This is a genomic window from Thalassotalea sediminis (assembly GCF_030295915.1).
In the GTDB taxonomy this organism is placed as follows: domain Bacteria; phylum Pseudomonadota; class Gammaproteobacteria; order Enterobacterales; family Alteromonadaceae; genus Thalassotalea_C; species Thalassotalea_C sediminis.
In genome coordinates this window covers 2,883,579-2,998,921 of record NZ_AP027361.1, presented here as the reverse complement: position 1 = coordinate 2,998,921, position 115,343 = coordinate 2,883,579, and the positions used below count along the sequence as shown (strand labels likewise).

Annotated in this window: 108 protein-coding genes, 2 tRNA genes and 1 riboswitch (2 of these 111 cut by a window edge); of the genes, 72 read left to right on the top strand and 38 right to left on the bottom strand. The window is 38.9% G+C overall.

What is annotated here, in order from left to right; translation table 11 throughout:
* Together QUE09_RS13795 and QUE09_RS13790 are read left to right on the top strand one after the other, a co-directional pair.
* A protein-coding gene (locus QUE09_RS13795; RefSeq protein ID WP_286233376.1) for a DEAD/DEAH box helicase crosses the window boundary here: on the top strand, window positions 1-5,399 show its 3' portion. It extends 34 nt beyond the left edge of the window; the window shows 5,399 of its 5,433 coding nt (coding positions 35-5,433); its start codon lies beyond the left edge, outside the window; it ends in the stop codon at window positions 5,397-5,399.
* Window positions 5,399-7,201 (top strand): hypothetical protein, encoded by a 1,803-nt coding sequence (locus tag QUE09_RS13790; RefSeq protein ID WP_286233375.1) that lies wholly within the window; start codon window positions 5,399-5,401, stop codon window positions 7,199-7,201. The genes QUE09_RS13795 and QUE09_RS13790 overlap by 1 nt, the downstream gene beginning before the upstream one ends.
* A 317-nt stretch (window positions 7,202-7,518) precedes the next feature.
* Here QUE09_RS13790 and QUE09_RS13785 read toward each other — a convergent pair whose 3' ends face one another.
* The 3 genes from QUE09_RS13785 to QUE09_RS13775 form a co-directional block, all read right to left on the bottom strand.
* Entirely contained in the window at window positions 7,519-8,766 is a 1,248-nt protein-coding gene (locus tag QUE09_RS13785) for an integrase domain-containing protein (RefSeq protein WP_286233373.1), read from the bottom strand.
* Between the two features lie 173 nt (window positions 8,767-8,939).
* Window positions 8,940-9,016: transfer RNA gene (locus QUE09_RS13780), tRNA-Ile, on the bottom strand.
* A gap of 161 nt (window positions 9,017-9,177) precedes the next feature.
* Window positions 9,178-11,928 (bottom strand): choice-of-anchor B family protein, encoded by a 2,751-nt coding sequence (locus QUE09_RS13775; RefSeq protein WP_286233371.1) that lies wholly within the window; start codon window positions 11,926-11,928, stop codon window positions 9,178-9,180.
* Window positions 11,929-12,162: 234 nt separating this feature from the next.
* On the opposite strand from QUE09_RS13775, the gene QUE09_RS13770 reads away from it, so the two are divergent.
* The gene (locus QUE09_RS13770) at window positions 12,163-12,891 is read left to right on the top strand and encodes an MbnP family copper-binding protein (protein ID WP_286233369.1); all 729 of its coding nucleotides are present in this window, start codon (window positions 12,163-12,165) and stop codon (window positions 12,889-12,891) included.
* A 2-nt stretch (window positions 12,892-12,893) separates the two neighbouring features.
* Window positions 12,894-14,024 carry an MbnH family di-heme enzyme gene (locus QUE09_RS13765; RefSeq protein ID WP_286233367.1) on the top strand — a complete coding sequence of 377 codons (1,131 nt, stop codon included), beginning with the start codon at window positions 12,894-12,896 and terminating at the stop codon, window positions 14,022-14,024.
* A 74-nt stretch (window positions 14,025-14,098) separates the two neighbouring features.
* Here the strand turns inward: QUE09_RS13765 and rpoD are convergent, their stop codons facing one another.
* The 4 genes from rpoD to rpsU form a co-directional block, all read right to left on the bottom strand.
* On the bottom strand, window positions 14,099-15,961 hold the full coding sequence (rpoD, locus tag QUE09_RS13760; RefSeq protein WP_434017207.1) for an RNA polymerase sigma factor RpoD: 1,863 nt from the start codon (window positions 15,959-15,961) through the stop codon (window positions 14,099-14,101).
* A 149-nt stretch (window positions 15,962-16,110) separates the two neighbouring features.
* Window positions 16,111-17,865, bottom strand: coding sequence for a DNA primase (gene dnaG / locus QUE09_RS13755; RefSeq protein WP_286233365.1), 1,755 nt, complete (start codon window positions 17,863-17,865; stop codon window positions 16,111-16,113).
* Window positions 17,866-18,029: 164 nt separating this feature from the next.
* Window positions 18,030-18,476, bottom strand: coding sequence for a GatB/YqeY domain-containing protein (locus QUE09_RS13750; RefSeq protein WP_286233364.1), 447 nt, complete (start codon window positions 18,474-18,476; stop codon window positions 18,030-18,032).
* Window positions 18,477-18,507: 31 nt separating this feature from the next.
* Complete coding sequence (gene rpsU / locus QUE09_RS13745) at window positions 18,508-18,723, bottom strand: 30S ribosomal protein S21 (protein ID WP_074500846.1); 216 nt, start codon at window positions 18,721-18,723, stop codon at window positions 18,508-18,510.
* A 227-nt stretch (window positions 18,724-18,950) separates the two neighbouring features.
* On the opposite strand from rpsU, the gene tsaD reads away from it, so the two are divergent.
* A complete protein-coding gene (gene tsaD / locus QUE09_RS13740; protein ID WP_286233363.1) occupies window positions 18,951-19,976 on the top strand; it encodes a tRNA (adenosine(37)-N6)-threonylcarbamoyltransferase complex transferase subunit TsaD in 1,026 nt (341 codons plus the stop codon).
* A gap of 8 nt (window positions 19,977-19,984) precedes the next feature.
* Here the strand turns inward: tsaD and plsY are convergent, their stop codons facing one another.
* On the bottom strand, window positions 19,985-20,581 hold the full coding sequence (gene plsY, locus QUE09_RS13735; RefSeq protein WP_434017206.1) for a glycerol-3-phosphate 1-O-acyltransferase PlsY: 597 nt from the start codon (window positions 20,579-20,581) through the stop codon (window positions 19,985-19,987).
* Between the two features lie 123 nt (window positions 20,582-20,704).
* On the opposite strand from plsY, the gene folB reads away from it, so the two are divergent.
* The 4 genes from folB to QUE09_RS13715 all read left to right on the top strand — a co-directional run bounded on the left by folB (window position 20,705) and on the right by QUE09_RS13715 (window position 23,716).
* Window positions 20,705-21,061 (top strand): dihydroneopterin aldolase, encoded by a 357-nt coding sequence (gene folB / locus QUE09_RS13730; protein WP_286233361.1) that lies wholly within the window; start codon window positions 20,705-20,707, stop codon window positions 21,059-21,061.
* A complete protein-coding gene (gene folK / locus QUE09_RS13725; protein WP_286233359.1) occupies window positions 21,061-21,573 on the top strand; it encodes a 2-amino-4-hydroxy-6-hydroxymethyldihydropteridine diphosphokinase in 513 nt (170 codons plus the stop codon). The genes folB and folK overlap by 1 nt, the downstream gene beginning before the upstream one ends.
* Window positions 21,573-22,388 carry an undecaprenyl-diphosphate phosphatase gene (locus QUE09_RS13720; protein WP_286233357.1) on the top strand — a complete coding sequence of 272 codons (816 nt, stop codon included), beginning with the start codon at window positions 21,573-21,575 and terminating at the stop codon, window positions 22,386-22,388. Before folK ends, QUE09_RS13720 begins: the two co-directional genes overlap by 1 nt.
* A 170-nt stretch (window positions 22,389-22,558) precedes the next feature.
* A complete protein-coding gene (locus tag QUE09_RS13715) occupies window positions 22,559-23,716 on the top strand; it encodes an acyl-CoA dehydrogenase family protein (protein WP_286233355.1) in 1,158 nt (385 codons plus the stop codon).
* Between the two features lie 93 nt (window positions 23,717-23,809).
* Here QUE09_RS13715 and QUE09_RS13710 read toward each other — a convergent pair whose 3' ends face one another.
* Window positions 23,810-25,261 (bottom strand): diguanylate cyclase, encoded by a 1,452-nt coding sequence (locus QUE09_RS13710; protein ID WP_286233353.1) that lies wholly within the window; start codon window positions 25,259-25,261, stop codon window positions 23,810-23,812.
* Window positions 25,262-25,506: 245 nt separating this feature from the next.
* On the opposite strand from QUE09_RS13710, the gene QUE09_RS13705 reads away from it, so the two are divergent.
* Window positions 25,507-26,355, top strand: a complete 849-nt coding sequence (locus tag QUE09_RS13705; RefSeq protein WP_286233351.1) for a tetratricopeptide repeat protein — start codon at window positions 25,507-25,509, stop codon at window positions 26,353-26,355.
* 33 nt (window positions 26,356-26,388) lie between these two features.
* On the opposite strand, the gene msrA is transcribed toward QUE09_RS13705, so the two are convergent.
* On the bottom strand, window positions 26,389-26,928 hold the full coding sequence (gene msrA, locus QUE09_RS13700) for a peptide-methionine (S)-S-oxide reductase MsrA (protein WP_286233349.1): 540 nt from the start codon (window positions 26,926-26,928) through the stop codon (window positions 26,389-26,391).
* 117 nt (window positions 26,929-27,045) lie between these two features.
* Window positions 27,046-28,158 carry a DUF3083 family protein gene (locus QUE09_RS13695; protein ID WP_286233347.1) on the bottom strand — a complete coding sequence of 371 codons (1,113 nt, stop codon included), beginning with the start codon at window positions 28,156-28,158 and terminating at the stop codon, window positions 27,046-27,048.
* Between the two features lie 342 nt (window positions 28,159-28,500).
* On the opposite strand from QUE09_RS13695, the gene QUE09_RS13690 reads away from it, so the two are divergent.
* Both QUE09_RS13690 and rmf read left to right on the top strand, forming a co-directional pair.
* A complete protein-coding gene (locus QUE09_RS13690) occupies window positions 28,501-28,719 on the top strand; it encodes a DUF3820 family protein (protein ID WP_434017205.1) in 219 nt (72 codons plus the stop codon).
* 284 nt (window positions 28,720-29,003) lie between these two features.
* Entirely contained in the window at window positions 29,004-29,177 is a 174-nt protein-coding gene (rmf, locus tag QUE09_RS13685; RefSeq protein WP_074500812.1) for a ribosome modulation factor, read from the top strand.
* A 117-nt stretch (window positions 29,178-29,294) separates the two neighbouring features.
* Here rmf and QUE09_RS13680 read toward each other — a convergent pair whose 3' ends face one another.
* The 7 genes from QUE09_RS13680 to moaA all read right to left on the bottom strand — a co-directional run bounded on the left by QUE09_RS13680 (window position 29,295) and on the right by moaA (window position 33,382).
* On the bottom strand, window positions 29,295-30,044 hold the full coding sequence (locus QUE09_RS13680) for a HesA/MoeB/ThiF family protein (RefSeq protein ID WP_286233344.1): 750 nt from the start codon (window positions 30,042-30,044) through the stop codon (window positions 29,295-29,297).
* A gap of 23 nt (window positions 30,045-30,067) precedes the next feature.
* Entirely contained in the window at window positions 30,068-30,529 is a 462-nt protein-coding gene (moaE, locus tag QUE09_RS13675) for a molybdopterin synthase catalytic subunit MoaE (RefSeq protein ID WP_286233342.1), read from the bottom strand.
* 1 nt (window position 30,530) lies between these two features.
* A complete protein-coding gene (moaD, locus tag QUE09_RS13670; protein WP_286233341.1) occupies window positions 30,531-30,770 on the bottom strand; it encodes a molybdopterin converting factor subunit 1 in 240 nt (79 codons plus the stop codon).
* A 10-nt stretch (window positions 30,771-30,780) separates the two neighbouring features.
* Window positions 30,781-31,275, bottom strand: a complete 495-nt coding sequence (gene moaC / locus QUE09_RS13665) for a cyclic pyranopterin monophosphate synthase MoaC (protein WP_286233339.1) — start codon at window positions 31,273-31,275, stop codon at window positions 30,781-30,783.
* The gene (gene moaB, locus QUE09_RS13660; protein WP_286233336.1) at window positions 31,275-31,823 is read right to left on the bottom strand and encodes a molybdenum cofactor biosynthesis protein B; all 549 of its coding nucleotides are present in this window, start codon (window positions 31,821-31,823) and stop codon (window positions 31,275-31,277) included. The genes moaC and moaB overlap by 1 nt, the downstream gene beginning before the upstream one ends.
* Window positions 31,816-32,409 carry a molybdenum cofactor guanylyltransferase gene (gene mobA, locus QUE09_RS13655; RefSeq protein WP_286233332.1) on the bottom strand — a complete coding sequence of 198 codons (594 nt, stop codon included), beginning with the start codon at window positions 32,407-32,409 and terminating at the stop codon, window positions 31,816-31,818. The genes moaB and mobA overlap by 8 nt, the downstream gene beginning before the upstream one ends.
* Window position 32,410: 1 nt before the next feature.
* Window positions 32,411-33,382, bottom strand: coding sequence for a GTP 3',8-cyclase MoaA (gene moaA, locus QUE09_RS13650; protein ID WP_286233330.1), 972 nt, complete (start codon window positions 33,380-33,382; stop codon window positions 32,411-32,413).
* A riboswitch (molybdenum cofactor riboswitch) is annotated at window positions 33,369-33,509 on the bottom strand. (Overlaps the previous gene by 14 nt.)
* A 142-nt stretch (window positions 33,510-33,651) precedes the next feature.
* On the opposite strand from moaA, the gene moeA reads away from it, so the two are divergent.
* Together moeA and QUE09_RS13640 are read left to right on the top strand one after the other, a co-directional pair.
* Complete coding sequence (gene moeA / locus QUE09_RS13645; protein ID WP_286233328.1) at window positions 33,652-34,884, top strand: molybdopterin molybdotransferase MoeA; 1,233 nt, start codon at window positions 33,652-33,654, stop codon at window positions 34,882-34,884.
* Complete coding sequence (locus tag QUE09_RS13640; RefSeq protein ID WP_286233327.1) at window positions 34,884-35,588, top strand: alpha/beta fold hydrolase; 705 nt, start codon at window positions 34,884-34,886, stop codon at window positions 35,586-35,588. Before moeA ends, QUE09_RS13640 begins: the two co-directional genes overlap by 1 nt.
* Before the next feature lie 479 nt (window positions 35,589-36,067).
* Here QUE09_RS13640 and QUE09_RS13635 read toward each other — a convergent pair whose 3' ends face one another.
* From QUE09_RS13635 to tkt, 6 genes are all read right to left on the bottom strand, one after another.
* Window positions 36,068-36,850: a DUF481 domain-containing protein gene (locus QUE09_RS13635; RefSeq protein WP_286233325.1), complete on the bottom strand. Its 783-nt coding sequence runs from the start codon at window positions 36,848-36,850 to the stop codon at window positions 36,068-36,070.
* The gene (locus QUE09_RS13630; protein WP_286233324.1) at window positions 36,840-37,670 is read right to left on the bottom strand and encodes a mechanosensitive ion channel domain-containing protein; all 831 of its coding nucleotides are present in this window, start codon (window positions 37,668-37,670) and stop codon (window positions 36,840-36,842) included. Before QUE09_RS13630 ends, QUE09_RS13635 begins: the two co-directional genes overlap by 11 nt.
* 214 nt (window positions 37,671-37,884) lie before the next feature.
* Window positions 37,885-38,952 (bottom strand): class II fructose-bisphosphate aldolase, encoded by a 1,068-nt coding sequence (fba, locus tag QUE09_RS13625; RefSeq protein ID WP_286233323.1) that lies wholly within the window; start codon window positions 38,950-38,952, stop codon window positions 37,885-37,887.
* 321 nt (window positions 38,953-39,273) lie between these two features.
* Window positions 39,274-40,449: a phosphoglycerate kinase gene (locus QUE09_RS13620; RefSeq protein ID WP_286233322.1), complete on the bottom strand. Its 1,176-nt coding sequence runs from the start codon at window positions 40,447-40,449 to the stop codon at window positions 39,274-39,276.
* Between the two features lie 23 nt (window positions 40,450-40,472).
* A complete protein-coding gene (gene epd, locus QUE09_RS13615) occupies window positions 40,473-41,486 on the bottom strand; it encodes an erythrose-4-phosphate dehydrogenase (protein WP_286233321.1) in 1,014 nt (337 codons plus the stop codon).
* Window positions 41,487-41,538: 52 nt separating this feature from the next.
* Entirely contained in the window at window positions 41,539-43,521 is a 1,983-nt protein-coding gene (tkt, locus tag QUE09_RS13610) for a transketolase (RefSeq protein WP_286233320.1), read from the bottom strand.
* A gap of 323 nt (window positions 43,522-43,844) precedes the next feature.
* Here tkt and QUE09_RS13605 point away from each other — a divergent pair, with 323 nt between their 5' ends.
* The gene (locus QUE09_RS13605; RefSeq protein WP_286233319.1) at window positions 43,845-43,979 is read left to right on the top strand and encodes a hypothetical protein; all 135 of its coding nucleotides are present in this window, start codon (window positions 43,845-43,847) and stop codon (window positions 43,977-43,979) included.
* 71 nt (window positions 43,980-44,050) lie between these two features.
* On the opposite strand, the gene QUE09_RS13600 is transcribed toward QUE09_RS13605, so the two are convergent.
* Together QUE09_RS13600 and QUE09_RS13595 are read right to left on the bottom strand one after the other, a co-directional pair.
* A tRNA-Arg gene (locus tag QUE09_RS13600) sits at window positions 44,051-44,126 on the bottom strand.
* Window positions 44,127-44,174: 48 nt separating this feature from the next.
* Window positions 44,175-45,344, bottom strand: a complete 1,170-nt coding sequence (locus tag QUE09_RS13595; protein ID WP_286233318.1) for a flagella assembly protein FlgT — start codon at window positions 45,342-45,344, stop codon at window positions 44,175-44,177.
* Between the two features lie 259 nt (window positions 45,345-45,603).
* Between QUE09_RS13595 and QUE09_RS13590 the strand changes: the two genes are divergently transcribed.
* Entirely contained in the window at window positions 45,604-46,269 is a 666-nt protein-coding gene (locus QUE09_RS13590; RefSeq protein WP_286233317.1) for a FlgO family outer membrane protein, read from the top strand.
* A 9-nt stretch (window positions 46,270-46,278) separates the two neighbouring features.
* A complete protein-coding gene (locus QUE09_RS13585; protein ID WP_286233316.1) occupies window positions 46,279-46,746 on the top strand; it encodes an LPP20 family lipoprotein in 468 nt (155 codons plus the stop codon).
* A 75-nt stretch (window positions 46,747-46,821) separates the two neighbouring features.
* Here QUE09_RS13585 and QUE09_RS13580 read toward each other — a convergent pair whose 3' ends face one another.
* The 3 genes from QUE09_RS13580 to flgA all read right to left on the bottom strand — a co-directional run bounded on the left by QUE09_RS13580 (window position 46,822) and on the right by flgA (window position 48,366).
* On the bottom strand, window positions 46,822-47,253 hold the full coding sequence (locus QUE09_RS13580) for a flagella synthesis protein FlgN (protein WP_286233315.1): 432 nt from the start codon (window positions 47,251-47,253) through the stop codon (window positions 46,822-46,824).
* A 19-nt stretch (window positions 47,254-47,272) separates the two neighbouring features.
* Window positions 47,273-47,596, bottom strand: a complete 324-nt coding sequence (gene flgM, locus QUE09_RS13575) for a flagellar biosynthesis anti-sigma factor FlgM (protein WP_286233314.1) — start codon at window positions 47,594-47,596, stop codon at window positions 47,273-47,275.
* Between the two features lie 77 nt (window positions 47,597-47,673).
* On the bottom strand, window positions 47,674-48,366 hold the full coding sequence (gene flgA, locus QUE09_RS13570; RefSeq protein ID WP_286233313.1) for a flagellar basal body P-ring formation chaperone FlgA: 693 nt from the start codon (window positions 48,364-48,366) through the stop codon (window positions 47,674-47,676).
* A gap of 174 nt (window positions 48,367-48,540) precedes the next feature.
* On the opposite strand from flgA, the gene QUE09_RS13565 reads away from it, so the two are divergent.
* From QUE09_RS13565 to fliT, 19 genes are all read left to right on the top strand, one after another.
* The gene (locus QUE09_RS13565; RefSeq protein WP_286233312.1) at window positions 48,541-49,473 is read left to right on the top strand and encodes a chemotaxis protein; all 933 of its coding nucleotides are present in this window, start codon (window positions 48,541-48,543) and stop codon (window positions 49,471-49,473) included.
* 48 nt (window positions 49,474-49,521) lie between these two features.
* The gene (locus QUE09_RS13560) at window positions 49,522-50,352 is read left to right on the top strand and encodes a CheR family methyltransferase (protein ID WP_286233311.1); all 831 of its coding nucleotides are present in this window, start codon (window positions 49,522-49,524) and stop codon (window positions 50,350-50,352) included.
* A 71-nt stretch (window positions 50,353-50,423) separates the two neighbouring features.
* A complete protein-coding gene (flgB, locus tag QUE09_RS13555) occupies window positions 50,424-50,822 on the top strand; it encodes a flagellar basal body rod protein FlgB (RefSeq protein ID WP_286233310.1) in 399 nt (132 codons plus the stop codon).
* A gap of 2 nt (window positions 50,823-50,824) precedes the next feature.
* Complete coding sequence (flgC, locus tag QUE09_RS13550; RefSeq protein WP_286233309.1) at window positions 50,825-51,244, top strand: flagellar basal body rod protein FlgC; 420 nt, start codon at window positions 50,825-50,827, stop codon at window positions 51,242-51,244.
* Between the two features lie 19 nt (window positions 51,245-51,263).
* On the top strand, window positions 51,264-51,953 hold the full coding sequence (locus QUE09_RS13545) for a flagellar hook assembly protein FlgD (RefSeq protein WP_286233308.1): 690 nt from the start codon (window positions 51,264-51,266) through the stop codon (window positions 51,951-51,953).
* A 57-nt stretch (window positions 51,954-52,010) separates the two neighbouring features.
* Window positions 52,011-53,375, top strand: a complete 1,365-nt coding sequence (gene flgE, locus QUE09_RS13540; protein ID WP_286233307.1) for a flagellar hook protein FlgE — start codon at window positions 52,011-52,013, stop codon at window positions 53,373-53,375.
* A 164-nt stretch (window positions 53,376-53,539) separates the two neighbouring features.
* The gene (flgF, locus tag QUE09_RS13535; RefSeq protein ID WP_286233306.1) at window positions 53,540-54,283 is read left to right on the top strand and encodes a flagellar basal-body rod protein FlgF; all 744 of its coding nucleotides are present in this window, start codon (window positions 53,540-53,542) and stop codon (window positions 54,281-54,283) included.
* A 19-nt stretch (window positions 54,284-54,302) separates the two neighbouring features.
* Window positions 54,303-55,091 carry a flagellar basal-body rod protein FlgG gene (flgG, locus tag QUE09_RS13530; RefSeq protein ID WP_286233305.1) on the top strand — a complete coding sequence of 263 codons (789 nt, stop codon included), beginning with the start codon at window positions 54,303-54,305 and terminating at the stop codon, window positions 55,089-55,091.
* Between the two features lie 17 nt (window positions 55,092-55,108).
* On the top strand, window positions 55,109-55,792 hold the full coding sequence (gene flgH, locus QUE09_RS13525) for a flagellar basal body L-ring protein FlgH (protein ID WP_286233304.1): 684 nt from the start codon (window positions 55,109-55,111) through the stop codon (window positions 55,790-55,792).
* 13 nt (window positions 55,793-55,805) lie between these two features.
* On the top strand, window positions 55,806-56,921 hold the full coding sequence (locus tag QUE09_RS13520; protein WP_286233303.1) for a flagellar basal body P-ring protein FlgI: 1,116 nt from the start codon (window positions 55,806-55,808) through the stop codon (window positions 56,919-56,921).
* An 18-nt stretch (window positions 56,922-56,939) separates the two neighbouring features.
* Window positions 56,940-57,896 (top strand): flagellar assembly peptidoglycan hydrolase FlgJ, encoded by a 957-nt coding sequence (gene flgJ / locus QUE09_RS13515; RefSeq protein ID WP_286233302.1) that lies wholly within the window; start codon window positions 56,940-56,942, stop codon window positions 57,894-57,896.
* 45 nt (window positions 57,897-57,941) lie between these two features.
* Entirely contained in the window at window positions 57,942-59,924 is a 1,983-nt protein-coding gene (gene flgK, locus QUE09_RS13510; protein ID WP_286233301.1) for a flagellar hook-associated protein FlgK, read from the top strand.
* An 8-nt stretch (window positions 59,925-59,932) separates the two neighbouring features.
* Window positions 59,933-61,150: a flagellar hook-associated protein FlgL gene (gene flgL, locus QUE09_RS13505; RefSeq protein ID WP_286233300.1), complete on the top strand. Its 1,218-nt coding sequence runs from the start codon at window positions 59,933-59,935 to the stop codon at window positions 61,148-61,150.
* Window positions 61,151-61,267: 117 nt separating this feature from the next.
* Entirely contained in the window at window positions 61,268-62,089 is an 822-nt protein-coding gene (locus QUE09_RS13500) for a flagellin N-terminal helical domain-containing protein (RefSeq protein WP_286233299.1), read from the top strand.
* A 236-nt stretch (window positions 62,090-62,325) separates the two neighbouring features.
* Complete coding sequence (locus QUE09_RS13495) at window positions 62,326-63,144, top strand: flagellin N-terminal helical domain-containing protein (RefSeq protein WP_286233298.1); 819 nt, start codon at window positions 62,326-62,328, stop codon at window positions 63,142-63,144.
* An 80-nt stretch (window positions 63,145-63,224) separates the two neighbouring features.
* A complete protein-coding gene (locus QUE09_RS13490; RefSeq protein WP_286233297.1) occupies window positions 63,225-63,671 on the top strand; it encodes a flagellar protein FlaG in 447 nt (148 codons plus the stop codon).
* A gap of 42 nt (window positions 63,672-63,713) precedes the next feature.
* The gene (fliD, locus tag QUE09_RS13485; protein ID WP_286233296.1) at window positions 63,714-65,087 is read left to right on the top strand and encodes a flagellar filament capping protein FliD; all 1,374 of its coding nucleotides are present in this window, start codon (window positions 63,714-63,716) and stop codon (window positions 65,085-65,087) included.
* Between the two features lie 43 nt (window positions 65,088-65,130).
* A complete protein-coding gene (gene fliS / locus QUE09_RS13480; protein ID WP_286233295.1) occupies window positions 65,131-65,574 on the top strand; it encodes a flagellar export chaperone FliS in 444 nt (147 codons plus the stop codon).
* A 1-nt stretch (window position 65,575) separates the two neighbouring features.
* Entirely contained in the window at window positions 65,576-65,899 is a 324-nt protein-coding gene (gene fliT, locus QUE09_RS13475; protein WP_286233294.1) for a flagellar protein FliT, read from the top strand.
* Window positions 65,900-65,929: 30 nt separating this feature from the next.
* Here fliT and QUE09_RS13470 read toward each other — a convergent pair whose 3' ends face one another.
* The 9 genes from QUE09_RS13470 to QUE09_RS13430 all read right to left on the bottom strand — a co-directional run bounded on the left by QUE09_RS13470 (window position 65,930) and on the right by QUE09_RS13430 (window position 76,558).
* Window positions 65,930-66,661, bottom strand: a complete 732-nt coding sequence (locus tag QUE09_RS13470) for an acylneuraminate cytidylyltransferase family protein (protein WP_286233292.1) — start codon at window positions 66,659-66,661, stop codon at window positions 65,930-65,932.
* Window positions 66,654-67,715 carry a nucleotidyltransferase family protein gene (locus tag QUE09_RS13465; protein WP_286233291.1) on the bottom strand — a complete coding sequence of 354 codons (1,062 nt, stop codon included), beginning with the start codon at window positions 67,713-67,715 and terminating at the stop codon, window positions 66,654-66,656. Before QUE09_RS13465 ends, QUE09_RS13470 begins: the two co-directional genes overlap by 8 nt.
* Window positions 67,716-67,832: 117 nt before the next feature.
* Window positions 67,833-68,924 carry an N-acetylneuraminate synthase gene (neuB, locus tag QUE09_RS13460; RefSeq protein WP_286233290.1) on the bottom strand — a complete coding sequence of 364 codons (1,092 nt, stop codon included), beginning with the start codon at window positions 68,922-68,924 and terminating at the stop codon, window positions 67,833-67,835.
* Between the two features lie 2 nt (window positions 68,925-68,926).
* On the bottom strand, window positions 68,927-70,096 hold the full coding sequence (gene neuC / locus QUE09_RS13455; protein ID WP_286233289.1) for a UDP-N-acetylglucosamine 2-epimerase: 1,170 nt from the start codon (window positions 70,094-70,096) through the stop codon (window positions 68,927-68,929).
* Between the two features lie 14 nt (window positions 70,097-70,110).
* The gene (locus tag QUE09_RS13450; protein WP_286233288.1) at window positions 70,111-71,106 is read right to left on the bottom strand and encodes an NAD-dependent 4,6-dehydratase LegB; all 996 of its coding nucleotides are present in this window, start codon (window positions 71,104-71,106) and stop codon (window positions 70,111-70,113) included.
* A gap of 54 nt (window positions 71,107-71,160) precedes the next feature.
* The gene (locus tag QUE09_RS13445; protein ID WP_286233287.1) at window positions 71,161-72,726 is read right to left on the bottom strand and encodes a B12-binding domain-containing radical SAM protein; all 1,566 of its coding nucleotides are present in this window, start codon (window positions 72,724-72,726) and stop codon (window positions 71,161-71,163) included.
* A gap of 3 nt (window positions 72,727-72,729) precedes the next feature.
* Window positions 72,730-73,755, bottom strand: a complete 1,026-nt coding sequence (locus tag QUE09_RS13440; RefSeq protein WP_286233286.1) for a 6-hydroxymethylpterin diphosphokinase MptE-like protein — start codon at window positions 73,753-73,755, stop codon at window positions 72,730-72,732.
* Window positions 73,756-73,788: 33 nt separating this feature from the next.
* Window positions 73,789-73,962, bottom strand: coding sequence for a hypothetical protein (locus QUE09_RS13435; protein WP_286233285.1), 174 nt, complete (start codon window positions 73,960-73,962; stop codon window positions 73,789-73,791).
* A gap of 115 nt (window positions 73,963-74,077) precedes the next feature.
* The gene (locus QUE09_RS13430) at window positions 74,078-76,558 is read right to left on the bottom strand and encodes a 6-hydroxymethylpterin diphosphokinase MptE-like protein (protein ID WP_286233284.1); all 2,481 of its coding nucleotides are present in this window, start codon (window positions 76,556-76,558) and stop codon (window positions 74,078-74,080) included.
* A gap of 270 nt (window positions 76,559-76,828) precedes the next feature.
* Between QUE09_RS13430 and QUE09_RS13425 the strand changes: the two genes are divergently transcribed.
* The 36 genes from QUE09_RS13425 to QUE09_RS13250 form a co-directional block, all read left to right on the top strand.
* A complete protein-coding gene (locus tag QUE09_RS13425; RefSeq protein WP_286233283.1) occupies window positions 76,829-78,304 on the top strand; it encodes a sigma-54 dependent transcriptional regulator in 1,476 nt (491 codons plus the stop codon).
* A gap of 216 nt (window positions 78,305-78,520) precedes the next feature.
* Window positions 78,521-79,657 carry a sensor histidine kinase gene (locus QUE09_RS13420; RefSeq protein ID WP_434017560.1) on the top strand — a complete coding sequence of 379 codons (1,137 nt, stop codon included), beginning with the start codon at window positions 78,521-78,523 and terminating at the stop codon, window positions 79,655-79,657.
* A complete protein-coding gene (locus QUE09_RS13415) occupies window positions 79,644-80,984 on the top strand; it encodes a sigma-54-dependent transcriptional regulator (RefSeq protein WP_286233281.1) in 1,341 nt (446 codons plus the stop codon). The genes QUE09_RS13420 and QUE09_RS13415 overlap by 14 nt, the downstream gene beginning before the upstream one ends.
* A gap of 181 nt (window positions 80,985-81,165) precedes the next feature.
* Window positions 81,166-81,519 (top strand): flagellar hook-basal body complex protein FliE, encoded by a 354-nt coding sequence (gene fliE / locus QUE09_RS13410; RefSeq protein ID WP_286233280.1) that lies wholly within the window; start codon window positions 81,166-81,168, stop codon window positions 81,517-81,519.
* Between the two features lie 78 nt (window positions 81,520-81,597).
* Entirely contained in the window at window positions 81,598-83,298 is a 1,701-nt protein-coding gene (gene fliF, locus QUE09_RS13405) for a flagellar basal-body MS-ring/collar protein FliF (RefSeq protein WP_286235934.1), read from the top strand.
* Window positions 83,291-84,340, top strand: a complete 1,050-nt coding sequence (fliG, locus tag QUE09_RS13400) for a flagellar motor switch protein FliG (RefSeq protein WP_286233279.1) — start codon at window positions 83,291-83,293, stop codon at window positions 84,338-84,340. The genes fliF and fliG overlap by 8 nt, the downstream gene beginning before the upstream one ends.
* 30 nt (window positions 84,341-84,370) lie before the next feature.
* On the top strand, window positions 84,371-85,168 hold the full coding sequence (gene fliH, locus QUE09_RS13395) for a flagellar assembly protein FliH (protein ID WP_286233278.1): 798 nt from the start codon (window positions 84,371-84,373) through the stop codon (window positions 85,166-85,168).
* A 29-nt stretch (window positions 85,169-85,197) separates the two neighbouring features.
* Complete coding sequence (gene fliI, locus QUE09_RS13390; protein ID WP_286233277.1) at window positions 85,198-86,568, top strand: flagellar protein export ATPase FliI; 1,371 nt, start codon at window positions 85,198-85,200, stop codon at window positions 86,566-86,568.
* A gap of 21 nt (window positions 86,569-86,589) precedes the next feature.
* On the top strand, window positions 86,590-87,036 hold the full coding sequence (gene fliJ, locus QUE09_RS13385) for a flagellar export protein FliJ (RefSeq protein WP_286233276.1): 447 nt from the start codon (window positions 86,590-86,592) through the stop codon (window positions 87,034-87,036).
* Between the two features lie 150 nt (window positions 87,037-87,186).
* Window positions 87,187-89,127 carry a flagellar hook-length control protein FliK gene (locus QUE09_RS13380; RefSeq protein WP_286233275.1) on the top strand — a complete coding sequence of 647 codons (1,941 nt, stop codon included), beginning with the start codon at window positions 87,187-87,189 and terminating at the stop codon, window positions 89,125-89,127.
* Between the two features lie 77 nt (window positions 89,128-89,204).
* Window positions 89,205-89,759, top strand: a complete 555-nt coding sequence (gene fliL, locus QUE09_RS13375; protein ID WP_286233274.1) for a flagellar basal body-associated protein FliL — start codon at window positions 89,205-89,207, stop codon at window positions 89,757-89,759.
* Between the two features lie 25 nt (window positions 89,760-89,784).
* Window positions 89,785-90,852, top strand: a complete 1,068-nt coding sequence (fliM, locus tag QUE09_RS13370) for a flagellar motor switch protein FliM (protein WP_286233273.1) — start codon at window positions 89,785-89,787, stop codon at window positions 90,850-90,852.
* 14 nt (window positions 90,853-90,866) lie between these two features.
* Window positions 90,867-91,271, top strand: a complete 405-nt coding sequence (fliN, locus tag QUE09_RS13365; protein WP_286233272.1) for a flagellar motor switch protein FliN — start codon at window positions 90,867-90,869, stop codon at window positions 91,269-91,271.
* Between the two features lie 7 nt (window positions 91,272-91,278).
* The gene (gene fliO / locus QUE09_RS13360; RefSeq protein WP_286233271.1) at window positions 91,279-91,713 is read left to right on the top strand and encodes a flagellar biosynthetic protein FliO; all 435 of its coding nucleotides are present in this window, start codon (window positions 91,279-91,281) and stop codon (window positions 91,711-91,713) included.
* 1 nt (window position 91,714) lies between these two features.
* Window positions 91,715-92,506: a flagellar type III secretion system pore protein FliP gene (gene fliP / locus QUE09_RS13355; RefSeq protein WP_286233270.1), complete on the top strand. Its 792-nt coding sequence runs from the start codon at window positions 91,715-91,717 to the stop codon at window positions 92,504-92,506.
* A complete protein-coding gene (gene fliQ, locus QUE09_RS13350; protein ID WP_286233269.1) occupies window positions 92,506-92,775 on the top strand; it encodes a flagellar biosynthesis protein FliQ in 270 nt (89 codons plus the stop codon). Before fliP ends, fliQ begins: the two co-directional genes overlap by 1 nt.
* Window positions 92,776-92,787: 12 nt before the next feature.
* Entirely contained in the window at window positions 92,788-93,570 is a 783-nt protein-coding gene (gene fliR, locus QUE09_RS13345) for a flagellar biosynthetic protein FliR (RefSeq protein WP_286233268.1), read from the top strand.
* A 1-nt stretch (window position 93,571) separates the two neighbouring features.
* The gene (flhB, locus tag QUE09_RS13340; RefSeq protein ID WP_286233267.1) at window positions 93,572-94,702 is read left to right on the top strand and encodes a flagellar biosynthesis protein FlhB; all 1,131 of its coding nucleotides are present in this window, start codon (window positions 93,572-93,574) and stop codon (window positions 94,700-94,702) included.
* A 162-nt stretch (window positions 94,703-94,864) separates the two neighbouring features.
* Window positions 94,865-96,967, top strand: coding sequence for a flagellar biosynthesis protein FlhA (gene flhA / locus QUE09_RS13335; protein ID WP_286233266.1), 2,103 nt, complete (start codon window positions 94,865-94,867; stop codon window positions 96,965-96,967).
* 81 nt (window positions 96,968-97,048) lie between these two features.
* Window positions 97,049-98,566 carry a flagellar biosynthesis GTPase FlhF gene (gene flhF / locus QUE09_RS13330; protein WP_286233265.1) on the top strand — a complete coding sequence of 506 codons (1,518 nt, stop codon included), beginning with the start codon at window positions 97,049-97,051 and terminating at the stop codon, window positions 98,564-98,566.
* Between the two features lie 32 nt (window positions 98,567-98,598).
* The gene (locus QUE09_RS13325) at window positions 98,599-99,441 is read left to right on the top strand and encodes a MinD/ParA family protein (RefSeq protein WP_286233264.1); all 843 of its coding nucleotides are present in this window, start codon (window positions 98,599-98,601) and stop codon (window positions 99,439-99,441) included.
* Between the two features lie 15 nt (window positions 99,442-99,456).
* Complete coding sequence (locus QUE09_RS13320) at window positions 99,457-100,179, top strand: RNA polymerase sigma factor FliA (protein WP_286235933.1); 723 nt, start codon at window positions 99,457-99,459, stop codon at window positions 100,177-100,179.
* 47 nt (window positions 100,180-100,226) lie between these two features.
* On the top strand, window positions 100,227-100,610 hold the full coding sequence (cheY, locus tag QUE09_RS13315) for a chemotaxis response regulator CheY (protein ID WP_074500631.1): 384 nt from the start codon (window positions 100,227-100,229) through the stop codon (window positions 100,608-100,610).
* 27 nt (window positions 100,611-100,637) lie between these two features.
* Window positions 100,638-101,381, top strand: a complete 744-nt coding sequence (locus tag QUE09_RS13310; protein ID WP_286233263.1) for a protein phosphatase CheZ — start codon at window positions 100,638-100,640, stop codon at window positions 101,379-101,381.
* Window positions 101,382-101,394: 13 nt separating this feature from the next.
* A complete protein-coding gene (locus QUE09_RS13305; protein WP_286233262.1) occupies window positions 101,395-103,497 on the top strand; it encodes a chemotaxis protein CheA in 2,103 nt (700 codons plus the stop codon).
* Between the two features lie 32 nt (window positions 103,498-103,529).
* Window positions 103,530-104,633: a protein-glutamate methylesterase/protein-glutamine glutaminase gene (locus QUE09_RS13300; RefSeq protein WP_286233261.1), complete on the top strand. Its 1,104-nt coding sequence runs from the start codon at window positions 103,530-103,532 to the stop codon at window positions 104,631-104,633.
* 27 nt (window positions 104,634-104,660) lie between these two features.
* On the top strand, window positions 104,661-105,443 hold the full coding sequence (locus QUE09_RS13295; protein ID WP_286233259.1) for a ParA family protein: 783 nt from the start codon (window positions 104,661-104,663) through the stop codon (window positions 105,441-105,443).
* Window positions 105,444-106,241, top strand: coding sequence for a chemotaxis protein CheW (locus QUE09_RS13290; RefSeq protein ID WP_286233257.1), 798 nt, complete (start codon window positions 105,444-105,446; stop codon window positions 106,239-106,241). It abuts the gene before it with no gap.
* Window positions 106,242-106,329: 88 nt separating this feature from the next.
* On the top strand, window positions 106,330-106,824 hold the full coding sequence (locus QUE09_RS13285; RefSeq protein ID WP_286233256.1) for a chemotaxis protein CheW: 495 nt from the start codon (window positions 106,330-106,332) through the stop codon (window positions 106,822-106,824).
* 150 nt (window positions 106,825-106,974) lie between these two features.
* The gene (locus QUE09_RS13280) at window positions 106,975-107,337 is read left to right on the top strand and encodes a DUF2802 domain-containing protein (protein ID WP_286233255.1); all 363 of its coding nucleotides are present in this window, start codon (window positions 106,975-106,977) and stop codon (window positions 107,335-107,337) included.
* Between the two features lie 132 nt (window positions 107,338-107,469).
* Window positions 107,470-108,243: an MlaA family lipoprotein gene (locus QUE09_RS13275; RefSeq protein ID WP_286233254.1), complete on the top strand. Its 774-nt coding sequence runs from the start codon at window positions 107,470-107,472 to the stop codon at window positions 108,241-108,243.
* 36 nt (window positions 108,244-108,279) lie between these two features.
* Complete coding sequence (locus tag QUE09_RS13270; protein ID WP_286233253.1) at window positions 108,280-111,030, top strand: SLBB domain-containing protein; 2,751 nt, start codon at window positions 108,280-108,282, stop codon at window positions 111,028-111,030.
* Between the two features lie 267 nt (window positions 111,031-111,297).
* Window positions 111,298-112,350, top strand: a complete 1,053-nt coding sequence (gene wecA, locus QUE09_RS13265) for a UDP-N-acetylglucosamine--undecaprenyl-phosphate N-acetylglucosaminephosphotransferase (protein ID WP_286233252.1) — start codon at window positions 111,298-111,300, stop codon at window positions 112,348-112,350.
* 90 nt (window positions 112,351-112,440) lie between these two features.
* Window positions 112,441-112,839: a type II secretion system major pseudopilin GspG gene (gene gspG / locus QUE09_RS13260; RefSeq protein WP_286233251.1), complete on the top strand. Its 399-nt coding sequence runs from the start codon at window positions 112,441-112,443 to the stop codon at window positions 112,837-112,839.
* Window positions 112,836-114,494 carry a GspE/PulE family protein gene (locus tag QUE09_RS13255; RefSeq protein ID WP_286233250.1) on the top strand — a complete coding sequence of 553 codons (1,659 nt, stop codon included), beginning with the start codon at window positions 112,836-112,838 and terminating at the stop codon, window positions 114,492-114,494. The genes gspG and QUE09_RS13255 overlap by 4 nt, the downstream gene beginning before the upstream one ends.
* Window positions 114,491-115,343, top strand: the 5' portion of a protein-coding gene (locus QUE09_RS13250) for a type II secretion system F family protein (RefSeq protein WP_286233249.1). It continues 350 nt past the right edge of the window; only the first 853 of its 1,203 coding nucleotides appear in the window; its start codon is at window positions 114,491-114,493; its stop codon lies off the right edge, out of view. Before QUE09_RS13255 ends, QUE09_RS13250 begins: the two co-directional genes overlap by 4 nt.

The window sequence follows — 115,343 nt, the reverse complement described above, 5'->3', positions numbered from 1 at the left end:
ATATCAAAAATGATATCTTGTCTTATATAAATACGGCTTATGAGACCAACGATGATGAGTTTAATAATGCAAGAGAAGAGTTCCTAAAAAACTTCGAACATAGTCCTATTTTTAGTGAGCCATTATTGGAATTTATCACTCGATATAAATTATCACCAACATCACTATCTGAGTATCTGAAAAGCGAAGTTTTTTGTAATTTAAGTGATATTAATAATAATGAATCTAATCAACTATTAGCCATTTTTGAAGAATTATTACAGACGCCTTATAGGCACCAAATTGAATCAATATCCCAAACAATAAATGATAAAAAACACATAGTCGTAACTACAGGAACAGGTTCGGGAAAGACATTTTGCTTTGTTTTGCCTTTATTAATTAATATTTTTATGGAATCACTGGGCTCTGGTGGTAGGCAGCGTTGGGATGGACGAGGGGGCGCGTTTAACCCTCCTTGGTGGCATCAAGATGAGCCAAAAAAGTATAAAGCATACAGAAAAGTAAGCAGAACACCTGCTGTTAGGGCGCTACTGGTTTATCCTCTCAATGCACTAGTACAAGATCAAATTGAAGGTTTACGTAAAACACTTAATGGTGATCTTGCTCAACAGTTTTATAAGCAAGCGTTGAATGGCGATCGAGTTTTTTTTGGCCAATATAATGGTTTGACTGAAGGCAAGAGCACCCCAGGTGATAGGAGAGAATTACAATCTTGTGCGCGTTACTTATCAACACTTGAAAAAGAGCGAGGCAATATAGACGATAGTCTTTCACATCGAGTACAAGATCCATCCAGTAATAGTGGCGAAATGTTGCTTCGCTGGGATATGCAAGAAACTCCACCAGATATATTAATCACTAATTTCAGCATGTTATCTATCATGTTGATTAGAGATAAGGAACAAGGAATATTTGATAAGACTCGTCAGTGGCTGGGTGAGAGCGATGAAAATGTCTTTTATCTTGTACTAGATGAATTACACAGCTATCGCGGTACTGCTGGTAGTGAAATCTCATATACAATCCGTTGGTTATTAAGTCATATCGGCTTGCATCCTACACATAAGCAATTACGAATTATTTGCACATCAGCCTCTCTGGAGGGGGATGAATTGCAACAAGGATACGATCCTACGTTTTTATCTGAGTTTTTTGGCACACCTGAAAAATCTAATTTTTTTAATATTATTTCAGGTGAACAAATTGATTATTCTAATTCAGGCATTGAAGAAATTAGAGAGCTGGCTGATAAATTTTCAAGCTATTATCAAAATGGTACAAATGATGTCGATTTTAATTATTTAGCAGACACATTAAAAAGTAAGCTTGGGGAAAGAGGTTTTGGCAATGATTCAGATCTTTTTGAAAATGTTTTAAATAAAGTTAGTCAATCTATCGATACTTTATTGAAAAATGATGATTTGGCAATATCCCCATTTAGTTATCAAAATATTGCTGATGAATTATTCTGTGGAAATATAAATTCTGCTTATGGCTTAATTCACTTCATAGCCTCTAGCGAAGATGACAGCAAAAATGTACAAAGTAAAGCAAAGTTACGGCAACATATTTTTGTTAAAAATTTATCTGGTATCAGGCGGGCAATGACAATAAATGGTGGCAAGCTAGATCAGTATTTACTTTACGATAACTCTGTAGCTTATTGCCCCGAAACTCAAACCGTTACATTAGACAGTTTATATTGCCAAGTCTGTGGTGAAATTTACTATCGCGGATATGCTATGGAACAAAATAATATGTGTTTTGTCTCCAATGATATCGTTGATCACCGTATTATTGACCCTGTATTGCTCTATTTACATTTTTCAGCTGAACAAAATAATCTTGATTCAACCAATAATAAAGGATGGGAAATTCTATCCTTTAATGGCTTTAGTGGAGAAATAAATTCTAAGAAAAATTTTGAGGAGGACAAATCAGGTTGGGCAAAAGTGGATGTTTTCCAATGTCTTCAGTCAAAACCCCCCACTACTTGTCCTTGCTGTGGTACAAACTGGGCAAGTCGAGGAGATAAAATTAACTCTCCAATCCGTACTATGGGTACGGGTTATCAAAAGCTGAACCAAGTTATCATTGAACAACTTATGTGTTCGTTATCCGAACTCCCCTCAAAAACTAATGAAAGTAAAAATAAATTAGTCGTTTTTAGTGACAGTAGAAGAAGTGCGGCCTTAGTTGCGGCAGAGTTAGAATATAACCATTATCGCGATGCTATTAGAGCAAATATTGAAGCATTAATTAGATCTGAAATTCATTCAAATACAGACATTGAAGAATATCTGGTTTTATGTCGAGAGAGTGATTTTTCGGGTATGAGCCAACATGCATTAAGCGAGGAAGACATTCAATTGGCTCGCGATATTGAGTGGTATACAAATGGTCGATTGGGAAGCGATACGGCCAATTACGAATTAATAAAAAGTGTTGCTTTAGGTGTTGATAATAAACTTGTACATACGGGGTGGCTAGTCGACAAATGTCTAAGCTCATTTGTAGCTTCTGCTATCAATCCAACTGGTTTGTCTTTTCCCAATTTGGCTGAAAACTTATGGCCTCTTTTGTTGAACAAAAGTAAAAAAAGACTTTCACCTGAAGAAAGCGATGTACATAAAAGAATAAAAGGCTTGTTAACAAATGAAATCAGGAAAGTCATCACTGATTCTATGGCGAGAGATTTTGAATCACTAGGTTTTGGTTGGCTAACTTTCGATAGAAACAAGATTCCAAGTGCTTACCAATATAATAAAGAACACTATATTGGCTTTATTGATACCATTATTAGGTTTTTATCTTTTTATTACAAAACCAGATCAGATTATAGTGATGTTTCAGGTTGTGAGTCACTGCCAAAATACTTTACCGATTGGTTGAAAGAGCACTTTAGTCAGTTTGGTTTAGTTGGTTCAGCCGAAAAAGTATCCGAAGAGATTAAAACCTTTTTAGAACCTTATAACGTAATTAATAGGCGTTTTTGTGTTCAGTTTGATAGCCTTTATATTCATAAGCCTGGAGAGTACTTTTGGCAGTGTGATAAGTGTAGAGCTGCCCACCTTTTTAATGTCTCAGATAAATGCAGAACAATAAAGTTCAGAAATGCTTGCTCAGGAAATTTAATAAAACGCCCTTATAAAGATTTATCTGAACGTAGTAACTACTATAAATCTTTTCAATTAAATAACCGGCATCATTCTCCACTTAGAACGGCTGAGCTATTAGGTCATACCGATAAAGATGAACAGAGAACACGTCAGTTACTTTTTCAAGATATTCAATTAGGTAAATTAAAATCACTTCTACCTGACAATGACTTAGCAAAAAAATACTTGGGATTAGATGTGTTAAGTGTGACCACAACTATGGAAGCAGGAGTTGATATCGGCGGCCTAAAATCTGTATATATGGCCAATATGCCACCTCGACGTTTTAATTATCAACAAAGAGTTGGTCGTGCTGGTCGAAGAGAAGATAGACTATCTTTAGCATTTACTTTTTGTAAAGGGCAAAAACATGATGAATATTATTTCTCTAATCCATTATTAATGGCTGCTGAAAAGACTTCGCCGCCAAAACTAGATCCAACCAATACCTCAATTATTCAAAGAGTAGTCAATAAATATGTACTGGTTTATGTAATAAAAAAACTAGTAATAATTGAGGCATTAGCTTTATCAAAAGTAAATGGCAGTGAAACTAATGGTCAATTAGGTACGCTACAAGATTTTGATAATTATTGCATTGATTATTGTAATGGTATTTTAAAATATAGAGATCAACTTATTGAGCCATTGAATAAAATATTTACCTCACTTTCAAGAGAGGCTCTGATAAAGCATATTGAAAAAGTTGCAGATACAATAGCTACTCTAAAAAAGGTGAAATTGCAGTCATGCATTGGTAAGTATGGCTCTCAATATTCTTTAAGTGAGGTACTAGCTTTAGAGGGGGTATTTCCTTTATATGGTATGCCTATTAGGAATGTCTCTTTGGTTCACAACAACCCTAATAACGCTCCTAACTATGCAAAATTTCCTATTAGAAAATCTATTATAGATCGTACTGCCGATATAGCGCTTTCAGAGTTTGCCCCTAAACAAGAGCTTATCAAAGACAAGAAAAAACTAAGTTGCGATGGGTTGGCTTGGTATAAAAGGGAAGGGGATGGGATCAAAGCTAAACCCGTACCTAGGTCATCGATAGAGCCCTTTTTAATTTGCCGTGATTGTGAGTCTTTATTAGCTCAGGGTATCGAAAAGTGTGAGCATTGCAGTTCTACTGAATTGTTTCAATCTACCGGTTGGATGCCTGAATATTATATAACTAATTTTGAACATCGTTCATATGATGGTCACATTAATTCAGTACCACAATACATTATACAAACAACTACACCCGATCTCCTGAATATGGAAAACTATTGGGGAGCATGCAAAATTGAAAGTAACGCAGGTCATATTACACGTATTAATACCAATAATATGTCAGGATTCAATTTTAAAGTAATAACAGAAGATTGCTCAGCTAAAGGACTTTATAAAGTTGTTTCAGAGGATGATGCTGTCGATAATGTAGTATTGTTTTCACGTCAGTATACCGACTTTTTTAAACTATCTTTAGCTGATATTCCCTATTACTTTAGTGAGTATAGGGATGATAGTGACACATTGACCGCGATCAGAGCCGCTTGGTTATCTGCGGCTGAGTTATTGAAAATAGCAATCATGACTATAGAAGATATTGAACCGAATGAACTGGCGGTAGGAGTTATTCGTGAACAATCAGAAAATTTCCCTCAGTGGCATATATTTATTTCTGATACTTTAGACAATGGCGCTGGGTATGCGTCAAAATATGCTGAAAGTGCTACTTTTCAAACTTTATATGATTTTGTTACACAAAGTTTCAGTAAAGACTATCTACAATCAGATAAACACAATGCTTCTTGTCTTTCTAGTTGTTATCGTTGCCTAAGGAGTTACGAAAATCGACTACATCATGCGAACTTGGATTGGCGGTTAGGGCTTGATTTATTGTCAGTTATGGATGGTGAATATAGTGAAAAAATAAACTTTCAACTTTATTGGGAACCAATTCTTAAAGTACAAATTCCTAAATTACTAACTCAATTATTGGGTAATAATCCGTTGGAGATAATGTTATTTAAAGGAAGAGTTATTTATCACTGTGATGGAAATACTCTCATTGTTCCATTACATCCTTTTGAAAGTCGTGGTCGTAATAAAAACTTGTTGTTTGATGCGATTAAAGCTGAATATCCCAATTGTATTGTTGTTGATATGTGTCCGTATACATTTATGAGAAAGCCTTTTACTGAAAAGCAAAATATTGCTGTTAAATTACGGAAAAGTAGATACTAGTGGAACTATTACAATGGAATGAAAAACTGTGGACATATATCAAAAGTCACTATGTTGATGGTCGTGATATTTATCTAGCATTCGATAAGCACATATTAGAACAATTATACGATGCAGATGACACTGAAGACTCTACTGAATCGGCATCACAAGACCTATTCAATGCATGTCGTAGTGGTTTTATATTTGGTCCTTCTAGGGTCAGGATGCAGCCTTTTGTATTCACAAGTCAAAGTGATAATCCATCTTTGGTTTTACCTTTTGCTGTTCAGCAAATAATTGCTGCTGAAGAAATGGTAAGTGGCAGTGATTACTCAGCAGATTCTTATTATCCTCATTATTGTGAAGCTATTGGTGAAGGTATTATTAACCTTCATCAGTGCCCGATTAGTTATAGAGATTTTGAAAGAATATGGTCAACTTTAAAGTCTGAGCTACTTACTCAACTTAAAACATCAAAAAGTTGTATTACTTTCGATTATGGGATTGGTAATAAAAATAAGTATCGAAATTTTCCTCTTTCACAAGCGTTATTAAATATTGACGATTTATCGGGATTATCAGAAAGACTAAATTCTTCTGATTTAGTTAATGCTCAGTATTTAATGACCAAAGTTAGAAGGTGTTGTTATTTACTTTCAAAACGCGGCCAGAAAAAGGTACATGTAGAAGCTTTAGCAAATCCAATTGCTGAGCAAGTTATTGACTATATGTCATCTAAATTTGAAGTTCAGGTCAAACGTAAAAGAACGATTAAGAAAGTAGAGGGGAAATTTTTTCTTTATACCGAAACCGATGGTTGGGACGAAAACTATCTCTTGTGCTACTTCGATTTAGATGAAAAGCAATTGTCTTTTGCTCAATGTAATACTGCTTTAATTCAATATATAGAAACATATACTGTAATGGCTTTTACTCCTGATAATAGGGGGAATTTTTCTATACAGCAGGACTTATCCTACGACTTGTCTAGCGGTGATTTGTTATTGTTATACCCTAAGGACTTAAACTCTCGTTTTTTAGGGGATCTTTGTGCTAAATTCCCGGAAATTGATGTTAATTCAATAATTAATCATGATATTAATGATGATTACATTTTGAAATCATTTTCAGGTTTTCCTCAAGAAACTTATTTAGCTGATATTTTGCCAAACAAAATAAATCAAAATAACAGCTTGGACATGAATAAACTTTCATTTGAAGGTGGTTTAGTAGTTAATCAACAAACAAGATCATATCTTGTAGGGTACCCGCCCACTAAAATATATTTTAATAGTACTCAAATACCTCTAAATGAACTTATAACCGTTAATTGCCAAAGCTATACTATAAAAGAGTTTTTGCAAGAACTCATTTTAAACCGAATTGACTTAGCTCTACATATTGATTATTTAGGAGCGAGCATTTCTTTGAATATGGTTGTAGACAGAAAAATAATGAATGATGTGTTTATTGGTTACCCTGTCATTAATTCTAATATGGATAGTGATTCATGCTGTCTTATGGATTCTAATGTAAGTTATTTTTCACATGTCTCCTGGTCTAATTCTAATATTCATTTGAACAGACTATTGAAATGTATCAATGATATGGATTTTATTAATCTAATGAAAACTAGTACAAAGTCATGGATTACTTCAACATCGGAAGAATTGAAAATAGTAAAAAATTTAATTGATAGTCAGGAGCAAAGTAGCAATTTAAATAGTTACCTTAGTTATAAAATTAAGATTTCACGAAAATTACCTGCATCTATAGTTCAAACAATCAGAGGTTTTAGTTCAAACAGTATCAAATGTTGAGTTTGAATCAGAAATAGCATGTTTAGAGTTTGTTCAAAGTTGGTTGAACTTTGCAGTAATGAGCAGAGTTTCATTATTCTAGGTGGTTATGGTGTAAGATGTTGATTTGTAAGTTAATGAAGTGTAAATCGTTAAATGTGTGTGCTTCATAACCGAGTTTGTTTTTTTATATTGAGTCAAATCAATCGCTTGTTATGTAAAGCTCATAAGCGTGCCAACATAATATCCAAGTGTACAATCCAAGGTAGTAAAATTTAATGCTGAACTTTGTTTTTCAGATAATGCCAATGAAGCATATTATTGATGGCAAGGATTCTCTATTTGTTGCCAACTACTTTAAGCCCTTTAAAACTAGCTACAGATAAGTTTCCCATTGATGCTTGTTGTATATGCTCACTCCACCAGGACATTAGTACTCGTCTGCGCTCAATGTATTCTGCGCGATTGTAAGCTCTTCTTACCTCATTTTTATCCACGTGTGCTAACGCAGCTTCTATCACATCAGGGTCAAACCCTTGCTCGTTTAATGTGGTGCTAGCAAGCGCTCGCAAACCATGAGATACGAGTTCACCAGCGAATCCCATGCGTTTCAATGCCATATTTGCTGTTTGGCTATTTACATGACTTTTAGGGTTTCTATGGCTAGGGAACAAATATTCACGATGACCTGATATTTCTTTTAGTGTTTCTAGCAAACTTAGTGCTTGCGGTGTCAAAGGGATGGTATGAGGTTTTTTCATTTTCATCCTTTCTTCTGGGATTATCCAAACCTTATTTTCTATGTCTATATCTTGCCAACGTGCAGTTGCTGACTCTATAGGCCTCGTCATAGTATGTAACTGCCACTCAACTAAACAACGGGTTATTTTCATAATGCTGGCGTTGTTAAGTGCCTGCATTAGCTCAGGTAGCCTATCTGGAGTAATTGTTGCCATATTAGTTTTTTTGGGGGCAGCAAATAGCTTAGTAACATCACTTAAGTAATTTACCTCGATAACTCCTTCAGCTAACGCTAAGCGCATTACCTCATTAATAACCCTGCATAGCCTTTTAATTGTTTCTAAGCTGCCTTTAGCTTCTATAGGCTTGAGAATTCCAATAATAAGTTTTGGCTTTATTGTTTCAATTGGAACATTTTTAAGAGAGGGGAGTATATGTTTGTCTAGTGATTGAAATGCTTTGTTTGCGGTTTCTTCCTTTACTTGCTGCCTTTTTAACTTCAACCATTTATCTGCAAATACACCGAAGGTATTTTCGAGAGCTTCTTTATTTTTTTTGATTAATTCTTCTTTGTGGACTTTAGGATCGATATCCTTAGCTAATAGTTCTCGTGCTTCTTTTCTTTTTTGACGAGCGTCAGCCAGTGAGACACTAGGGAAAGTACCAAAACCAATATTGGTTCTTTTTTTTGTATAGGGCTTTGAATAATTAAATATCCAAAATTTTTGCCCGTTAGGCTTTACTCTTAGTGCTAAACCTTCGCCATCTGCTAAATTGTATTCTTTCTCTTTGGCCTTGGCTTGCTTGATTTCAGTATTGGTTAGAGGTCTTGTAATATTCGCCATTGTAACAACTCCCTTGGCTCTTTATCGCCGTTGTTACATTCAGTGTTACATTAAATTGCGGATGTTACAATATCGTGGTGGACGCCAATGGACTGAATAATAGGCATTTTGAACTTATTTACTGGCTTGCAGGCACAAAAAAAGACGTACACGGACGTCTTTAGATGATGAAATGGTGGCCCCTCCCAGACTTGAACTGGGGACCTACCGATTATGAGTCGGGTGCTCTAACCAACTGAGCTAAAGGGCCATTTATTTGAAGGTGATTGTGAATGCTTTCACAAATCGGCGTGCAGTATAAGCATTTTTTATTTTAATGTCACCACTGAAACTTTAAATTTTATCAATGAACGGTTTGTTAGCTTATTTGTTGAGCAATGTGTGTCCATTTTTACATAGCTCAACATCAATTTAGTGCTTTATTCCGCGTGCTATAGAAAGTGGTACTAATAGAAGCATTAGCCAGAACCAAGCGCCGCCGCCACTGCTTCCTCCTGAATTAGGTTTAGTAACCGTGGGTGCAACGACTGTTATTGAAACACTTTCGGTTGTCGCTTCCCCTCTAAAATCGGTTGCGGTAAAGCTAAAGGTTAAGGTAGTAGCACTACTAGGCGCTATAAAGCTAGCTTCAAGTTGGTCTGCATTGGTAATTTCAACATTAGCGCCGTCAGTTTGCTGCCATAGATATGTCATGTCATCGTTATCAGCATCTTGAGCACTTGCGCTTAAATTAACCGTTTGCCCGGTATTGACTTGAAAATTCTCTCCTAAGGTTACCGTTGGTGCATTGTTGGTTTCGTCATCTACGATGGTTACGGTAACTGTGCCATTTGTGCCTATACGGCCATTGGCAATTGTGGTTAATGTGATGGTAAATGTTTCTGGCTGTTCTTCAAGGTCGTCATCGAGCAAGATAATATCAATATATTGTGTGTCGTTATTACCGTCAGCCCATGTTAATTGGCCTGCTGTAGCTAACACATCTTCATCTATTGTCGCTTCAATGCCTTGAAGTTGATATGAAAACGATATATCGCCTTGTGAATTACCCAAACGATTAACGGCGATAGATAATGTTTCCTGCGTTTCAGGGACTGTTGTATTTGCTAAGGCAAATGATGCGGCACCGTAATCAGGTTCACCATTTATGGTCACATTTATGTAGCTATTGTGGCCTAATGATGCGCCATTTGTTGGGTTGTAAAGCTTTATGAAGAAAGATTCATTATTCTCTATCTCCATGTTGTTTGCGGTAATATTAATATCAATTGTCTTGGCTGCAATATCGTTTTCCGCCCATGTAAGTTTGCCATTAGATACTTGAAAATCATTATTAGCTTCGGCACTGCCTGGTATAACAATATAATCTACGGTAACGGCTTCATTAGTAGGTTCAGCACCTTCACGTTCAATAGTTAATGTTAGTGTTTCATTGTCGTTTGTAGACACTTTGGCTTGATTAAAAGCCAGAGTACCTTGTGCTTCGTTTAGGGTATTATCTTTAAAAATGAATAAACCACTATTGATATCGCTGACAAGAATATTACCTGACGGTAAATAAGGGTATACACCCCAAGCGCCATTGAAGCTGGCGTTATCACTTGGTGTAAACGTATCAAAATAGCCCACAAGTTCAGGTGATGATGGGTTGGTAATATCTAATATTGTTAAGCCTCGTTCATAATTTGACATATAATAACGATTCCCTCGAACAAAACCGTTATGATCTATTGCACTTGTGTCACCTATCCATGAGCCTACTTGTGTTGGGTTCGTTAGATCCGTAATATCAAAAATACGTAACGTAGAGTTTATCCCTAAGTTTACTTCGTCGAGTTCATCATGAACGAAGACATAGTTATTGTCTTCTGTTGACCATCCTGAATGTACGTATTGTGCGCCTGAGTATGTTGCACGTCCCAGATCTGTGGTTTTTGTGGTATCTGTGATATCCCATAATAAAAACTCTGATTCATTGAAATCGAAAAAGACTGTACAAAATGCTTGAGCATTGACGCAATCGGTATCTTTTCGATCGTCAGTGATGGTCATTGACGCCGCATCATGGGTATATGGACGTGAACCTGTTGACTGATCTGATTGATACGTATCAGTAATTTGAGTGAGTGTTTTAGGATCACTTAGATCGTAATTGAGAAATTGCCCTGAACTTTTATTTGTTCCTGCTAAATGCAGTATCGGTGTTGTACCGGGGTTAGCAATATTGAGCGTGTAATCAATGTTAGAAATATAGACGTTATGTGCGCTGTATACGGTTTGGTTTTTTTCAACAATATTAATAGAGTGGGGCAAATTATTTAAATCGATAATGGTGACATATTCTGTGTTGTTAGGTGATGCACCATCAAGTGTTACGTAAGCATAGGCTTGCCACAAACCAATGTTCTTATCAAAATATTGGTATACTTTGATATCTCGCCATACAACAGCTCTACCACTTACTGCACCTACCTCTGTTGGGTTGCTTGGATCACTTACATCGACCACTGATGTACCACGCTCTAGTCCAATAATGGCATATTCTTTACCTGTATTTAAGTCAACATGCCCCCAAATATCGCTACCTGCGCCGCTATTAGTCGACAATGCACTTAATGGTAGGTGGCCTAATAAATCGACGTTCTCGCACGAATAACTACCTGCTTTACCATTATCACAGCTCACATTTTGCTGTACGCTTTGCATGCTTTTGTATGCGGCAAGCTTGGCTTTTAACCTATCGTCTTGTTTAAGTGCTTTACGGTCTGTGATGATGTTAAAACCATTACTTGCAAGTTCGCTAGCAAACTCATGAGGAATGCCAACAAGTGTAGAAATATTTGTGGCTGGGCTTTGATTTTGAAAGTGATCAAATTTATTGTACCCACCGCGAATAGGAACAATTTTACTTTTTAGATAAAATAGCTCGTTAGCATCATTGATATGATATTCTCCACTGGCAACGAGTACCTTATCGCCTTTATTCGCTTGTGTTACGGCATAGGCAATTGACTGACACGGACGCAAGGCGTTATCGCATTTGCCAATATCTTGACCGTCAGGGGCAACAAAACGTGCTCTGTCATGCTCTGAGTGCGCAAGTATTTGGCTCGAAAACAATGCTGTTATTAACACCGCAATAGCGACTAAGATAGATCTCATCGTAGAATATCCATGTTTAATTTGAATTCACTTTCTACCTTATAACGTAGCAATAATTGTGACTACTTTTAACTTAAATACGAAATTAAATGTCTAAATTGTGTATCAAATTGTTGTCAATCATGACGGTATTCACGCAATAAACGACTTAAGTACGCACTGGCTTTTTTGATGTTAATTACTGATAATGCCAATGTTTATTTAACTATTCTTGTCGCGTATATAGGAATTTTGATGAAGCATTTGTCTTGGTTATGTAGTGTATTAATGTTTATCTTAGTGGGATGTTCTCAAGCTGAAAAAAAGCACGTGATAACCGTAGAGGTTAATTTTAATGGCTCGCCATTTAACTGTAATTCGATTGTTGCAGAAAAGTGGCAATTATCACAATTGTATTTTTATTTAACTGATATTGCCTTTTTAAATGAACAACAAACATGGCAAGCTGTAAATCTCACTGAAACATCTTCTCAACATCAAAATGTTGCCTTACTAGGCATAAACTGTGCAGATGAAAAAAATGCTACATGGCAGTTAACACTGCCAGATGATATAAATGGCAAACAATTAAAGGCTACGGTAGGAGTGCCTTTTGCTTTAAATCATCAAAACCCAATGACACAAAAAAGCCCACTAAATGTGCCCAATATGTTTTGGGTTTGGCAAACTGGCCATAAATTTATGCGCTTTGAGATGCAAAGTCAGACTGAAAATTGGCTGTTTCATCTAGGTTCAACGGGCTGCTCTTCCGCAAGTGCTTTAAGAGCACCTGATAGTAAGTGCTTGCACCCTAACACTGTGACAATGCCTTTAGGTAATGTTAAACAAGGTATTGTAACATTGGACATTGGCCCTTGGTTTACTAAAGTCATTTTTGGAGAGCCAAGTAACTGTAAAAGTGCTCGCGACAATATCGCTTGTCAGCTCATCTTTGCCAATATAGCCCGAGCGACACAACATTGACCATGAAAAGTAAATACATAGGTTTATTGTTGTTTTCACTGTTGGCGGTAATAGCCTGCGAAAAGCCAGCAAAGCCTCCGGTTTACCACTGGCCAATCGTTGAAGGCTTTCCTAAACCTCAGGTTCCTGCTGATAATCCAATGAGTGATGCTAAAGTAGCGTTAGGACGGGTGCTATTTTATGACAAGGCATTGTCTTTTAATCAGACACAATCTTGTGCGAGTTGTCATCAACAACAATTTGCGTTCGCTGAACCCTTGCAAACATCTATAGGCTCAACAGGGCAGGAGCACAGACGTAACGCTCTTGCGCTGGTGAATATCGCTTATAATAAAACGCTGACCTGGGCACACGACGGTATTACATCGATAGAACAACAAGTCCTTATTCCAATGTTTGGTGAAGCGCCAATAGAGCTCGGTATTACGCAACATGAAAATGCTGTACTTGTTCGTTTTAAACAAGAAAAATATGCGGCTTTGTTCGATAAAGCTTTTCCAAATGAGGCGATATCATTTAATACGATTTCTAAGGCATTGGCGAGTTTTGTTCGCAGTTTGATTTCATTGAACGCGCCCTTTGATCATTATGCCTATCAAGGCGATGATAATGCTATTTCTGAGGCTGCAATTCGTGGCATGAACTTATTCTTCTCAGAAAAGTTTGAATGTCATCACTGTCACGGTGGTTTTAATTTTACGCAATCAACCACTCATGAACGGCAAATTTTAGATCGTCGTCCTTTCCATAACACAGGGCTTTACTTTGTTGAACGGGACAATGGTTATCCCAAAAAAGATATAGGTCTCGCTGAAGTTTCAGGGCTTTCACGCGACAATGGCCGTTTTAGAGCACCAACGTTAAGAAATATTGAAGTTACCGCGCCGTATATGCATGATGGTAGTATCTCAACGCTAAGTGAAGTATTAGATTTTTATGCCGCTGGCGGTAGAGCATTAGTACAAGGTGAATTTGTTGGCGATGGCAGAGCAAATCCATTAAAAAGCCCTTTTGTACGAGGCTTTGAAATGACAGAGCAAGACAAACAAGATCTCTTGGCTTTTCTTGCGACACTTACCGATGAGGCATTCCTCACAAATCCTGAATTTGGCCCTCCCTCTACAGACCATTAAACAGTCGTTAGATGGGAATTGTAGGCAAAAAAAATCCAGCCAATTGGCTGGATTTTAATATCTCTACTAGTGACTTATTCGCCGTCTAAGAAGCTTTTAAGTTGCTCAGAGCGAGAAGGGTGACGAAGCTTACGCAATGCTTTCGCTTCAATTTGACGAATACGCTCACGCGTTACATCAAACTGCTTACCAACTTCTTCAAGTGTGTGGTCGGTATTCATATCAATACCAAAACGCATACGTAGCACTTTTGCTTCACGGGCTGTTAACCCAGCTAACACTTCATGTGTAGCATCTTTTAGATTTTCAGACGTCGCTGAATCTACAGGTAACTCACCACTACCGTCTTCAATAAAGTCACCTAAGTGGGAATCTTCATCATCGCCGATAGGTGTTTCCATTGAAATTGGTTCTTTCGCTATCTTCAATACCTTACGAATCTTGTCTTCAGGCATAATCATACGTTCAGCTAATTCTTCAGGTGTTGGCTCGCGACCCATTTCTTGAAGCATTTGTCGAGAAATTCGGTTTAGCTTATTAATGGTTTCAATCATGTGTACAGGAATACGAATTGTACGTGCTTGGTCAGCGATTGAACGTGTAATTGCCTGACGTATCCACCATGTTGCATACGTTGAGAATTTATAACCACGACGGTATTCAAACTTGTCTACCGCTTTCATTAAGCCGATATTACCTTCTTGGATAAGATCTAAGAATTGTAGACCGCGGTTGGTGTATTTCTTCGCGATTGAAATTACCAGACGTAAGTTCGCTTCTACCATTTCTTTCTTTGCACGGCGTGCTTTTGCTTCACCGATAGACATACGACGGTTAATGTCTTTTATGCCATGTACGTTTAAGAAGGTTTCTTGCTCTAAGTGACCTAGTTTTTGAATACAACGTTCTACATCTAATTCAACATCGGCAAGTTTATCTGACCATGCTTCGCCAGCAGCTTGTTGTGCTTTGAACCAATCTTTAGATGTTTCATTGCCTGGGAACACTTTGATAAATGTTGCTTTAGGCATACCAGCACCAACAACACAGTGCTTCATGATTAAGCGTTCTTGTACACGCAGTTTATCCATAACTTGGCGCATGTTTTTAACAAGCTTATCGAATACTTTTGGTACAAGACGAAACTCTTTGAATACTTCAGCTAGCTCATCAATTGCCGCAATAGCATCTTTGTGACCACGGCCTTTAGCATCAATAACCTTATTCGCTGCTTCATATTTTTCACGAAGCATGCCGAATTTTTCGCGAGCAAGTTCAGGATCTGGCCCTGTATCTTCTTCCTCTTCGTCGTCATCATCGTCAGATTTATCATCATCTTTTTCAAGATCATTGTCTTCATCATCCAACTCATCTTCAGAAAGCTCTGAACCTATATGAGTTGCTGCTGCTGGAATTTCATCTTCTTCAGCATCAGGATCAAGAAACCCTAAAATGATGTCGCTTAAACGACCTTCTTCTGCTTCAAAGTTATCCCATTGTTCAAGCAAGTAATTGATTGCAGGGGGATACTCAGCAACAGAACGTTGCACTTCTTTAATACCTTCTTCAATACGCTTAGCGATAACAATTTCGCCTTTACGCGTAAGAAGTTCAACCGTACCCATTTCACGCATATACATACGTACAGGGTCAGTTGTTCTACCAATTTCACTCTCAACAGTCGCTAATGCCTGTGCCGCTGCTTCAGCTGCGTCTTCATCAGTATTAGCTTCTGACATCATTAATGTATCGCTGTCAGGGGCATGTTCAAATACTTGAATGCCCATGTCATTAATCATTCTAATGATGTCTTCAACTTGATCTGAATCTATGATGTCTTGAGGAAGATGATCGTTAACCTCGGCAAAAGTTAAGTAACCTTGTTCTTTACCCTTGGTTATTAACTCTTTAAGTCTAGATTGTGGGGCTTGATCCATTGACGAGTGTCCACCTTTTTTGACGATAAAATACGAACAGTAAAGCCGAAAATTTTAGCAAATTGATTGCAAAATTACCAGCGATAAAATCTGTCGGTTTGTACAATTATGTTTTAATTATAGCAAGATTACTGCAGGAAAATGCGCTTTTATGCATTTAACAATATTTGTAACTCTTGCTTCTCTTGGGGCGTCATGCCATCCGTCCTGGCTTTAGCCAGCAAATATTCCGTTCGTTGTTCTACAAATTGATTTAGTAGCTTCTCAATACTATCTAAAAAAACCTGTTCTGCTGCATCATCAACAACGTGATGTTGCCAGCACATTAATTTTGTTAATTGTTCACCTTCAGTGGTACCACGAAAATGCTCAAGTATTTGTGCACTGTTCGCCTCTGGGTTTCGTGAACACAGCATAATTAGCTGGTTAAGCAAGGCTACACCCGGCAATTCCACGCCTGCTAACATGTTGAGATCTGGCAATGCTTTTACTATATGGGGATGCTCAAGCAATATTGCAATAGCCAATCTTACTGGGGTGACTTTTGCGGGCTTCGACGCGGCTTTTTTAGCATTGCTTTTAGTTCTGTTTTGTAATTCTCGTAATCGTTTTTCACTGGTGATGCTAAAACGCGACGCCATTTCTTCTATTAAACTGTTTTTGATGACGCTATCAGGCATTTTATTGAGCAAAGGTTGCAGTTGCTCAACGAGTGCCGCTTTCTCTTCGTGTGTTTGTGCAGGATTGTCCGCCAAAAATTTATCAAAAATAAATTGAGATAAGGGTGATGCGTTAGCCAATACCTTCTCAAATCCTTCTTTACCAAGTTGCCGTACTAGAGAGTCAGGGTCTTCACCGTCGGGAAGAAATACAAATTTTAAGGTGACGCCGTCTTGAATAAGCGGAAGGGCGTTTTCCATTGCTCTCCATGCCGCATCTTTACCTGCTCGATCCCCATCATAACAGCAAATAACCTCTTTCACGGTGCGAAATAGTGTTTGAATTTGTTCTGCTGTAGTCGAGGTTCCTAAAGAGGCAACGGCGTAATTAATGCCGTGTTGTGCTAGGGCTACAACGTCCATATAACCTTCTACTACAACTAATTGTTGCAATTGTTTATATGCTTGTTTCGCTTCAAATAAACCATAGAGTTCTTGTCCTTTATGGTAAATTCGAGTTTCCGGTGAGTTTAAATATTTAGGCGTGCCATCACCTAAGACTCGACCACCAAAGCCAATGACTCTGCCGCGTTTGTCGTGAATAGGAAACATTATACGACCACGAAACCTGTCATATGGTTGGTTGCGATCGCCCTGAATTGCCATTCCTAGATCTATGAGCTGCTGACGTGTTTCCGCAGATTGGCCGAAAACTTTCATCATGCCGTCCCATTGATCACTGATGTAACCAATGCCAAAGTTTTTGGCAATTTGGCCACTTAAACCACGGCCTTTTAAATAATCAATTGCAACTTGTTTATCAGAGGCAACTTTTAATTGTTGCTGAAAAAAGCGACTAATGTTGGCCATTAGTTCATAGTCGTTTTGTTTTTGTTGGTAGGCTTGATGTTGTTGCTTTAGTTGCGCTGGTGTTTGATGCGTTTGTTCGCGTGGCACATCCATTGAGTAGAAACTGGCGAGTTCTTCAACTGCATCTGGAAATTCTAATCGATCAAATTCCATTAAAAATGAGATAGCATTACCGTGCTCACCGCAACCAAAACAGTGGTAAAACTGTTTATCCGGACTTACTGAAAAAGAGGGTGATTTTTCGGTATGAAAAGGGCAGCATGCCTGATAGTTTTTTCCCGCTTTTTTTAACGGCACACGAGCATCAATAATTTCGACTATATCTGCGCGAGCTAATAAGTCGTCGATAAATTGTCTCGGGATCATCCCGGCCATATCGAATGTCCTCGTGTAAAATGTCTAAGCGGCGCCAAGTAAATAAATGGCGACATGTTTGTCAGAAGTTAATACGTTATCTTAAAAAGTAAGTATTTTCACTTACGAAGATAAAAAAACCGCAAATGTTGCCATTTACGGTTTTTACAAAACTTGCGTGATGACTAGTTGTTTAAAGCAGCTCTTACTTGGCCGCTTACTGCGCCTAAGTCAGCCCTACCTTGCATAGCAGGCTTTAGTACTCCCATAACTTTACCCATATCAGCCATTGAGGCTGCACCAGTATCAGTAATGGCTTTTTGAATTAGCGCTGCTATTTCTTCATTACTGAGAGCTTGAGGTAAAAATTCTTCGAGGGTAGCTACTTCTGCTTGCTCAATTTCAGCAAGTTCTGTGCGACCACCATCAGTGTACATTTTGATAGATTCTTTGCGTTGCTTAACCATTTTGGTCAATATCGCAATAATGTTTTCATCAGTAGGTTCTGATTTGTGGTCAATTTCTGCTTGTTTAACAGCAGACAACGCCATGCGAATAACGCCAAGACGATTTTTGTCTTTGGCACGCATAGCGTTTTTCATTTCGGTCTTGAGTTGTTCAAGTAGGCTCATGCTACTTACTCAGATATGCAACTAAGGTAGCTTAGTACATACGAACGCGACGTGCGTTCTCACGAGATAATTTCTTAGCAGCGCGCTTAACAGCAGCGGCTTTCTTACGCTTACGCTCCCAAGTTGGTTTCTCGTATGATTCGCGACGGCGAACTTCTGATAAAATTCCTGCTTTTTCACAAGAACGTTTGAAGCGACGTAGTGCTACGTCAAATGGTTCGTTTTCTCTAACTTTAATTACTGGCATTGTGCCTCTTACCTTAGTTGTATCTCTATAGATTTGACGAAAAGCTTTACGTAATTTAGATTAAAATCACCTTACTTTCGCCCACTCTGTTAAAAAATGGTGCGGTATTCTACTGCCACCAGACATGGAAAGTAAAGGTTAATTTTGCTTTTCTCTGGTGAAATGCGTAATTGCTAGGTAAAATCGCCGCCATAAATTACTCTTTCTTAACAATTAACGTGGTAAATATGCGAATTTTAGGTATTGAAACCTCCTGCGACGAAACTGGTATTGCTATATATGATGATGCAAAAGGTATTTTATCACATCGTTTATATAGTCAGATTAAGGTGCACGCAGATTATGGTGGTGTTGTGCCTGAGCTTGCTTCTCGCGATCATGTAAGAAAAACACTACCACTTATTAGAGAGGTATTTACTGAAGCAGGTTTGACACCGCAAGATATTGACGGTGTTGCTTATACATCTGGACCTGGTTTAATTGGTGCGCTCTTAGTGGGGTGTTCTATAGGACGTAGCTTAGCCTATGGCTGGAATTTACCTGCAGTGCCTGTACATCATATGGAAGGGCATTTATTGGCACCTATGCTAGAAGACGATGTGCCTGATTTTCCATTTGTGGCCTTGCTTGTGTCAGGTGGACATACGCAACTCGTACGTGTAGATGGTATTGGTAAATATGAACTGCTTGGCGAGTCTGTTGATGATGCGGCCGGTGAAGCTTTTGATAAAACAGCAAAGCTCTTAGGGTTAGATTATCCTGGGGGGCCAGTACTGGCGAAAATGGCGGAAAGCGGTAATGCAGGGAGATATAAATTTCCAAGACCAATGACTGATCGTCCGGGATTAGATTTTAGCTTTAGTGGCTTGAAAACCTTTACCGCGAATACGATTCGAAAAGAGCAAGAGGCTAATAATTTTGATGCGCAAACTCGTGCAGATATTGCCTATGCTTTCCAAGAAGCAGTAGTTGATACGTTAGCAATTAAATGTCGACGTGCGCTTGAACAGTGCCAATTAAGTCGCTTAGTTATTGCTGGGGGGGTTAGTGCTAATACTGCATTGCGCGAAAAGTTAGGCAATATAACGCAAAAGCTTGGTGGTAAGGTGTATTATCCTCGACCTGAATTTTGTACCGATAATGGTGCTATGATTGCTTATGCGGGTATGCAACGATTAAAAGCGGGTGTATTTGCAGACTTAACTTTTAAAGCAACTCCTCGTTGGCCGCTTGATACGTTACCTGCTATTTAGTCGATATATTAAAGCATTTTCTTACGACTAATTTTAGGCTCAGTGCCTTTAATGAGTCGTATAATATTTTGTTTGTGTCGAAAAATAATTAGTACAGATAACATTAATACGGGTAACGTGTATAACGGTTTAAGTAACCAAGTATATAACGGTGCTAAGCTAACAGCACATATCGCTGCAAGGCTTGAAAATTTTGTTACTCTGGCAACGCTATACCATGTAAGTATTAATAAACCACCAAGATCTAAGCCTATCGGTAAAAGTGCACCAAATGCCGTTGCAACGGCTTTACCGCCCTTAAATTGAAAAAAGATAGGGTACATGTGTCCTAAACACGAGGCAATTGCAATACTGGCTAAATACAACGGTTCGATGCCTAAAAAGTAACTTGCCCAAACAGGAATAGTGCCTTTTAATACATCAAATATAAGTACCGTTGCCGCCGCTGCTTTTCCACCAATTCTTAGTACATTTGTAGCGCCTGGGTTTTTAGAACCTTGTGTGCGTGGATCGGGAAGCTTGAGTAATTTGCATAATAAAATTGCACTGGACACTGAACCCAAAAGATAGGCAAATACAACCATGACGAGTGTCAAAATTACCATCTGACGCAATTTCCCTGTTAAACAATCTCAAGTATTGCTCATTGTGCCTTTAACAAACTAGTTTTTCTACTCTTGTGCAGGTAAACTCGCCATTTAATTTAGAATAATTAAGTTTTGACTCTAATGGATAAGGTTTTTATTAGTGGCTTGTCGATTCAAACGACGATAGGCTTTTACGAGTGGGAAAAGCAAATTAAGCAAACATTGGTGCTCGATGTAGAAATGGCATGGGATATTCAACCCGCGGCGCAAAATGATGAGTTAGCAAAAACGCTTGATTATGCAGAAATATCTCAAGCGCTTGAATCGTTTGCTAACGAACACCCCGTTGATCTAATTGAAACACTTGCTGAACGTATGACGACATTTTTAATGAATCAGTATCATATTCCGTGGGTGAAGTTACGTATTCATAAGCCTAATGCTGTTTACAATGCTCATTCCGTTGGTGTTGAAATTGAACGAGGGCAATGTAATTAATGGCCAACGTTTATCTCTCGATAGGTAGTAATATCGAACGACAAAAAAACGTTGAAAGCGGTCTAAATGCGCTGGCATCATTGTTTGGAACCTTAACGTTATCATCGCTTTTTGAAAGTGATGCTGTTGGCTTTAGTGGTTCACCTTTTTATAATATGGTTGTTGGCTTTACCACGACAAAACCATTAAATAAACTTACTGAGGTGCTAAGACAAATTGAGTATGCGCATGGGCGAGAGGTTGATGCTAAAAAATATAGCCCAAGAACGCTAGATTTAGATATTCTGCTTTACGATGATCTTGTGTGTGAACAGCCCGCGCAATTACCACGTGATGAAATTTGCTTTAACGCCTTTGTTTTATGGCCGTTAGCTGAGATTGCACCTGATATTAAACACCCCGTTGAACATAAAACGATTGCTGAAATGTGGCAAGCGTTTGATAAATCCACTCAAAAGTTAGAAAAGGTTGCTTTAAACTGGCAACAATCGCAAAAGGACATGACGACATAATGACATTTTTAGAAATTTTTTGGTTAGCGTTAATTCAGGGCCTAACGGAATTTTTACCTATTTCTAGCTCCGCACATTTAATTTTACCGTCTGCTCTTTTGGGTTGGCAGGAGCAAGGCTTGGGATTTGATGTTGCCGTTCATGTTGGTACCTTGCTAGCTGTTGTAATTTATTTTCGTAAAGAAGTAGGCGCGATGACAGTAGCATGGTTTGGTACCTTAGGTGTTGGTCCCGCAAAGCATGATGGTAGTTCGTTTGACGGCAAGTTAGCTTGGTGGATAATACTGGCTTCTATTCCTCTTGGGCTTGTTGGCTTTTTAGGAAGTGATTTCATAGAAACGCATTTACGGTCAGTGGCCGTTATTGCTGCAACAACGCTTATATTTGGTGTATTGCTAGGTTTCGCTGATGTGAAAGCGAAAGAAAATGTGTCGGTTGAAAAGCTTGGTTTTAAAGGTGCTATGTTGATTGGTTTATCGCAAGCATTGGCATTAATTCCTGGTACCTCTCGTTCTGGTATCACTATGACAGCGGGTATGATGCTTGGTTTAAGTAAAGAAAACGCTGCACGCTTTTCATTTTTATTGTCTATTCCAGGTATTATGATGCCAGGTGGCTATTTAACCTATAAGTTTGTGACCAGCCCTGACACTATAGATTGGCAAATTCTAGGCTTAGGTAGTGTGCTTGCCTTTATCTGCGCGTATGCCTGTATTCATTACTTTCTCATTATTGTTGGTAAACTCGGCATGATGCCATTTGTTATCTATCGCTTAGTGCTTGGTGCAGGTTTGTTGTGGTTTATTTTCGTTTAATGCTCGGAAGGTGATATACGGTTAGAAAACGTACCTTGTGTGCGTTTTTTTTACGCAGTAATATTGTGTTTCAGTTAACGTAAACGTTAAATAAACTCGTGTTTAAACGTTTATTTTTGTATAGAATAAAAAGAAATTAAAATTCGCCTAACACTATAGGGGCATAGCACATGAATTTATCATTAACTGAAGAACAAATGATGATACAAGATATGGCAAAGAAATTTGCCGAATCTGAGTTAGCACCTGTTGCCAGTCAATTAGATGAAACACCTGATCAAACACTATTTTTATCAAATTTAGCCAAGCTTTCTGAGTTAGGTTTTATGGGGCTTAATATTAACGCTGAATATGGCGGTGTAGAGGCCGGTACGGTTGCTTTTAGTCTCGCTATTACCGAATTGGCCAAAGCGTGTGCGTCAACGGCGGTAACAACGTCTGTAACCAATATGGTGGCAGAAGTGATTCAAGCGGTAGGAAACGAAGAGCAAAAACACGCATATTTACCTAAATTATGTAGCGGTGAGTATCGCGCAGGTGGTTTTTGTTTAACAGAAAACTCTGCTGGCTCTGATCCTGCGGGTATGAAAACGTCAGCGGTTAAAGATGGCGACGATTTCATAATCAATGGTAGTAAGCTATATATTACTAGCGGTACTTTCGCCGATGTCTTTGTTGTTTGGGCTGTCACAGATCCAAATGCTAAAAAAGGTAAAGGCATTTCTTGTTTTATTGTTGAAGCTAATACGGCAGGCGTAACCATTGGTAAAACAGAAGACAAAATGGGCCAGAAGGCTTCACCAACCAATGAAGTGCATTTTGAAAATTGTCGTGTACCGGCTTCAGCGTTACTCGGTGAAGAAAATAAAGGATTTGGCGTTGCTGTCGGTGAACTTGCAGGTGGTCGAATAGGTATTGGATCACTCGCTTTAGGTATTGGCATCGCGGCGATGGATTATGCACGTGAATATTTGATTGAGCGTAAACAATTTGATCAGCCGCTAGCCAATTTTCAAGGGTTACAATGGAAGCTTGCAGAACGTTATACCGAACTTGAAGCCGCTCGATTGTTATTGATGCAAGCTGCCTATACTAAAGAGCAAGGTTTACCGTTTGGTAAGCAAGCGTCGATGGCTAAATTATTTGCTGCGGAAAAAGCCAATGTTGCCTGTTATGATGCATTACAAATGATGGGTGGTGCAGGTTACATTAAAGAATATCCATTAGAGCGTTATGCGCGCGATGTTCGAGTGACTTCAATTTATGAAGGAACAAGTGAAATTCAGAAGGTCATTATCGCACGTGAATTGCTAAACGAAGTTAAATAACAACGCGATAGATTAAGTAAATAAAAAAAGCGCTTACAGGCGCTTTTTTTACGTTTTATGAGCATACTGGCTCATAGGGTTGAAAGCGCGTGATCACTCAATAATGAATATGCTGTCTTTGCCTAAGCCTTTCGCTTGATACATGGCATTATCTGCAGCGATAAACCATTGGTCTGCGTCTTTATCGTCTCCAAGTGGCGCAATACCAATACTACAAGTAGCGTTTGGTAACGTATCAGTTTGATTGCTTAATAACAAAGCTTGAAATCGTTTTGCAATGATTTTTGCATCTTCAACATCTGTTTCGGGGCAAAGCATAACGAACTCTTCACCGCCCCAGCGGGCAACAATATCTACTGATCTCGCTGATTTAGTTAACAGCGTGGCAAAATTCACCAACACGTCATCCCCTACTTTGTGACCAAAATTATCGTTGATTTTTTTAAAGTCATCGATATCTAAAATCAGTAAACAAGCGCTTTTCTTGTAGCGTTGTTTAAGCTTTATTTGTTGTTTTATTGCTTCTGATAAATGGCTTCTATTATAGAGTTTAGTGAGTGGGTCTCGAATGGCTAATTCTTTTAGCTGTTTGTTTTTTTCGTCTAATTGTTGTCTGGCTAATTCTAATGCGTTGTTTTTTGCTTCTAACATATTTGCATTGTTAACTGAGCGCCAATAACCAAATAATAAGCACACAATTACGGCAGTAAAAGCCATCGCAGACTTAATAGCAACACTATGGTCTTTTTTTGATGTTGTTTGTGAATTATTTAAATATGAGAACACTTCAGCATGTTGTTCTGGGGTTATTTGGTCAATTGCACGATTTAACTCAGGTAATAAATCAACAAGGTTTTTACTTATGCCAATTCTAAGGAGATCTTCAAGTTCTGCGATGCCAACAATACGTAAGTGACGAAGTGCATTATTCTTAATATATTGGTTGGCGGCATGAAACGAGCCAACATAAAAATCAATTGCTTGATTTTCAACTTTGTTTAACCCTTCCGCTTCATTAGCTACCGTAACCAAACGCATTGTCGGGAAGGTTTGTTGTAGGTAATTATGCATTCTATAACCCTCTACAACCGCAACCGTTTGTTCTCTAATACTTGCTAAGTTACCAACGAGTGGCTGATCATAGTGTGCGTAGAGTGCGTTTGGTGCTCGAAATAGCACTTTACTAAAACTAAGAAACTGTTCTCTTTCTTTAGACTTATTGAGCATCGGTAGTAGATCACATTGACCTGTTTTTACGTATTCGATAGTTTGTTGCCAATTATCAGTAGGCACTAACTTAAACCGTAACGTTGAGTTTTGTTCAATAAATGTGAGGTATTGTCTAGATAAGCCAATGTGTTGATTATTCTCGATAGATTCGTAAGGCGCCCAGTTTGGATCAACACAGTAACGGATAACGGTATCGGCCGCTTGTTTTGCAACCAACGTAAAGCTAGCAAAAATGAATATAATATAAAAACTTATAGCAGCAGCGTGTTTCATCATATTTTGTATTATTAGTGTAATAATTACGCCGACAGCCATACAAGCGCTTTGGTTTACTATATCTGCAATTTAAATAAAAAGAAATTTGTTTATTTTTGATAACGTCACATGGTGTTGTTCTATATAAAATATTGAATAGAAAATAAGATTTAGCAATAGGTGGTCTCTTGTACAGAGGTAAATGCATTTATTTAGATATGATCGTGTCATTTTCACTATGCTAGTACTTGTTAATTTATTCTGTGCCCCCACTTCTAACATAAATAATCAGACGGGGAAGAAATGTGTCAAATGTAGCCGTTGCCATGACAATGGATAATTTTCAGAAAATTGTCTTAGAAGATTCAAAAGAAAAATTAGTGTTAGTGACCTTTTGGGCGGAACAAGTGCCAGAAAGTGTTGAACTTCGAGACAAACTATCTAACCGCTTAATGGGCGCTGAAGAGCATATTTTGTTGACGACCGTAGATTGCCAAGCAGAACAACAAATCGCCATGCAATTTGGTATTCAAGGGGTTCCTACTGCTGTGTTAGTCAAAGATGGCCAGCCGATCGATGGTGTTTCTGGACCGCAAACAGACGAAAGTATAGAAGAGTTTGTTGGTAAGCATTTACCCAAGCTTGAAGATGAATTATTGAGTCAGGCTAAAATGTGTTTAGCTGAAAATGACGTTAACCAAGCATTCGGTGTGATCACGCAAGCACACCAACTAGCACCTGAACGCGCAGATATTAAGTTCGTTTTAATTGATGTTTATTTACAAACGGGTAAAACATCCGAAGCTGAAGCTTTACTGTCGACGATTAAAATGGTTGATCAAGATAGTACCTATGCAGCGCTTGTTGCCAAACTGGAATTAGCGAATGAAGCAGCGGATTCTCCAGAAATAAAAGCGCTGGAACAATCATTAGAACAACAGCCTGATAATATTGAGCTAAAACGAAAACTAGCTGCACAATATAATCAAGTTAACCGTAATGAAGATGCGTTGGCGATTTTATTTCGTTTAGTGCAACAAGATGCAAGTGATGCAGATAGTAAGCAGTTACTTTTAGACGTGTTAAAAGCGTTGCCAGATGGTGACCCCCTAGCGACTAAATATCGACGCAAGTTATATACTTTAATGTATTAGTTAACGATAAAAAAAGCGCTTAAAGCGCTTTTTTTATTTTAATTTTTCAACAAATGTTTTTCTAAATTTAGCTAATTTAGGTGACACAACGGCCTGACAGTACTGGTTTTCCGGGTTGTTCTTGAAGTATTCTTGATGATACTCCTCTCCGCAATAGAAAGTACTCAGTGCATTTATTTCCGTAACGATTGGTGCAGAAAATGTTTTTGAATCTATTAATTCGTTAATGATGTTTGCTGCGATCACTTTTTGTTCATCATTATGATAAAAAATAGCAGAACGATATTGCGTACCTATATCGTTACCTTGGCGATTCAGTTGAGTTGGGTCGTGTAGTGTGAAAAATACTTCCAAAATATCACGGTAACTTATTTTTGAGCTGTCGTAGGTTAATTGCACAACTTCAGCATGACCAGTATTACCTTCGCAAACTGCTTTGTAAGTTGGCGCATCGACATGCCCTCCCATATAGCCAGACTCTGCTTTTATTATCCCTTGCAAGCTATTAAAAGCTGCTTCGATACACCAGAAGCATCCACCTGCCAATGTTGCTTTTTCAATAGTTGAAGTCATAAATAAACCATTATGTTAAGACCAGATTGTGCATTATATCGTGCCTTATCATTTTAAAAAGCCCCTTTGTCTGGTTATTGGTTTATTTATGAGACTTAACAATTATTATGGCTTGAGTTAGTAGTTATAGGCAGTATGTTGATGGAATCTAACGGTTAACTCTTCTTTTTCTTGTGGCAGTTCCAACTCTGTGGCAAGCAACCTTATGGCTTGTTCGATTTGATTTAAAAACCGTCCATAGCCGTGTTCACTGCGATTGTCTTTTGTCGCCACGAATATTAGCTGTACATTATCGGAAAGCTGATCTGCTTGCCATTTACTGATAATACCACAAGGGCTTTGTTCGGGGTTATATCCCAACATCTGCAATTCGCCAATTGCAGAGACCGTTTCGTGTTCACTGAATCTAACAATCGGGACTAATCCATTCGCGATCATGGCACCATTATTGAGGTTAAATCGTTTGGCAACAAGTGAGAATGTATCTGTTAAGTAAGTATATAGTGGGTTATAAGGATCAACTGATTGCGGGTCGATATCAACCATATTTAATAGTCGGTTATTGATGGTTAAATTGATCACGGCATAGGTAATGTTTGAGCTGTCTGCGGGAATCAAGATTCCTTGATTTGCATAGCGTTTACTAATCGTTCTTAATTTATGTGCAACAACGCCGGTGCAGCCTTTGTTTCGAGCAAAAATATCATAGGTAAGGTGCTGATGGTCGCGCACTCGAATTGTATTACGTGGGATCTTCAATTGTTGTTGAAAACACTCGAGTAATTGAATCACTTTATGATGGAATTCGGCAGCATTTTGCCTTATTTCATCGCCTTCGGCTAAAAATAACAGCGTTACTTTCTGTGCTCTTACATTGGCGTCAAAAAATGTATTTTGTAATTCATGTGTTTTTGGATCGTAATAGAACAATATTTGTTGTCCCGTTTGCCATTGATGCACTTCTTGACTGTACCGAACACGCACAAGTTTATCATTAGCGACATATACGCAGTTTTTTATCGCAAAATCGTTGCAAAGTGTAAACACCAGTTGCGACATACTTTGATAAAACTGGAAATACGCTTGCCTATTTTGATCACAAAAATCAGGCGTTAGTGTTTTAATTAACTCATTAGTAATTGGAAATTCAGCTAAAATATACTGGTTATCTCTCGCGTTAGCAGGAATATAAGCTTTGTGTGATGCACTGCGTTTACGGACTATAGACATTGATGATCCCTGTCTGTTGGTTAATGATATATTCGCGGCGATTATAAGTGGTAGATATGACAAATTTATGTCACCTATACTGCTAATTAATGAGCCTTTATGAAACTTTTATGACTATTTTTGTATTAACTAGATGGTTTTATTTACTGTTTTATGGGCTTATCGCTCCTTTTTAGCATCTAGTTTGATTAACTGTCTGTGAGAAATATGACAAAAGTTTAACGCGTGTATTCATAGGTAAAATACATTTTATTCAAACCTCAAATAACGTCAGGCCTAATGAATTTTATTTTTAATAGAAAAGTGTATGATGCTGTTTTTTGTTGTGCGAAAGGGCATTAAATGCAAATAGATCACCAAGCAATGGTTGCGGCCATTAACCAAACAATGCCATTTGGCAAGTATGCAGGTCGAAAACTGTTACAACTACCTGAACCCTATTTAGTTTGGTTTCACAGTAATGGTTTTCCTGAAGGTAAACTTGGTCAACAACTTGCGCTTGTTTATGAAATTAAGCTAAATGGTTTAGAGAAAATGTTAAAGCCATTATTAGTCGATTAATACAAAGCTCGTTTAAATGAAGTTTTTATATAAATTTTAATTTTAATTTCTAAAAGATCTATCAATAAAAAAATAACAGAATGAATTTCAGGTGTTTATATTTCCATCAAAAAAGTGGCATGAAAATTATTCACTATTACATGTTTTTGTGACGTTATGATGACACTTTTATGCTTGCATTAAAAATCTAAATAATCTTAAATGAAGTGGTCGATTGATATTCGCTGTCAGTCAAAGTGGTTGAATAAAAGTTATATATTACAAATGATTACGGAGATTCATCTATGAGAAGACAAAAAAGAGATCGTTTAGATAGAGCGTATTCAAATGGTTATCAAGCAGGGGTTTCAGGTAAAAATAGAGAAAACTGTCCTTATCAAAATACTAATGCAAAATCGGAATGGTTAGGCGGGTGGCGTGAAGCAATGTCAGACAAAAATGCTGGATTATTTAGGTAGTGTGTAACCTAAACTTTTAATAGTTCTGGAAATAATTAAAGAAAAAGCCCTCCGTTGAGGGCTTTTTTGTTGCCAACTTTAATCCACCTTCTATAGTGGTGGATTATTTACTAATAATTAAAGGCGGCAACAAATTGGACAGTTTTGTTGTTGCTTGACTGAAATATATTGCCAATTTTGATGTAGGCCATCATACAAGGCTAAGCGATTTTGCTGCATCGTTACGTTTGTTAATAACTTTATCGCTTCTATCGCTTGCGTACCGCCAATAACAGCAAGTACTGGACCGATTACTCCAATAGTCTGACAGTTTTCGACTAAAGCATCCTCAGTTTTTGGAAAAACACATTGATAACATGCGCTGTTTGGTTTTCTCGGATCGATAGTCATTTGTTGACCATCAAACCCTGTAGCTGCACCTACAATAAAAGGCACGGTACATTCAATACATGCTTGATTTACTAAGTAACGAGTAGCAATATTGTCACAGCAATCAATAACAAGATCAGCCTGTTGTACATAATAATGTGCTAATTCTGCGTCGAGCATTTCGTCGACTACTTCAATGTCGACATCAGGGTTATTCAAAAGGAGTTTATCTGCAGCAGTATCCGCTTTATTCTGTTCAAGGTCGTGCTGATTAAAGAGTATTTGACGTTGTAAGTTTGTTATATCAACGCTATCACCGTCGGCAATAATAAGCTTGCCAATACCCGCTGCCGCGAGATACATAGCAACTGGGTTACCTAGTCCCCCCATGCCTACTATAAGTACAGTGGAGTTACGTAATGTTAATTGGCCGTCTTCTCCAATTTGTTTAACCATGATTTGTCGGCTAAAACGTAGTTTTTCATTTGCAGTTAGCATCTTAATTTATTCACCGTGTAACATTACCAATGTTGTGCTTTTTCATGGTCGGTCGATTTCGCGTCTAACCATTTACTTTGGCCATCTTGTGTAAGTTCTTTTTTCCAAAATGTCGCTTTTACTTTTAAGTGATCCATGATGAATTCGCATGCTGCAAAAGCGTCTTGCCTGTGAGTGCTGGTTACGCCAACAAAAACAATTTGCTCACCCACATTTAACTGTCCGATACGGTGGATAACTCTTACTCTACCTATTGACCAACGCTGTCTTGCATCATCAATAATGAGGTGTAGTTGTTTTTCAGTCATACCTGGGTAGTGCTCAAGGTACAACCCCGTAACCGCTTTGTTTAAGTTGTTATTACGCACGCGACCACAAAAGGTTACAGTTGCGCCATCGATATTATTATTAACATGTAATTGTTCACATTCATGCGTGAGGTCAAAATCTTGTTCTTGAATGTTTACCGCGGTTTTAACTAGCATATTAACCTCCGGTTACCGGCGGAAAAAATGCGACTTCATCACCGTCGTTTAGTGCGTCATCTAGGGTTGCCATTTGTTGATTAACCGCGCAAAGGACCTGGCCACTTAAGGTTTGTTTCCAAAGAGGTGAGCGTTCACTTAAGTGTGATATTAACGAAGAAACCGTCTTTTGCGTATCTACGTTGATTTGATGGCAGTCTAACTTTTCTCTTAGCGTTGCAAAAAATAATACCTTTATCATCAACGTTTCCTTAGCTTTCTGCTTGCCACTGTCCGGATTTACCACCGGTTTTATTGAGTACACGAATACCAAATATTTCCATATTGGGATCTGCGGCTTTGCACATATCAAAGAGCGTCAAACAGGCAACTGATACAGCTGTTAGCGCCTCCATTTCAACGCCTGTTTGTCCCGTTAGCTTGCAAAGGCTTTCCACTCGAATTTGATTCTTTTCACGTTCAATTGAAAACTCTACTTGTACTTTGGTTAGCATAAGTGGGTGACATAAGGGGATTAAATCGCCACACTTTTTAGCTGCTTGAATGCCTGCAATGCGAGCGACGGAAAGGACATCACCTTTTTTATTTCCACCTTCAATAACTAAGTTGAGGGTTTCTTGTGTCATTTTAATAAACCCAACTGCAGTCGCTGTTCTGGTTGTTGTTGCTTTATGAGTAACATCAACCATATTAGCGTCGCCATGTTGGTTGATATGACTTAGCGTAGGTGTGATTGGTTGACTCATTATGCTCTCGTTCCACAAGTTTGTGTTGATAGGTTTAAATGAGGTACAAAGTTACACGGTTTGTGACTTGCATCGAGTTGCTCTGCAATGAGCTTATCCCAAGCTGTTTTACAGGCATTGGTTGAGCCTGGCACACATAGAATAACGGTATGATTTGCCATACCTCCTAATGCACGTGACTGTACGGTTGAAGTGCCTATTTCGGATAAGGAAATCGTGCGAAAAACTTCGCCAAAGCCTTCAATATTTTTATCAAATAAAGGCTGTAATGCTTCTGGTGTGTTATCCCTGTCGGTAAACCCCGTGCCTCCGGTAGTAATAATCGCATTAATTTTTTCATCAGCAATCCATTTTGATACCACGGCTCTTAGTTGGTAAACGTCGTCTTTTACAATCATTTTGTCTATAACCTTGTGTCCCGCGTTTTGGGCGCGCTCTACAAGTGCAGTGCCAGAGGTATCCGTTAATTCATCTCTGGTATCCGATACCGTTAAAATTGCGATATTTAAAGGGATAAAAGTATTGCTATTATGTTTGTTACTAGCCATGTGAAATCCTATTTTCGGCAAGTTTAGCATTAACTTGTTGCCAATCTTGCGGTGTATTAGCGTTAAATAATGCCTGCTTTTTCTGCAGTGGCAGTGCTTTATGAGGTAATTGTTGTAAAAGTGCTCTTACCGAGTAACCTGCATGTTTTCCATTGGGGTGATGAACGTTATAGTTTGTAGCAAAAAACGTATGACAAAAGGCCGAATTGGGTAAATATAACGGGAGATAATGGTGCTGATAATAACAGGCTCGATTGGTCAATTCGCCAATGGTCTTGAGCTGGCGTATGGTTTGTACGTCAATCAAGGGGAGATCGACGGGTAATATCAATAATGCCTTGGGGTGATGGTTAGCAATGGCGGTATAAATCCCGCCGAGTGGGCCGGTATTAGGTGCTATATCTTCTTCACCATGTGTTTTACCACTTATCATGATGTCGTCAACCCCGACATTTTTCAAAAGCGATGATGCTCGTAAGAGTAAGCTTTCACCTTGGACAGTAAGCAACGCTTTGTCTTGCCCCATTCGAGAAGACTTTCCTCCTGCTAAAACAACGCCTAAACAATTTACTGGCTGTTTATTCACTTTAGCCTCCGAGCATTGAGAGGTTTTTAGTGGCGCCCGTTAACTTTTTATGTAGAAAATGGCTTGCTTTTTTATCGTTTAATAAACTTGATATTGCGGCAATTAGCGGGGCAGGATCATTATTTTGTATATGTTCCCGTAGAGATAATCCTTGATCTGCGAACAAACATAAATGTAGTTTACCGAGTGCACTTATACGTAGTCTGTTACAAGAAGCACAAAAATCTTTACTGTAGGGCATGATCAAGCCAATTTTTCCTTTATAATTAGGGTGGTAAAATTCTTGAGCTGGCCCTGAGGATTTTTCTTTGATCACAGGCAACCAGCCATCGAGTACTAGCTGTTGTTTGATACGTGAACCTTGAACATGTTGCTTGTTAAAAAATACCTGATTATCACCGGTTTGCATAAGCTCGATAAAGCGTAACGTTACAGGTGTTTCTTTAACGAAATTTAAAAATGTGTCGATGTCGGAGCCATTATATTCGCGCATTAAAACGGTATTAATTTTTACTTGGGATAAGCCTAGTGTTACGGCTTGGTCAACGCCAGATAAGATTTCTTGTAGTTTGTTATGCCCTGTAATGGCATGAAATTGCCTCGGATCTAAACTGTCGATACTAACATTCAATGCGTCCAAACCGGCATCTTTCCAATCATGAATTTGGCTTGATAGCTTGTAACCGTTAGTGGTGATCGCTAGCTTCTTTATGCCGGGTGTTGTCTTACATGCTGCCAGTATTTCAGGCAAATCTTTACGAAGAGAAGGTTCGCCACCGGTAATGCGAATTTTTTCCGTACCAAGAGAAGCAAATGCTCGTGCAATTCGTTGAATTTCTTTAAACGACAGAAAGTCACGATCATGATCACACTGGTATCCCTCAGGTAAACAGTAATCGCAACGAAAGTTGCATACATCGGTAATAGAAAGCCTCAGGTAATAAAACCTACGGCCAAAATTGTCTGTTAACATTCCACCTTTCCAAATGTCGGGAGGCCAATAAGTTTCCCTATTAACCCTGGCGATTATTTAATAATCACGGCTAAAGTCACATGTTTACAATAAATTTAGCGACAGTAGCTCGGCGAAGATACGTTTAATAGTAATACATTATGTGCTTTGATGATAATACTATTATTTTAAAGTACAAATTTGAGTTGTATCAAAAGTTGACAAGATAAAGCATGGCTTCTTTTCTTTAATTACTTGATAATGCCTCAAAAAATAAAAGGGAAGAAGTTATGACTGATTCATGCTTTAGCACGGGTTTAGTGCCATTTGAGCAGGCTTTAAAGCGCATGTTAGTTGAGATAATACCACTAACTTCCACAGAGCTAGTGTCATTAAATAATAGTATTAACCGCGTTGTTGCGGAAAACATATGTAGCCCTGTTAACGTGCCACCAACGGATAACTCTGCAATGGATGGTTATGCTTTTGCGGCGAGTCATACATCAGATGTACCATTAAATGTCGTTGGTAAATCAATGGCCGGAGCGCCATTTCAAGGTACATGTAAGGCAGGTGAGTGTGTACGTATTATGACTGGCGCTGTGATACCAGATGGATGTGACACGGTGGTAATGCAGGAGCAGTGTCTGTTAACGGACGAGAAAGTACTATTACAAACAAGCGTTAAGCCCAATAAGAATGTTAGACATGCAGGTGAAGACGTTACGCAAGGCGATTGTGTCTTTACGATTGGCCGGCGACTGTCGACAATAGATATAGGGGTATTAGCATCATTAGGTATTGATACCGTTAAGGTTTATAAACCGGTGAAAGTTGCTTTGTTTTCTACTGGTGATGAATTAAAACACCCGGGAGAAACACTTAGTACAGGTGATATTTATGAAAGTAACAGCTATTACTTGCGTGCTATGCTAGAAAAATTTGGTGTTGAGGTTATCTCAATGGGCATTATTGCTGATGATAAAGAAAAAATTAGCCAGGCTTTTATCGATGCAGACCAAAGTGCTGATGTGGTAATAACCACCGGTGGTGTATCCGTTGGTGAAGCAGATTACACCAAACAAATATTGGAATCATTAGGGCAAATTAACTTTTGGAAAGTTGCGATTAAACCTGGAAAACCCTTTGCTTTTGGTAAACTACCAAATAGTTACTTTTTTGGGCTACCCGGTAACCCTGTTTCCGCTTTAGTAACAGCCCATCAACTTGTCATGCCTGCAATAGCTGCACTACAAAATTTAGTGCTACCTAAGCCCATTTATTTAACCGCGAAAACAATGTCTTCCCTGAGAAAAGTGCCTGGGCGGATGGATTTTCAACGTGGTATTATGCAAACGGATGAAACAGGTCAGCTTGTAGTAAGTTCAACAGGTAACCAAGGTTCAGGCGTATTGACAAGTATGGCAATGGCAAACTGTTATATTGTTCTGCCGCAAGAGGAAGGGCATATCGAAGCAGATAAGTTCGTAACTATTTTACCTTTTGATCAATATTTACAGTAATGATGGAAACCTTATATTTATTGCCTGGTACTATGTGTGACGAACGTATGTGGCAACCAATGTTATCGTCAAGCAATCAAGCATTTCACCCTGAATATTTAACGATTTCTAGCGCAGAGACTATTGATGACATTGTGTTAGATATTGCCAAACAGCTACCAGATGGGCCGGTAAACTTGCTTGGCTTTTCTTTAGGGGGCTACTTAGCTTGTGCCTTTTCTGTGCGTTTCCCCGAACGCGTAAAAACGTTGTATGTCATTGCTAACATGCCATGCGCGTTACCTGACAGTGAAGTTAAAGAAAGAACTCGCACCGTTAACTGGATTAGGGAACATGGTTATCGAGGTATCCCTACTAAACGAATCTTAAATTTATTATCGCCGTCAGCTCATCAAAATAATGAAATCGTGTCACTTATTCGAACAATGGATGCTGACTTAGGTGGTGAGGTGCTTATGCAACAATTATTAGCAACAACGCAACGTGTTGACTTATTTGAACAATTGTCTGCATTGACCATGAAAAAATATTTTTGTGTTGGGGTCGAAGATACCTTAGTGGATATAGCTCATTTACAAAAGATAAACGCGCAAGATGAGCACATGGAATTAACGCTTTTTCAGCAAACGGGACATATGTTGCCTTTAGAGCAGTCATTGCTTTTTAGTCAGTGGCTAAATGACCTTTGCCTACTAAATAAATAAACCTTGTGCTTAGCAGGTGGCGTTGACACTGCCCCCTGAAAGGGCGCTTATTTCTTTTAGCGATTACTGAGTTTTCACCCTAAAATGCTTTCATGTATTGTTTATCTTTGACAACACCTTATCACCCAGTTCAGCGAACTCTAACGGCCATATTTTTAGATTGTCATGCCTCTATGACAAATGCGCGTCCTATCGCGCGCCAGTGTTAACCAAGGATGGCTGACAAGTATTACCATTACCGTCTTAAAAAAATATTTGCTGTTATCGCTTCAATGGGAACGGCATACATCATACCTATTGCTAAATGACCAAGAGACATATCACCTTTAATAAACGATGCGACCATATTTGCCTGATTAAAAGTGTCTTTCCCTATACTATTTTTTAATAATATCCACCTACTAATGTGAGTGATTTATGAACGAACAATAAAAAAGCCTCACTAAACAAGCGAGGCTTTTAATTGAATTAACTGAGGTTTAAAAACTATAAACAAGCGTCATTGCAGTTTGCGTGTTTGTGTTTTCTTTATCTGCATCAACATCAGTATTGTGATCAACAATAAAGCTAAATTTCAACTGTAAGGTTTCTATTAACTTAGTGGTGATTGATGACTCAGCTTTATAGGTACTATTAGCGCCATTTTTAGGTGCATACTTAGCAACTAATAATTGCTTAAACTGTACATGTTCATTTATTTTTCTTTTATATAGAGCTTGCGCTTGAACAATAAACGCATCATCCGTTGTTTCACCGTGCTCATTTGGCTCTTTTAAAACATCACGTTTATAACCTGGACCAATATCAGCATCTAACGAGGCTTTTTCTGTTTCAAACCAACGACGACCCCATCCTGTTGAAATTGAACTTTGGTTATCAAAACTGCTAAAGCGATTATCTTCATATGAAGCATTACCGTAAATATAGTTTTTTCCATTGGGTTCAATGGTGTAATTGGTTTGAGAAACAATGGTCCACTTTTGGTCAGTGGTTTCAAACTTATCAGACGTAGTGCCGTCGTCATTTGTTACTTCTGATTCTGTTTTACGCACCAATACGTCGAAATTTAGAGAGCTGCGCCATTGAGCTTTTTCATAGTCAAAGTCTAAGCCAGCTTTTAAATCTCCACTCTTAGTGTCACCTGTTTTAAATAACGCACCAAATTCTGCTGATGCTTTAAATGGTGATGTTTCTTTTTGCTCTTCTGCATTTAATAAAAATGGTGTACAGCATAGTGCAGCAATAGCTAATTTACGATTCATTTGTATTCTCTTGGTTTACGTGAACAGATAATTGTGGGAATGGAATTTCGATTCCTTCGTTGTCCAATTCAACTTTAATTGATTGCATTAAGTCAAAATAAACAGGCCAGTAATCGCTTGTTTTAACCCATGGGCGTACGACAAAATTAACAGCGCTATCGGCCAATTCGTTTACACCTACGGTAATATCCTTATCTTTTAGTACAAGTTCATGAGCACTCACAACACGTGTTAATAGTGCTTTAGTTTTGGCTAAGTCCGCATTGTAACTTACACCAATAACAAGGTCGATTCTTCGTGTATCTTTCGTTGAGAAATTGGTAATTGTGCCACTTGTAATTGCGCCGTTAGGTACAATGACGGCTTTATTATCGGGTGTTTTTAATTTAGTTGAGAACACATGTACTTCTTCAACAATACCCGCTGTACCTGCAATTTGTACAAAATCACCCGCTTTAAATGGTTTGAAGGTAATGAGTAAGATACCAGAAGCAAAGTTAGATAATGAACCTTGTAATGCTAAACCGATAGCAAGACCTGCAGCACCAACAATGGCAACTAAAGAGGTAGTATTAAACCCTAAATGTGAAATAGCTGCGATAAATGCAACTAACACGAGTAGACCGTACGCAAGACTACAAATAAAGCTACTAACAGTATCATCAACTTGTTTATGAACTAATACTTTCTTTAATGCGGCTGTTACTAAACGAGCAACAATTCTACCAACAATAAAAATGAGTAACGCGATGACAAGATTGATGGCATAGCCATAAAGTAGTTCTTGATTATCCGTAAACCAACTTATTATATTTTCCACGAGATTCTCCCTAGATGTCATAGAATTTTTGTTGGGAGAAATTATAATAAATTTAACAACGTAAGCCCATTGTTATTTTTAATAGGGCGCAGGGGATATCTACTTCCCTGTAGATAACGCCAAACGATAAAAAGGGTGCGTTAGTTTGGCGATTTTTTCATGAAACGTTTATGCTAGCGTTTCGTTATTTTCAATCTCAGTTTTAGTAAAGCAATTAAGATTTAACTAAGGCGTCTAGCTCGCCTGTTAAATAGCGTTCAAACATTGCGTCAAGCGAAATTGGCTTGATTTTCGATGCATGACCTGCTGTATTAAATGCTTCGTAACGTGCTTTACAGATCTCATACATCGCTTTAGTAGATTCTGAAAGATATTTACGAGGATCAAATTCACTTTGATTATGTGCCATGAAACGACGAATTGCGCCAGTAGAAGCTAATCGTAAATCAGTATCAATATTAACCTTACGAACACCATTCTTAATACCCTCTTGAATTTGTTCAACAGGTACACCATAAGTTTCAGGTATTGCCCCTCCATATTCATTAATAATCGCTAACCAATCTTGAGGAACAGATGAAGAACCGTGCATAACGAGGTGAGTATTTGGAATACGCTGATGTATTGCTTTAATGCGATCAATAGACAAAATATCGCCTGTAGGCGGACGTGTAAACTTGTATGCGCCGTGCGATGTTCCACAAGCGATAGCAAGTGCATCTACTTGAGTCTTTTTAACGAAATCCGCAGCTTCTTCTGGATCAGTTAGCATTTGTTCTTGTGACAATTTTCCTGCTGCACCAACGCCGTCTTCCTCACCAGCCTCTCCTGTTTCTAATGAACCAAGACAGCCAAGCTCGCCTTCAACAGATACACCACATGCGTGTGCCATTTCTACCGTTTTACGCGTTACGTCAACATTATATTCATAACTTGAAGGTGTTTTACCATCTTCCATTAAAGAGCCATCCATCATTACTGATGAAAAGCCTAATTGTATCGAGCGTTGACATATAGCTGGCGACGTGCCGTGATCTTGATGCATTGCAACTGGGATATGCGGAAACTCTTCAATTGCAGCTAAAATTAAATGACGTAGAAATGGCGCGCCAGCATATTTTCTTGCACCTGCAGATGCCTGTAAAATTACTGGGCTGTCTGTTTCATCTGCTGCCAACATAATAGCGCGTACTTGCTCTAAGTTATTTACGTTAAATGCAGGGATGCCGTAATTGAATTCAGCGGCGTGATCTAACATTTGTCGCATGGAAACTAAAGCCATGAAAAACTCCTAAGTTACAATTTTTAGTTGAGGATATTGCGTTAAATTTCTTTCACATCGAAACAAGAATGTTTCATTGTGTAATTCTAACAGAAAGTTTTCACTCTTTGCATCATAGTATTTTTTCTTTTATTCATGATTATTATCGTGAATGGGAGGTTATTTGGTGAAATGGCAAAGAATTACGAAAATAAGTAGACATTTAGTACATGGTAGTGCAGTTTTTTGTAAGTTATTTTGGAAAGTTACAACAAATTTATTTTTTAATGGCATAAAAAAACCTTAGCTAAAACTAAGGTTTTTTATTATCTACAATGGTTATTAATCGTTTGCGCGGGTTTCTAACATAGCGACTGCGGGTAAAACCTTACCCTCTAAAAACTCTAAAAATGCGCCACCACCTGTAGATATGTAGGAAACTTTATCGGCAATGTCGTATTTGTCTACTGCAGCAAGTGTATCACCACCACCAGCAACAGAGAATGCATCGCTGTTCGCAATGGCCATCGATATCACTTCTGTTCCTTTAGCAAATGCATCAAACTCAAATACCCCAACAGGACCATTCCATAATACCGTGCCGGCATGTTTAATGATGTCAGCAACTTTAGCAGCTGTTTCTGGTCCGTAGTCTATGATGTCATCTTCTGGTTGAACGTCAGCTAATGCTTTAACTGTTGCGACAGAATCATGTTTCCACTCGTCAAAGCTATCGCGTGTTACGGTTACATCATTAGCAAAAACGACATCAGTTTTTTCACATAAACGTTGTGCTTCTGGGATCAAATCTTTTTCATATAATGAATTACCAACTTCATTACCCGCAGAGGCGACAAATGTATTTGAAATACCACCGCCAACAACTAGTGTATCTGCAATATTCGACAATGAGTCTAATACGGTCAATTTTGTTGATACTTTTGAACCACCAACAATGGCGACAAGTGGGCGAGCTGGGTTATCTAATGCTTTTGATAGTGCATCTAGTTCAGCAACTAGTAAAGGACCAGCACAAGCAACAGGTGCGAATTTAGCTACGCCATGTGTACTCGCCTGTGCGCGATGCGCCGTACCAAAAGCATCCATTACGTAAATATCGCAAAGCGACGCGAGTTGCTTTGATAAACGCTCGTCATCTTTCTTCTCGCCTTTATTAAAGCGTACATTTTCAAAAACAACCAGTTCACCGTCAGCGACTTCAACACCATCTAGGTAATCTTGGACCAAACGTACAGGGTTCGAAAGTGCTTTCTCTAAATAAGCCACTACGGGCTGCATTGAGTATTTTTCTTCATATTCACCTTCAGTAGGTCTACCTAAGTGAGACATGACCATTACTTTTGCACCTGCAGCTAGGGCGTGTTTTATTGTTGGTAGTGCGGCTTTTAAACGTGCATCTGAAGTCACTTTGCCATCAGCAATGGGTACATTCAAATCTTCACGGATCAAGACGCGTTTACCGGCGAGATCCAAATCAGTCATTTTAATAACAGACATGAGTTATTCCTGTAACGAGTTAATTATTTTAGACCTGCCATCACTTTAGCAGTATCTAGCATTCTATTTGCAAATCCCCATTCATTGTCACACCAGACTAGCATTTTAACTAATCGCTTGTGACTAACGCGCGTTTGGTTACCATCAACAATGGCAGAATGTGGATCATGATTAAAATCTATTGAAACTAATGGTTCTTCAGTATATCCAAGAATACCTTGTAACCCATTATTTTGTGCTTTAACTATGGCTTGGTTAATATCTTCTATCGATACATCACAGCTTACTGTTACGCTTAAATCCATTGCTGTAACATTCACTGTAGGAACGCGTACGGCAATAGCTTCAAAGCGTCCTGAAAACTTGGGTAATATGCGTTCAATACCTGCGGCAAGTTTGGTATCTACTGGGATAATTGATTGACTTGCAGCTCTTGTTCTACGTAAATCAGCGTGATAAGCATCAATTACTTGTTGATCATGCATTGACGAATGAATGGTTGTAATCGTACCGCTTTCTACACCGAATGCATCATCAATAACTTTTATCACTGGTACAATGCAGTTTGTTGTGCATGAGCCATTGCTAACAACACGATCGTCACTTGTCAGCGCTTTATCATTAATGCCATAAATAATGGTGGCATCAAGATCTTTAGCGCCAGGGTGTGAATAGAGTACCTTTGCAGCACCTTGATTGATATGAGCAAGGCCATCTGCTTTTGAGTTATAAACCCCTGTACAATCAAGAATGATATCTGCATTTTGTTGATGCCAATCGATGTTGTTAATATCCGCTTCATGCGTCAAATTAATGTCATCACCAGCAATATTTAAAAGGTTGTTATTGCGCGTTACGGCAAATGAAAAACGACCGTGGGTACTATCATATTTTAATAAGTGTGCAATACCTTCAGGATCCGCTAACTCGTTAATAGCAACAAGTTTTAAATCTTTACGATGGTTATTTTCGTATAGAGCACGTGCAATGCTGCGACCAATACGACCAAAACCATTGATTGCGATATTTGTAGGCATGTTTCAAAAAAAACCTTTGAATAAGGCACCACGTAAACGTGGTGCCAGTAAATTATAAGCTATTCACGGTGTTAACTACATTTTCGACAGTAAATCCAAAATGTTCCATAAGCTTATTGCCTGGTGCTGATTCACCAAACGTTGTCATACCTACTACTTTGCCTGCAAAGCCAACATACTTATACCAATAGTCAGTATGAGCAGCTTCAATCGCAACGCGTTTTGTAACGGCACTTGGTAATACCGATTCTTTATACTCAGCACTCTGTTGGTCAAAGATGTTAGTTGACGGCATAGATACTACACGCACATTGTTACCAATCGCTTCAGCTGCTTTTAGTGCCAGCGAAACTTCTGAACCAGTCGCGATAAGTATAACGTCTGGTGTGCCGTTACTTTCTTTAACGATGTAACCACCTTTTGCAATATTACTTACTTGTGCGTCATCACGTGAAATTGCAGGTAATCCTTGGCGTGAGAAGACTAAAGATGTTGGTGCTTGTTGGCGCTCTACGGCATTTTTCCACGCGACTGCAGTTTCTGTTGCATCAGCAGGGCGCCATGTCACCATATTAGGTGTTGTACGTAAGTTTGTTAATTGTTCAATTGGCTGGTGTGTTGGGCCGTCTTCGCCTTGGCCAATAGAGTCATGGGTGTAGACGAAAATATTTTGAATCCCCATTAACGCAGACATACGTACCGCATTACGCGCATATTCCATGAACATCATGAATGTGGCGCCATAGTTAATAAAGCCACCATGTAACGATATACCATTCATAATACCTGACATACCAAATTCACGCACACCGTAATAGATGTAATTACCTGCCGGATCGTCTTGAATGCCTTTAGAGCCAGACCAGAGCGTTAGGTTTGAACCTGCTAGATCAGCAGAGCCACCTAATAATTCAGGTAAAATTGCTCCAAATGTTTCAATTGTATTTTGTGATGCTTTTCTAGAAGCAATACTTTCCGCTTTTTGTTGGCACTCTTTAATAAACGTGTTGGCTTTTGCTTCAAATTCAGCTGGAAGTTCGCCTTTAATTACTCGACGTTCATACTCAGCGGCTAACTCAGGATGTGCTGATTTATAAGCTTCGAATTTAGCTTGCCAGCTTGTTTGCGCTGAATGGCCTTTGTCTTTTTGATCCCACTGGCTGTAGATATCAGCAGGTACTTCAAAAGGCGCATGAGGCCAGTTTAAAAACTCACGAGCAGCAGCTATTTCGTCATGACCTAATGGTGCGCCGTGACAATCATGAGACCCTGACTTATTTGGTGAACCAAAACCAATAATAGTTTTGCAGCAAATCATAGTTGGTTTATCGGTAATAGAGTGCGCTTGTTCAATGGCTTCTTTAATGGCGTGTGGATCATGACCATCAACGTCGGCAATTACATGCCAGCCGTAAGACTCAAATCTTTTTGGTGTATCGTCAGAGAACCAACCTTCAACATGACCATCAATGGAAATGCCATTATCATCCCAAAAAGCAATAAGTTTACCTAAACCTAAGGTACCCGCTAAAGAACATGCTTCGTGTGAAATACCTTCCATTAAACAGCCATCGCCTAAAAAGCAATAAGTAAAGTGATCGACAATATCGTGACCTTCACGGTTAAATTGAGCTGCGAGTGTTTTTTCAGCAATTGCCATACCTACAGCATTTGATACACCAGCACCTAATGGCCCAGTTGTCGTCTCAACACCGGGTGTATATCCATATTCTGGATGACCGGGGGTTTTAGAGTGCAACTGACGAAAGTTTTTAATTTCTTCAATGGGAAGATCATAACCAGACAAGTGCAATAGCGAATAGATAAGCATTGAACCATGACCATTTGACAGAATAAATCGGTCACGATCAGCCCAATTTGGGTCTGTAGGGTTATGCTTGAGAAAGTCGCGCCAAAGAACTTCGGCAATATCTGCCATGCCCATTGGGGCTCCTGGGTGACCTGAGTTTGCTTGTTGTACTGCGTCCATGCTTAATGCACGAATAGCATTAGCGAGATCTTTACGCGATGGCATAGTGGCTCCAACTATTTTATTTTTTCATTTGAGGGTGTTTTTTAGAGACGCTATTTTTACGCAGTAATGGCGCGACTGCAAATGTTATTACGCTATTTGTTATATTTTGTTGACAGGTGTCTTGTTTCTATTGCATATGCGATAAAATCGCGGGTTATTCGCAAAAATAAATAGGTAGAAATAACCAATGAAGTTTACGCAAAAGCAACAATTGTTTAAAAAATAGCTGATTTTTTAGATAAATGATTGAATTAAAGATACTTATCCGCTAAGTTGGTTGCGAAGTAGACAAATAACAATGATAAACCTACTAGGACTACATAATGAAACAGTCGTCTTCAAAAGGAATAAAACTGACAACCGTCATATTAGCAGTCTTTGTATTGGCATTAACCGCCGTACTGAGTAATACCTCAGTTGCAGACGACAAGGAAGTGGAAACAGAGTTAGCCAATTAGTACCTTTAGTACCTTTTGAGCAGATAAAATAAAAAAGCCGCTTTTTTGCGGCTTTTTTATTTTATCTTTACTGGCGTCCCCACCAGGACTCGAACCTGGAGCAGCGGCTTAGGAGGCCGCAGTTTTATCCAGTTAAACTATAGGGACATAAGCTTTCGTTATTTAAACGCTAAGTGTCCTTAAAATCAACTCACTTTAGTAACGCACAACTAAGTCATTTAACTGAATACTATCGATTATTGCACCATCAATTGTTTGGCCAACAGCATTAGATTGCGACACCTGAGTTACTTTAACTTTAAATGGGCTGACATTGAACCCAGCATATGAATGACCATTATCAGCAATAAAGTTTTGTAAGTGCAATAATGAAAATTCGTCACCAATTTGTACGCCATGCTGTTTACCAAGGTTAAACCGCACTTGATTTCCGGTAATTTGTACAATTTTTCCGCGTGTTGGTTGGCACATCATATTGTCGTCAATATCAGTAATAACTTGCATTAACACTTGATCAACAATTTGCCCGTACTGACTTTGCCAAAAGATACTGGCGTTTGGATCTACTTGTTCTCGCTTACCAAATTGCCAGGGGGCAGCATTACGGTAAGTTTTTTCAAATAAACCTTCACCATTGGTACCGTTAAAAATATGTACGCGAAGTTGAAAGTAACGTTGGAAGATATCTTCTTGCCAAAACCGCCAAGGATTTTCTTCATCGGTTGCGAACGATATATCTTCTATTTCAGAAAATAAAACATATTGGCTATCTGTCATATCTGCTAAAGACATTGAAATGGCTTTTATTTTATCGAATTGTAAGCTGTTGTTATATCGAGAAAATGCGCTACTCGATTTTACAGATAATTTAGGAGACAAATAGGAGCCATCTTGTTTTATATGATCAGATAATCGTTTCATGATGGCAGTATCTAATGCATAAATGCTACCTACATTAGCTTGCTCTCTATGAACCAAGTGACTTTTAGTGACTAACATTGATTTGCGGTAATCAGCGGAAAAACATTGCCGCGCTTGTGGGATAATATCTGCTCGAATGGTTACGGTGATAGTATTACCTTCATGCGTTTCATCGACAAGTTCAAACGCATTAATATTGCCCGTTGCTCGTATATTGATCTCATTTTGTGTCAATAATCCATTGACCACTTGTTGAACACTTGATACTGATGCACCGGCAACAAGTAGTGCTTTTTTTAACGCATTTTCTATTGCTTGAGTGCGCGCGGCTATATTATCGCCTTGGATAACATAGGCTCGACCTTGTGATTCATACCACTGGGCGTGTAATGGGCTCACTATCAAATAAAACGCTAATAATATTGTAAAGGTTAATAATCGCATTGCTCACCTTGAACTATCTTGGCCTTGATCCTGCATTTTATGTAATCTATTTGCTACTGCGTACTTAACACTAAGTGTAGTTATAAGACATTTCAATTGAAGTAGCTACTGAGTGTCAAATGCTCGACCCATACATGATTAAATTAAGCTAATGCAGGTTTTGTGCCTATACTTAATTTTTAACCGTGTTAATTCAAAGTTGGCGTGAATTGTGCTTTATGTTTCACAATAGAGTTTAGTGGTATTTGAGGGGAGCTCAATGAAAAATTGGTTAATGCTTATGTTACTGCCAGGGTTAGTGTCGTGCAGCACTATGACGTTAAACGGCAGTAACGAATCAGATGATGACTTTTATCAAGCCGCACATCGAGATAAAGGTCAAATCGACGCTTATCAACTGCCCAAACATGCGATTAATGATGTGGTAAAAGGATTAGCATTTCAAATGCTGCAAAGTAGTACCTTTGTTACGCCTAAAACACCGGTCGCTGTCGCGTCATTTGTGCACTTAGCTGATTTAGAGTCGACGAATTGGCTAGGTAACCAGCTATCAGAAAGCTTTGTTCACGAGTTACAACGTCATGGCTTAATTGTTGTTGATTTTAAAACAACAGGGCATATTCGTGTTACTAAAGAAGGTGATTATGTTTTTAGTCGCGACTGGAAGGAGTTACCTGAACGTCAGATTATTGACTACGTTGTTACCGGCACCATGATGAAACAAAATGGTGGTGTAATGGTAAATGCTCGTATGATAGGTATGCAGTCTCGTGTTGTAGTTGCAACTGCGCAATCTTTTATTCCTGAATGGGTGATTGGTGATGAGTTGCAACGTAGTGAAAACGTAAAGATAAAAGACGGTATGATTCTTCGTGACTCTGAAGCTATGCTGGAAGAAGCTAGAGCTGTGAAAATTCAACAATAGGCAGACATTATGAAACAACATACATTTTTCAAAGTACTATGTTTGAGCGCTTCATTAGTGTCAGTCGGGTGCAGTTCTGTTTACGACAAACATGTACAATGGCAGACGGTAACGCCTGATTCTTTTCCTGTAATTACCGCGATTGGTCAAGCGCCCATTAGTTTACAAAAGTCGTCAAATAAAACACAAAAGATGTTGATGGCAATAAATGCCTCGAAAGTTGCTGCATATGCTGAACTCGCCGAACAAGTTTACGGTCAACAGCTGTCTGGTAACACAACAATGCGTAATTTGATTGTTGAAGATCAGCACCTTAAAGCCTCTGTACAAGGTATTATTCGTGGGGCGAAGGTGGTCAAAAGTTACCCTGTAGGAGATACTTACACTACGGAGTTACATCTTGATTTTAAAGATGTTTGGGACATATATTTATCAAATAACAGACAAAAAGAAATTAAAGAAGTGAAATATTACTAACTTTATTTCGGACTGGATAAATTAAATAAAAAGGCCTGACAGATTGTCAGGCCTTTTTATCATTCGTACTCTTTACTATGCTTTTATGCCTAAGCTACTTAATCCACCAGAAGCTTTACCTTTTTTATCGTAGGTAACAGTTGATTTGCCATTTTGCTGAAGCAATGTCGTTTTTAAGCGTTCAACAGCCATTTGCGATTGCTGAATAATATGACCGTTTACTTGGTTTTTCTCTTTACAACGCAATAAGGCTTGTTCAATTGACGATAAAAGTTCGTCCAACTCGCCTCGTGCTTTTTGCTCACTAAACGCCATACTTTGTGAAAATTCTTGGTCTAACGTTTGAATTTCAAGCAATAATGTATTTTTTTGTTCGGTGATTCCTGTTAACGCGTCAGGAGAGTTGCTTTGCAAAGTAAGTCGCTCTTCGTCAATGATCGCTTCCAGTTGCTGCAATTGTGCAAACTGTTTTTCTAATAGTTGACGGTAATTTATGTTATCAGCCACTTACTTTCCTTAACATAGGTTACACTGACTCAGTCAGTTTAAATTCGAAACTAGCGATACTTGCCGCTAATTTTTCTGTATCTATTTTGTATTCACCTGAAGCAATTGCTTTTTTAAGCTCATCAACCTTTTTTTGGTTAACGACAGGCGCATCTTGGGCTTTCTTTTGCAATTCGCCAAGCTGCTTTGCTTGTGGTGTAATAGAAACAGAATCTTTACTTGTCGCTTTTGCTTGATCAGCATTTGCAATATTTTGCGACTGTTGCTGTTTCAGTTGAGATTGTTGCTCAACTTTTTGTTTTACTTGTCCTGTATTTGACAAGTTGTTGATATTCATAGCCATAATAAAACCCTATAGGCAATCAAATGTTGTGTCTATCTTTTTTATCGGCAAAACTATAAGTTTCTTTAATGTTTTTATTATAGATTAATCACTACTTGGTTTATAGTTTTAACTTCTGCTGTAATTACTCTGCCAGAACGGTTATTGCGAACCCTTATTTGTTGGCCTCTAACACCGTTCGCAAGCGCAGTTCCTTTCGTTTTTATTGTTAGGTTATCAGTTATTGCACTAATCACAACATTTTCCCCTTTACATACGACACAAAACATTCGTCTAGTAATAACGGCTCCGCTTGTGAGGCTTCTTCTACTTCGAGCGCCATGCACGATTGCAGGGTCGCGTATAATCTCTCCGCGCGTTTGATGTAAAGGGCGCCATTCAATTGCAACATTACTTTCATCAAGTACAGTACCTTTAGCTATTTTAATTTTAGCAACTAAAACAGGAATCTCTTCAGCGACTCTAACGGGAAGAAAAATGTTCCAGGGTGTTGAACTTTCGCAATAAATTTTAACATTGACGTTTCTCGTTGAGTAATTTTCAGGTATATTCGCTTGTAACGGAACCGAGCAAGGTTTTATGTGTATTCTTGGATCGATATCCGCGGGTGTAATGACTCGTTTGCTGCCTTGTGAGGTGGGTAAATGTTGCGCCACATAATTTTTAGCAAATAATTTAATTTCTTCGCGTGTAAACTCCTTCGCATTTAATGTGCTGAGAAGTAAGCTGCTAAAAATTGAAAAAGTGATAAATATCTTTAATTTGCTCATAAATTTTGTAATCTAAATACTAGGGAATTTGAAATACTCGTCTATGCTTAATAGTGAGCATTATGTAAGTTCTTTAGTGTCAATAAATAGGCACTAAACATGATAACTAAGTATACTATCAAGAATTATGCCTTTTAGCCGTTAAAGGTTGCAGGAAAATAATTAGAGGTTTTTATGGCAGGAATTTTAGACTCAGTAAATCAGCGTACCCAGTTAGTGGGACAAAATAGACTTGAGTTATTACTTTTTAAATTAGTGGGTCGTCAACGCTTTGGCATTAATGTGTTTAAAGTACGTGAAGTTATGCCTTGCCCAAAACTAACCTTATTGCCGAAACAAGATAAATTTGTAAAAGGTGTTGCGCACATACGTGGGCAAACAATATCAGTTATTGATCTGAGCAAAGCAACAGGGGGGCCTGAAATAGTGCCCGACGAAAATGCATTTGTTATCATTGCCGAATATAACAGAAGTGTTCAAGGCTTTTTAGTTGGTGGTGTTGAACGTATTATTAATATTCGTTGGCAAGATATAATGCCGCCGCCAGAAGGCGCTGGAAAATCAAGTTACCTAACAGCGGTTACTGAAATTGATAATGAAATGGTATCAATTTTAGATGTTGAAAAAATTCTTAATGAGATAAACCCAGTTTCTACAGACCTGAGTGAAGATGTTGTTGATTCTTCTGTTGGTGAGAGTATGGGAGATCGCGTTATTATGATCGCTGATGATTCTACCGTGGCGCGAAATCAAGTAAAAAGGGCGTTGGAACCGTTAGGATTAAAAATGCTGTTAGCTAAAAATGGCCAAGACGCGTTGGATCAATTAAATGCAATCGCTGAAGGTTGTGCATCTATTGATGAAAAAGTGGCATTACTTATTTCTGATATCGAAATGCCAGAAATGGATGGTTATACATTAACAGCGGAAATAAAAAGTAATGAGCAGTTAAGAAAAATGCCCGTAATATTGCATACGTCATTAAGTGGTGTTTTTAATAACGCAATGGTAGAAAAAGTAGGTGCTGAAGATTTTATCCCTAAATTCCACCCAGACGAACTAGCCACTGCTGTAAAAAAATGGTTAAAAGTAGACGAACTGAACTAGTACAAGCTTGTTTAGGATATAAAAAGTAGCATAAGGCAGGAAAATATAGTGTCAGCTAGACAGCTTGATGATAAAAGTTATCATCAGTTTAGAGAGTTTTTAGAGCAGCAGTGCGGCATCGTATTGGGCGACAATAAACAATATTTGGTTAAAAGTCGTCTAGCACCATTAATGGCTAAGTTTGACGTATTAACGTTAGGTGATCTCGTTACTCGAACGTTGAGCCCCATGGAAAGACAACTGCGTTCAGCGGTAATCGACGCCATGACGACCAATGAAACACTTTGGTTTCGTGATGAATATCCATTTGAGTTACTCAAGAAAAAAATACTGCCTGAATTTAAAGGTCAACGAACACCTGTCAAAATTTGGTCGGCGGCAAGCTCCTCAGGACAAGAGCCTTATTCAATAGCGATGTCTGCGCAAGAATTTCAGCAATCAAACCCAGGAAGCTTGCCTGGTGGTGCGCAGATCATTGGTACTGATATTTCAAATACGATGTTAGATCATTGCAAGTATGCACATTACGATTCGCTTGCCTTATCTCGTGGTTTATCGCCAGAAAGAAAACGACAGTTTTTTGAAAACGGTGACAACGGTATGCTAAAGGTAAAAGATCATGTCAAAAAAATGGTGAACTTTCGTCAATTAAATTTATTGGGTAGTTATAGCTTAATGGGGCGGTTCGATATTGTTTTTTGTCGTAATGTACTCATTTATTTTTCACCTGAGATTAAAGCGCAAATATTGTCGCAAATTCATGGCGTGTTAAATAGCGGTGGATACCTATTTTTAGGGGCTTCAGAGTCACTTTCTGGCCTTAACCAAAATTTTGAAATGTTGCGATGCCACCCTGGTATTGTCTACAAGAAAAAGTAAACTTCCTTTCCAATAAGTTTTCACTGGCATAATTTTTGAATGGCTTTCTACATTAGTATGGAGGAAGCCCCATGGCCATCAGTTTCGACAAAGCATTCGGTATTCACCCTGACAGTTTAAGGGTGAGATCACAAAACGCAGAAGTTATCGCTGGAAATATCGCAAATGCCGATACACCAGGATACAAATCAAAAGGTATGGATTTCAAAGCGGCACTTGCCCAGGCGGCAAGCCGGCAACAAAGCGGCATGTCTCGTACCCATGAAAAGCACTTTGATGTCCGTGGTGAACTTAACAATAATGTAGATTTTCGTGTTCCAAATCAACCAGATACGGGTGATGGTAATACCGTTGATGTACAAATGGAACGAAACTTGTATCTAGATAATTCAATGCACTATCAAGCGAGCTTACAATTTATGAATAGTAAGATCAGCGGCCTGAAAAAAGCATTAGGTGGAGGTAAATAATTATGAGTTTATTTAACGTGTTTGATATCTCTGCAACGGGAATGAGCGCACAGTCTGTACGATTAAATACTACGGCGAGTAATATCGCCAATGCTGACAGTGTTAGTAGTAGTATCGATCAAACATATCGTGCACGTCATCCGGTTTTTGCCGCTGAGATGCAAAAAGCTGCCGCAGGACAATCTGAGTCAGTTGGCGTCAAGGTAATGGGGATAGTGGAAAGTAATAAACCATTGAATGTCGAGCATGCTCCTGATCATCCAATGGCGGACGAAAATGGTTATATATATAAACCCAATGTGAATGTAATTGAAGAAATGACGAATATGATCTCAGCATCTCGCTCGTATCAAACAAACATTCAGTTGGCGGAATCAGCTAAGAATATGTTGAACAAGACAATTATGTTGGGTCAACGATAATTTCTAGTTTGGAGTGATTATGGAATCAGTAAAAGGCGGTAGCCCATTAGAACATATGCGTTGGCAGCAGGAAGACTATAAAAAAGCTAACGAAGATGATAATGGCATGCTTACCCAAGAAGATTTTTTTGCGTTGTTAACGAAAGAGTTGTCTCATCAAGATCCCACAAAGCCTGTGGAAAACAATGAGATGATTTCTCAGATGACCGCATTTTCAACCACGGATGGTGTACAAAAACTGAATGATAAATTTTCAGATTTTGCCGCTTCAATGTCTTCTAGCCAAGCTTTACAAGCATCATCACTTGTTGGCCGCAGTGTACTTGTTGAAGACAATATATTTGGTAAGGCTGAGGGGGAACCCGTTAAGGGTAAGCTAGTTACTGATGCTCCTGCTAGTAATGTAAATATATATGTTGAAAATACAGCCGGCGAAATTATCCAAACTGTACCCGTTGGCAATGTTCAAGCTGGTGAATTTTCATTTACCTGGAATGGTGAAAACTCAATTGGCGAACAAGCACCAGCAGGTGCATATAGATTTAGAGTCGCTGGTTTAGTTGATGGTGAAGCCAGTGAATTACAAGCGATGACGTATCGTAAAGTCGACAGTGTCACGCTAGCAGGATCAGGTGGCAATATTTTGCTCAACCTTAACGGTGGTAGCACCATGAAACTCATCGATGTTGTTGAAGTATCAGAAAGTTAATTGTGGCTTATAGCCTGATTCAGTTATTGAAAAAAATTTTGTAAAAGAGGTGAAGTTATGTCTTTTAATATCGCATTAAGTGGTTTGAATGCCGCACAAAAAGATTTGGATGTTACATCTAATAACATTGCTAATGTTAATACCGTTGGCTTTAAAGAGTCACGGGCTGAATTTGTTGATGTTTATGCATCGTCTTTACTAGCTGCGGGTAAAACTAAAGTGGGTGATGGGGTGTTAACATCTGATGTTGCTCAACAGTTCTCTCAAGGTAGTATTCAATTTACTAACAACGCCTTAGATTTAGCTATTACTGGTAATGGTTTTTTCGCTACAGTGCCTGAGTTAGATAGCTTAGAAACCTCATACACCCGAGCGGGCCAGTTTAAATTAAACGACAGTAACTTTGTGGTCAACTCACAAGGCCAGCATCTACTAGGTTTCCCCGTTAATGCTGACGGATCTTCGGCGTCAGTGAGTTTAAGTACCGCTTCTCCTATTCGTATTCCAACTTCATCTGGTGCGCCAACACAAACCAGTGAAGTGGATATTCGCATGAACTTACCCGCAGGTGATGCCATTATTACCGGTGCACCGGGTAATTTTGACCATACTGATCCATTAACTTATAACCATTCTACATCAGTCACTGTGTTTGATTCCTTAGGGGATAGTCATGTAATGACCTATTATTTTGTCAAATCTGCGGCAAATACCTGGGATGTATTTACTGGGGTCGATGGCACATTAGTACCGATTGAAGATCCTGCAGGTGGTAGTACTAACCCCGTTGGTGGTACCGTATCTGGTCCTTTAGCCCCTGGTGGTATTGTTGGTGCTCAGTTAACCTTTACCAATTCTGGTGATTTTGATTCGATGATACCAACACCTGCAGAAGGCGGCATTGTTACGCTTCCGTTAGGTGCTGGTATATTAGCTAATGGCGCAGATGCGACCCAAACCATTGCCATTGACTTTAATTTAGATCCGGGTGGCCCTAATGCCAATGAACCAACTCAGTTTGCCTCAAATTTTGAAGTTACAGCACTGGAACAAGATGGGCTAGCCGTTGGTCGATTGACTGGTATTGATATTGATACTGATGGTTTGATTCGAGCAACATACAGTAATGGTACATCAGAGCCATTGTCACGTATTGCACTCGTTAACTTTGCTAACGAACAGGGCTTAACGCAAATAGGAAATACTTCATGGAAAGAAAGTATTAGCTCTGGTGAAGCACTCGCTGGCGAAGCTGGCACAGGTACCTTTGGTACAGTACAATCGTCAGCCCTTGAGCAATCAAACGTGAACTTAACCACAGAGCTAATTGATTTAATATCTGCACAACGAAATTTCCAAGCTAACTCACGTTCGCTTGAAGTTGATAATCAGTTAAACCAAACGATTTTACAGATTAGATAACAGATTTTACGTTATTAATATAAAGCCCTTAATGTTAGTTAAGGGCTTTTTTGTACCTAATTCTCCTTGACTTTACTCTCCCTTCATTTTTATCCAGCTTTATTACATTAGTTGGCACTTTACTTGCATTTTGAAAGTATCACTTTTTTAGATTGGAATTTACCGTGGACAAAATGCTTTATATCGCCATGAGTGGTGCCAAGCAAAACATGAAGTCGTTAGCGATAAATGCTAACAACCTTGCCAATGCAAAGACGACTGGGTTTAAGGCTGACCTTGCCCAAGCACGTTCTATGCAAGCATTTGGCGAAGGTTTACCGACACGTGTATTTGCCATGACTGAAAAAGCTAGCCAAAACTTTGACAGTGGCTCTTTGCAAACTACAGGGCGTGATCTTGATATTGCTGTGCAAGGCGCAGGTATGATTGCCGTTCAAGCAAAAGATGGCCTAGAAGCCTACACACGAGATGGTCATTTAACCATTACCGAAGAAGGCTACCTTCAAACACCTAATGGTGATTTAGTCATGGGTGACGGGGGGCCAGTGTTTTTGCCATTACCTGTAAATAACATAAAGATTTCAAAAGACGGCACGATTATGGTTCAACCAGCTGGCGCGCCAGCATCAGTGCAAGAAGAGGTTGGACGTATTAAGTTAGTAAATCCAGACGTACGTTCTTTAGTGCGAGGTAATGATGGCTTATTTCGTGGTGAACTGGCTAATCAACAAGACGCAGATCTAGGCGTTACGATTCAAAGTGGCATGTTGGAATCTAGCAACGTTAATCCAGTGAGCGAAATGACACAGATGATCTCACTGCAGCGCCAATTTGAAATGCAATTAAAACTTATGAAAACCGCTGAAGAAATAGATTCAGCGAGCGCATCACTATTGCGTGCTTTTTAACTAATTATTGAGGTGATTTATGAACCCAGCATTGTGGATTAGTAAAACAGGTTTAGACGCGCAAACAAAAGAGATTGCCGTTATTTCAAATAACCTCGCAAACGCGAGTACTGTTGGTTTTAAAAAAAGCCGTGCAGTGTTTGAAGACTTACTGTACCAAACGATTAACCAACCAGGTGGTCGTTCGGCACAAGACACTGAAATGCCATCTGGTTTAATGCTAGGTGCAGGTACAAAAGTCGTTGCAACCCAAAAAATTCATACCCAAGGCGATATGATAACCACCGATAATTCGCTAGATTTAATGGTACAAGGCGAAGGTTTTTTCCAAGTATTAATGCCTGATGGAAGTTTGTCATATACACGCAACGGTCAGTTTACGATGGATGAAGAAGGCAATGTGGTAACACCAGGCGCTGGCTATTTAATGCAGCCGCAAATTACCATTCCACCCGATGCTCAATCAATTATTGTTTCACAAGACGGTGAAGTGTCAGCAACATTGCAAGGACAAGCAGAACCCGCTGTTATCGGTCAAATTAACACGGTTAATTTTGTTAACCCAACCGGTTTAGAACCTATTGGACAAAACCTTTTTGTAGAAACGGCTGTTAGTGGCGCGCCGCAAGAAGGTGTTCCAGGCTTAGAAGGCTTCGGTATGTTAGTACAAGGTGCGTTAGAAACATCAAACGTTAACACCACTGAAGAACTGGTCAATTTGATTGAGAGTCAACGCGTTTATGAGATGAATTCAAAAGTCATTTCAGCGGTTGATCAAATGCTTAGTTATATCAACCAACAGTTATAAAAGATAGGAGACGTCACATGAAAACAATTGCTCTGATAGTCGTAACATGGATGACGTTATCTGGCTGTGCCAGTGTAGAACAAGCGAAAGTACTACCGAATGATCCAGATTTTGCGCCTATTCAACCTGAAATGGAAGAAGCACCAGTCGTACCCACTGGATCACTGTTTCGCACTAACTATGTTAATAACATATATTCTGATTCTAAAGCACATCGCGTGGGTGACATTATTTCGGTGATTTTGAATGAAAACACTCAAGCCCAGAAAAATGCAAAAACAGAATTGAAAAAGGAAAATAGCAATACCTTAAACCCTATTCTAGGTTTAGGTGGCGCACCGGTTACTTTTAAAGGTGATTCAGTAGAATTTGGTTTAGACCAAGATTCAGATTTCAAAGGTGATTCAAAATCGAATCAAAGTAATAGTTTAAGCGGCAATATTTCGGTTCATGTCCTACGGGTATTACCAAACGGTAATCTAATGATCCGTGGTGAAAAATGGTTAACGTTGAATAATGGCGATGAATATATCCGTTTGACCGGCATTATTCGTCCACAAGATATTACGTCAGCGAACACAGTTATTTCATCAAAGGTAGCTAATGCGCGTATTCAATATTCTGGCACAGGAACTTTCGCGGAAGTACAAGAACAAGGGTGGTTAAGCAAATTTTTTAATAGCTCTTGGTGGCCTCTATAAATAGGTGATTAACATGACAGTTTTATTCAAACGATTGATAGTAGTATTCGCCTTAATTGCCACTTTTAGTTCGCAAGCACAGCGCGTTAAAGATTTAGCTGACGTAGCCGGTGTTAGAAATAACCAATTGGTAGGTTACGGGTTAGTTGTTGGTCTGCCTGGCACAGGTGAACAAAGTCCTTTTACAGAGCAAAGTTTCAAAACAATGTTGAGTAACTTTGGTATTACGATGCCGCAAAATTTAAAACCCAAGATTAAAAATGTTGCTGCCGTCGCTGTTCATGCAGAATTACCTGCGTTTGCTAAACCAGGTCAAACCATTGATATTACAGTGTCATCAATGGGGAGCGCACAGAGTTTACGAGGTGGTACGTTATTGCAAACCATTTTAATGGGGATTGACGGTAATGCTTATGCTGTTGCTCAAGGGAGCTTAGTGGTAAGTGGTTTAGGCGCAGAGGGTTTAGATGGGTCTAAAGTTATTGTAAATACTCCAACGGTAGGACGTATCGCGAATGGAGCTATTGTTGAGCGAGAAGTCGTCTCTCCTTTTGCTATGGGCGATCATATTACTTTTAATTTGCGTAACTCAGATTTTACGACCGCGAAAAATCTAGAAAAAGCCATTAATACTGAGTTTGCGAATCCTAATGATCCTGCAACATTCATTGCACGGGCAATTGATGCAACGTCTGTACAAGTCAGTGCGCCGCGCGATGTAAGCCAACGTGTTACTTTTCTATCAATGTTGGAAAACTTAGAATTTGAACCAGATTCTCCAGCAGCAAAAGTTATTGTTAATTCGAGAACGGGCACTATTGTTATTGGTAAAGATGTGCGTTTATTACCTGCTGCGGTGACGCATGGCGGTATTACCGTAACCATTAATGAAAATCCTGAAGTCACACAACCTAATGCCTTTGCAGAAGGCGAAACAGCTGTTACAACGACATCAATTGTTGATGTGAATCAAAATGACAATCGTATGTTTGTTTTTAATCCAGGCATAACATTAGATGCGTTAGTTAGAGCGGTAAACAATGTTGGGGCTGGCCCTGGCGATGTTATGGCTATTTTAGAAGCCCTTCAACAAGCTGGCGCGTTGCGCGGCGAGTTGGTCATTATTTAGTATATAGCGAGCGGCCTGATGAATACGCGAATAGGTGATGCACAAAATTATTTAGACCTAAATGGTTTAAATGATATTCGCCTGCAATCTAAGCAAACCAACAAAGAAGATAAAGATAAAGCTTTAACACAAGCTGCTAAGCAGTTTGAAGCAATCTTTATGCAGATGTTGCTTAAAAGTATGCGTAGCGCGCAAGAAGTGTTGGAGTCTGATAGTCCTTTTAATAGCGAATCAACGAAGTTTTATCGTGATATGCATGATCAACAATTAGCGTTGGAGTTATCTAATAATGGTTCACTAGGCCTTTCTGATTTAATTGTTCGTCAACTGGGTGGTGATTCAGAAAACTTTACGCCACAGTCACTATTTAAAGCAGGCTCGTTTGAAAATATACAAGCTGCAGGTCGCACTGTAACTGATAATCCGTTACCCAGCCGTCAAATTACTGACAACGATATATCACCTGAACAGTCAGAAGCGAAAGTTAATTCAACACCGTTGAAGTTCGAGCAACCTGAAGATTTCGTAACTGCGTTAACTGAGCCGGCAAAACTCGTTGAACAAAAGCTTAACGTACCCTTTGAAGTCGTTATTGCCCAAGCTGCACTTGAAACGGGCTGGGGGCAAAAGATTATTCAACAGCAAAATGGCGAAAGCTCTCACAATCTCTTTAATATCAAAGCAGACAAACGATGGAACGGCGATAAAATTCATAAAGAAACACTTGAATTCGAACAAGGTACTATGGTTAAAAAACGTGAACCATTTCGTGTTTACAATAATTTGATGGAAAGTGCTGTTGATTATGTCGATTTCCTTTCAAATAACAGCAGATACCAAGGCGCATTAAAGCAAGTTGGAAATGTGGAACAATTCCTGCATAGCTTACAGGGTGCCGGTTATGCGACGGATCCTCAATATGCATCAAAAATCATGGGGACATTACGTAGAGTAACCAGCTTATTAAGTAAATAATTTTATTAATCAGTAAGTTGTTTTATCTCTGTAGGAGTGTCAATCATGTCGTTTAACTTATTTCAAACTGGGGTTAGTGGGCTACTTTCGTCGCAGCAACAGTTAGCGACCACTGGCCATAATATTGCTAATGTTAATACTGACGGTTACAACAGGCAGCGAGCAGAACAAACGACTTTAGTGGGCGATAGTTTTGGTGGAAACTTTCTAGGCTCTGGTACCTATGTTGAAGATATAACTCGGTTATACAACCAGTTTTCTTATAAAGAACAATTACTAAATAGCACGAATTTAGGTGAAGCAAACGCTTTTCATGCAAGTTTAACGCAATTAAATGAGATCATGAGTTCTTCGGGTAATCAAGTATCAGGGTCCATTGAGCGTTTTTATACTTCAATTAATAGCATCGCTGATAATCCGAGCGATTTAGGACTACGTAATATTGCGCTAACGCAAGCTGAAATCTTATCGAGTGATTTTCGTTCTATCAGTAAAAGCTTTGATCAACTTGAAAACTCTACCAATAATGAAATAACTCAAGTAGCTGATAAAATTACAGAAATTTCCTTTGAACTTGCCAAAATCAATGAATCAATTTTACAAAACAAAAGCTTTGGTCCATCTGGTCAGCCTAATGATTTATTAGATAAGCGGGATCAATTACTCAGTGAATTAAGTCAGTACACCAATGTAAATACTGTTTCAGATTCCAATGGCGTGATGACGGTCATGATTGGCAGTGGCGCAACGTTAGTCGCAGGATTAACACCACTTAGGGTTAACGTGGTAGCGGGAAACCCAGATCCAAATAAAACTACGTTAGAAATCGCTGGTGTAAATGGAGCCGTCGCATTATCGCCTAAAACGTTAGGTGGCGAGCTTGGCGCTAAATTCGCTTTTCGTGATCAACACCTTGCGCAAACACGAAGAGATATAGATCGACTAGCAATGGCGATTTCAGAGACTCTTAATGCGAGTCAAGCAGATGGTTTGGATTTAAATCAAATTCAAGGTGCAAACTTTTTTACTGACATTAACTCAGCTTTATTAACTGCTTCACGGGTACTTACCCCTACGACAAATGCAGGTAATTTAACCGCTGAGGTGACGATTAGCGATATTGGCCAAGTGCCGACCGATGAATTTCAAATTAAGTTTGACGGTGCTAACTACCAAATGATGAATATGACTACCGGGACTATTGATAATTTAGGTCCTCCAGGTGGCGGTACATATACAACATCATATGGTTTTGAATTTGTTGAAACAGGTGGTGCACCTGCAGCAAATGACACCTTTATTATCAGGCCAACAGAAAACAGTGCCGCACTAATGGAAGCGCAAATAACAGATGGTGCAGCTATTGCTGCTTCAACGCCTGTTGCAATTAGACCTTCTGACAATAATGTCAGTGCTGGCAAGATTGAAATTGTTAATATGATCGACCCTGTTGCTGCTCGTGCCGAAATGCCTATACGCATTGACGTGCTTGAAGATCCTGTTGGTACTTTTAATTACACAATAACAGATAAGTTTGGTGTGACATCTGCACCTATCCCTTATGTACCACCAACACCCCCAGCAACATTTACTGTAGATCTGCCACCATTGCCAGCTGCAGCATTATTTCAAGTAAATATTTCAGGTACCCCATCAGGCTCTGCACCTAATGCGCCTGAACAGTTTTTTATTGAAGATGCTTTCGGTATTGGTAATGGTAACAACGCAGTTGCGATGGCGTTTACCCAAGAACAAGGCGTTATTAATGGTGGCAAAGAGTCTTTTTCGAAAAGCTTAGGCGTTTCAACGGCTAATGTTGGTTCCAAAGCAGCATCGGCGGAATTGGTGGCTGATACAGCACAGGTAATGTTTACCCAAGCATTTAACCGTAACCAAGAAACATCAGGTGTAAATTTAGATGAAGAAGCTGCAAATCTACTGCGATTTCAACAAGCATATCAAGCGGCATCTCAAATTATTTCAACCGCCAATACTATCTTTGACACCTTGCTAGCAGCGGCTAGGTAGGAGGAATAATGCGCGTATCAACAGCACAATTTTATTATCAAAATAGCCTGCAATTAAGTAACAAACAGTCAGGTGTTAATGATCAAATCGGATATATATCAAGCGGTAAGCGTGTACTTACGGCAAAAGATGACGCAGTACAATTTGGTACGTTAACAGGGTACAAAGACGAACTTTCTAACATAGAAAAATACAAGCGTAATATTGGCCAAGCGGAAAACCGCAATAGCTTAATTGAAACGTCTTTCGATAACGCCACCAGTATTATGCAAGAGTTTAAGCAACGCTTTATTCAAGTACAAAATGGTACGCAATCAGACCAAGATCTGTTAGCACTTGCAGATTTAGCGAAAGACAATTTAGAACAAATGTTAGATATCGCGAATCTGAAAGATGAAACGGGTGGTTACATTTTCTCTGGTTACAAAATTGATGTTAAGCCGTTTAGCTTACAACCTGACAACTCAGTTATTTATCAGGGAGACAGTGGTGAGCGTCAGTTGCAAATTGCTAAAAGTGTTAATGTCGCCACGAGTTTAGCCGGAGATCAAGCTTTTGAAAAAGTGGCTAATGCGATAGGTGATTATACCCCCGTGTATAACACTAATACTTCAGGTATTCGCGTCAGTCGTGCAGAATTAATCAACCCAGGTCTTAATAACACAACACCAGGTGCAGGCTACCCGCCTGATTATAATTTCGATTTTGTTTCGGCAACCAATTTAGTCGTTACCGATGCTGATGGTGATGTCATGGCAAATATTGCCGGTTATACACCGGGGCAAATTGTTTCCTTACCTAATGGTGTAGAAGTGCAGATAGATGGCAACCCATTGCCGGGTGACAACTTTGATCTGACTCCTCAAGAAAATATTAGTGTATTTGAAACCATGAAGCAGGCGATAGATTGGATTTCACAAGGAAATTCTCCAGCAGATCCTACACAGCATAAAGTTGACTATGACAATATCCTCAGTCAGATAGATGCGACCTTAAATCACGTTGTCTCTAACCAAACTACTGCGGGGATAAGGCTTCAACTTATTGAAAATCAAGAAAATAACCATCTTGATTCAGAGCTTTACTTACAAACAGGGCGTTCGAATATTGAAGATCTGGATTATGCCAAAGCAATTGCAACCTTTGAGCAATCTAAGGTCGCTTTACAAGCTGCCCAACAAACGTTTGTGCAAGTGAAAAACTTAAGTTTATTTAATTATTTGTAATGTTGGCATAGCACCTGCAAGAGTTTGAGTGTCAATTTTTTTGATTATCGTGGTTCAGCACTTTGTTGTTATCAGCACAAGAACCACTACCTAACTAAATTTTAGGAGATGATAGCAATGGCTTTAGTAGTAAACAGTAACATCGCATCTTTGAATGCACAGCGCCAACTAAATGGCTCAACAAATGACCTACAGACTAACTTTGAAAGATTGTCTTCAGGTAAACGTATTAATAGCGCAAAAGATGACGCTGCGGGCTTACAAATTTCAAGTCGGTTAACAGCACAAATTAACGGTCTTAATCAAGCAGCTCGTAATGCCAATGATGGTATCTCTCTTGCGCAAACAGCTGAGGGTGCGTTAGATGAATATACCAATGCATTGCAGCGTATGCGTACATTATCAGTGCAGTCGTTAAATGGTTCAAACAGTGACTCTGACCGAAAGGCACTGGATGCTGAATTCCAGGAGCTTGAAACTGAGCTTACACGTATATCAACTGATACAGGTTTTGCCGGTGAAAACTTATTAGACGGTACTTATACAGGTAAAGTATTCCAAATTGGTGCTGACAATGGTCAAAACATTGAAATTAGTATTGGTATTAACTTTGCTGCGGCATCTATTTTATCAAGTATAGATGGTATTTCAGAAGCAAGTCATGCATCTGACGCGTTAGCAGCAATTGATAATGCTTTGGCAACTGTCACGTCAACACGTGCCGATTTAGGTGCTAAGCAAAACCGTTTTGCGTCAATTATTCGTAGTAATGACAACACCTCGCAAAACTTATCAGCATCAAGATCGCGTATCCAAGATACTGACTATGCACAAGAAAGTGCTGCATTAGCGAGAAGTACGGTACTGCAACAGGCATCAAGTTCGATGTTAGCGCAAGCTAACCAGCAGCCTCAAATAGCGTTATCGTTACTGCAATAACCACGTTAAGTTATACCTTATCTTTAATAAAAAGCCCTCTCTTGAGGGTTTTTTTGTATTTTTTATTATTATAAAAACCAATAGCTTAAAGATATTTTGTCAATCTTTTTACGTTTTTTCTTAAAAAAGTTTAAAGTTATTTTTTTATTTACCGATAAAGTTTTCAGAGAGGCTTGGTGATGAAACTAACCTCATAGATTAACCAACGAGAATGGGTTTCCCACAGGAGCATAATCATGGCTTTAGTAGTAAATAGTAACATTGCATCAATCAATTCACAGCGTCAATTAGCTAATTCAACAAATAGCTTAGCAACAAACTTCGAGCGTTTATCTTCAGGTAAACGTATCAACAGTGCAAAAGATGATGCTGCTGGTTTGCAAATTTCAAGTCGCTTAACAGCACAAATTAATGGTTTAAACCAGGCTTCACGTAACGCCAACGATGGTATTTCTTTAGCGCAAACAGCTGAGGGTGCATTAGAAGAGTACACAAATACACTTCAACGTATGCGTACACTTTCTGTTCAAGCATTGAATGGTTCTAACAGTGCAGCGGATAGAACAGCACTAGATTCAGAATTCCAAGAATTGGAAACAGAATTAACACGTATTTCAACAGATACTGGTTTTGCTGGTGAAAACTTATTAGATGGTACTTACACAGGTAAAGTGTTCCAAGTAGGTGCTGATAATAACCAAGGTATTACCTTAAGTATTGGTCAAAACTTTACTGCTGCTTCAGTATTATCAAGCATCGTAGGTGTAACAACTGCAACTGCTGCTTCTGCATCTTTAGCTAAGATTGATGCTGCACTAGTAACGGTAAACGACACACGTGCTGACTTAGGTGCTAAGCAAAACCGCTTCTCTTCTATCATTCGTAGTAATGATAATACGTCGCAAAACTTGTCAGCATCAAGATCACGTATTCAAGATACTGACTACGCTGCAGAAAGTGCTGCATTGGCAAGAAGTACAGTACTTCAACAGGCATCAAGTTCTATGTTAGCACAGGCTAACCAGCAACCACAGATAGCGTTATCTTTATTATAATCATACGGTGAGTTATAGTTTAGAGAATCAATGGCACTCACTATGAGTGCCATTTTGCCAATAGAAAGTAGGAGTAAATTATGGTTAAAGCAGTAGTTATCGATGCGCAACCATCAAACCAATTCTCTGAAATTGCCCAGCAGTCCCAGACAGTTAGTAAAGATGAAGAAGCTAAAAAAGCTGAGCTCAAGGCTATAGAGCTTGATTATGCTAAACTTAAAGAGATTGAAGAAGCTCAACAGAAAAAGTTAGAAGCACAAGCAAGTAAATCTGAAGAAGTTTCAAATGAAGAAATTCAAACTGCATTTGAAGAAATTTCAGAGTTTATGCAAATTTATAATCGCAATGTAAATTTCTCAATGGACGAACAATCAGAGAAAACTGTTATTAAAGTGTTTGATACTGAAAGTAATGAATTGATCAAACAGTTTCCATCTGATGAGCTAATTGAGTTAGCACAAAAAATTAAAGGTTTGCGTCAAGATATTGACCTTAAATCTGGTATATTTCTTGATGAAAAAGTGTAGATGTCTTTTTTTGTAATTTACGATTTATTTTAGGAGGGTAATATGAACATAACTTCTGCAGGTGTAGGTTCTGGTTTAGATCTTGAGTCTATCATTGAAGCATTTGTTACCGCTGAATCTATTCCCACTGAAATTAGATTACAAGAGAAAGAAGACAGAGTAAAAGCTGAGCTTTCTGGTATAGGTACTTTTAAATCAGCACTTTCTACTTTCCAGGCTGTTGCTGAGAAACTTGCTTCAGTAGATGATTTTAACCAACAAGTTATATCAACAAGTAATGAAGACATTACTGTTACCACAAATGGTTTTGCCAGTAACGGTAGCTTTGATATCGAAGTAATACAACTTGCGCAAGCTACTCGTATACAAACAGAAGATTTTGCAAGTTCTACCACAACAGTCGGTGCGGGTACTTTAACGTTTGGTGCTGGTGCGGATAGCTTTGATGTTACAATCGATGCAGCTGATGATCTTTCAGCTATTCGTGACAAAATAAACTCACAAAGTGATAATTTTGGCGTAACGGCTAGTCTAATTAACAGTGATTCCGGTACGTATTTAACTTACACATCGAAGAATACAGGGTTAGCCAACGAGCTTTCTGTTTCTACAGGTGATGCTGCACTCGACGGTTTAGCAACTAATGCAACAATTACCCGTAATGCACAAGATGCCATTATTGAAGTAGATGGTAATGGGAACTTTATCACCAATGATACCAATGAGTTCAAGAACAGCATTGAAGACGTTACCATTGTCGCTAATAAGGTCTCAGCGTCTGGCCCTGCGACCTTAGATATAAGCCAAGATCAAGAAGCTCCTAAGGAGTTAATTGAAGAGTTTGTTAGTGCATTTAACGAATTATCTAGCAGCATGGATGTTTTAGGTTCTGCTAAGTTTGGTAAATTAGCCTTTGATTCAGATTTGCGTTCAATGGATGGACAACTAAAAAGTATTTTGATTAATACTGTATCAGGCATGACCGGTGATATTAAATCACTTGGCGATATGGGGATACAGTTTGATGAATTTGGTGTGTTGAAAGTTTCTTCTGTTGGTGTTGGTTCAATGCAAAGCGGCGCTGAAATGCTTTCAGACGCTCTTGAAAATAATCTTAATGAAGTTGGTGCAATTTTTGCTTCTCCTAATGGTATCATCGATCAGTTAACCACTTTAATTGAAGGTTACAATGATAGCGATGGTACATTGACGCAGCGACAGAAGAGTTTGAACGAGAATTTGACAGATATTTCTGACGAATACGATAATTTGGAAGCGCGTTTAAGAAATTATGAAGATACTTTAAGACAGCGATTTGCTTTTTTAGATTCCACAGTTGCAGGTTACAACGCAACGTCAAGTTGGCTTCAAACTGCGCTTAAACCAGTAAATACTGGTGGTGGCGCTAGCAATTAGAAAGTACGTTGCACATAGAAAGTAATGTTGTAGGAGAATTGTCATGAGAAAGAATTTAAGTGCATACAAACAAGTAGATATTAACAGTAATATTTTAGCTTCTGATCCTCACCAGATTATTTTATTAATGTTCGATGGATTATTAAAAGGTGTTGCCACGGCCAGAGGGGCGATAGAAAGAAAAGATTTTGAACTTAAAGCCCAGTCTTTGACAAAGTCGATAAATATTTTAGACGCATTAATTCAATCATTAGATTTTGATAGTCAGCCTGAAATCTCTAAGAATTTTCAAGTGATGTACAGCTATTGTATAGACTGTTTGATGAAAGCAAGTACATCTTTAGATATTGCCAAGTTAGATGAAGTCGTTGATATGATCAAGCCTGTTAGAAGCGCGTGGTCTGAAATGCCGGAAGACGCTAAACAAGAAGGTTTAGACAAACTAAAGCAAAAAAATGAGCAAGCGACTACGGCTGTAGGAGCTTAATATGCCCTTTGCTGAGTTATATCAGCAGATAGACGATCTTTCTGCTGAAATAGCGACGTTAACAAAGAATGATAAGTTCGAACACGTAGAAGCTAAACTTTCATTGCGCTTGGAATTGTTGAAAACGCTTACTAAACAAGTGCGTGACACTAACAGTGAAAACTTAGAAAATGAACTGCAAGAATTTTTACGTAAGGTTCAAGCGCAGGATAATATTCAAGTCGAATTGCTGCTTAAAGAACGAGCTAAGTCGTTAGCAGATGGCCAAAAGCAATCAAAAAAGAAAAAAGCGGTTAATACCTACCAAAACGTTAGCAATAACTAGCTTCAAGACTAATGAAGCTAGTCTTATCTTTTAAAATCCAATAATATTTTCTTTCGCCGCTTGTTGACGTTCAGACAACAAAATTTCAGCTAATTTGAAGTCTAAATGATGGTCTATGTCAACAGAGTCTTCTCTTTTCATTATGTAAGAGAATAGCTTATCTTCTAGAAAAAATGTTTCTTGCTTTAGTAAATCCTCTACATTGGCAATATAGATAGCACCATTAAGGCGGTAATATGTTGGCAATGCTTGGCTTCTTGGATTTTTTTTAACAAAATTGGATAAGAAATTTTTCATGTTGCCATCTGGTTGTAAGGTATTACTCCACATTGGCGAATGATCACACTCACAGACACTGATCACGCCGGCGGCGGATTTATCTTTCAATAATTGTATTGCTTGTTGAATATTTTCCTTGGTTCTTAAAGGCGAGGTTGGTTGTAGCCAAACGATATAATCAAATGACTTCCCCTGATTTTTCAAATATTCAACTGTATGACTCACGACATCTATCGCCGTTGCTTTGTCACCAGAAATACTTTCGGGTCTAAGAAAGGGAACAGCAACGCCACATTGTTTTGCGATATCTGCAATATTTTCACTGTCAGTACTGACAATGATTTCGGAGATCTGTGGAGTTTGCTGTGCGGCTTCTATCGTCCACTGTACTAGCGGCTTGCCACAAAGTGTTTTGATATTTTTACCAGGTAAGCGTTTACTGCCCGCACGTGCTGGGATTATCGCTAATATTTTATCACCCATAGAATTTTCCGCCTTGCATTACATCTTTTTGCGCTTGATAAAAGTCGACCATTTTACCTATGTCTAACCAATACTCATGAACGGGAAACATGGCAACGAAATTTTTATTGGCTATGTAGTTTTCGATGAGATCTGTCATATCAACACGTTGATTTTTAGGTACAGCATCAATCATAGTGCGACTGACAACATATACGCCTGCATTAATAAAATATTTATGAGTTGGCTTTTCAACTAAGCTAGTGATTCTCGTTCCTTCTGCCTCTACTACGCCGTAAGGTACTTTATACTCTTCCTCGCGAACACACATAGTACAAACAGGGCTATATTCATTGTGATAATTCAACAATTGCTCAAAATCAATCTTTGTCAGCACATCGCCATTCATCATTATGATGGGTAAATCGGGTAAATCATCTGGTAGTAAACCTAAGCTGCCTCCCGTACCAAGCGGGTCTTGTTCATGAACATAATGTATCTTCACACCCCATTTACTGCCATCACCGAAGTGATTATGAATGGCTTCAGGCATATAGTGGGTTGAAATGTAGAACTGATGAAAGCCACTGTTTATAAAGCTATTAAGAATGGTTTCTAAAATGGGTTTATCACCTAATTTTAGTAAGGGCTTAGGACAGTTGTCAGTGAGCGGTCTTAGACGAGTACCAAAGCCTCCCGCCATCAAAAACACAGGGTTGTCGTATGAAGGTTTTTTAATGATGTCTTGAAGTGTTTCTAATCCTACTATTTTACCGTCTGAAATTAACGGAATAGCACCTAGCCCTTGATTATTCATCAAGCTTAATAATTTATTTCTTGAGGTATCAATATTAGCGACAAGCGGTGACTTGTTCATGACATCAGCAATTGGCGTTGTTAAATCTTGATGACGTATTAAAGCACGGCGAATATCACCATCAGTAACAACACCAAGTAGCGCCTGCTGCTCATCTACGACAAGTGCCAATTGCATAGCACCTTTGTCGATGACTGATATGGTTTGCTCCATTGTTGCAGTTGGCGGTATTAATACATCTTGCCAATTATGACTCATTTAATCCCCCTAATCATATACCTTGTATCGGCTAAAATAATGAATAGCTTTAATATTACTGTTAGCTAAAGCAAAAAGTACACCAAACGTATTGATTGTGCTAATTAATTATCGACTTTAATCTACTTTGATTAAATCACCTGCTTGAAAAGCATAATGTGCAGGTACATTTAATAATTGCCAGTAATATTTGGGATCAATACCTGAACCCGGTCTCATAATAGCGAGATTTTCTGTTGTTAAAAGCTCTCCTTTTTTTATGTCTTTTTTGGCAACGATACTTTTACGCGCGACTGATTTGTTAGCTAATTCTGAGGAGGTGGGTGCTTTTATAGACGAACCTAGTGCTTGCTCAGCAATACGAATACTTGTGATCATTTGTGTTAATTCACTGGGATCAATAGATGCTTTATGATCGGGCCCAGGGAGATTTTTATCCAAAGTGAAGTGCTTTTCAATGATACAAGCGCCTTTTGCAACAGCTGCAATCGGTACAACAATGCCAGCGCTATGATCTGAGTAACCAATGGGTAATGAAAAGTTTATGTTCATTTGCTCCATGGCATTGAGGTTAATTTCATTAAATGGTGCAGGGTATTCAGTCGTGCAATGAAGAATCGTAACTTTGCGTTTTAAAGCTTCTTGCCCCTGTTGGGATTTATAGGCGCGACTGAAAGCTGATAGTGAAGGTGCTTCTTCGATAGATAATAAGCCAAATGCAATGGTGCCAAGTGCAATTTCTATTTCTTCATTCGTTGCCATGCCTGTGGAAACGATTAAATGACAACCTGTCTTTGCGTGTGCGAGTACAAAGGGTAAATTGGTGAGTTCTCCAGATGGAATTTTTAGGCGTTTTAATGCCATGTCCTTTACTAAAAAATCTAAGCTTTCATCGTCAAATGCTGTAGATAAGTATTCAATACCGACTTGATGGCAATAGTTTTTAATTGCCATATGCGTTTCAAATGGTAACTCGAGTTCTTTTAGCAGTTGATACTGTGTTTGATCTACCTCGGTATTTACCGTTTGATATTGCGCTTGTTTAGCGCTTTGAGTAACTAGATTTGCTGCTTTAAATGTTTGAAATTTTACAATGTCGGCTCCCGCAGATTTAGCAGCATCAACTAACTGCTTTGCGAGCTTTTCACTTCCGTTATGATTGACACCTGCTTCGGCGATGATAAGTGTTTTTTTCGCTGTATCTGACATGGTTAGCCTTTTAAGTCATACGCAATGTCGTAGAATGGTTTAACACGTTTTAATATGTCACGCTCGATTAACGTTTTAACAATTTTTTCAGATGCTTCGCCATTACCGTATGGATTTGGTTCACTAGCGATTGATGCATTAAATTCGTTGGAAACCGCTTTTTGCAGAGCAGCAGTAATGTCAAGTTTACTTGTTTTGCAATGTATAACGCTTTTACTCGCAAGCCGACCTTTTTGTCTATCGCCAATATTTACGGTAGGAATGTTAAATGAAGGCGTTTCAATAATACCGCTTGAGGAGTTTCCTACCAATGCCACTGCGTGTTTCATCGCGGAAAGAAAATTCAATTGTCCAATAGATTCAAACAAATGCACACGACCTTCATTGTTTTGAGCATAAATTTCTAATTCGGTAATAATAGCGCGACCAAAGGTGTCGGCATTGGGATAAGTGATAATAACATTGTGATCTGCAAATTCGTCTAACGCATCCAGTAAACAAGTTAAGCCTGCCTTAGCATCTTGGCTTGTTAATGTTTCTGGGTGATATCCAACTAAAAAGTATGGCTTTGCTAAGTCGAGTGATAATTTTTCGCTAAGCGCTTGTTTTGATAATAACGGCAGCTTTTTAATATTATCGACGCCAGGCGCGCCTACATTGATTACGTTGTCAGGTTGTTCACCTAACTGGATAACACGCTGTCGATACACTTCGGTAGACGTAAAATGTAGGTGTGCCATTTTAGTGATAGCATGCCTAAATGCGTCATCCATCGCAGCTTCAGTTAACTCTCCACCGTGAATATGAGCGATTGGAATGCCTGAGATAGTGGCGGCACATGCAACAGCTAACGCTTCGAAACGATCCCCTAATAATACCAACAAATCTGGCTTATGGCGGTCAAAGCATTCCGCCGCGGCCATTTGAGCTAATGCCATTGATTTGTTGATGGCAACAGGTGTATCTGATGCTAATAAAAAGTCCATTTTATCGGTGACAGTAAAGCCATCGTTGATAATGTGTTTGATGGTATAGCCAAAATCATGTGCAAGGTGAGTACCGCCAACAAATAATTGTAGTTCTACGTTTTCGGCTTGCTGTAAGCCTTTTAGCGTAAGGTACAGTAAACCATACTCTGCTCTAGTGCCGGTAAATACTGCTATTTTTTTCATCCCTTAAAATGTTCCTACACGTTGTAAATTGAGTGTTTGTATTTCGCCAAGTTTTGCGGTTCAGTAAACCATGCAATAGTTTTAGTTAACCCTGTTATGATATCGACTTCGGGTGTAAAACTTGTTAATGAGTTGATAGTGGAATTATCACACCATAACCTAAAAACTTCTGATTTATCTGGGCGTAGTCTTTTCTCGTCAACGATAAACTTAACATCACTGTTCATAATGTCTTTAATCATATTTAATGTATCACCAACACTGATTTCAAAATTTGAACCAATGTTAATGGTTTTTCCTATGGTGTTTTCGCTGTTTGCTAATGCGATAAAGCCTCTGCAAGTATCTGTTACGTAGTTAAAATCTCTTGTTGGTGATACATCGCCAAGTTTAAGTTCTGACTCGCCATTAGCGATTTGTGTAATAATGGTAGGAATAACAGCGCGAGCTGATTGCCTAGGACCATAAGTATTAAAAGGTCGTGCAATAGTTAATGGCAGGTTAAATGCGTTAAAATAACTCATTGCCATTGCATCTGCGCCAATCTTAGACGCGCTATATGGGGATTGCGCTTGCAAGGGGTGAGTCTCGTCTATCGGAACGTATTGTGCGGTACCATACACTTCACTTGTTGATGTGTGAATAACACGGCTTACATTGTTATCAAGGGATGCTTGGCAAATATTTAATGTACCTATTACATTAGTGCTTACGTAGCTTTCCGGCGCAACATAAGAATAAGGAATGGCAATTAACGCAGCTAAATGATAAACAATATCAATGTTTTGTGTAATATGCCGACAAAAATGTGGATCACGAATATCACCTGAAACAATATCGAGGTTTTCCTGAGCAGGTATATCTTCTAACCAGCCCCAGTAATTAAAAGAATTGTACTGTGTCAACGCCTTGACATGATGCCCTTGTGCTAACAGCATTTCTACCAGGTGAGAGCCGATAAAACCATCGGCTCCAGTGACCAATATACGTTTGTTTTTATTACTCGCCATTAATGTTTACCTATACTACTCATGGTTAAGTTCTTTGGTTATTGTTGACTTGCTTTAACTCGCTAGCGGACCAGCTTCTTTTACGGTCTTTAAATTGAAGGAGAGTTTAGGCTGAATCATTGGCGATAACTCATGCTGCACCGGTGCCCAGTGTTTTTCAGATAAATCTAATAAACGTAGATCTTTTAAGTACACGATCTGTTGCAGCCCTAATAATTGCATAGGGGAAAATTCATGGCTTATCGTTGCGGTTATCTTACTCGCGTCGCCCAAGTCCATGATATAAGCTTCAAGATCATTATCATATTGCTCCATAATGGAATCTTTATATGCGTAGTACCATTCGGAACCAGGATATGCGGTTGCAAAATGTGGTTTGGCGGTAATGCCGAGTTCAACAAGCGCTTCAATGGTATTTCTAACACTTTCAAAGCTCTCTTCCGGAAAGCCAATGATGATGTTTGGAATAGGTTTAATGCCAGAGGCTAAGCAGGTAGCGATACTTTGTTTATTTTTACGGGCATTGGAGCCTTTGCCTAAGTTACGTAATACCGTTGGATCAAAAGATTCTAGCCCGTAAACTAAATGAGTACAGCCTGCTTCAAACATTAATTTTAATGTTTCAGGGCGGTGTAATCCTGCGTGAGAAGTGCCATTCCAATGCACACCTTTACAGTTTTCATCATGCGGAATGCCTTTTTGGCGACAAGTTGGCTGCAAACCGGCTTCTATCCATTTGTTACATAAATCTTTTAGCCAAGTACCTTTGCTTGCTACATCCATAGTCATCAAGTTTTCATCAATAAATGCTGCAAAGTCAATGTCATATTTGTCATGTAAATGCTTAACCATGCTGACGATATAATCGGCACTGTGATAACGGATATTTCGACCGTAGGTAAATACAACATCATTATCGCCATGTTCATTTTCTTCTACTAGCATATCGCCAGTAGTACCTAAGTGCCAACAGTACTTACAGGTCAACCCGCAACCAAAGCTGCCATTAATATCCATGCGCCTTTTCGAAGTAAAAGATTCTTCACTAAACAAGTTTGCTGAGTTAGCAAAATAAATATCTAGGGGAAATAACTCCCATGCCGGCCAGGGGAGGGTGTCTAAATCTTTAATGTTGGGTCTTACATTGGTTAAAAAGCTTTTACCGGTAAGATCACGATGAATAACACCTAACACATCGGCATAATTGAAATCTTTGTTATCAATTTTTGCGAGCACTTCAGGAAATGTTTCAAATGATTCACCGATACAACCGACATCTATTTCAGGTATCCATTCAAAGATTTCATGTGGCATTGATGTTAAAAAACCGCCACCAGCAATAAGTTGTGCGTTAGGAGCACTTTCTTTAATAAGCTTGCAGGCTTTTTTTATGTAATTATACGTAGTCGTTAAGCCACCAATACATACCGCATCCCAATCGTCGGCTTGGCAAACTTCAATAATAGTTTCAATGGGTAAGCGGTGTGCATTAGCGTCATATACTTGAACTAAATGCCCTTTTTTCATGGCGATAGCGGCAAGTAATGCGATGCCATAAGGAATATGACGTGGCACGTCTTCTTCGCGTACAACAGGGTTTATAAAAAGTATCTTCGCCATAATTTATTGCTCACTGTTGAGGAATTGACTAAAAGTAATGCACGGTAAATTTTCTGCAAACAATGTACCAGCTTCTGAACAGTTATAGGTTTTACCAGTAGCACGAGAGAGTAAATCCAGAAAGTTGTGTCGATACCAAAAATACGTTGGGTCGGTATAAAACTCTTCGTCAGACAATGGAAACGAAAACTTAGGAAATAGTTGCTCTAATTCTTCTCGTGTTTGCGCGAACTCGTGTAATTCGTAATAGGTTTGCGTCATTTCAATGGGAGTGTCGCTATGATAGCCGAGATCCATTCCTGTTAATGCTATTTTGGGGATCTTTAAAATGGCATTAGCAAACACCCAAGCGGCAGTACCAACAGTGCCGCCAGTATTCATACACGATTTTTTATTTATAGCGTAGATGCGGCGTGTTAAACTGTTAGGATCTTGAGGGCTATCAACTATAGGATTCCACCAATACATATCAAAACCAGCCTCAATTGCTCGTTTTACTACGTTTTTAGGGGCAGAAGAACAAATAATAAGTTTAATCTGTGGCGCATATTTATTGATAAGTTCAATGTTTGCTTGATTCTCTAAGATTGAGTTATTGCGAAACTCAACATCCAAATCTTGGCGCGAAAAATAGTCATCATTGCGCGTGTTTTCTTCAAAATTATCATCCCCAAACCAACGAACAATACGAGTTGGATGAGGATCTAACGTTAAGACGTAGTCAGGAATAATGCCATTTTTTAAGCATTTCACTAATGAACCGTCAATGGCTACAATTGAACCTTTGTAATGGCTGTTTTTTAATTTAGCTAATACATCGTATTTATGCAGACTTGGGCCGGCACTGATAATAATCGCAGAATCTTTTTTTTCTTCAGGCAAAGGCGGTAAGTCTTTAAAACTTTTTTCCATAAACGGAAGATTATTCAACGCGTTCGCGACGAGATCATCACTATGCCAATCTTTACCGATATCAGTAATTTTGGACACTACATCAACAAATTTTTCATTAAGGTCGTACTGCGCCATATTCGGTTCTCTTTTTATTTGCTACGCGATTTTTTATTCTTCACCGTCCCATGTTAAGTCGGTGCGTTCAACATAAACCATGCTTCCACCAATAGAGTTCAATGCCGCTTTTTTAAATTTTGTTTCTAATGAGTCTTCATTTGCAGTCTCACTTGGTGCAGATACCTGCTTTTTAGTCGTAAAGTTACCTTTTAGTAAATCACTCATAAGTACTCCTAAACGTATTGGTTAAATGTTTTATACCGTTGTTAAATTATAACAAGCAATTGTTGTCTTTATATCGTCAGTTAACGGTGAATCCTTTAATATTCAGAAAACTGCTTTATGTCGTTGTAATTTTACTAAGAAAGCTTTTCGCTTTTTTATCATCTGGTGCACTGGCTAAGGCTGTTTCAAACGCCAGTTTTGCAGCGTCTATTGCATTGTTTTCAAAATAAAACTCGCCAAGACTGTTCCATAAAAAAGTATTGCTAGGATCTTGTTCAATACAGTCGTTAAAGCAGTTTATTGCAACTTCTTCTTTACCTAAGAGTTTCAACAATTTAGCAAACTGGGGTAAATAGGTAATCGAGAGTGCTGCTAATTCCTGTAAACACGCTTGTGCCAGTTCGTAGTTCTTCATTTTGTAAGCTACGCTAGCAATTTGTTGTAGTTCATCTTCTTCTATTGATTCCGCGGGTAAACGCTCAAAATGATATAAGGCGTCATGATAGTTTTCCGTTAAAATAGAGTAATATGCAAGTCCTAAGTCATAGAGAATTTCTGCTTGTTCTTCGCGATCAATAGAGCTTTTAAGGCTATTGATTAATGTAGTGAGTGCATCGCTATTTTTTTGATGGAATAAAGTGATTATTTTACGCCTTACGCCATCTAAAGAAGCTTCTTCTTTCGCACGAGATAAATGCTTTGTTTCTACGTTGTGGATATCTGCAGCATGCAGTTTTGCAAAACGTTCAAAGGTAGACTTTTCTTCATCGGTTAACGTGGTTAGATCAATTTGAGTTTTTTCTAACCAGTGTTGTGCTCTACCTAATACTCTATCTTTCTCCCACTGTTCAAACATCATTGATAGACGTGGAGTGGGTTTTTGTTCTTCTATTCTACTATTAATTCTTGCTAATACGTTTTCGAGTAAAATGATCAGATTTTCACAGGTAACAATATAGGCTTGGTAGTAAAGTTGTCCTGTTTTTTCTACTTTATCATCAGACCATTCATCAGATGATTCCGCTTGCGCAGAACTAATGAATTTATCAATGCCAAAGTTTTTTATAAATTTTGAAGTACGCTTATACTTTGTATCCAGTTTCTTTTCAATCTTATCCATTTCAAGTTTAAACTTGAAATTTTCACTCTCGTTGCCTTTTTCTTTAAAGAGTTGTTCATTCGCGTTTAAGGCCTTTTCTGCAAGCCTTTTAATGTCTTTAACGTCTGTAAGAACCTTTTTAACATTTGCATTTACTACATTGTAATCATGTTGTATTTCACTTGTTGTCATTGTGGGAATACAGCTAAGCAGTTTATCTGCATAGTTTTCTTGGTCATGTGTAAAAGATAGTGCAGAAGAAGGTACGTGTTCAATGTGAGGTAAGCAAGCGGCATTTGGCGATAAGTTGTAAACAGCTTGGTCTGTTTTTTTCGCTTCTTCTGCTATTTCAGATAAACGCTCACCTGCCGTACCAAATACAATGAGTGTTTCAACGGTATTTCCCGCATAAGTTTTTACCCAAGTACCGGGGCGGCCAAGTGTCGGGCCTATGTTTGCTTCATTACTTCCAGAGGCATGAGTAACGCCTTTTTCTGAAAAGCAAAGATCGACACCCGATAATAAAATGTTACTAAACCCCATGTCTACAGCTGCTTTTAGTGCTGTATTTGTAACCGTAGGACCTGCAGATTTTAAATTTTTATCATCACCCTTTTCATCCCAAGGGTATCTTCTATTTAGGTATGCGCTTTTACCATGCCACTGAGCTAATAAAAATGGTGTAACGCTATTAGAGTGTAAAAAAAGCACATTGGAAGGGAACAATAACAATTCTTTACTTACATCGTAACTGATTTCATACGGATCAACAGAAACAACAATATGGGGTATAAGTCCTATTTGATTAAGTCTTCTTGCAATTCGCGATACAGCAATGATCACCAAATGATCTTTGTGTTTTTTTACCCATTCAATATCTTCATCTAATGAGGGGCCCCCAGCGAGAATGATACATGTATCTCCCTTGAATTTATTTTTAAATACTAACGCGGGTGTTTGATTCTCACAGATATTAATCAATTGTGGACTCATAAAAGGAGATACGCCAAGTGTTGCTCGTGTTATGAAGCGGTAACTTTGAAACTCTTGCTCGAATTGTAAAATAGCCGCATTGTATGCCGGAACATATGAATCGATGGCGGCAACTGACTTAATGAACTGACAGTAATCTTTATATAAATATAAGTCCATACCAAACGCAGTAGCGCTTTCTTTCCATTTATCAATGGTGGTAATCGTGATGTAGTCGGGTAAGTCGTCTAGTTTATTTTTAAGCTTTAGCCGTTCGATTACTGCGGGTAATTCAATAAATAAATAACGAGTATCAATAGGTTTTTCCAGTTGTTTAACATGATCGAGTAATAACCCAGAATCAGTGCCAAGAATTATGTAGAAGCGTTCTTCAGTATGTAGTTTTTCATCATATAGGGTCTCAAAGACAACGTGAGATGGTTGTTTTTCAAAAGCGTGTCTATTGATTAGGTATAAATACTCTTCGCCAAATTGAGAAGTTAAAAAACTGTCGTTTATTTCCATTTTATCGCCTCTGCTAATCAATATATGATGCGTTAATTACAATGAACTTATCTATTTGTAACCAAAGCAAATAACACGCCATTACTCAATATAAGCAAAATGTTACGCGTTATTTGTTAAATTTGCACGTCAACACCAGTAACTACCACAAAATAAAGCGCGGCAAAGTCAAAGTTATGACGCTAATGTGTCAAAATTTTGTTGAATAATCATGAATCCTCGCTACAATCATAGCTGAATCGTTTTAAAAACAAAGGTTATCAAAGGATTATGCAAGGTCAAAAACATATTCTTGTGGTTGATAATGACGTAGCGCGCGCTGAGCAACTTGCTACGATATTGGCATTCGTTGGCGAACATTACGAGTGTTATGCACAAGATGAAATAATTGATGTTTTACCACGTCAACAAAATACCTTAACGGTGATCCTTTGTGGTGAGATTAGCGATACCATCGTTGAACTTGTCAAAAAGCATCCTACTTGCCCATTTCTTTTGCATGATGTGCTTGATAACCAAAAACTCGCTAATTTTATGAATGTAATTGGCAACGTAAATACGCCATTGAACTATGCACAACTGACAGAGATGATTCATCACTGTCATCAATATCATAACAAATTACCTAATCATAAAATAAAGAGTGCTGGAAACTCAGCTTTATTCCGTTCGCTTGTCGGTGTAAGCGAACCAATGCAACATGTTCGCTTTTTGATTGAGCAAGTAGCGAGTACACAAGCCAACGTATTAATACTCGGTGAATCGGGCACAGGTAAAGAGGTTGTTGCGCGTAATATTCATAATTTGTCCGATCGTAGTAAGGCTCCGTTTGTTCCAGTAAATTGTGGTGCTATTCCGCCTGATTTACTTGAAAGTGAATTATTTGGTCATGAAAAGGGGGCGTTCACTGGCGCGATATCAACAAGAAAAGGACGGTTTGAACTTGCCGAAGGTGGCACACTCTTTCTTGATGAAATAGGCGATATGCCACATCCAATGCAGGTTAAATTGTTACGTGTGCTTCAGGAAAGAACCTTTGAACGTGTTGGTGGTGCGAAAAGCATAAAAGCGAATGTACGCGTGATAGCGGCCACGCATCAGAACCTTGAAGAGATGATCAAAACTAATGATTTTCGTGAAGATCTGTATTACCGATTAAATGTATTTCCGATTGAAACACCTGCATTACGCGATCGCAAAGAAGACATACCCTTATTATTAAAAGAATTGATGTCACGTTTCGAACATGAACAAGGCCAATCAGTGCGTTTTACGGAACGTGCCATTGCCTCCTTACAAGAACATGCCTGGGCAGGCAATGTAAGAGAATTATCAAACCTAATAGAACGCATGATCATTATGTACAACGAGCAAGTAGTGGATGTGACAGAATTACCGTTTCGCTATCGTCACATTGATGCAGAAGAGTATAATCCAGAGTATCCAGAAGAATTGCAAGAGCGTGAAGCCATTAACGAGTTGTTTGCTGGCTTTGAAGACGATGAAGACATAGATGATGACTTTAGTGAAGGCTTTGAAACTGATGATACTAAGCAAGTGAATGTGTTACCTGAAGAAGGCTTAAATTTAAAAGAATATTTAGCGGATCTCGAAGTTGCATTGATTACGCAATCACTCGATAAAAATGATTGGGTTGTCGCTCGTTCAGCTGAGTTATTAGGCATGCGCAGAACGACCTTAGTTGAAAAGATGCGTAAATACAGTTTACAAAAAAGCGATGATTAACGTCGCTAATTTACATAGTATTTTGTGTAATTGACAATCCTTTAAAATAAGATCACCACCCGATTGACAAATTATTGACTGCCTATAATTTGTTAATAAATCATACGGTTAAACAACCTTGTTACAGTTGGCATAATAAATGCTTTTTCTTGAATATTACAGTTATTCGAGAAGTGTATTATGGTTGTAGTCGTTGCAAATCAAACAAGTTCTACTATGTATCAGCAGAAGGTCTTTCCTTTTGCTGAGCAGCCATTCATTGCTAATCAAGAAAAGCTTGCTACTGAATCCTATGTAGGTGAGCTAGCGCTTTTACGACAACAATCTAATCAACTCGAAAAGCTAATTGACGTTATGCCAACCGGTATGATCATGCTAGATGGCGATGGTATTGTTGTTAAAATGAATAAAATTGCCAGTCAATTATTAGAAGAGCCAATATTAGGGCATCCTTGGTTTGATGTGATTAGAAGGTCGTTTAAGCCTCGCGCAGACGATTGGCATGAAGTTTCCTTAAAAGACGGGCGACGCGTTAAGTTAGAAATTACCGCGTTAGTTGACCAACCTGGTCAGTTGATCATGATCACCGATCTAACAGAGACACGCCTGTTGCAAGATAAGTTGAGTCAATTACAACGCTTATCTTCGCTAGGGCAAATGGTGTCTAAACTTGCGCACCAAATCCGTACCCCGCTTTCAGCAGCAATACTTTATGGTGCTAATTTAAAAAGTAAACACTTACAAACTGACGAGCGAAATAGCTTTCAAGATAAGCTTATGTCTCGCTTATCGGATCTAGAGCAAACCGTTAACGATATGTTGTTATTTGCCAAAAGCGGTCAACAACAAGTCGTTGAGGCGTTGTCGGTAAACGCGATTGTCAAATCATCAATACATGGTATTGAAGCGCTGATTGAAGAAGCAAAAGCTTCGGTAGATATTCAATATTGCCCAGATGACTGTCATATTCTTGGCAATGAAACGGCACTGACGGGTGCTATTCAAAATTTAGTACATAACAGTTTAGAAGTTATAGAGACGCAAGCAAAAATTAATATAGCGTGTTACAGCCAAGGCGGTAAAGCCTATATCAGCGTTAAAGATAACGGTTGTGGCATTGATGCTGATATAGCCTCAAAAATATTTGAACCGTTTTATACATCGCGTAGCCAAGGTACTGGTTTAGGGCTCGCCGTTGTTAAGTCTGTTGCAAATGCACATCAAGGCGAAGTACACCTTATCAGTAAGCCAGCAGAAGGTGCGCATTTCGTTATTTCTTTACCCTTGTTGCCAAATGAAACTGGTAACGAGTCGTTAGCTTCACATCAGGAGAGTAGCGATGAGTCAAAGTAAAATATTAGTTGTAGAAGATGATGCAGGTTTACGCGAAGCATTAGTTGATACCTTAAAGTTAGCAGGCTACCAATGCATAGAAGCAGACTCCGGAGAATCAGCATTACTACAGTTAAAAAATCATCACATTGATCTTGTTGTCAGTGACGTACAAATGCCAGGCATGTCGGGATTAAGTTTACTTAAAAACATTAAGACATCCTTTGCCAAAATGCCTGTTTTGATTATGACCGCGTATGGCACTATTGATGATGCAGTACAAGCGATTAAAGATGGTGCTTGTAATTACATGGCGAAGCCGTTTGCGCCAGAAGTGCTATTAAATATGGTCAACCAATATTTACCAATCATGAAAAGTGAAAGCTTTGAGCCTGTCGTTGCCGACGTGAAAAGTAAAGAGTTGTTAACGCTAGCAAAGAAAGTCGCCTCTACAGATGCATCTGTTATGGTGTTAGGCCCTAGTGGCTCAGGTAAAGAGGTACTCGCACAGTATGTTCATGGACATTCAGCGAGAGCGAATAAACCATTTGTCGCTATTAATTGTGCCGCGATCCCTGAAAATATGCTAGAAGCTACTTTGTTTGGTTATGAAAAAGGTGCTTTTACCGGTGCAATTCAAGCTTGTCCGGGTAAATTTGAACAAGCGCAAGGTGGTACCATTCTATTAGATGAGATCACCGAAATGGACTTAGGCTTACAAGCTAAAATCTTACGTGTTCTACAAGAGAGAGAAGTTGAACGCTTAGCAGGGCGTAAAACGATCAAGTTAGATGTTCGTGTGATCGCTACGAGTAATAGAGACTTAAAAGAAGCCGTAAATGAAGGGATTTTTAGAGAAGACCTTTATTATCGTTTAAATGTCTTTCCGCTAAATTGGTTACCGCTAGCTGAGCGAAGTGATGATATTGTCCCGTTAGCAAATCACTTAGTTTCACGAGTCTGTGAAAAAGAACAGCAGCCATTACCTGAATTTACCGCGGCAGCGTGTAGCAAGCTTAAAGCTTATCAATGGCCTGGTAATGTAAGAGAGCTTGATAATGTAGTACAGCGCGCACTCATTTTGCATAGTGATGGCGTAATAGATGCTGCTGATTTATTAATTGAAAATTTTGAAACGCCGGTCATTAATGAAGTCTCATCGGGTATGGCCACTGAAGATAAACTTGGTAATGAACTTAAAATGCAAGAACATCAAATTATTTTAGACACATTGCAAGCATGTCATGGCAGCCGTAAAGCGGTCGCTGAAAAATTAGGTATTAGCCCAAGAACCCTTCGTTATAAAATCGCAAAAATGCGTGATAGTGGTATTCAAATTCCCGCTTAAAAAATCCCTTTCAATAAACACCGAACTCTGTTTTGTTCCACACAGAGCTCGGTGTTTACCTCTATCTAACTGATTTTAAAAAATAAAAAACCATTAAACTTTTATTATTATTGTGGCATCAAGGTTGCATTAATCCTAGTAATAACTCATTTATCAAAAGTTTGACACTAGCGAGAATGCCATGGATATCAAAAGTAACTCCTTATACGCACAAATGCAGAATATGCAGCTTGAAGCGATGGGTAACCGCGCTTCAACAATCAAGAACGATAATATTATTAGTTCTGAGGTTGCGCCGGTAAATACTTCACAAAGCGACTTTGGTTCTATGCTTAAACAAGCCGTGAATACAGTCAACGATATTCAGCAAGAAGCAGGTGATAAACGCACACGTTTTGAACTTGGTGATCGTAGCGTCACGTTGGCAGATACAATGATCTCTGCGTCAAAAGCAAGCGTTGCATTTGAAGCGACAGTGCAAGTGAGAAACAAATTTGTCGAAGCATATAAAGAAATTATGAGTATGCCTGTTTAAATAACACAGTAAAGAGCAATGTGCGCGTAATAGTAGTTGAGCGGAGAATCTAAAGTGGCAGATACAACAAGTACAGCAATGGCAACAACAGATGGTGGTAGTGATCTTGTAGCCTCTGATAATGCAAACGATAATATCGAGGAGCAAAAATCAGGCTTGGCTGCGGCTATGGGCAACGTAGACGTGCTTCGTCAAGTGACACTGATCATGGCATTGGCAATTTGTTTGGCAATTGCTGTTTTCGTTATTATGTGGGCGAATCAACCTGAATACCGTTATTTAACTAAGTTGCCAACAGACCAGTTGATCAAAACGATGGATTTTCTAGATGCCAATGGTGTTGAAGATTATATCCAAGAAAACAATACTATCTCTGTACCTGCCGATCGATATCAAGAAATTAAATTGCTGCTTGCACGTGAAGGACTTACTGAAGAACCAAATGCACGTGAAGAAATTATAATGCAAGACATGGGCTTTGGTGTTAGTCAACGCCTTGAAAGTGAACGATTAAAACATTCTCGTGAACAACAACTTGCACGTACCATTCAAGAGCTACAAACCGTTAGTCGTGCAAAAGTATTACTCGCAATTCCGAGAGACAATGTCTTTGCTAAACGAGAAAAATCACCTTCAGCTACCGTGGTAGTAACGTTAAGAAAAGGTCGCTTATTATCTGAAGAAGAGGTTGATTCAATTGTTGATATTGTTGCATCAGCTGTTCAAAACTTAACACCTAACCGCGTTACAGTTACTGATCAAAATGGTCGACTACTTAATTCTGGTTCGCAAGATTCAATTTCATCTCGTTCACGTAAAGAGTTTGAAATTGAGCAAAAACGTGAGCAAGAGTACATGGATAAAATTGACACGATAATGATCCCTGTTGTTGGCTTAGGTAATTATACCGCTCAAGTCGATGTGACCATGGACTTTACAAATTCTGAAGAAACACAGCGTCGTTATAACCCAGATTTACCTGCACTTCGCAGTGAAATGAAAGTTGAAGAAACTTCCATCGGTGGCACGCTTGGTGGTATTCCTGGCGCATTGACTAACCAGCCACCATTGGATGCCAATATTCCTGAAAATGCGACAGGTACTAATAGTCAGCGTTCTACACCAAGTAGGAAACATTCAGAATCAACCAAGAACTTTGAATTAGATGAGTCTATTAGTTACACCAAGCAACAAACAGGTGTTATTCGTCGTATTAGTGTTTCAGTCGCACTTGACTATAACAACTCAACTAACGCTAATGGAGAAACAGTACAAACACCTAGAAGCGTTGAAGAACTTGCGAATATCCGTCGACTACTTCAAGGCAGTATAGGCTTTGATTTGCAACGTGGCGATGCCTTAGAAGTAGTGACTTTACCGTTTTCACGCATGGAAGTAGAAGAAGAAGTAGCGGTACCTTTTTATCAAGAGGCATGGTTTTTAAAAATTCTTAAACTATCGTTAGGTGCGGTTGTTATCATTATTCTGATATTATCTGTTGTAAGACCTATGTTGAAACGTTTGATTTACCCAGACCAAACACCGGAAGATTATGGTGATAAGTCACTTGATAGTCATGTAGACTTAGGCGATGAAACAATGGATATGTTAGCAGCGGATTTTGATGCAGGTGCAGTTGGTTTTGCACCGGATGGTAGTCTACAATTACCAGATCTACACCGCGACGAAGATATTCTAAAAGCCGTACGTGCTCTGGTAGCTAATGAACCAGAGTTGTCCTCTCAAGTTGTGAAAAGTTGGTTGATTGAAGATGAGTGATGAAGCACAAGAACTAGCAGCTGTACCGCAAGGGTTTGATGTCGATAAACTTGACGGCGCAGAAAAAGCAGCAATTTTATTATTGAGCTTGTCTGAAGAAGATGCAGCACAAATACTAAAACACTTAGAGCCAAAGCAAGTGCAACAAGTGGGCATGGTCATGGCTGCAATGGAAGATTTTACTCAAGAAAAAATTACTGCAGTTCATAAGTTATTTATCAATGAAATTCAAAACTTTAGTACGATTGGGTTCCAAAGTGAGGAGTTTGTACGTAAAGCATTAACGGCTGCATTAGGTGAAGATAAAGCTGGCAATTTAATTGACCAAATTGTGATGGGTGGTGGTGCAAAAGGCTTGGATTCCCTCAAGTGGATGGACTCTAAGCAAGTGGCGAATATTATTCGTAATGAACATCCTCAAATTCAGACCATTGTTCTATCTTACCTTGAACCTGAACAGTCAGCGGAGATAATGGGGCAGTTTGCTGAGAAAACGCGATTAGATTTAATGATGCGTATCGCAAACCTTGAAGAAGTACAGCCAGCAGCTCTGCAAGAATTGAATGAAATTATGGAGAAACAATTTGCTGGTCAAGCCGGGGCTCAAGCAGCGAAAATGGGCGGCTTGAAAGCAGCAGCTGATATCATGAACTATCTAGACACTAATATTGAAGGTGTGTTGATGGATTCAATTCGTGAGCATGACGAAGAGATGAGTCAACAAATTCAAGATCTTATGTTTGTCTTTGAAAACCTTGCCGATGTGGATGATCGTGGTATCCAAGCAATTTTACGTGAAGTACAGCAAGATGCATTAATGAAAGCGATTAAAGGTGCTGACGATACACTGAAAGAGAAGATCATGTCTAACATGTCAAAACGTGCTGCTGAAATGATGGTAGATGATCTCGAAGCTATGGGACCTGTGCGCATAAGTGAAGTTGAAGCAGCACAAAAAGAAATTTTATCGGTTGCTAGACGCTTATCAGATGCAGGTGAAATTATGCTTGGCGGCGCTGGTGGCGGTGATGAATTCTTATAACGTTTTTGAGGCTTAATAAGTTGTAAAAGCATGAAAAATTTTTCCGGCGTACATTGTGAAGAGAACATCATTAAATCGGAGCAGGCATCTGACTCTGATGTTTGGCCTTATCCTTCAGTAGAGCAAGATTTTGACGAAAGCACACTGCCGACAAATGCATTAGGTAAAAAGCCTACATGGCGATACGAACCTCCTGAAGAGATTGAAGAAGAAGTTCAGCCATTAACGGCTGAAGACATTGAAGAAATTCGTCAAGCTGCTTATCAAGAAGGCTTCAATCAGGGAAAAGAAGAAGGCTTTACTACGGGCTTTGAAGAAGGTCAAAAAGCGGGTCATGAAGAAGGGACAAAGGCGGGCCATATCGAAGGTATTGAAAAAGGATTAAGTGAAGGCCAAGCAACAATCGATGAATTAGCTAACCAATGGCAGGCATTAACAGAGCAGCTTCATCAGCCTTTGAAGGCGGTGGAAAAAAATGTTGAACAACAGTTATTACAATTAGTTGTGCAGTTGACAGAAGCTGTGACTTATCAAGAGGCTAAAACCAACCCCGAAATTTTGTATGACGCAATAACTAGGGGGATAAAAGCACTTCCTAGCCAAGACGCGCAAACACAAATCTTATTAAACCCAGAAGATATCGCATTAGTTGAGCATCAATTCACCAAAAAATATATAGAAGAACATGGCTGGCGATTACTGCCGTCACCACAATTACCTAGAGGCAGTTGCCAGATTGAAAACAATACATCAAATATTGATTTGTCTGTTAAAACAAGACTCACTGATGTGTTGGAATCGTTCTTGCAGGATGCTCTTCACCAGTAATTGTTCTTGGCTAGAGTGTCAAATATTTGATGATTGATGTAGAAGGCATTACCCAGAGGTTAACTAACAGCTTACAATTTGCACAACGGCAGCCGATTTCTGTTGCTGGTAAATTAGTGCGAGTTGTTGGTTTAACACTTGAAGCTGTCGGTGTTAAGGCGCAAGTTGGTAGTCAATGCTTAGTTGAAACGGCACAAGGCGACTTAATTGCGGAAGTCGTTGGCTTTGCTAATGAGATTACCTACTTAATGCCTGAGCAAAGTTTACAAGGCGTCTTACCGGGTGCTCGAGTGGTTCCTTTAGCAACCAAAGCACGTTTACCTTTATCGATGGATTTGCTTGGTCGCGTTATTGATGGTGTTGGAAAACCATTAGATGGTAGGGGCCCTATTAAAGCAGATAAAGACGCAAATTATACATCTAAGCCTATCAACCCTCTCGCTCGCAGAGCAATCACTGAACCTTTAGATGTTGGTGTCCGTTCAATTAATAGCTTTATTACAGTAGGTCAGGGACAGCGAATGGGATTATTCGCGGGTTCAGGCGTAGGTAAAAGTGTATTGCTTGGCATGATGACACGAGGAACGACAGCGGATGTTATCGTAGTCGGGTTAGTCGGCGAACGTGGTCGTGAAGTTAAAGAGTTTATAGAAGAAATTTTAGGTGAAGAAGGGCGTCAACGTTCAGTGGTTGTTGCGGCCCCAGCTGATAATTCGCCACTGATGCGTTTAAAAGGCTGTGAAACAGCTGTACAGATAGCTGAATATTTTCGAGATCAAGGGTTGAACGTACTGTTACTCATTGATTCAATCACCCGTTATGCACAAGCGCAACGTGAAATAGCGCTTGCTGTTGGAGAACCGCCCGCAACGAAAGGTTATCCACCATCAGTTTTTTCAAAGTTACCTCAACTTGTTGAACGTGCTGGTAATGGTGGTGATGGTCAAGGTGCTATCACAGCATTTTTTACTGTGTTAACTGAAGGTGATGATCTACAAGATCCAATTGCAGATGCCGCGCGGGCGATACTTGATGGCCATATTGTATTATCTCGTGAACTTGCCGATAGCGGACATTTCCCCGCCGTTGACATTGAAGGATCAATTTCACGTGTTATGCCAATGGTGACGAGTGAAGAACATCAAGAGCTAGCTAGGGGGTTAAAGCAGTTCTACTCATTATATCAACAAAACAAAGATTTAATTTCTATAGGCGCGTATAGCAAGGGAACGGATCCGAGAATCGATCAGGCAATTCAGTTATTACCGGTTATTAATTTTTTCTTGCAACAGAAAATGACAGAAATCGTTCCGTATGATCAAAGTTTAGAACAATTACAAGAAGTTATTGGTGCGGCACAGGCGCATGCACAGCAACAGAATACAGCGAATCAAGAATAACGTGATTGAAGGTAGTTATTGATGTCAATGAAGCAACTAAAAACGCTACATAAATTTGAGTCAGACAAAGAGCAGAAAGCTATTCAGCAATTGCAACTGGCTGAAAAAGATTACCAAGATAACGTAATGCGATTACAAAGCGTAGGGGAGTTCAGGTTGGAATATATGAAACGTCTCGATCAACGTGCGTTGTCAGGGGTTGATAGTGTCACGTATCGTCATTTTCACGCGTTCGTTGCTAAACTTGATAATGCTGCAGAGCAGGTTGAAATTGCTATTAAACAGGCGAAAGCCTTGATGGAACAACGTAAACAACAATGGATGTTACAACGACAAAAAGTGCAAGCTGTAGAAAAATTACAAGAAAAACAACAATTATTACTAACTAAAAAAGCAAACAGAGCTGAACAAGCAATGTTTGACGAAATAGCTGCCCAGCAATTCCTTAGACGTAATCATCATAGATAAGTTGTTTTGTATGTTGGTTAAGTATCAAAACACCCTATTTTCACTTTTTTATTATTAATTGGAATAGAATTTGCTTTATCTCTCTTAGGCTGTGCCTGAACCGTTTTGGGCAAGGCAACAACATCTAACTGATTAGTGAAGGTTTTTACGATGACACAAATGAACGTATTACCCGTAGAAGTTAACCAAGGTTCTGAAAATAAAGGATTATTATCTCATATTGGTTCAAATAAAGATTCAGGTGTAGATAGACAAACCTCAAGTTTTGCTGGTTACATGAACGAAAATCAAGCGAAGAATAACGGCAAAAAGCGGCAAGATCATGACCGTGACACTGTGGAAAGTCGCAAAAATAATGATGTATCGACCAAGCAAAGTGATCAAAAAGCAGATATAGATAAAACTGTAGAACAAAAAACAAAAGAAGATGCTGACGCTTCAACTCAAGCGGCGCAGAGCAAAGACAGTAATGAGCCTGTAAAGGAATCAAGCTCAGCAGAAGATGAAGCAATAACTAAAAATCAAGCGCAACAGTCTGAGCATTCTCAACCAGGTGAAACTAAAAAAGCATCGAAATTTGTTGATGCAGAGGTGCATAATACACGTGCTGAAGTGGCAATAAAGCTACTTGATTTTATCAATGCTTCTGAAGTTGTTTCAACAGAACACAGTAATGTTCATAAAAAAGCAATGCAAGAAGCATTAGAGGCTGCAAAGCAAATTAATGCGCAACAACAGCTTGAACAATCAGGTAAAAAGCCGTCAGAAACGGTTGAATTAGCGCATAAAGAACAAAAACTTGCCGCTGAAATTCAAGCGATATTGTCAGGTCGAAATAATAAAAACACATCAAATGAACAAAAACAAAATGAAGTTAATGTTGATGGGCAGATAAAAGCAATTCAATCTGAGGACGCAGATAAGAAAAATACCGACAAGCTTTTAAAAGCGCTTGCAGGCGAAAACCAACAATCAGATAAATCGACAACAGGTGTGAGTGATGCACAATTATCCGCTGAAACCCAAGCCCAGAAAGTAGCAAATACGATAGATAAAGAATCCCAGAAAGCAGTATTAAAAGGTGAAACCGCTCAACAGGTAAATGAGCAATTATCCGTTGTAAAAGAAGCGAAAACGATAAATGCGGATACTGAAGTAGATTTAAGTGTTAAAGGCAAGAGCGAAAACGTACAAGTCAATACATCAACATCTGTTGAACTTGATGAAGCAAAGAGCGAAGAACAACACATAGTGAAAGATGCGAAAGTTATCGTCAACCCAGTCGCCTCTGACTCACCGCAAAAAGCTGACAGTAAAGATGGCAATACGCGCGTTATAAACCAAGCTACTTCAACTGTTGTTAACAACACGGGTGGCGCGACTGAAAAACAAGCTGATAATAGCGAACAGCAGCAATTCAATGACAATGCGTCGGCGTTTGATAAATCTCAGTCTGAGCAAAAGTCATCACTTGCAGTAGAAAATGACAAAAAAGCCGTTGCAGATACGAAAGTAGAGCGTCATGTTAACTTTGCTGAACCTACACAATCAACGACAGCTTTATCTAAAGAAGAAGAGCAGGCAGCTCATGCAATGTTAGCAAAAGCTAATGCTGATAGTATATCTGTGCAGTCTACCCGTACCGCACAGGTTATTGCACAAGAAACAATTGCCATCAACCGTAAAGATTTTAGTGTCGCTGTTAAAGAAAAAGTGATGGTCATGATTAATCAAAAACTAAGACAGCTAGAAATAAGGCTAGACCCACCAGAACTTGGCAGTATGCAAGTTAAAATCAACATGCAGAATGAACAGGCGGCAGTAAACTTTGTTGTTCAGAACCCTCAAGCTAAGGATGCCCTCGAGCAACATATGGGGAAATTAAAAGATATGCTTGAGCAATCGGGCGTTGATGTTGGTGATGCAAATATCGAACAACGTGAGCCACAAAGCGATGGAGACACTGAACTTAATGGTGGTTCGAGCCAAAGTGGCTCAAACGAAGATAATGGGTTGATGCATGACGAAAGTATACCACCAGAGGCAAATTTGTATAAAGCTTCATCAACTGGTGTAGATTACTATGCTTAAATGCATAAAAGCAGTTGCGCATTCTTGAATCGAAGATATAGTTGCTGATATACAAGTATGATTGATAAGGGCTAATTATGGCTGAAGAAGGAAAAGAGCTAGAACTTGATAATTCTGGAAAAAAGAAAAAGTTAATTATCATCATCGCTGCTGTCGTTGTGCTCGCCGTGGGTGGAGGTGCAGCCTACTTCTTTATGGGGAGTGATAGTGGCCCAACTCAAGAACAACTAGATGCAGCGTTAGACTCAGGTGAGCCTAGTGACGCAATGGGCGATACAGGTGCTGCGAAGCCAGCAGGGGGAGCGAATTTAGGTACAGCTTTGTATGTGCCTATGCCAAGACCTTTTCGTTTTAATATTCCTGGGGCAAATAGAGATCGATTTGTCGAAATTAAGGTACAGCTTTTAGTCAGAGGTTCTGATAACGAAGAAGCGGCTAAAAAGCATATTCCACTGATTGAAAGCACCTTGTTGGCAGTATTTACGCAATCTAATGCAGATGACCTGGCGACTAGTGCAGGTAAAACATCATTAAAACAGCAAGCGCTGTCTGAAGTACAAAAAATAATGATGGATGTTGAAGATCAAAAAGTGGTAGAGCAAGTATTATTTACTGGCTTTGTCATGCAATAACGCAATAACTTAAAGAGATACCATCGTGAGTGATTTACTTTCACAAGACGAAATTGATGCGCTACTCCATGGCGTAGATGATGTCGAAGAAGACGAGGTCGACGAGGATGTACCCGCGCGAGAAGGTACGAGCGACTATGACTTCTCGTCACAAGATCGTATTGTCCGTGGGCGCATGCCTACGCTCGAAATGGTAAATGAGCGCTTTGCTCGCCATATGCGTATCAGTTTATTCAATATGATGCGTCGCACGGCAGAAGTATCCATTAATGGTATTCAAATGATTAAGTTTGGTGAGTACGTACATACCTTGTTCGTACCAACTAGCTTGAATATGGTGCGTTTTAGACCATTGAAAGGTACAGGGTTGATCACCATGGAAGCACGCTTAGTGTTTATCCTGGTAGATAACTTCTTTGGTGGTGACGGCCGATATCATGCGAAAATTGAAGGACGTGAATTTACCCCAACAGAACGTCGTATTATTCAAATGTTGCTTAAGTTAATTTTTGAAGATTACAAAGAAGCGTGGTCTCCAGTCATGGATGTTTCATTTGAATATTTAGATTCTGAAGTAAACCCGTCTATGGCTAATATAGTGAGCCCAACAGAAGTTGTGGTTATCAGTTCGTTCCATATCGAGCTAGACGGTGGCGGCGGAGATTTTCATGTTGCATTACCTTATTCAATGCTTGAACCTATTCGTGAATTGTTAGATGCCGGTGTACAAAGTGATAAAGAAGATACCGATATGCGTTGGTCTAAGGCACTTCGAGATGAAATCATGGATGTACCCGTAGAACTTTCCACTAAGTTCCTTGAAGTAGATATACCATTATCAAAAATTATGGAATTAGAAGCGGGTGATATTATACCCATCGAGATGCCAGAGCATATTACAGTGCTTATTGAAGAGTTACCAACGTTTAGAGCAAAACTAGGCAAAAGCCGAGATAACATAGCATTACAAATTCAAGAGAAAATTAAACGACCAGAGTCAGTGAAAAATGAATTGACCATCTTAACAAAAGGTGGCAAACGACTAGATAGTGACGCTGAACTTCACTTACTTGAAGATGATTTAGAGTATTAAAACCGAGGCTGATTATGAGTGATGAAAATGAAGACCTAAGTATGTGGGATGAGGCGATGGATGAACAAGCCGAAGCCGAAGCTGATGAAGGTGAAAACAACGCAGAAGCTGTTGAGCTTGACGAGTTAAGTGAAGATGCCCCTATCACTGGTGAAGAAAAGCGTAAACTCGATACTATTTTAGATATACCTGTGACTATTTCCATGGAAGTGGGGCGCAGCCAAATCAGTATTCGAAACCTATTGCAGTTGAATCAAGGCTCTGTTGTTGAGCTAGATCGCGTTGCGGGTGAGGCATTAGATGTATTGGTGAATGGTACTTTAATAGCACATGGTGAAGTTGTTGTTGTCAATGACAAGTTTGGTATTCGCTTAACAGATGTGATCAGTCAAGTTGAACGCATCAAAAAGCTTAAATAACACTATTATGTCTTTGATTAAGCAAACGTTATTGCCAATATTAGCGATTACTTTTTTTTCGTTTCAGTCGCATGCACAGGAGCAAGCTGTAGAAGTTGGCAAACATGCCAATGTCAACATGGATGCAGCAAGCATGATTTTGGCGCTATTGCTTGTATTAGCGCTAATTGTCGTTAGCGCTTTTGTATTGAAAAAATTCAATATGATCAATAAAGTGTCATCTGGAATGAAGGTAGTTGCTAGTTTGCCGCTAGGTACTAAAGAAAAACTGATAGTAGTACAAGTAGGCGATGAACAATTATTGCTTGGCGTGAGTCATCAACAGGTTAATTTAATAAAAACGTTAGAAACACCTTTACCGGAGTCAAGCTCGCTTTCAGAGCAAGTGAATAACCCGCTTCAACAATTTATCCAACAAAAAATTAAAAATAATAGAGAATAACATGAGCAAATTAACGTCCCGTAAACACACAATATTTCGCCCAATTTGGCTGTTAATTTTGTGTTTTGGGGTGATGTTAAGCGGCCAAGTATTTGCAGAGCAAGATTTATCTTTACCTGCATTAACGCTATCTACCAATCCTGATGGTAGTCAAGAGTATTCGGTAACCTTACAAATACTCATTTTTATGACCGCGCTGAGTTTTATACCTGCGGCTGTTATTATGATGACATCTTTCACGAGAATAGTCGTTATCATGGCAATTCTTCGCCAAGCGTTCGGTTTGCAACAAACACCTTCTAATCAAGTGATTATTGGTTTAACTTTGTTTATGACATTATTTATTATGACACCGGTTTATAATCAAATTAATGCAACCGCAATTCAACCTTACCTTGCTGAACAAAAAACCTCGGTAGAAGCCTTAGACAGTGCTAAAGTGCCTATTCGAGCTTTTATGCTTGAACAAACACGCTTAAAAGATTTGGATACGCTTGCGCAAATGGCAGGGATAACCCAAGTTGATCAGCCAACAGACTTACCTATGACTGTTATCATCCCAGCATTTATTATCAGTGAATTAAAAACCGCATTCCAAATTGGTTTTATGCTGTTTATTCCTTTTTTGATTATTGATTTAGTCGTTGCCAGTATACTTATGGCGATGGGTATGATGATGTTATCGCCTATGATTGTATCTCTACCTTTTAAATTAATGCTGTTCGTATTAGTAGACGGTTGGAACCTTGTGATCGGAACAATAGCGAGTAGCTATGGTATGGGAGCCCCATAATGAGCCCAGAAGTCTTTGTTGATATTTTAAGAGACGCTTTATTTCTCGTCATCGTACTTGTAAGTGCGGTTATTGTGCCGAGTTTAATTGTTGGTTTGATTGTCGCGGTATTTCAAGCAGCAACATCAATAAACGAACAAACGTTGAGTTTTCTTCCTCGTTTAATTGTTACATTATTGGCGTTAATTGTTGGTGGTCATTGGCTAGTACAAAAGCTGATGGATTATACCATTAGGCTTGTTAGTTCAATCCCCTCAGTAATCGCTTAATCGTCACTTATTATGGAATTTACTGATGCGGTAATAAACCAATACATGGCAGATTTTATGTTGCCATTTTCGCGTGTTTCCGCATTAGTAATGTCGATGATTGCGCTAGGTGCCAAAGCGGTACCTATGCGAATTAAGCTGTTCTTATCTTTAGCTATTACGTTTGCAATAATGCCTGCGATACCACCTGCACGCATTGATTCAATGTTTTCGTTTGAAATGGTATTACTTGTCGCTGAACAAACATTGATTGGCGCTATGATGGGTATGGTTACTAACTTAGTGGTAAATACTTTTACCATAGCCGGCCAAATTATTGCGATGCAAACCGGTCTTGGCTTCGCTTCTTTGGTTGACCCTGCCAGTGGTATGAACGTACCTGCTGTTGGTCAGTTCTTTTTAATACTTTCAACACTATTATTTTGGGCAATGGATGGGCATTTGGCTTATTTACAATTTGTCACGACGAGCTTTACTACGTTGCCTATTCCTTTAGAAGAGTTTTCGTCAACAAAATTTCGTGATTTAGTGGAATGGGGCGCATGGATGTTTGCCACTGCACTGTCACTTGCAATGGCCCCCTTAACGGCAATGTTATTAATTAATTTCTCTTTTGGTATTATGACCCGAGCTGCTCCTCAGCTAAATATATTTGCTATCGGTTTTCCTATTACCATGTGTTCGGGTTTGCTCATTATGTGGCTTACTATGGGCAACTTTTTATTACACTTTGAATTGCAATGGCAAAGAGCCTTAGATCTTACCTGTCATCTTATCGATTGTAGGGGAGCATAGTTTGGCTGAATCTGATTCTGGTGAAAAAACCGAAGAACCGACGGGGAAAAAGCTTTCAGACGCTCGAAAGAAAGGCCAGATTGCCCGCTCTAAAGACTTAGGCACCATGTTTGTCCTTGTTGGTAGTGCAGTTGCACTGATGATGACAGGTAGCGCACTGGTTACCAGTCTTTCATCGATAATGAAAAGATTATTCACGCTCTCACGAGAAGAAGTGATGGACCTCAATAAACTATTTGGCCTTATTGGCGATGCCGTTTATTCATTATCTGTACCCGTTGGCTGGATGTTTTTTATTATCATGGTAGCGGCATTTATTGGCAATATCTTACTCGGAGGCATGAATTTCTCCTGGGAGGCCATGGCACCAAAAGCAAGTAAGCTTTCTCCTATTGCGGGGTTTAAGCGTATGTTTGGTGTCAAAGCATGGGTTGAATTAATCAAGTCATTGCTGAAATTTTTTGTCGTTGTACTCAGCGCTTATTTATTATTAGTTGGATTGTTTGATCAAATATTGGCGTTAAGTATTGAAGCGATCCCACTTAACTTCGCTCATGCCGTAGATTTATTACTTTGGATGTTTTTGGCGTTGAGCTTATCTTTAGTTGTGATTGTTGCTGTCGATGCGCCTTATCAAAAATGGGATCATATACGACAACTAAAAATGACTAAGCAAGAAATTAAAGACGAGTTAAAAAACTCTGAAGGTAGTCCGGAGAATAAAGGACGAATTCGTCGCACACAATATGAAATGTCACAACGTCGACAAATGGCGGAAGTGCCAAACTCTGATGTTGTGATCACTAACCCAACACATTATTCAATTGCGATAAAATATGACACTGATTTAGGGGGCGCCCCTAGAGTCATTGCCAAAGGCATTGATGAAATGGCGATACATATTCGAACAATAGCCAAAGAACATGGTGTTGAAATACTGGCCTCTCCTGCACTCGCTCGTTCACTTTATTATACCGCAGAAGTAGATGAAGAAATTCCAGAAGAACTGTTTGCTGCAGTCGCACAGGTACTCGCATTTGTTTATCAACTGGAAGAATTTAGAAAAGGTAAAGCAAAGCGTCCAGTACCATTGGCGAAAAACCTGCCGATACCAGACGATTTTAAATACTAGTCCTTAGTAGCATCTGTTGACCTTTCGCGTTTATCAAACAAAATTTCATCGCTAAAGTTCACCAGACCCCTAGCATTAAAAAATAATTTTTCAACGGACGTTTTACTTGGTCTGAAATTTGCAAAATTGCGGTATGCGTCAAAAAACTATCGTGATGATTAAATGCAATTAGCAGCACATTTCAATCAATTAAAACAAAAGAAGTTTAGCGTTTTTGCCGGAGCGGGAACACCCCTTCTGGTTGTAGCGATTCTTGGTATGGTTATTTTACCCATGCCTGCAATGTTGTTAGATGTTCTCTTTTCTTTCAATATCGCGCTTGCGCTCGTGGTGCTTCTTATCACTGTTTACACTCTAAAACCATTAGAATTTGGTTCATTTCCTTCCGTATTACTTATTGCAACTATTCTTCGGTTAGCACTAAACGTAGCAAGTACAAGGGTTGTACTTTTAGAAGGTCATGAGGGACCAGATGCTGCGGGTAAAGTGATTGAGGCATTCGGCTCTGTTGTTATTGGTGGCAATTATGCGGTCGGCTTAGTGGTCTTTCTAATCTTGATTATTATTAATTTTATTGTTGTTACTAAAGGTGCTGGTCGTATATCAGAAGTAACAGCGCGTTTCACGTTAGATGCAATGCCAGGTAAGCAAATGGCAATTGATGCCGATCTTAATGCTGGCTTTATTAACGCTGAAGAAGCGCGTGAACGCCGTATCGAAGTAACTAGTGAAGCTGATTTTTATGGTTCGATGGATGGTGCAAGTAAGTTTGTAAAGGGTGATGCCATCGCCGGTATTCTTATATTATTTATTAATATTATTGGCGGGTTAGTCATTGGTATGGTGCAACATGATTTGACTTTTGATAATGCGGTTGAAGTGTATACATTGTTGACTATTGGTGACGGTTTAGTGGCGCAAATTCCAGGGTTATTACTTTCTGTAGCTACGGCAATTGTTGTAACGCGTCAAAATACTAGCCAAGACATGGGCTCTCAAGTAAGCAATCAGCTGGGCCAAGAAAAATCTCTTTATATCGCTGCTTCTGTAATGTTTGTGATGGGTGTCGTACCTGGTATGCCACACTTTGCTTTTTTAACCTTTGCAGTATTAATTGCTGGCGGTGCGTATCTCACTACTAAATTTAAGAAAACCAAAGCAGACGATGAAGCAAAAGCGAAAGAAGTTGCTGAAGTAGAAACGGCTCAAAAACAACAAGAAGTTAAAGAACTAGACTGGGATGATGTTAACCCAGTTGATATTGTTGGCTTAGAAATTGGTTATCGATTAATTCCACTTGTTGATAAAGGACAAGGCGGTGAACTATTAAATCGTATTAAAGGGGTTAGGAAAAAACTTTCTCAAGAATTTGGCTTCTTGGTGCCGGCTGTACACATTCGCGATAACTTAGACTTAGATCCTAATTCTTATCAAATATCACTAATGGGTGTAACAGTAGGCGCAGCAGAAATTCGACATGATCACGATCTTGCCATCAACCCTGGTCAAGTGTATGGAAAACTTGATGGTATCGCGACAAAAGATCCCGCGTTTGGTCTTGATGCAGTGTGGATTACTCAAGCACAACGTGAACAAGCACAAGCGTTAGGTTATACCGTAGTGGATTCAGCAACGGTACTGGCAACCCACTTAAGCCAAGTACTGACGAATAATGCAGCACAATTGCTTGGGCATGAAGAGGTTCAAAATTTACTTGATATGCTTGCTAAAAACTATCCGAAACTTGTGGAAGGGCTTATTCCTGAAGTATTGACGTTAGGCACGGTGGTCAAAGTATTACAAAACTTAATGAATGAAGGTGTTGCTGTTAGAGATATGCGTAGCATAGTTCAAACACTTGTTGAGTATGGACCGAAAAGTCAAGATACAGATATTTTAACAGCAGCAGTGCGTATTACATTACGGAAATTTATTATTCAAGACCTTGTTGGTTCGGTTCAAGAGATACCCGTCATAACTTTGTCACCAGAGTTGGAACAAATGTTGCACCAGTCAATGCAAATGGCAGGAGACGATGGTGCAGGTATAGAACCTGGCTTAGCTGAAAGATTACAAACGTCGCTTACCGAAGGTGCACAACAGCAAGAAATGGAAGGGGATACGCCAATATTGCTAACTTCGGGAATGTTACGCACTGTACTCGCTAAGTTTGTTAAATACACGATTCCAGGCTTACGTGTTATTTCTTATCAAGAAGTACCTGACGATAAACAGATTAAGATTGTCAGTTCTATTGGTCAGTAAGCACGTTTATTTGGATTGAACATCGTCGAAGCATTAACAATTTAGACAAGTAACGCCGTGATGTGTCGGTAAGGGGTCAACGTGAAGATTAGACGTTTTGTTGCAAAAGATATGAGAACTGCTTTAGAGCAAATAAAGCATGAGTTAGGTGCTGACGCGGTCATCATGTCAAATAAAAAAATTCCTGAGGGTGTCGAATTAATGGCGGCAGTGGATTACAGTCAACAAGTACCTACTGCACCTGAAGCTGTACCTCAATCTACACGTGAAATTTCTAACGATGTCGTGTCAATTGGCCAACAACAAATGAGTGAACAACGTTCAGCTACTGTTGCCCCACAAGATGTTGCTGAGTCATCTCAACCACCTGCTGATAGCCTTGCTGCATTGCTACAACGTCAGCAAAAGTCATCGGCCGGAAAAGCGACACCTGTGCAAACTTCTCCAGCACATCAACAGCAACATGCCTTAGATATAGAGCAACAATTAAAGAATTTTACCGATCGGTTAGAGCAAGGTGCACATCAAGTAGCCCCAACAGTAGAATCTGGTGAAAATGCGATGGCAAGCCAAACGTCTACACAAAGCGATCTCAAGGAAGCGCCAGCGGCGAACTTTAATAATGACGTTGCACCTGTTAATACACAAGCGAGTGTTAAACCGACGCATGCGTCTGATGAGATAGAAGCGATGCGTCAAGAAATGTCATCTATTCGTCAATTACTTGAACATCAAATTTCTGGGTTAATGTGGCAAGACATGGCACAGAAAAACCCAGCGAAAGCCTTTTTAGTGAATCGTTTAATGGCGATGGGCATTACAGAAGACGTTGCTGATCAAGTAGCAAGTTACTTACCTCATTATGAAAATGAAGCAGAAGCTTGGCAGCAAGCAAAACAATTACTTGCAAGTCAATTGCATACTACCAATAATGAAATCATTCATCGCGGTGGTGTAGTATCGCTTGTCGGCCCAACAGGTGTAGGCAAAACCACTACAATAGCCAAGTTGGCTGCACGTTTTGCGCAAATTCATGGTGCAGATCAAGTAGCAATGATTTCTACAGATAGTTATCGTATTGCTGGTTTTGAACAGTTGACGACCTACGGCAGAATTATTGGCTGCCAAGTTAAACTTGCGAAAGAAGGTGCTGAACTAGATACATTATTGCAACAATTCTCAAACAAGAAGTTAGTCCTTATTGATACTGCGGGTATGGGCCAAAGAGACATGCGCTTAACTGAACATCTAACTAACTTACTCGCAAGCTCTCGTGTTAGAATTCGCAACTACTTGGTATTATCAGCAAATACACAACAACGTGTTATGCAAGAAAATGTAGACCGCTTTAAAAAAGTACCACTAGCGGGTTGTATTTATACAAAACTTGATGAAAGCTTGAGCGTTGGTGAAATAATTGCAACTTCTATACAAAATGGTCTCGCAATAGGTTATCTTACTGATGGACAAAGAGTTCCAGAAGATATTAAAGTTGCAAATGCTGAAAAGTTGGTTACGCTTGCAGATAGACTTGCAACGAAATTGAATGGCCACAATTCGTGGCGACCAATGCCAAACTCAATGGCAGTTGGCATGTAAAATATTTTTGATGTTTAATTAGAGTAATGTGAATGATAGATCAGGCAAGTGGCTTACGAAAAATGCAACAGCAAAACCAAATAAAAGTCATAGCAGTTTCTGGTGGTAAAGGTGGTGTTGGTAAAACAAATGTGTCACTTAATACGTCTATTGCCCTAGCACAACTTGGAAAAAGAGTTCTCGTATTAGATGCCGATTTAGGCTTGGCAAATGTTGATGTAATGTTGGGTTTACGTGTAAAACGCAACTTGTCACATGTCATGTCAGGCGAGTGTGAACTTGACGATATAATCATAGAAGGCCCCGCAGGGATAAAAATTATTCCGGCTACATCGGGTACGCAATCAATGGTTGATCTTACGCCATCAGAACATGCAGGTTTAATTCGCGCCTTTAGCGATATGCAAACGCAGTTTGACGTTTTAATCGTTGATACAGCAGCGGGCATATCAGATATGGTGTTGAGCTTTGCACGTGCAGCCCAAGATGTATTATTAGTTGTCTGTGATGAACCTACCTCTATTACTGACTGTTACGCACTCATGAAATTGCTTAGCAGAGATCACGAAGTATTTAAATTTAAAGTTGTTGCAAATATGGTACGCAGCCCAAAAGAAGGGCAACAACTCTTTGGTAAGTTATCAAAGGTCTCGGAGCGATTTTTAGATGTTGCGCTTGAGCTTGTAGGGGTTATTCCCTTTGATGAGAATATTCGTAAAGCAGTAAGAAAACAGCAAGCTATTGTTGAAGCTTTTCCGGATTCACCTGCATCAAGAGCATTTACAGCGCTAGCCAATAAAATTATTAAATGGCCAGTACCGAATCATGCTTCTGGTCATTTAGAGTTTTTTATAGAACAGCTAATTGAAAGCTAACACGAAAGGTAAGCAATTTTGGTTAAAGCCAGTGCATACGGTTCGCAAATAGATAAAACTGCGTTGCTTGAACAACATAGCAGTTTAGTAAAGCGTATTGCATATCATCTCCTTGCTCGACTTCCAGCCAGCGTTATCGTGGATGATCTGATTCAATCAGGCATGATTGGTTTGTTGGAAGCTGCAAATAACTTTGATAATACCAAAGGCGCAAGCTTTGAAACCTTTGCTGGTATTCGTATTCGTGGTGCAATGCTTGACGAAATACGTCGAGGTGATTGGACTCCAAGATCAGTACATAAAAACAGCAGAATGGTGAGTGATGCCATAAAAACACTCGAATCAGAACTAGGTAGAGATGTTTCTGATGTTGAAGTTGCTGAAAAACTTGATATTTCGCTGAATGAGTACCATCATATTCTTAACGAAGTAAATTGTGGCAAAATCATTGGCATCGATGATTTGGGCGTGAGTGAAGACGCGGTCTCAAGCTTTGAAGATAAAAACAATGCTGATCCATATCAAGATATAGAACATGTAGTGTTTAAAAAATCATTATCAGAGTGTATAACTACTTTACCAGAGCGAGAAGCTTTAGTACTGTCTCTGTATTATGATGAAGAATTGAATTTACGTGAAATTGGTCAAGTCCTTGATGTTAGCGAATCTCGAGTCAGCCAAATTCATAGTCAAGCATTACATCGGTTAAAAGCGCGTATGCAATCTTGGCAAAGTTAAGTACAATATATTTATAAGCATTTTGAAATAAGTCCCTGGAGGGTGCCTTGGATAAAAATATGAAAGTACTTGTTGTTGATGATTTTTCAACAATGAGACGTATCGTAAAAAACTTATTACGTGATTTAGGTTTCACTAATATTCAAGAAGCAGATGACGGCAGTACTGCATTACCGATGCTTAAAGAAGGTGATTTTGATTTTGTTGTGACAGATTGGAATATGCCAGGGATGCAAGGTATCGATTTACTCAAAGCAATACGAGCAGACGCTAGCTTATCGCATATACCGGTATTGATGGTTACAGCGGAAGCGAAAAAAGAACAAATCGTAATGGCTGCACAAGCAGGCGTTAATGGTTATATCGTCAAGCCTTTTACTGCGGCTACGTTAAAAACTAAACTTGATAAGATTTTCGAGCGTTTAGGTTAATAACGAATTGTTGCGTAAGGACGTTGCATGAGTATAAATAACAGTGTCCATGTTTCATTGGAACAGGCAAAGCTGTTGGTTGAGTATTTAGAAACTGATCAACAAGAAAAAGCAGATGAATTGATTGCAGAAATTCAAAATCCAATCAATTCTGAATTGTTCGCCGAAATTGGTAAGTTAACACGTCAACTTCATGATTCATTGATGAATTTTCAATTAGATTCACGATTGAATGATTTAGCTACCGCGGATATACCTGATGCCAAAGAGCGACTTAATTATGTTATCAGTCGAACGGAAGATGCCGCAAATAAAACCATGGACGCGGTTGAGTCAATTTTTCCGGTGGTCGACACAATTCAACATCAAATTAGCACAGTAAAACCGCTGTGGACCAAGCTTATGCACAACAATTTAGATGTGGGTGAGTTTAAATCGTTATGCCATGATATTGATGCACTGCTAAAAACAACGGATCGTGAAACAACACGAATGCATGGTCTTATGACAGACGTGTTAATGGCGCAAGATTTCCAAGATTTAACTGGGCAGGTGATACGTAAAGTTATTGATCTTGTTCGTGAAGTTGAAGATAGTTTAATTAATATGCTGACAGCCTTTGGTGTCACAAGTGAAGGCATGGAAAATACTAGTAAACCGTCTGTGGGTGAAAACCTAGTTGAAGGCCCAATCGTCAATAAAGATAAACGCGATGACGTAGTTGCCGATCAAGACGATGTTGATGATCTTTTATCGAGTTTAGGATTCTAATAGGAGTTGCTGGATGTCATACGAAGCAGATGAAGAAATTCTTCAAGACTTTCTGATCGAAGCTGGTGAAATACTTGAAAGCTTATCTGAGCAACTCGTAGAGTTAGAGAATGATCCAGATAATGCTGATTTATTGAATGCTATTTTCCGTGGATTTCATACGGTAAAAGGCGGCGCAGGTTTCTTAGCATTAACTGAACTCGTTGACGTTTGTCATGGTGCGGAAAATATTTTCGATATTCTGCGAAACGGCCAACGAAGCGTAACGCCTGAACTAATGGATGTTATTCTGCAAGGCTTAGACACGGTAAACGATATGTTTGCTTTAGTACAAGCGCGTGAACCATTAGTACCAGCAGACCCAGCGTTGTTAGCAGAATTGCACCGATTAAGTGTACCAGAAGGCGCTGAGGAAGCTGCGCCTGCAGTGGAAGAACCCGTAGCAGCAGCGCCGACTGAACCAGAGCCCTCAGATGCTGCATCGTCGTCAGACGAAATGACCGAAGACGAATTTGAGCGATTATTAGATGAGCTTCATGGTGGTGGTTCACCCACAGCAGCAACTGAACCTGAAGCGCCAAAATCAAGCGCGGCAGGTTCTGGTGATGATATAACAGATGATGAGTTTGAAAGCTTATTAGACGAATTACATGGTCAAGGTGCGTTTGCATCTAATGTAGGCGCGAGTAAAGCGTCTACGAATAGCGACGAAATAAATGATGACGAGTTTGAAAGCTTATTAGATGAAATTCATGGTAAGGGTAATGCGCCGCAAACGGGCAATCAAAAACCTGTTGAAGCCGCAAAAACAGCAGCACCGGCACCAACGCCTAAACCTGTAGAAAAACCTACCCCTGCTGCTGCGGCTAAACCTGCAGCAAATGCGCCAGCTAAAAAGCCAGCAGACAAGCAAAATGCGCCACAAGGTGAAACTACGGTGCGGGTTGATACGCAACGACTTGATCAAATTATGAATATGGTCGGTGAGTTGGTGTTAGTGCGTAATCGTTTGACGAGCCTAGGCATGACAAAAGAAGACGAAGAGCTGACCAAAGCTGTGTCTAATTTGGATGCCGTAACAACCGATTTGCAAGGTGCGGTGATGAAAACCCGCATGCAACCAATTAAAAAGGTTTTTGGCCGATTTCCGCGCGTTGTACGTGACCTTGCTCGTAGCTTGAATAAAGAGATTAAGTTAATTCTAGAGGGTGAAGAAACCGATTTAGATAAGAACTTAGTTGAAGCACTTGCCGATCCACTGGTGCATTTAGTACGAAACTCTGTTGATCACGGTATTGAAATACCAAGCGTGCGTGAAGAAAACGGTAAGCCGAGAGAAGGCACCGTTATTTTATCGGCTTCACAAGAAGGTGATCATATTCTGTTAACCATTAGAGATGATGGTGCAGGGATGAATGCCGAAAAATTAAAAGAAATTGCTATTGAACGTGGTGTGCTCGATGCAGATGCTGCGGCAAGAATGTCTGATCAAGATGCATTCAATCTAATATTTGCACCAGGTTTCTCAACAAAAACTGAAATTTCTGAGGTCTCAGGGCGAGGCGTAGGGATGGATGTTGTAAAAACAAAAATCACTCAGTTAAACGGCACGGTTAACATTGATTCTGAACTTGGTATTGGTACGGTACTTGAGATAAAAGTGCCACTAACGCTTGCGATATTACCTACTTTAATGGTTGTTGTTGGTGAACAAACGTTTGCTTTACCGCTTGCAGGGGTAAATGAAATTTTCCATCTTGACCTAACAAATACAAATGTTGTTGATGGTCAACTTACCATTATAGTAAGAGAGAAAGCGATACCATTATTCTATCTTGATCAGTGGTTAGTTAGAGATTTTCAGGAAAAACCACGCGATAAAGGTCATGTTGTTATTGTGCAAATTGGCGCACAGCAAGTGGGGTTTGTCGTAGATAGCTTAATTGGTCAAGAGGAAGTAGTTATTAAACCCCTTGACCGCTTATTACATGGTACGCCTGGTATGGCAGGTGCAACTATTACAAGTGATGGTGGCATTGCCTTGATAATTGATGTGCCTAGTATGCTTAAATATTATGCAAAAAAATCTGCCGTAAATAAGAAATTGCGTTCATAATTAACGATAACAACACGCAAAAGAGATATTAAATGACCTATAAAGTTCTGGTTGTTGATGATTCAAGTTTTTTTAGACGACGAGTCACTGACATAATTAATAACGATAAGAACTTAACGGTTATAGATGTTGCTGTTAATGGCATCGAAGCGGTAGAAAAAGCAAAGACTTTGAAGCCAGATGTTATTACGATGGACATCGAGATGCCGTTGCTAAACGGCATTGAAGCTGTTAAGCAAATAATGAAGCATTCTCCAATTCCTATTTTGATGTTTTCTTCATTAACGCATCAAGGCGCCAAGGCAACATTGGATGCACTCGATGCAGGTGCGCTTGACTTCCTTCCAAAGAAATTTAACGAAATTGCTAATACTAAAAGTGATGCTGGTAGCGTACTCAGAGAGCGCGTATTAGAAATTGCTCGTAAAAGAGGCGGAGCTCGTCGTATTGGAGCTAGACCAAGCGCTAGAACACCGCTAGTCACACCCAGTACGACAAGCATAAACGCCAGACCAACACAGCCAAAAGCTACTGCTAGTGTTAGAGCGTCAGGTAAAGCATATAAATTACTTGCGATTGGCACATCGACAGGTGGTCCGGTAGCATTACAAAAAATTCTCACGCAACTACCTGCGGATTTTCCATTACCGATAGTGATGGTTCAGCATATGCCAGGCGCATTTACCAAAGCTTTTGCTACGCGCTTAAATAGTTTATGTAAAATAGAAGTTCGTGAAGCTGAAAATGGTGATGTACTCAAGCCAGGTGTCGCCTATTTAGCGCCTGGTGGTACGCAAATGTTAATTGAAGGTAAAGACTCGTTTGCCAAATTAAAGGTTGTCGTTGATGAGACAGATAGAATTGCATTTAAACCTAGCGTAGATGTAAGTTTTGGTTCAGCAGCGAAAGTGTTTTCAGGTTCCGTACTCGGCATTATTTTGACAGGTATGGGGTCAGATGGTCGTGAAGGTTCAAGAATGCTGAAAGCTCAAGGAGCAACTATTTGGGCACAAGATGAAGAAACTTGTGTTGTATATGGTATGCCTCAGGCAGTGGCTTCAGCAGGCATATCTACGTTAGATTTACCGCTTCTTGAGTTTCCTAAAGCCATTTTAAAAGAGATTCAATACGGATAAGTACTCAGGTGCTAAGTAGGTGATAGCTTGTTAGTTTGGACAGTTGCAAATCAGAAAGGTGGTGTTGGCAAGACAACATCAACGATTGCGTTAGGCGGGCTGCTAGCAGAACGCGGCAAACGCGTATTGCTTGTTGATACAGATCCGCATGCCTCTTTAAGCTACTATTTTGGTATAGAGTCAGAAGAGCTCGAACTCAGTGTATATGACTTGTTTGTTCAAGTGTCAACGAAAGAACAAATTATGCAGAGCCTTTGCCCTACGAAATATAAAAATATTGATATTTTACCTGCCACAATGGGGCTTGCTACTTTAGACCGAGCATTAGGTGCTAAAGGCGGAATGGGGCTTGTACTGAAAAAAGCGATTACACAATTAGAAGGTGAATACGATATTGTTTTAATGGACTGTCCTCCTGTATTAGGTGTGCTTATGGTCAATGCGCTTGCGGCATCGGATCGCATTATTGTACCTGTTCAAACAGAGTTTCTAGCACTTAAAGGGCTAGATAGAATGATGAAAACGCTCGAAATTATGCAAGGTGAGCAACAACAACCATTTACCTACACGATAGTTCCTACAATGTTTGATAAACGCACAAAGGCATCGCTGTTAGCATATCGAAAACTGCAAGAAGTTTATGGTGACACGGTTTGGCATGGTGTCATTCCTATTGATACCAATTTTAGGAATGCGAGTGAGGCACAACAAGTACCCTCTGACTTTCAATCTTCTACAAGAGGCGTAGTTGCGTATAAAAGTTTGCTAGACTATTTACTATCACTGGAAAAAAATCGAGGTCACCATTAGATGGCTTCTAAAGATAAAGGCTCGTTGGCTGCTAGCAAAGGGTTAATGCAAAATTACCTTTCAGAACTGTTAACTGAAGAAGAAATTGAGCCGGTTGAAGAACAAAAGCAACAACTCGATAAATTACTTCAGCAAGCAAGTGTTACCCATAATGTTGATGAAAAGCAATTAGACGTTATTACGTCGGCAAAATCTCTGAATAAACAACCAACAATTGTCGCCAAAACACCTATTAAAGAAAAAATAGAGACTGACACTGTTAAACCAACAGTACAGCAAGAAGAAACCACCTTAAAAACGAAAAAAAGCCAAGCTGAATTCGTCATTAAGAAAGAGAAAGATTACCGTAAAGGGTCTTTTCAGGCGATGTTTTTTGATGTTGCGGGGTTAATTGTTGCTGTACCGTTAATTGAACTAGGTGGCATTCATAACGTAGATAAAACCAATAGCTTGATGGGAAAGCCGTCATGGTTTAAAGGCGTAATGTTACACAGAGAAGAAAAAATTAATGTTGTTGATACTGCTCAATGGATAATGCCAGAAAAATGTACTGATGCCTTAATTAATTCATTGAACTATCAGTATGTTATAATGTTAAATAACAGTGCATGGGGACTAATGGCCGAAAACTTAATTGACACGGTAACGTTAGAGCAAGATGATGTTAAATGGTTAAAAGATTCTACTAAACGCCCTTGGTTAGCGGGGCTAATAAAAGATCGTATGTGTGCACTTATTGATGTAGAGGCTTTAGTTTTAATGTTAGACGAAGGTGCTAATATTCATCAAAGTGCTTAATGATGTAATATTTAATTTGATGTATTAACAAGGTAAATCTATCTTTATAATAGATTTTTAGAGAATTAACGCGAAAGAGGCGAGCAGTATGTCTGATGAAAGACGCAGTGCAAACGAAAATGTAGATACTAATGACGAAGTACTACAGTGGGTAACTTTTAAGTTAGATTGCGAAACATACGGTATCAATGTGATGCAAGTACAAGAAGTACTGCGTTATAGCGAAATTGCTCCAGTACCAGGCGCACCTACTTATGTTTTAGGTATTATTAATCTTCGTGGCAATGTTGTAACCGTAATCGATACGCGGTCTCGATTTGGCTTAGAGTCATCAGAAGTCACAGATAATACGCGGATTGTTATTATTGAAGCTGAGAAGCAGGTCATTGGTATTTTAGTGGACAGCGTAGCTGAAGTTGTTTATTTAAAAGCCTCAGAAATTGATGTAGCACCGAATGTTGGTAATGAAGAAAGTGCTAAGTTTATTCAAGGTGTATCTAATCGCGATGGCGAACTACTTATTTTAGTTGATTTAAATAAGTTATTAACAGATGATGAGTGGGATGAACTGAAACAATTCTAAGAGCTTGCCACTGCTTTTTAAGTGGCAACTCCCACAAACACTATGAATGAATTAAATAGCTACATTGAATACGCAGTCATTGCACTTTTGCTGTTACTCGTTCTCGTCTGTTTTATTAAGATTTCCAGGCAAGCAAAAAAGCTAAACTACATGACAACTCAGTTATCTGGCTTAGAAGTGTTAATCAATGACCTACAACAAGAAATTTTTAAAACGACTGACAGTGTAGACAAGTATCAGCAGCAAACTAAAGATTGGCAAGTTGAACAAGAGCAGGTGAGTGGCCAACTTACACATCGCACTAATACGCTAAAAGAATCTATTAAGTCGCTCCAAGATGAATTCTCCAATTTTCAACATCAACAGCCAGAAGATAAGTTATATTCTCGGGCTCAAAAAATGGTGCAGCTTGGCGCAGATGTTGATGAATTGATGACTGAATGTCAGCTACCTAAAATTGAAGCTGAAATGCTTATTGCTATGCATAAGCGCAATAGTAAATCGTCGAACTAATAGCTTCTTTCTTACAATTTTTATAAACTTTTCTACTACATTTCATACGTTAAGAGCTATATCGCTTGCATTTCACGTGGTAAACTTTGCTCGGAATTTTTTTAGCTTAGATTTTCTTAAGGAAAGAGTACCTTGTCACGAACGCTAATTCATCTAAAAAGTTTATGTATCGCGCTAACCACTATTTGGTTGGTAGGTTGTTCTTCCACACCTTCACAAGAAGGGGCATCGGGTGATCCTAAAGATCCACTTGAAACGATAAACCGCCCAATTTGGACGTTTAACTGGGAGTACGCAGATAAGTATGTTTTAAAGCCTGCATCAGAAGCATATGTTACCAATGTGAATGAAGATTTTCGTGCTGGTGTATATAATATGGCGTTAAATCTTAATGAGCCGTCAGCGGTTATTAACAATTTATTACAAGGTAAATTTAGTGACGCAGCTAAAAGTACTGGTCGCTTTTTACTCAACTCTACGATTGGTTTATTAGGTTTTTTTGACCCCGCTAGTGATTTTGGTTGGGGAAGGAAACATGAAGAATTTGGTGAAGTGCTTGGTAGCTATGGTGTTGGCGATGGTCCATATTTAATGTTACCTGGTATGGGGCCGTCTTCAGTTAGAGATGAAGTAGGTGATTTTGTGGACCGTTATTATTGGCCGATGGCGGTAATAGATTTTTGGCCAAATCTCGTCAGAATTGGTATCATCGCGCTTGAGCAACGTTCTCAATTAAAAGATCAAGAACAAATGCTTGAAAACTCTGCAGATACATACGAGTTTGTAAAAAATGCATATTTTCAAAATATGAAATTTAAGGTTTATGATGGTAATCCTCCCATTGAAGAAAGTGAGGACGATGAAGACTTTGAAGCCTTCATGGACGAGCTCGATACAATCGAGTAAACAACTGGTTTATATAATTAAAAAGTTAATTTCACAATGATCAAAAACATTAAGTTCACGCTATTACTCTTTATTGGTGTAATTCATTTAGCTGTTAATGCGGCTCAAATCCCTTCAAGTATCGATCCGATGATGCTTGAGCAATTTAGACAACTTTCACCAGCGCAACAAAGATCTCTAGCGCAAAGTATGGGGATTGACTTTACTGATCTACAAAAAATGTTGAATTCGACCGGTAAAGATAAAAAGTCGGCAAAAGAAAAAGTATTACCCCAGTATTTCCCTCGAGGAACTGAATTTAATGAATCAGGTTTGCCACTGCCATCTGAATATTCATTTTCTATGATTGAAGAGGAAGAAGAAGATACTGGTGAACCTAAACCTTTTGGTTATGATGTATTTGCCGTAGCGCCTAATACCTTTGCACCATCGATGGATATTGCTATTCCAGATGATTATATTGTTGGCGTAGGCGATACAATTTTTATACAAGTTTTTGGTAAAGAAAATTATTCCTATGAGTCGCCAGTTTCTAGAGAAGGCAAGATAGTTATACCTGAGTTAGGGGCTTATGTTGTCTCAGGCTTGTCATTTGCAGAATTGAAGAAGTATTTAAGCAACGTTATTAACGAGCAGCTTGTTGGAGCTGAGGTAATAACCACACTGACAGATCTGCGCTCTATACGCGTTTTTGTGCTTGGTGATGCATTCAAGCCTGGTCAGTATGTATTAAGTTCATTATCGAGTATCACCCATGCGTTGTTTTCCGCAGGCGGTATTAGTGACATTGGTACACTGAGAAATATCGAGTTGAAACGAAGCGGTAAAGTTATAGCGCGCTTAGATCTTTACGACTTATTGATTAAAGGTGATTCAAGTAACGATTTGCTTTTAAAGTCGGGTGATGTAATTTTCATTCCTCCTGTTGGTGAACGCGTTACTGTAGAAGGTGAAATTAATAGGCCAGGTATTTACGAGTTAAGCGGCCAAGAGTCTTTTCAAGATATTATAGATATTGCAGGTGGTTTATTACCAACGGCTTATTTAAAGTCTTCTATTGTTGAGCGATTTAATGAACGTAACTTAAGAACTGTTCAAAACTTAGATTTTACAAAGCCATCAGATTTAATGAAAAAAACCCAAAATGGCGATCATATTAAAATTGTTAAAACATCAGAAGTATACGACGACTCAATTACCTTGATTGGTGCTGTAACACGCCCTGGTAAATATCAATGGAAACCAGAAATGCGAGTTTCCGATGTAATTCCTGCTATTCATGCATATTTAGAGGAAGATGCGGAAGTTAACTATAGTATCGTTGTACGAGAGAAAGGCATTGGCCGTAACATCGAGGTACACCAATTTAGTATTCACGATGCGTTAACTGATCCTGACTCGCAAGATAATTTGGTATTAGAGTCTAGAGATAAAGTCATTGTTTTTTCTAATGTTGAAAGTGAAAATGTGGATGTTAGATCGCTTGAAAGTCTCGCGTTCACAAAAGCTGAGTTAATAGAAATAGAAAAGCAAGAAGCAGAAGATGCTTATGATGAAAAAACATTTTGGGAAACTTATGATGCCGATGCGTCTTCAATACAAACAGGTGTTGAGGATGAAACTGAAAAACAAGCGTTAGAACAAACATTTAATTCAATGGATGAAATAACGCGTAAAGATTCAGACACATTAAATATTAATACATTAGGTTACTTTTCTCGAAAAAGGTTATTGGCACCAATTATAGAGCAGCTTAAACGCCAAGCTTCTGCAGGTACACCGATCCAATTAATAGAAGTAGAAGGTGCGGTTAAATTTCCTGGTTTATATCCGCTGTCTAAAAATGCCAAAGTTACTGACGCTATTCTTGCTGCTGGTGGTTTAAAAGAATCTGCTTACCTCGGTAATGCTGAAATAACGCGAGATGATATTTCCCTTACCAATGCTTCTAAAAAGTCAATGAACATCGTATTAGGTGAAGCATTAGCAGGAAATCTAGACGAAAATATTACCTTGAAAAGTAAAGATAGAATTAACATCCATCAAATACCTTCATGGCAAGAAAACCACATTGTTGAATTGAAGGGTGAATTCAAATTCCCAGGAAAGTATACAATTCGTCGCGGTGAGTCACTTGGACAGCTTATAGAACGAGTAGGTGGCTTTACAGATTTTGCTTATGTACAAGCATCACTATTTACGCGAGAAAAACTTAAAGAGATGGAAGTACAGAATCTCGTTAAAGTATCTGAAAGCTTGCGTATGGAAATTGCGTCTAAAAATTTAGCAAATCAATCAGGGCCTTCGATCAATTATGATCAAGCGAGAAAATTGCTTGCAGATATTACCCAAGTGAAGCCAGTTGGCCGTTTGGTTGTCGACATTCCACGTATTTTAAAAGACGATACGTTTGATGTGTTATTAGAAGATGGTGATGTCCTTTATGTGCCAACCAAGCAAAACTCAGTCAATGTTATTGGTCAAGTACAAGTGGCAACGTCTCATATTTATCAACCAGGATTAGATGCCATTGAATATGTAAATCTTAGTGGTGGTATGAAAATACAGGCTGACGACGAAAGGATATATGTAATAAAAGCTAACGGCTCTGTTGAAATACCGGGTACAGACAGTTGGTTTGCTTCAAGTGGATATGAATTACAACCTGGTGATACTGTTGTAGTGCCACTGGATTCTTCTTACATGGAAAATATTCAACTTTGGAAGGTATCTACTCAAATTATTTATCAAGCAGCTGTTGCTATTGCTGCGATATCAGGTATTTAGAGTAATTTTATAGACAAAGAGTAATAGCCAATGGATGGCTGTTACTCTGTTTTAAATAAACTCAACGGTTAGTAAACATAATGGTTGAATACGTACGAGTAGAAGTACCTATTTGTTAATTCGTTGTGTAAGTTGTGTAATATTAGTACGTTAAACGTTAGCGTTTTGTGACTTGTTAGTGCATTTACCCAAATTTTATATGGCTAAATGGGCAATTTAGCACTATAATAAGCGCGATTTTTTTTATCATATTTTATTGGTGCCTTCATGCTTCAAATTGCACTTGCTTTAGTTGTTGCATTTTCAGTTTCTATTTTTACAATTAAAGTCCTTCTTCCTTTGGCTCCGCATATTGGTCTTGTTGATCTTCCTAATGAACGAAAAATTCACCATGGTGCAATACCTTTAATCGGTGGTATTTCGATATTTACAGGCGTTTTAATTGCCTCAACATTATTTATTGAACAAAGCCAATTATTAAATTTGTATTTTATTTCTTCTGCACTATTAGTATTCATAGGCACTATGGATGACATTTATGATTTAAAAGTCGCTCCAAGAATGATTTTTCAAGGCTTAGTTGCTTGTATTATGGTGTTTGGTGCAAACCTCAATATTTCAGAACTCGGTAATTTATTTGCTTGGGGAAATATTAACATTGGTAACTATGGCATGATATTTACGTTACTTGCTTGTATTACTGCAATTAACGCATTCAATATGGTTGATGGTATTGATGGCCTGGCTGGTTCAATTAGTATTATTTCTTTGATGGCAATTGCTGTGTTGGCCGTATTATCAGAATCAACGCATAACTTACTTTTACTACTAATTTTAATTGTCGCGACAATTCCTTATTTATTTTATAACGTGAGTACGAGAAACCCTCGAGGCAAGAAAATCTTCATGGGTGATGCTGGTAGTATGTTTTTAGGGCTAACTGTTATCTGGCTATTGGCGCTAAGTACTCAAGACACAGTATACTCCGAAGCCTATTTTCGACCTGTAACAGCGCTCTGGATTATTGCGGTACCTTTGATGGATATGTTTGCAATTATGATCCGCCGCATTCGTAAAGGTGTTTCTCCTTTTAGAGCGGACAATGGCCATTTACACCATATTTGCATGCGTCTTGGTTTGTCTTCTCGACAAGCGTTATGGGCAATTAGCGCAGGTGCAATTGCTTTGGCTTCAATAGGCATATTTGGTGAAGTATACCAAGTACCAGAGCATATTATGCTAATGGCTTTCTTAGCTGTATTTTGTATTTATGCCTATTGTTTACAGCATGTATGGCAGTTCATTAGATTAATAAAATAGTTACTATTCAGAAATAACTTTTCATTGCTTAATAATCATCGTGCGCGTTATCATAGTGATAAGGTTTTACGAATTTAAAATGTAGTATTTATGAAAAATAAATTTAAAGGTTTTAGCTTGATGGAGCTTATGATCGTATTGATTATTTTAGGCTTATTAGGTTCTTTAGTTGCTCCAAAATTATTCTCAAAAGTAAGTTCTTCTAAAAAGAAAACTGCTATTGCTCAAATGCAAATGTTTGAAACGGCAATAGACACTTACCGCCTTGATATGGGAGTTGTTCCGTCTGATTTAGAAGAGCTGAGAAGTAGTTCTAATCCTAATTGGGATGGACCTTATCTACCTAAAAAAGTGCCTTTGGATCCTTGGGGGAAGTCATATATATATGAAGTACCAGGTGAGGACGGAAGACCTTATTTATTAATGAGTTATGGCTTGGATGGAAAAGTTGGTGGTGAAGGTGAAAATGAGGATGTTATTCATCAATGATTGAATTCACCAAGCCATTAATGGAGCAATTCTCTGTTAGTTTTGAGGATCTTGAAAAAGCAAAATCATTTCAAAATAGGTATGATGGTAGGCTTGAAAATATTCTTGTGAATATGGGGTGCTTAACTGAAGATGATTTAGCACCTTTGTATAGTAAAGTACTTGGGTACGAGCTATTTGACCCAGAAAAATTTTCCAATTGGCAGTTACCTGATGTTGACTTTAATATTCTCAAGGAATTAAAGGTTTTAAATTGTCTGTTGGTTTCTTGTGAGGGGGAAAAGTGGGTATTAGCTTGCAAAGATCCGTTAGATTTTAAACTAATTCAGTACATGCAAGAGCATGCTGTTGAAACAAAAATATTTATTGCAACAGAGCCACAACTCCAAACCTTCTTTTTCGAAATTCAAAGTAAAACTGAAACATTATCTGAAGATGTTGAACTTACTGGTGATGAAGAAGAAAAATTAAGAGAGCTTGCCTCAGAAGCCCCTACCGTAAATCTTCTCAACTCTTTAATAACAAAGGCTTTAGCAAGAGGGGCCTCAGATATGCATCTTGAGCCCTATAAGAATCGATTTCGTGTTCGATACAGAATTGATGGGATGTTACATGAAGTAGAATCTTTATCTTTGAAAATGCAGCTACCGATTATAACCAGACTCAAAATTTTATCTGGTATGGATATTGCGGAAAAGAGGCGCCCACAAGATGGGAAAATATCGATGAGAATTGCAAATCAAGACCTTGATATTCGAGTTTCTGCGTTGCCACTAAATGAAGGCGAAAGTGTTGTTCTTCGTTTTTTAGTTAAAGACTCTATTACCTATGATCTTTCTGTTTTAGGGTTATCAAAGGATACTCAGTCACTTATTCTGAAAGATTTAAAGAAAACTGCTGGTGTTATATTATTAACAGGTCCTACAGGTTCAGGTAAAACAACAACGTTGTACACTTTTCTGAATGAACTAAATAACGAAGACGTTAAAATAATTACCTTAGAAGATCCTGTTGAATACCAGCTAGAAGGTGTTAATCAGGTTCAGGTGAAACCTGAAATTGGTTTTGATTTTGCCGCAGGTCTTCGTTCAATTGTACGACAAGATCCCGATATTATCATGGTGGGTGAGATTCGTGATGCAGAAACGGCTAAAATAGCGTTGCAATCAGCTTTAACAGGACATCTAGTATTTAGTACTGTTCATACAAATAGTGCCGCAAGTGCTTATACTCGATTGATTGAGTTAGGCGTTGAAGAGTTTTTGCTGAATGCAGCTTTAATTTCAGTGGTGGCGCAGCGACTGGCAAGAAAATTATGTACTAATTGTGCAATAGAAAACCCTAATAGAGATGAAATTTTACAGAACTATCCACTCCAAGAAGTCGCAGAAAATAGTAATACCAATGAAATACGTCTATTAGAAGCCGTGGGGTGTGAATATTGTAACCATAGTGGCTATAAAGGACGTGTTGCAATTAATGAATATTTACAATGTGATGACAAGATAAAGTCTTTTAATAAGGGTAGTGACTTTATTCAACAGGCGAATTCATACAACTACAGTTTAAAACGCAGAAACCTGCTAGAAGATGGCTTTTATAAAGTTATCTGCGGTGTTACAACCATTGACGAAGTATTAAGGGTAGCAGGGTGATTGATTTTGAATATAAGGCAATTGCGTCAAATGGAGAAAGGCATCAAGGAGTTATTTCAGCGTCTAGTAAAAGTGCTGCGCAACAAAAATTGGATGCACTAGATTTAGCTCCTATTGAGCTAAAATCTATTTCTCAGGTAACACTTTTTAGTACGTTGTTTGAACAGAAAGTTACATTAGATCACTTAGAGTTTTTTACTAATGAATTGGCTTTATTATTAGAAAGTGGTGTCAGGGTTGACAAAGGCATTGATATTATTAGAAAGTCTAATGTTAGTCCTGCATTAAATAGGTTGTTATCTCAAATTTCGATGTCTTTAAAAAAAGGTATGTCTTTGAGTCAAGCATTTAATGAGCATGAAGCATTATTTGGAACCCTTTACATTAGCTTATTGAAAATAGGCGAAACCTCTGGGAATTTACCCGAGGTTTTGCAGCAGCTTGCAGATGATCTTAAATTCCAAAAAGACCTTAAATCAAAGATAACAACTGCACTGACTTATCCTTCTGTTATTTTATGTGTGTGTGTTCTAGCTATTTATTTTGTACTAACCTTTATTGTGCCCAAAATGGCCTCCATTTTTACCGATCTTTCGTTGGCGCCTTGGTATACGCAAGTTATTGTAAATACAAGTAATTTTTTTGTGAATTATGAACTTTTTATTGTTGGAGGAGTGTTGGCTTCAATAATAATACTATTTTATGGTTTGAAACGCCCTCAAGTTAAAAGTTGGTTTTATGTTAAGTGTTCTCATATGCCGGGCATTGGAAAAATTATATTAACAGCAGAACGTATTCGGTTTTCTCAATCAATGGCTATGATGCTATCGGCGGGGCTTCAGTTAGATA

What these genes read in the sequence shown, in the direction of transcription:
- QUE09_RS13305 (WP_286233262.1), top strand. Translation starts at nt 101,395, where the DNA reads ATGTCATACGAAGCAGATGAAGAAATTCTTCAAGACTTTCTGATCGAA.
- fliO (WP_286233271.1), top strand. Translation starts at nt 91,279, where the DNA reads ATGTCTTTGATTAAGCAAACGTTATTGCCAATATTAGCGATTACTTTT.
- flgB (WP_286233310.1), top strand. Translation starts at nt 50,424, where the DNA reads ATGGCCATCAGTTTCGACAAAGCATTCGGTATTCACCCTGACAGTTTA.
- moaD (WP_286233341.1), bottom strand. Translation starts at nt 30,770, where the DNA reads ATGATAAAGGTATTATTTTTTGCAACGCTAAGAGAAAAGTTAGACTGC.
- flgM (WP_286233314.1), bottom strand. Translation starts at nt 47,596, where the DNA reads ATGGCTATGAATATCAACAACTTGTCAAATACAGGACAAGTAAAACAA.
- dnaG (WP_286233365.1), bottom strand. Translation starts at nt 17,865, where the DNA reads ATGGCCGGGATGATCCCGAGACAATTTATCGACGACTTATTAGCTCGC.
- QUE09_RS13490 (WP_286233297.1), top strand. Translation starts at nt 63,225, where the DNA reads ATGGTTAAAGCAGTAGTTATCGATGCGCAACCATCAAACCAATTCTCT.
- QUE09_RS13545 (WP_286233308.1), top strand. Translation starts at nt 51,264, where the DNA reads ATGGAATCAGTAAAAGGCGGTAGCCCATTAGAACATATGCGTTGGCAG.
- QUE09_RS13495 (WP_286233298.1), top strand. Translation starts at nt 62,326, where the DNA reads ATGGCTTTAGTAGTAAATAGTAACATTGCATCAATCAATTCACAGCGT.
- QUE09_RS13500 (WP_286233299.1), top strand. Translation starts at nt 61,268, where the DNA reads ATGGCTTTAGTAGTAAACAGTAACATCGCATCTTTGAATGCACAGCGC.
- QUE09_RS13445 (WP_286233287.1), bottom strand. Translation starts at nt 72,726, where the DNA reads ATGGCGAAGATACTTTTTATAAACCCTGTTGTACGCGAAGAAGACGTG.
- fliL (WP_286233274.1), top strand. Translation starts at nt 89,205, where the DNA reads ATGGCTGAAGAAGGAAAAGAGCTAGAACTTGATAATTCTGGAAAAAAG.
- rpoD (WP_434017207.1), bottom strand. Translation starts at nt 15,961, where the DNA reads ATGGATCAAGCCCCACAATCTAGACTTAAAGAGTTAATAACCAAGGGT.
- QUE09_RS13300 (WP_286233261.1), top strand. Translation starts at nt 103,530, where the DNA reads ATGACCTATAAAGTTCTGGTTGTTGATGATTCAAGTTTTTTTAGACGA.
- QUE09_RS13435 (WP_286233285.1), bottom strand. Translation starts at nt 73,962, where the DNA reads ATGAGTGATTTACTAAAAGGTAACTTTACGACTAAAAAGCAGGTATCT.
- fliG (WP_286233279.1), top strand. Translation starts at nt 83,291, where the DNA reads ATGAGTGATGAAGCACAAGAACTAGCAGCTGTACCGCAAGGGTTTGAT.
- fliE (WP_286233280.1), top strand. Translation starts at nt 81,166, where the DNA reads ATGGATATCAAAAGTAACTCCTTATACGCACAAATGCAGAATATGCAG.
- flgG (WP_286233305.1), top strand. Translation starts at nt 54,303, where the DNA reads ATGAACCCAGCATTGTGGATTAGTAAAACAGGTTTAGACGCGCAAACA.
- moaA (WP_286233330.1), bottom strand. Translation starts at nt 33,382, where the DNA reads ATGTTAACAGACAATTTTGGCCGTAGGTTTTATTACCTGAGGCTTTCT.
- flgC (WP_286233309.1), top strand. Translation starts at nt 50,825, where the DNA reads ATGAGTTTATTTAACGTGTTTGATATCTCTGCAACGGGAATGAGCGCA.
- fliF (WP_286235934.1), top strand. Translation starts at nt 81,598, where the DNA reads ATGGCAACAACAGATGGTGGTAGTGATCTTGTAGCCTCTGATAATGCA.
- QUE09_RS13640 (WP_286233327.1), top strand. Translation starts at nt 34,884, where the DNA reads ATGATGGAAACCTTATATTTATTGCCTGGTACTATGTGTGACGAACGT.
- msrA (WP_286233349.1), bottom strand. Translation starts at nt 26,928, where the DNA reads ATGACTTCAACTATTGAAAAAGCAACATTGGCAGGTGGATGCTTCTGG.
- tsaD (WP_286233363.1), top strand. Translation starts at nt 18,951, where the DNA reads ATGCGAATTTTAGGTATTGAAACCTCCTGCGACGAAACTGGTATTGCT.
- QUE09_RS13420 (WP_434017560.1), top strand. Translation starts at nt 78,521, where the DNA reads ATGTATCAGCAGAAGGTCTTTCCTTTTGCTGAGCAGCCATTCATTGCT.
- QUE09_RS13620 (WP_286233322.1), bottom strand. Translation starts at nt 40,449, where the DNA reads ATGTCTGTTATTAAAATGACTGATTTGGATCTCGCCGGTAAACGCGTC.
- moaB (WP_286233336.1), bottom strand. Translation starts at nt 31,823, where the DNA reads ATGGCTAGTAACAAACATAATAGCAATACTTTTATCCCTTTAAATATC.
- QUE09_RS13270 (WP_286233253.1), top strand. Translation starts at nt 108,280, where the DNA reads ATGATCAAAAACATTAAGTTCACGCTATTACTCTTTATTGGTGTAATT.
- QUE09_RS13565 (WP_286233312.1), top strand. Translation starts at nt 48,541, where the DNA reads ATGGCAGGAATTTTAGACTCAGTAAATCAGCGTACCCAGTTAGTGGGA.
- fliH (WP_286233278.1), top strand. Translation starts at nt 84,371, where the DNA reads ATGAAAAATTTTTCCGGCGTACATTGTGAAGAGAACATCATTAAATCG.
- QUE09_RS13325 (WP_286233264.1), top strand. Translation starts at nt 98,599, where the DNA reads ATGATAGATCAGGCAAGTGGCTTACGAAAAATGCAACAGCAAAACCAA.
- rpsU (WP_074500846.1), bottom strand. Translation starts at nt 18,723, where the DNA reads ATGCCAGTAATTAAAGTTAGAGAAAACGAACCATTTGACGTAGCACTA.
- fliT (WP_286233294.1), top strand. Translation starts at nt 65,576, where the DNA reads ATGCCCTTTGCTGAGTTATATCAGCAGATAGACGATCTTTCTGCTGAA.
- fliI (WP_286233277.1), top strand. Translation starts at nt 85,198, where the DNA reads ATGATTGATGTAGAAGGCATTACCCAGAGGTTAACTAACAGCTTACAA.
- QUE09_RS13430 (WP_286233284.1), bottom strand. Translation starts at nt 76,558, where the DNA reads ATGGAAATAAACGACAGTTTTTTAACTTCTCAATTTGGCGAAGAGTAT.
- QUE09_RS13695 (WP_286233347.1), bottom strand. Translation starts at nt 28,158, where the DNA reads ATGTCTATAGTCCGTAAACGCAGTGCATCACACAAAGCTTATATTCCT.
- QUE09_RS13765 (WP_286233367.1), top strand. Translation starts at nt 12,894, where the DNA reads ATGAAAAGTAAATACATAGGTTTATTGTTGTTTTCACTGTTGGCGGTA.
- QUE09_RS13720 (WP_286233357.1), top strand. Translation starts at nt 21,573, where the DNA reads ATGACATTTTTAGAAATTTTTTGGTTAGCGTTAATTCAGGGCCTAACG.
- fliJ (WP_286233276.1), top strand. Translation starts at nt 86,590, where the DNA reads ATGTCAATGAAGCAACTAAAAACGCTACATAAATTTGAGTCAGACAAA.
- epd (WP_286233321.1), bottom strand. Translation starts at nt 41,486, where the DNA reads ATGCCTACAAATATCGCAATCAATGGTTTTGGTCGTATTGGTCGCAGC.
- QUE09_RS13310 (WP_286233263.1), top strand. Translation starts at nt 100,638, where the DNA reads ATGAGTATAAATAACAGTGTCCATGTTTCATTGGAACAGGCAAAGCTG.
- neuC (WP_286233289.1), bottom strand. Translation starts at nt 70,096, where the DNA reads ATGAAAAAAATAGCAGTATTTACCGGCACTAGAGCAGAGTATGGTTTA.
- flhA (WP_286233266.1), top strand. Translation starts at nt 94,865, where the DNA reads ATGCAATTAGCAGCACATTTCAATCAATTAAAACAAAAGAAGTTTAGC.
- QUE09_RS13440 (WP_286233286.1), bottom strand. Translation starts at nt 73,755, where the DNA reads ATGGCGCAGTACGACCTTAATGAAAAATTTGTTGATGTAGTGTCCAAA.
- fliN (WP_286233272.1), top strand. Translation starts at nt 90,867, where the DNA reads ATGAGTGATGAAAATGAAGACCTAAGTATGTGGGATGAGGCGATGGAT.
- QUE09_RS13450 (WP_286233288.1), bottom strand. Translation starts at nt 71,106, where the DNA reads ATGGCGAGTAATAAAAACAAACGTATATTGGTCACTGGAGCCGATGGT.
- QUE09_RS13255 (WP_286233250.1), top strand. Translation starts at nt 112,836, where the DNA reads ATGATTGAATTCACCAAGCCATTAATGGAGCAATTCTCTGTTAGTTTT.
- gspG (WP_286233251.1), top strand. Translation starts at nt 112,441, where the DNA reads ATGAAAAATAAATTTAAAGGTTTTAGCTTGATGGAGCTTATGATCGTA.
- flgE (WP_286233307.1), top strand. Translation starts at nt 52,011, where the DNA reads ATGTCTTTTAATATCGCATTAAGTGGTTTGAATGCCGCACAAAAAGAT.
- QUE09_RS13380 (WP_286233275.1), top strand. Translation starts at nt 87,187, where the DNA reads ATGACACAAATGAACGTATTACCCGTAGAAGTTAACCAAGGTTCTGAA.
- fba (WP_286233323.1), bottom strand. Translation starts at nt 38,952, where the DNA reads ATGGCTTTAGTTTCCATGCGACAAATGTTAGATCACGCCGCTGAATTC.
- QUE09_RS13415 (WP_286233281.1), top strand. Translation starts at nt 79,644, where the DNA reads ATGAGTCAAAGTAAAATATTAGTTGTAGAAGATGATGCAGGTTTACGC.
- QUE09_RS13595 (WP_286233318.1), bottom strand. Translation starts at nt 45,344, where the DNA reads ATGCGATTATTAACCTTTACAATATTATTAGCGTTTTATTTGATAGTG.
- QUE09_RS13470 (WP_286233292.1), bottom strand. Translation starts at nt 66,661, where the DNA reads ATGGGTGATAAAATATTAGCGATAATCCCAGCACGTGCGGGCAGTAAA.
- QUE09_RS13785 (WP_286233373.1), bottom strand. Translation starts at nt 8,766, where the DNA reads ATGGCGAATATTACAAGACCTCTAACCAATACTGAAATCAAGCAAGCC.
- QUE09_RS13715 (WP_286233355.1), top strand. Translation starts at nt 22,559, where the DNA reads ATGAATTTATCATTAACTGAAGAACAAATGATGATACAAGATATGGCA.
- QUE09_RS13280 (WP_286233255.1), top strand. Translation starts at nt 106,975, where the DNA reads ATGACAACTCAGTTATCTGGCTTAGAAGTGTTAATCAATGACCTACAA.
- flgK (WP_286233301.1), top strand. Translation starts at nt 57,942, where the DNA reads ATGTCGTTTAACTTATTTCAAACTGGGGTTAGTGGGCTACTTTCGTCG.
- QUE09_RS13285 (WP_286233256.1), top strand. Translation starts at nt 106,330, where the DNA reads ATGTCTGATGAAAGACGCAGTGCAAACGAAAATGTAGATACTAATGAC.
- fliR (WP_286233268.1), top strand. Translation starts at nt 92,788, where the DNA reads ATGGAATTTACTGATGCGGTAATAAACCAATACATGGCAGATTTTATG.
- neuB (WP_286233290.1), bottom strand. Translation starts at nt 68,924, where the DNA reads ATGTCAGATACAGCGAAAAAAACACTTATCATCGCCGAAGCAGGTGTC.
- flgL (WP_286233300.1), top strand. Translation starts at nt 59,933, where the DNA reads ATGCGCGTATCAACAGCACAATTTTATTATCAAAATAGCCTGCAATTA.
- flgA (WP_286233313.1), bottom strand. Translation starts at nt 48,366, where the DNA reads ATGAGCAAATTAAAGATATTTATCACTTTTTCAATTTTTAGCAGCTTA.
- QUE09_RS13425 (WP_286233283.1), top strand. Translation starts at nt 76,829, where the DNA reads ATGCAAGGTCAAAAACATATTCTTGTGGTTGATAATGACGTAGCGCGC.
- QUE09_RS13690 (WP_434017205.1), top strand. Translation starts at nt 28,501, where the DNA reads ATGCAAATAGATCACCAAGCAATGGTTGCGGCCATTAACCAAACAATG.
- flgJ (WP_286233302.1), top strand. Translation starts at nt 56,940, where the DNA reads ATGAATACGCGAATAGGTGATGCACAAAATTATTTAGACCTAAATGGT.
- QUE09_RS13770 (WP_286233369.1), top strand. Translation starts at nt 12,163, where the DNA reads ATGAAGCATTTGTCTTGGTTATGTAGTGTATTAATGTTTATCTTAGTG.
- plsY (WP_434017206.1), bottom strand. Translation starts at nt 20,581, where the DNA reads ATGGTAATTTTGACACTCGTCATGGTTGTATTTGCCTATCTTTTGGGT.
- fliP (WP_286233270.1), top strand. Translation starts at nt 91,715, where the DNA reads ATGAGCAAATTAACGTCCCGTAAACACACAATATTTCGCCCAATTTGG.
- QUE09_RS13465 (WP_286233291.1), bottom strand. Translation starts at nt 67,715, where the DNA reads ATGAGTCATAATTGGCAAGATGTATTAATACCGCCAACTGCAACAATG.
- QUE09_RS13590 (WP_286233317.1), top strand. Translation starts at nt 45,604, where the DNA reads ATGAAAAATTGGTTAATGCTTATGTTACTGCCAGGGTTAGTGTCGTGC.
- folB (WP_286233361.1), top strand. Translation starts at nt 20,705, where the DNA reads ATGGATAAGGTTTTTATTAGTGGCTTGTCGATTCAAACGACGATAGGC.
- QUE09_RS13750 (WP_286233364.1), bottom strand. Translation starts at nt 18,476, where the DNA reads ATGAGCCTACTTGAACAACTCAAGACCGAAATGAAAAACGCTATGCGT.
- folK (WP_286233359.1), top strand. Translation starts at nt 21,061, where the DNA reads ATGGCCAACGTTTATCTCTCGATAGGTAGTAATATCGAACGACAAAAA.
- fliS (WP_286233295.1), top strand. Translation starts at nt 65,131, where the DNA reads ATGAGAAAGAATTTAAGTGCATACAAACAAGTAGATATTAACAGTAAT.
- QUE09_RS13520 (WP_286233303.1), top strand. Translation starts at nt 55,806, where the DNA reads ATGACAGTTTTATTCAAACGATTGATAGTAGTATTCGCCTTAATTGCC.
- QUE09_RS13290 (WP_286233257.1), top strand. Translation starts at nt 105,444, where the DNA reads ATGGCTTCTAAAGATAAAGGCTCGTTGGCTGCTAGCAAAGGGTTAATG.
- wecA (WP_286233252.1), top strand. Translation starts at nt 111,298, where the DNA reads ATGCTTCAAATTGCACTTGCTTTAGTTGTTGCATTTTCAGTTTCTATT.
- fliQ (WP_286233269.1), top strand. Translation starts at nt 92,506, where the DNA reads ATGAGCCCAGAAGTCTTTGTTGATATTTTAAGAGACGCTTTATTTCTC.
- QUE09_RS13710 (WP_286233353.1), bottom strand. Translation starts at nt 25,261, where the DNA reads ATGGCTGTCGGCGTAATTATTACACTAATAATACAAAATATGATGAAA.
- moaE (WP_286233342.1), bottom strand. Translation starts at nt 30,529, where the DNA reads ATGCTAGTTAAAACCGCGGTAAACATTCAAGAACAAGATTTTGACCTC.
- rmf (WP_074500812.1), top strand. Translation starts at nt 29,004, where the DNA reads ATGAGAAGACAAAAAAGAGATCGTTTAGATAGAGCGTATTCAAATGGT.
- fliD (WP_286233296.1), top strand. Translation starts at nt 63,714, where the DNA reads ATGAACATAACTTCTGCAGGTGTAGGTTCTGGTTTAGATCTTGAGTCT.
- QUE09_RS13605 (WP_286233319.1), top strand. Translation starts at nt 43,845, where the DNA reads ATGAAACAGTCGTCTTCAAAAGGAATAAAACTGACAACCGTCATATTA.
- QUE09_RS13680 (WP_286233344.1), bottom strand. Translation starts at nt 30,044, where the DNA reads ATGCTAACTGCAAATGAAAAACTACGTTTTAGCCGACAAATCATGGTT.
- flgH (WP_286233304.1), top strand. Translation starts at nt 55,109, where the DNA reads ATGAAAACAATTGCTCTGATAGTCGTAACATGGATGACGTTATCTGGC.
- QUE09_RS13585 (WP_286233316.1), top strand. Translation starts at nt 46,279, where the DNA reads ATGAAACAACATACATTTTTCAAAGTACTATGTTTGAGCGCTTCATTA.
- QUE09_RS13775 (WP_286233371.1), bottom strand. Translation starts at nt 11,928, where the DNA reads ATGAGATCTATCTTAGTCGCTATTGCGGTGTTAATAACAGCATTGTTT.
- tkt (WP_286233320.1), bottom strand. Translation starts at nt 43,521, where the DNA reads ATGCCATCGCGTAAAGATCTCGCTAATGCTATTCGTGCATTAAGCATG.
- moaC (WP_286233339.1), bottom strand. Translation starts at nt 31,275, where the DNA reads ATGAGTCAACCAATCACACCTACGCTAAGTCATATCAACCAACATGGC.
- QUE09_RS13635 (WP_286233325.1), bottom strand. Translation starts at nt 36,850, where the DNA reads ATGAATCGTAAATTAGCTATTGCTGCACTATGCTGTACACCATTTTTA.
- moeA (WP_286233328.1), top strand. Translation starts at nt 33,652, where the DNA reads ATGACTGATTCATGCTTTAGCACGGGTTTAGTGCCATTTGAGCAGGCT.